99 protein-coding genes, 1 tRNA gene and 1 pseudogene (1 of these 101 running past the window's edge) are annotated in these 115,343 nt (G+C 62.2%); 45 read left to right on the top strand and 56 right to left on the bottom strand.

Features of this window, described 5'->3' with window-relative positions; translation table 11 throughout:
• The 3 genes in view from H8S55_RS10650 to H8S55_RS10640 are tightly spaced (at most 5 nt apart) and all read right to left on the bottom strand, a layout consistent with a single transcriptional unit that may run on beyond the window.
• Positions 1–204, bottom strand: partial view of a hypothetical protein gene (locus tag H8S55_RS10650; protein WP_186878957.1) — the 5' portion only. Its footprint begins 147 nt before the window's first position; 204 of the gene's 351 nt are visible here — the first part of the coding sequence; the start codon lies at positions 202–204; its stop codon lies off the left edge, out of view.
• A gap of 5 nt (positions 205–209) precedes the next feature.
• Complete coding sequence (locus H8S55_RS10645; protein WP_186878956.1) at positions 210–1,058, bottom strand: RsiV family protein; 849 nt, start codon at positions 1,056–1,058, stop codon at positions 210–212.
• A complete protein-coding gene (locus H8S55_RS10640; protein ID WP_186878955.1) occupies positions 1,045–1,554 on the bottom strand; it encodes an RNA polymerase sigma factor in 510 nt (169 codons plus the stop codon). Before H8S55_RS10640 ends, H8S55_RS10645 begins: the two co-directional genes overlap by 14 nt.
• 334 nt (positions 1,555–1,888) lie before the next feature.
• Between H8S55_RS10640 and htpG the strand changes: the two genes are divergently transcribed.
• On the top strand, positions 1,889–3,805 hold the full coding sequence (htpG, locus tag H8S55_RS10635; RefSeq protein ID WP_186878954.1) for a molecular chaperone HtpG: 1,917 nt from the start codon (positions 1,889–1,891) through the stop codon (positions 3,803–3,805).
• 98 nt (positions 3,806–3,903) lie between these two features.
• Here htpG and H8S55_RS10630 read toward each other — a convergent pair whose 3' ends face one another.
• The 9 genes from H8S55_RS10630 to H8S55_RS10590 all read right to left on the bottom strand — a co-directional run bounded on the left by H8S55_RS10630 (position 3,904) and on the right by H8S55_RS10590 (position 14,524).
• Positions 3,904–5,844, bottom strand: coding sequence for an NAD(+) synthase (locus H8S55_RS10630; protein WP_186878953.1), 1,941 nt, complete (start codon positions 5,842–5,844; stop codon positions 3,904–3,906).
• Positions 5,845–5,877: 33 nt separating this feature from the next.
• The gene (locus H8S55_RS10625) at positions 5,878–6,687 is read right to left on the bottom strand and encodes an Mrp/NBP35 family ATP-binding protein (protein ID WP_186878952.1); all 810 of its coding nucleotides are present in this window, start codon (positions 6,685–6,687) and stop codon (positions 5,878–5,880) included.
• Between the two features lie 104 nt (positions 6,688–6,791).
• A complete protein-coding gene (locus H8S55_RS10620; protein WP_243200575.1) occupies positions 6,792–9,041 on the bottom strand; it encodes a penicillin-binding transpeptidase domain-containing protein in 2,250 nt (749 codons plus the stop codon).
• Between the two features lie 404 nt (positions 9,042–9,445).
• Positions 9,446–9,958 (bottom strand): rod shape-determining protein MreD, encoded by a 513-nt coding sequence (locus H8S55_RS10615; RefSeq protein ID WP_147562619.1) that lies wholly within the window; start codon positions 9,956–9,958, stop codon positions 9,446–9,448.
• A gap of 16 nt (positions 9,959–9,974) precedes the next feature.
• Positions 9,975–10,817 (bottom strand): rod shape-determining protein MreC, encoded by an 843-nt coding sequence (mreC, locus tag H8S55_RS10610; RefSeq protein ID WP_186878951.1) that lies wholly within the window; start codon positions 10,815–10,817, stop codon positions 9,975–9,977.
• Position 10,818: 1 nt separating this feature from the next.
• Positions 10,819–11,424, bottom strand: coding sequence for a Maf family protein (locus H8S55_RS10605; RefSeq protein ID WP_186878950.1), 606 nt, complete (start codon positions 11,422–11,424; stop codon positions 10,819–10,821).
• Between the two features lie 19 nt (positions 11,425–11,443).
• On the bottom strand, positions 11,444–11,893 hold the full coding sequence (gene dut, locus H8S55_RS10600; protein WP_186878949.1) for a dUTP diphosphatase: 450 nt from the start codon (positions 11,891–11,893) through the stop codon (positions 11,444–11,446).
• 159 nt (positions 11,894–12,052) lie between these two features.
• Positions 12,053–14,137 (bottom strand): U32 family peptidase, encoded by a 2,085-nt coding sequence (locus H8S55_RS10595; protein WP_186878948.1) that lies wholly within the window; start codon positions 14,135–14,137, stop codon positions 12,053–12,055.
• Positions 14,138–14,212: 75 nt separating this feature from the next.
• The gene (locus H8S55_RS10590) at positions 14,213–14,524 is read right to left on the bottom strand and encodes a cell division protein ZapA (protein ID WP_147562614.1); all 312 of its coding nucleotides are present in this window, start codon (positions 14,522–14,524) and stop codon (positions 14,213–14,215) included.
• 262 nt (positions 14,525–14,786) lie between these two features.
• On the opposite strand from H8S55_RS10590, the gene H8S55_RS10585 reads away from it, so the two are divergent.
• The 4 genes from H8S55_RS10585 (at position 14,787) to H8S55_RS10570 (ending at position 19,641) form a co-directional block, all read left to right on the top strand.
• A complete protein-coding gene (locus H8S55_RS10585) occupies positions 14,787–15,134 on the top strand; it encodes an Asp23/Gls24 family envelope stress response protein (RefSeq protein WP_147562613.1) in 348 nt (115 codons plus the stop codon).
• Between the two features lie 28 nt (positions 15,135–15,162).
• Positions 15,163–16,854: a DAK2 domain-containing protein gene (locus H8S55_RS10580; RefSeq protein WP_186878947.1), complete on the top strand. Its 1,692-nt coding sequence runs from the start codon at positions 15,163–15,165 to the stop codon at positions 16,852–16,854.
• 182 nt (positions 16,855–17,036) lie between these two features.
• A complete protein-coding gene (locus tag H8S55_RS10575) occupies positions 17,037–18,542 on the top strand; it encodes a carbon starvation CstA family protein (protein ID WP_186878946.1) in 1,506 nt (501 codons plus the stop codon).
• Positions 18,543–18,630: 88 nt separating this feature from the next.
• The gene (locus tag H8S55_RS10570; protein WP_186878945.1) at positions 18,631–19,641 is read left to right on the top strand and encodes an ATPase P; all 1,011 of its coding nucleotides are present in this window, start codon (positions 18,631–18,633) and stop codon (positions 19,639–19,641) included.
• 114 nt (positions 19,642–19,755) lie between these two features.
• Here the strand turns inward: H8S55_RS10570 and H8S55_RS10565 are convergent, their stop codons facing one another.
• From H8S55_RS10565 to H8S55_RS10555, 3 genes are read right to left on the bottom strand one after another with little or no spacing between them, the layout of a single operon-like run.
• The gene (locus H8S55_RS10565; protein WP_186878944.1) at positions 19,756–20,583 is read right to left on the bottom strand and encodes an FAD binding domain-containing protein; all 828 of its coding nucleotides are present in this window, start codon (positions 20,581–20,583) and stop codon (positions 19,756–19,758) included.
• The gene (locus H8S55_RS10560; RefSeq protein WP_186878943.1) at positions 20,580–21,053 is read right to left on the bottom strand and encodes a (2Fe-2S)-binding protein; all 474 of its coding nucleotides are present in this window, start codon (positions 21,051–21,053) and stop codon (positions 20,580–20,582) included. The genes H8S55_RS10565 and H8S55_RS10560 overlap by 4 nt, the downstream gene beginning before the upstream one ends.
• Positions 21,053–23,317, bottom strand: a complete 2,265-nt coding sequence (locus H8S55_RS10555) for a xanthine dehydrogenase family protein molybdopterin-binding subunit (protein ID WP_186878942.1) — start codon at positions 23,315–23,317, stop codon at positions 21,053–21,055. Before H8S55_RS10555 ends, H8S55_RS10560 begins: the two co-directional genes overlap by 1 nt.
• A gap of 173 nt (positions 23,318–23,490) precedes the next feature.
• On the opposite strand from H8S55_RS10555, the gene H8S55_RS10550 reads away from it, so the two are divergent.
• From H8S55_RS10550 to H8S55_RS10495, 12 genes are all read left to right on the top strand, one after another.
• Entirely contained in the window at positions 23,491–24,456 is a 966-nt protein-coding gene (locus H8S55_RS10550) for an NTP transferase domain-containing protein (protein ID WP_186878941.1), read from the top strand.
• Positions 24,453–25,484: an XdhC family protein gene (locus H8S55_RS10545; protein WP_186878940.1), complete on the top strand. Its 1,032-nt coding sequence runs from the start codon at positions 24,453–24,455 to the stop codon at positions 25,482–25,484. The genes H8S55_RS10550 and H8S55_RS10545 overlap by 4 nt, the downstream gene beginning before the upstream one ends.
• Before the next feature lie 2 nt (positions 25,485–25,486).
• A complete protein-coding gene (locus tag H8S55_RS10540) occupies positions 25,487–26,512 on the top strand; it encodes a molybdopterin-binding protein (RefSeq protein ID WP_186878939.1) in 1,026 nt (341 codons plus the stop codon).
• Positions 26,513–26,538: 26 nt separating this feature from the next.
• Positions 26,539–27,030, top strand: a complete 492-nt coding sequence (gene moaC / locus H8S55_RS10535) for a cyclic pyranopterin monophosphate synthase MoaC (protein WP_186878938.1) — start codon at positions 26,539–26,541, stop codon at positions 27,028–27,030.
• Complete coding sequence (gene moaA / locus H8S55_RS10530; RefSeq protein WP_186878937.1) at positions 27,027–28,004, top strand: GTP 3',8-cyclase MoaA; 978 nt, start codon at positions 27,027–27,029, stop codon at positions 28,002–28,004. Before moaC ends, moaA begins: the two co-directional genes overlap by 4 nt.
• Before the next feature lie 4 nt (positions 28,005–28,008).
• Positions 28,009–28,455, top strand: a complete 447-nt coding sequence (locus H8S55_RS10525) for an MOSC domain-containing protein (RefSeq protein WP_186878936.1) — start codon at positions 28,009–28,011, stop codon at positions 28,453–28,455.
• Entirely contained in the window at positions 28,452–28,937 is a 486-nt protein-coding gene (locus tag H8S55_RS10520; protein ID WP_186878935.1) for a MogA/MoaB family molybdenum cofactor biosynthesis protein, read from the top strand. Before H8S55_RS10525 ends, H8S55_RS10520 begins: the two co-directional genes overlap by 4 nt.
• Before the next feature lie 85 nt (positions 28,938–29,022).
• A complete protein-coding gene (modA, locus tag H8S55_RS10515) occupies positions 29,023–29,880 on the top strand; it encodes a molybdate ABC transporter substrate-binding protein (protein WP_186878934.1) in 858 nt (285 codons plus the stop codon).
• Positions 29,881–29,950: 70 nt separating this feature from the next.
• The gene (gene modB / locus H8S55_RS10510; protein WP_186878933.1) at positions 29,951–30,637 is read left to right on the top strand and encodes a molybdate ABC transporter permease subunit; all 687 of its coding nucleotides are present in this window, start codon (positions 29,951–29,953) and stop codon (positions 30,635–30,637) included.
• A 1-nt stretch (position 30,638) separates the two neighbouring features.
• A complete protein-coding gene (locus tag H8S55_RS10505) occupies positions 30,639–31,691 on the top strand; it encodes a sulfate/molybdate ABC transporter ATP-binding protein (RefSeq protein ID WP_186878932.1) in 1,053 nt (350 codons plus the stop codon).
• A gap of 241 nt (positions 31,692–31,932) precedes the next feature.
• A complete protein-coding gene (locus H8S55_RS10500) occupies positions 31,933–33,324 on the top strand; it encodes a YfcC family protein (RefSeq protein WP_186878931.1) in 1,392 nt (463 codons plus the stop codon).
• Between the two features lie 161 nt (positions 33,325–33,485).
• On the top strand, positions 33,486–36,518 hold the full coding sequence (locus tag H8S55_RS10495; RefSeq protein WP_186878930.1) for an ATP-binding protein: 3,033 nt from the start codon (positions 33,486–33,488) through the stop codon (positions 36,516–36,518).
• A gap of 64 nt (positions 36,519–36,582) precedes the next feature.
• Here the strand turns inward: H8S55_RS10495 and H8S55_RS10490 are convergent, their stop codons facing one another.
• Positions 36,583–37,332, bottom strand: coding sequence for a polysaccharide deacetylase family protein (locus H8S55_RS10490; protein WP_186878929.1), 750 nt, complete (start codon positions 37,330–37,332; stop codon positions 36,583–36,585).
• A gap of 77 nt (positions 37,333–37,409) precedes the next feature.
• Positions 37,410–39,758: a SpoIIE family protein phosphatase gene (locus H8S55_RS10485; protein ID WP_186878928.1), complete on the bottom strand. Its 2,349-nt coding sequence runs from the start codon at positions 39,756–39,758 to the stop codon at positions 37,410–37,412.
• A 217-nt stretch (positions 39,759–39,975) separates the two neighbouring features.
• On the opposite strand from H8S55_RS10485, the gene H8S55_RS10480 reads away from it, so the two are divergent.
• Together H8S55_RS10480 and H8S55_RS10475 are read left to right on the top strand one after the other, a co-directional pair.
• Positions 39,976–40,920 (top strand): DnaD domain protein, encoded by a 945-nt coding sequence (locus H8S55_RS10480; protein ID WP_186878927.1) that lies wholly within the window; start codon positions 39,976–39,978, stop codon positions 40,918–40,920.
• Between the two features lie 4 nt (positions 40,921–40,924).
• A complete protein-coding gene (locus H8S55_RS10475) occupies positions 40,925–41,929 on the top strand; it encodes an ATP-binding protein (RefSeq protein ID WP_186878926.1) in 1,005 nt (334 codons plus the stop codon).
• Positions 41,930–41,967: 38 nt separating this feature from the next.
• Here H8S55_RS10475 and buk read toward each other — a convergent pair whose 3' ends face one another.
• Together buk and H8S55_RS10465 are read right to left on the bottom strand one after the other, a co-directional pair.
• Entirely contained in the window at positions 41,968–43,056 is a 1,089-nt protein-coding gene (buk, locus tag H8S55_RS10470; protein WP_186878925.1) for a butyrate kinase, read from the bottom strand.
• Positions 43,057–43,058: 2 nt separating this feature from the next.
• Positions 43,059–43,976 carry a phosphate acyltransferase gene (locus H8S55_RS10465; RefSeq protein ID WP_186878924.1) on the bottom strand — a complete coding sequence of 306 codons (918 nt, stop codon included), beginning with the start codon at positions 43,974–43,976 and terminating at the stop codon, positions 43,059–43,061.
• 156 nt (positions 43,977–44,132) lie between these two features.
• Here H8S55_RS10465 and H8S55_RS10460 point away from each other — a divergent pair.
• Positions 44,133–44,207: transfer RNA gene (locus tag H8S55_RS10460), tRNA-Thr, on the top strand.
• Between the two features lie 425 nt (positions 44,208–44,632).
• On the opposite strand, the gene H8S55_RS10455 is transcribed toward H8S55_RS10460, so the two are convergent.
• The 6 genes from H8S55_RS10455 to H8S55_RS14380 form a co-directional block, all read right to left on the bottom strand.
• On the bottom strand, positions 44,633–45,532 hold the full coding sequence (locus H8S55_RS10455) for a DUF2156 domain-containing protein (protein ID WP_186878923.1): 900 nt from the start codon (positions 45,530–45,532) through the stop codon (positions 44,633–44,635).
• A 284-nt stretch (positions 45,533–45,816) separates the two neighbouring features.
• Complete coding sequence (locus tag H8S55_RS10450; RefSeq protein ID WP_186878922.1) at positions 45,817–46,911, bottom strand: metallophosphoesterase; 1,095 nt, start codon at positions 46,909–46,911, stop codon at positions 45,817–45,819.
• A gap of 68 nt (positions 46,912–46,979) precedes the next feature.
• On the bottom strand, positions 46,980–47,930 hold the full coding sequence (gene prmA / locus H8S55_RS10445; protein WP_186878921.1) for a 50S ribosomal protein L11 methyltransferase: 951 nt from the start codon (positions 47,928–47,930) through the stop codon (positions 46,980–46,982).
• A 201-nt stretch (positions 47,931–48,131) separates the two neighbouring features.
• On the bottom strand, positions 48,132–49,013 hold the full coding sequence (locus tag H8S55_RS10440) for a DegV family protein (protein WP_186878920.1): 882 nt from the start codon (positions 49,011–49,013) through the stop codon (positions 48,132–48,134).
• 45 nt (positions 49,014–49,058) lie between these two features.
• A complete protein-coding gene (locus tag H8S55_RS10435) occupies positions 49,059–49,592 on the bottom strand; it encodes a DUF1836 domain-containing protein (protein ID WP_186878919.1) in 534 nt (177 codons plus the stop codon).
• Between the two features lie 63 nt (positions 49,593–49,655).
• On the bottom strand, positions 49,656–50,630 hold the full coding sequence (locus H8S55_RS14380) for a putative ABC transporter permease (protein ID WP_186878918.1): 975 nt from the start codon (positions 50,628–50,630) through the stop codon (positions 49,656–49,658).
• 160 nt (positions 50,631–50,790) lie between these two features.
• Between H8S55_RS14380 and H8S55_RS10425 the strand changes: the two genes are divergently transcribed.
• Positions 50,791–53,439: an NYN domain-containing protein gene (locus tag H8S55_RS10425; RefSeq protein ID WP_436233156.1), complete on the top strand. Its 2,649-nt coding sequence runs from the start codon at positions 50,791–50,793 to the stop codon at positions 53,437–53,439.
• A 1,097-nt stretch (positions 53,440–54,536) separates the two neighbouring features.
• Here H8S55_RS10425 and nrdG read toward each other — a convergent pair.
• Positions 54,537–55,055 carry an anaerobic ribonucleoside-triphosphate reductase activating protein gene (gene nrdG, locus H8S55_RS10420; protein ID WP_186878916.1) on the bottom strand — a complete coding sequence of 173 codons (519 nt, stop codon included), beginning with the start codon at positions 55,053–55,055 and terminating at the stop codon, positions 54,537–54,539.
• Complete coding sequence (locus tag H8S55_RS10415; RefSeq protein ID WP_186878915.1) at positions 55,052–55,666, bottom strand: TetR/AcrR family transcriptional regulator; 615 nt, start codon at positions 55,664–55,666, stop codon at positions 55,052–55,054. The genes nrdG and H8S55_RS10415 overlap by 4 nt, the downstream gene beginning before the upstream one ends.
• Positions 55,667–55,819: 153 nt before the next feature.
• Here H8S55_RS10415 and H8S55_RS10410 point away from each other — a divergent pair, with 153 nt between their 5' ends.
• From H8S55_RS10410 to H8S55_RS10390, 5 genes are all read left to right on the top strand, one after another.
• Positions 55,820–56,116, top strand: a complete 297-nt coding sequence (locus tag H8S55_RS10410) for a hypothetical protein (RefSeq protein WP_147562594.1) — start codon at positions 55,820–55,822, stop codon at positions 56,114–56,116.
• A gap of 48 nt (positions 56,117–56,164) precedes the next feature.
• On the top strand, positions 56,165–58,702 hold the full coding sequence (locus tag H8S55_RS10405; RefSeq protein WP_186878914.1) for an efflux RND transporter permease subunit: 2,538 nt from the start codon (positions 56,165–56,167) through the stop codon (positions 58,700–58,702).
• Positions 58,662–62,150, top strand: a complete 3,489-nt coding sequence (locus tag H8S55_RS10400) for a GLUG motif-containing protein (RefSeq protein WP_186878913.1) — start codon at positions 58,662–58,664, stop codon at positions 62,148–62,150. Before H8S55_RS10405 ends, H8S55_RS10400 begins: the two co-directional genes overlap by 41 nt.
• 186 nt (positions 62,151–62,336) lie before the next feature.
• Positions 62,337–62,765, top strand: coding sequence for an NfeD family protein (locus H8S55_RS10395; protein WP_147562591.1), 429 nt, complete (start codon positions 62,337–62,339; stop codon positions 62,763–62,765).
• A gap of 56 nt (positions 62,766–62,821) precedes the next feature.
• Entirely contained in the window at positions 62,822–63,772 is a 951-nt protein-coding gene (locus tag H8S55_RS10390; protein WP_147562590.1) for an SPFH domain-containing protein, read from the top strand.
• Positions 63,773–64,086: 314 nt separating this feature from the next.
• Here H8S55_RS10390 and H8S55_RS10385 read toward each other — a convergent pair whose 3' ends face one another.
• The gene (locus H8S55_RS10385) at positions 64,087–64,239 is read right to left on the bottom strand and encodes a hypothetical protein (protein WP_186878912.1); all 153 of its coding nucleotides are present in this window, start codon (positions 64,237–64,239) and stop codon (positions 64,087–64,089) included.
• A gap of 229 nt (positions 64,240–64,468) precedes the next feature.
• Between H8S55_RS10385 and H8S55_RS10380 the strand changes: the two genes are divergently transcribed.
• Both H8S55_RS10380 and H8S55_RS10375 read left to right on the top strand, forming a co-directional pair.
• The gene (locus H8S55_RS10380; protein WP_186878911.1) at positions 64,469–64,927 is read left to right on the top strand and encodes a low molecular weight protein-tyrosine-phosphatase; all 459 of its coding nucleotides are present in this window, start codon (positions 64,469–64,471) and stop codon (positions 64,925–64,927) included.
• A gap of 153 nt (positions 64,928–65,080) precedes the next feature.
• Entirely contained in the window at positions 65,081–67,393 is a 2,313-nt protein-coding gene (locus tag H8S55_RS10375; RefSeq protein ID WP_186878910.1) for an HsdM family class I SAM-dependent methyltransferase, read from the top strand.
• A gap of 44 nt (positions 67,394–67,437) precedes the next feature.
• Here the strand turns inward: H8S55_RS10375 and H8S55_RS10370 are convergent, their stop codons facing one another.
• From H8S55_RS10370 to H8S55_RS10350, 5 genes are all read right to left on the bottom strand, one after another.
• Positions 67,438–68,385, bottom strand: coding sequence for a tRNA dihydrouridine synthase (locus H8S55_RS10370; protein ID WP_366467831.1), 948 nt, complete (start codon positions 68,383–68,385; stop codon positions 67,438–67,440).
• Between the two features lie 66 nt (positions 68,386–68,451).
• Positions 68,452–68,700, bottom strand: a complete 249-nt coding sequence (gene spoIIID, locus H8S55_RS10365; RefSeq protein WP_147562587.1) for a sporulation transcriptional regulator SpoIIID — start codon at positions 68,698–68,700, stop codon at positions 68,452–68,454.
• A gap of 294 nt (positions 68,701–68,994) precedes the next feature.
• The gene (locus H8S55_RS10360) at positions 68,995–70,347 is read right to left on the bottom strand and encodes an APC family permease (RefSeq protein WP_147562584.1); all 1,353 of its coding nucleotides are present in this window, start codon (positions 70,345–70,347) and stop codon (positions 68,995–68,997) included.
• 78 nt (positions 70,348–70,425) lie between these two features.
• Positions 70,426–71,649: an amidohydrolase gene (locus H8S55_RS10355; protein WP_186878909.1), complete on the bottom strand. Its 1,224-nt coding sequence runs from the start codon at positions 71,647–71,649 to the stop codon at positions 70,426–70,428.
• Between the two features lie 315 nt (positions 71,650–71,964).
• Positions 71,965–73,860 (bottom strand): ATP-binding protein, encoded by a 1,896-nt coding sequence (locus H8S55_RS10350; RefSeq protein ID WP_366467828.1) that lies wholly within the window; start codon positions 73,858–73,860, stop codon positions 71,965–71,967.
• Between the two features lie 608 nt (positions 73,861–74,468).
• On the opposite strand from H8S55_RS10350, the gene H8S55_RS10345 reads away from it, so the two are divergent.
• The 3 genes from H8S55_RS10345 to H8S55_RS10335 all read left to right on the top strand — a co-directional run bounded on the left by H8S55_RS10345 (position 74,469) and on the right by H8S55_RS10335 (position 76,633).
• A complete protein-coding gene (locus tag H8S55_RS10345) occupies positions 74,469–75,308 on the top strand; it encodes a fumarate hydratase (protein WP_186878907.1) in 840 nt (279 codons plus the stop codon).
• A gap of 16 nt (positions 75,309–75,324) precedes the next feature.
• The gene (locus tag H8S55_RS10340; RefSeq protein WP_186878906.1) at positions 75,325–75,888 is read left to right on the top strand and encodes a Fe-S-containing hydro-lyase; all 564 of its coding nucleotides are present in this window, start codon (positions 75,325–75,327) and stop codon (positions 75,886–75,888) included.
• Between the two features lie 70 nt (positions 75,889–75,958).
• Complete coding sequence (locus H8S55_RS10335) at positions 75,959–76,633, top strand: DUF1847 domain-containing protein (RefSeq protein ID WP_186878905.1); 675 nt, start codon at positions 75,959–75,961, stop codon at positions 76,631–76,633.
• A 52-nt stretch (positions 76,634–76,685) separates the two neighbouring features.
• Here H8S55_RS10335 and H8S55_RS10330 read toward each other — a convergent pair whose 3' ends face one another.
• Positions 76,686–77,753: a hypothetical protein gene (locus H8S55_RS10330; RefSeq protein ID WP_186878904.1), complete on the bottom strand. Its 1,068-nt coding sequence runs from the start codon at positions 77,751–77,753 to the stop codon at positions 76,686–76,688.
• Between the two features lie 167 nt (positions 77,754–77,920).
• Positions 77,921–78,988: an aspartate carbamoyltransferase gene (pyrB, locus tag H8S55_RS10325; RefSeq protein ID WP_186878903.1), complete on the bottom strand. Its 1,068-nt coding sequence runs from the start codon at positions 78,986–78,988 to the stop codon at positions 77,921–77,923.
• 155 nt (positions 78,989–79,143) lie between these two features.
• Between pyrB and H8S55_RS10320 the strand changes: the two genes are divergently transcribed.
• On the top strand, positions 79,144–79,692 hold the full coding sequence (locus H8S55_RS10320) for a putative ABC transporter permease (RefSeq protein ID WP_366467825.1): 549 nt from the start codon (positions 79,144–79,146) through the stop codon (positions 79,690–79,692).
• On the opposite strand, the gene lexA is transcribed toward H8S55_RS10320, so the two are convergent.
• The 5 genes from lexA to H8S55_RS10295 form a co-directional block, all read right to left on the bottom strand.
• A complete protein-coding gene (lexA, locus tag H8S55_RS10315; RefSeq protein WP_186878901.1) occupies positions 79,655–80,272 on the bottom strand; it encodes a transcriptional repressor LexA in 618 nt (205 codons plus the stop codon). The two genes, H8S55_RS10320 and lexA, sit on opposite strands and share 38 nt — an antisense overlap.
• Before the next feature lie 149 nt (positions 80,273–80,421).
• The gene (locus H8S55_RS10310; protein ID WP_186878900.1) at positions 80,422–80,667 is read right to left on the bottom strand and encodes a DUF6718 family protein; all 246 of its coding nucleotides are present in this window, start codon (positions 80,665–80,667) and stop codon (positions 80,422–80,424) included.
• Between the two features lie 26 nt (positions 80,668–80,693).
• On the bottom strand, positions 80,694–81,662 hold the full coding sequence (locus H8S55_RS10305; protein WP_186878899.1) for a DUF975 family protein: 969 nt from the start codon (positions 81,660–81,662) through the stop codon (positions 80,694–80,696).
• A gap of 73 nt (positions 81,663–81,735) precedes the next feature.
• Positions 81,736–83,337 (bottom strand): MBL fold metallo-hydrolase RNA specificity domain-containing protein, encoded by a 1,602-nt coding sequence (locus H8S55_RS10300; protein WP_186878898.1) that lies wholly within the window; start codon positions 83,335–83,337, stop codon positions 81,736–81,738.
• Between the two features lie 122 nt (positions 83,338–83,459).
• On the bottom strand, positions 83,460–84,233 hold the full coding sequence (locus H8S55_RS10295; protein WP_147562570.1) for a Cof-type HAD-IIB family hydrolase: 774 nt from the start codon (positions 84,231–84,233) through the stop codon (positions 83,460–83,462).
• A gap of 167 nt (positions 84,234–84,400) precedes the next feature.
• Between H8S55_RS10295 and H8S55_RS10290 the strand changes: the two genes are divergently transcribed.
• From H8S55_RS10290 to hpf, 6 genes and pseudogenes are all read left to right on the top strand, one after another.
• Positions 84,401–84,691: a YabP/YqfC family sporulation protein gene (locus H8S55_RS10290; protein WP_186878897.1), complete on the top strand. Its 291-nt coding sequence runs from the start codon at positions 84,401–84,403 to the stop codon at positions 84,689–84,691.
• A pseudogene (gene yabQ / locus H8S55_RS14535) lies at positions 84,688–84,945 on the top strand (spore cortex biosynthesis protein YabQ); the annotation flags it as partial. The gene H8S55_RS10290 and the pseudogene yabQ, both read left to right, overlap by 4 nt.
• A 235-nt stretch (positions 84,946–85,180) precedes the next feature.
• Complete coding sequence (locus H8S55_RS14200) at positions 85,181–85,456, top strand: FtsB family cell division protein (RefSeq protein ID WP_147562567.1); 276 nt, start codon at positions 85,181–85,183, stop codon at positions 85,454–85,456.
• 75 nt (positions 85,457–85,531) lie between these two features.
• Positions 85,532–86,008, top strand: coding sequence for a S1 RNA-binding domain-containing protein (locus H8S55_RS10280; protein ID WP_186878895.1), 477 nt, complete (start codon positions 85,532–85,534; stop codon positions 86,006–86,008).
• A gap of 203 nt (positions 86,009–86,211) precedes the next feature.
• Positions 86,212–87,372 (top strand): amidohydrolase, encoded by a 1,161-nt coding sequence (locus H8S55_RS10275; protein WP_186878894.1) that lies wholly within the window; start codon positions 86,212–86,214, stop codon positions 87,370–87,372.
• A gap of 138 nt (positions 87,373–87,510) precedes the next feature.
• Positions 87,511–88,062, top strand: a complete 552-nt coding sequence (hpf, locus tag H8S55_RS10270) for a ribosome hibernation-promoting factor, HPF/YfiA family (protein ID WP_147562564.1) — start codon at positions 87,511–87,513, stop codon at positions 88,060–88,062.
• A 64-nt stretch (positions 88,063–88,126) separates the two neighbouring features.
• Here the strand turns inward: hpf and H8S55_RS10265 are convergent, their stop codons facing one another.
• From H8S55_RS10265 to H8S55_RS10225, 9 genes are all read right to left on the bottom strand, one after another.
• On the bottom strand, positions 88,127–89,119 hold the full coding sequence (locus H8S55_RS10265) for a biotin--[acetyl-CoA-carboxylase] ligase (RefSeq protein WP_186878893.1): 993 nt from the start codon (positions 89,117–89,119) through the stop codon (positions 88,127–88,129).
• A gap of 430 nt (positions 89,120–89,549) precedes the next feature.
• Entirely contained in the window at positions 89,550–91,421 is a 1,872-nt protein-coding gene (gene ftsH, locus H8S55_RS10260; protein WP_186878892.1) for an ATP-dependent zinc metalloprotease FtsH, read from the bottom strand.
• A gap of 38 nt (positions 91,422–91,459) precedes the next feature.
• Entirely contained in the window at positions 91,460–92,008 is a 549-nt protein-coding gene (gene hpt, locus H8S55_RS10255) for a hypoxanthine phosphoribosyltransferase (protein ID WP_186878891.1), read from the bottom strand.
• 15 nt (positions 92,009–92,023) lie between these two features.
• Positions 92,024–93,436, bottom strand: a complete 1,413-nt coding sequence (tilS, locus tag H8S55_RS10250; RefSeq protein WP_186878890.1) for a tRNA lysidine(34) synthetase TilS — start codon at positions 93,434–93,436, stop codon at positions 92,024–92,026.
• A 31-nt stretch (positions 93,437–93,467) separates the two neighbouring features.
• The gene (dnaB, locus tag H8S55_RS10245; RefSeq protein WP_147562559.1) at positions 93,468–94,823 is read right to left on the bottom strand and encodes a replicative DNA helicase; all 1,356 of its coding nucleotides are present in this window, start codon (positions 94,821–94,823) and stop codon (positions 93,468–93,470) included.
• 108 nt (positions 94,824–94,931) lie between these two features.
• Entirely contained in the window at positions 94,932–95,378 is a 447-nt protein-coding gene (gene rplI / locus H8S55_RS10240; RefSeq protein ID WP_147562558.1) for a 50S ribosomal protein L9, read from the bottom strand.
• Positions 95,379–95,438: 60 nt separating this feature from the next.
• Entirely contained in the window at positions 95,439–97,421 is a 1,983-nt protein-coding gene (locus H8S55_RS10235) for a DHH family phosphoesterase (protein ID WP_186878889.1), read from the bottom strand.
• Between the two features lie 112 nt (positions 97,422–97,533).
• Positions 97,534–98,277, bottom strand: a complete 744-nt coding sequence (locus H8S55_RS10230) for a sugar phosphate nucleotidyltransferase (RefSeq protein ID WP_186878888.1) — start codon at positions 98,275–98,277, stop codon at positions 97,534–97,536.
• A 271-nt stretch (positions 98,278–98,548) separates the two neighbouring features.
• Positions 98,549–99,232 carry a thiamine diphosphokinase gene (locus H8S55_RS10225; RefSeq protein WP_243200570.1) on the bottom strand — a complete coding sequence of 228 codons (684 nt, stop codon included), beginning with the start codon at positions 99,230–99,232 and terminating at the stop codon, positions 98,549–98,551.
• 272 nt (positions 99,233–99,504) lie between these two features.
• Between H8S55_RS10225 and H8S55_RS10220 the strand changes: the two genes are divergently transcribed.
• The 7 genes from H8S55_RS10220 (at position 99,505) to H8S55_RS14375 (ending at position 107,650) form a co-directional block, all read left to right on the top strand.
• On the top strand, positions 99,505–100,647 hold the full coding sequence (locus H8S55_RS10220; RefSeq protein WP_186878887.1) for a cysteine desulfurase family protein: 1,143 nt from the start codon (positions 99,505–99,507) through the stop codon (positions 100,645–100,647).
• A 39-nt stretch (positions 100,648–100,686) separates the two neighbouring features.
• The gene (locus tag H8S55_RS10215) at positions 100,687–102,087 is read left to right on the top strand and encodes an MATE family efflux transporter (protein ID WP_186878886.1); all 1,401 of its coding nucleotides are present in this window, start codon (positions 100,687–100,689) and stop codon (positions 102,085–102,087) included.
• A 177-nt stretch (positions 102,088–102,264) separates the two neighbouring features.
• Positions 102,265–103,353 (top strand): heat-inducible transcriptional repressor HrcA, encoded by a 1,089-nt coding sequence (gene hrcA / locus H8S55_RS10210; RefSeq protein WP_186878885.1) that lies wholly within the window; start codon positions 102,265–102,267, stop codon positions 103,351–103,353.
• A gap of 19 nt (positions 103,354–103,372) precedes the next feature.
• Positions 103,373–103,927 (top strand): nucleotide exchange factor GrpE, encoded by a 555-nt coding sequence (gene grpE, locus H8S55_RS10205; RefSeq protein ID WP_186878884.1) that lies wholly within the window; start codon positions 103,373–103,375, stop codon positions 103,925–103,927.
• 101 nt (positions 103,928–104,028) lie between these two features.
• Positions 104,029–105,885: a molecular chaperone DnaK gene (dnaK, locus tag H8S55_RS10200; protein ID WP_186878883.1), complete on the top strand. Its 1,857-nt coding sequence runs from the start codon at positions 104,029–104,031 to the stop codon at positions 105,883–105,885.
• A 192-nt stretch (positions 105,886–106,077) separates the two neighbouring features.
• Complete coding sequence (dnaJ, locus tag H8S55_RS10195; protein ID WP_186878882.1) at positions 106,078–107,244, top strand: molecular chaperone DnaJ; 1,167 nt, start codon at positions 106,078–106,080, stop codon at positions 107,242–107,244.
• A gap of 283 nt (positions 107,245–107,527) precedes the next feature.
• A complete protein-coding gene (locus H8S55_RS14375; protein ID WP_279287429.1) occupies positions 107,528–107,650 on the top strand; it encodes a hypothetical protein in 123 nt (40 codons plus the stop codon).
• Positions 107,651–107,705: 55 nt separating this feature from the next.
• Here the strand turns inward: H8S55_RS14375 and H8S55_RS10190 are convergent, their stop codons facing one another.
• From H8S55_RS10190 to metA, 7 genes are all read right to left on the bottom strand, one after another.
• Positions 107,706–108,284, bottom strand: coding sequence for a dipicolinate synthase subunit B (locus tag H8S55_RS10190; protein ID WP_147562549.1), 579 nt, complete (start codon positions 108,282–108,284; stop codon positions 107,706–107,708).
• A 38-nt stretch (positions 108,285–108,322) separates the two neighbouring features.
• A complete protein-coding gene (gene dpsA, locus H8S55_RS10185) occupies positions 108,323–109,198 on the bottom strand; it encodes a dipicolinate synthase subunit DpsA (protein WP_186878881.1) in 876 nt (291 codons plus the stop codon).
• Between the two features lie 224 nt (positions 109,199–109,422).
• Positions 109,423–110,535, bottom strand: a complete 1,113-nt coding sequence (acrA, locus tag H8S55_RS10180) for an acryloyl-CoA reductase electron transfer subunit beta (protein ID WP_186878880.1) — start codon at positions 110,533–110,535, stop codon at positions 109,423–109,425.
• Positions 110,536–110,555: 20 nt separating this feature from the next.
• Complete coding sequence (gene acrB, locus H8S55_RS10175; protein ID WP_147562546.1) at positions 110,556–111,356, bottom strand: acryloyl-CoA reductase electron transfer subunit gamma; 801 nt, start codon at positions 111,354–111,356, stop codon at positions 110,556–110,558.
• Positions 111,357–111,374: 18 nt separating this feature from the next.
• Positions 111,375–112,523, bottom strand: coding sequence for an acyl-CoA dehydrogenase (locus tag H8S55_RS10170; RefSeq protein WP_186878879.1), 1,149 nt, complete (start codon positions 112,521–112,523; stop codon positions 111,375–111,377).
• A 454-nt stretch (positions 112,524–112,977) separates the two neighbouring features.
• Positions 112,978–113,814, bottom strand: a complete 837-nt coding sequence (locus H8S55_RS10165; RefSeq protein WP_186878878.1) for a 3-hydroxyacyl-CoA dehydrogenase family protein — start codon at positions 113,812–113,814, stop codon at positions 112,978–112,980.
• A gap of 269 nt (positions 113,815–114,083) precedes the next feature.
• Positions 114,084–114,998 (bottom strand): homoserine O-acetyltransferase MetA, encoded by a 915-nt coding sequence (gene metA / locus H8S55_RS10160; protein ID WP_186878877.1) that lies wholly within the window; start codon positions 114,996–114,998, stop codon positions 114,084–114,086.
• Between the last annotated feature and the right edge of the window lie 345 nt (positions 114,999–115,343).

Below are 115,343 nucleotides of genomic sequence, written 5' to 3'. Positions count from 1 at the left end.
GGAAACATCGTCGTCGTCGGTCACGACAAACATAAAGTCCTTCTTCTCATCCAGCTTGCCGGTCAAGGTGCTGGACTCCTGCTGCTGGGTGCCGGACGTTCCGCCGTCGGAGCCGGAGCCTGCGCTAGACACCGGGCCGCCGCAGGCGGCAGCCAGCGTCAGGATCGACACAGCTGCGAGTAAAATAAGCAGTTTCTTCTTCATTGCGATCAACCTTTCTGATATTTCTCTTTTAAGAGGCTTTGATAGATGTTTTTCTCCATCGTGAATTCCGGCATACCCATCGAGCCCGCCGCAATGCCATATTCATCGAAAACCAGAACCAGATTTCCCTCTGCGTCGAAATAGAAATTCTGCTCCGGGTCGATTCCGTCAAAATCATCCGGGAAATAGGCAAGGGTCCGATCTGCGGACAGCTGTGTCTCCATCTGCCGGCGCACCTCGTCAGACAGTACCGCCGTATACTCTGCCCCATCACGGAAGAGGTCCCCCAGGGAGACCACCTGTCCCGTCGCCTTGTCGATGTGATAGAATCGGCTGAAGGCATAGCTGCTGGCCTCTGTCTGTGTTGCGTCGATCCGAAGGGTGAACCAGGTGTCCGTATTGGCAAGCACCACGCTGGATACGCGCAGGTCCTGATAGCCGTCTCCCACCCTTTCGCAGTCCCGATAGAACTGTGTCAGCAGCTCGTCGGTATAGGTTCGGACCTCCTGATTTACTGCATTGGCTGCGTCGCTGCCGGACAGCTCCGGCACAAGGATGTCCATAGAGCTGTGACCGTCGTCGTAGGAATAGCTGCGGAAGGTGATCACCTTTACCAAGGCACCCAGCCCCGGGATCTCCGTCATCGCCGCTGCGGCCGAGGTGGACACGTTGGGAAGGGCAATGAACAGCGCCAGCGCTGCGGCGAGCCATCTGCCCCAGTGGCGGTGATGTATCTTCTGCGGTGCTTCGCTTAACGCCGCACAGGCTTGAAACACCCGGCCAGCATAGTCGCTTGGGATCGGAACGGGTTCCTCTGCCGCGCGCTGGCGGAGCAGCTTGTCAAATTGATCCATAAAACCCTCCTGATTCATCAGCCAGCAGAAGGCGCAGCTGGTTTCTGCTGCGGGACAGCCTGGACTTTACGGCTGCGTCGCTGATCCCCAAAATACGGCTGATCTCACGAATGGAAAAGCCGTCATAATAGAACAGGGTCACAACACAGCGCATCTCCGGTTTTAACGTCAGCACGGCCTCCCACAGGGACAGATGTACGGTCAGATCGGGATCATTGGCCGGCAAACAGTCCTGCACGTCCGCCAGATCCACAGTGGGCCGATATTTCCGGCACAGATCATAGCAGTTGTTCACTACGATCCGCAAGATCCACGGTTTGAATTTTTCAGGCTCCCGCAGGGTATCCCGCTTTGTAAACGCAGTGCAGATGGCATTCTGCACCGCATCCTCTGCGTCCTCGTCGGTTGTCACGATGGCCCGGGCAGCTCGAAACATGGCCGTCTGATTCTGTAGCACCAGACGGGTGAAGTCCTCTTTATTCAAGGTTTTTTCCACATCTGACGGCCTCCTGCTCCGGTTCTTCGCTCTCCGGTCATTATAATAGATGCTTTGGATCCCCAAAAGGTTGCAGCATTTAAAAATTTTTCTGCCTCTGCACGGCACCGTTGATAAAACCGTATTATCCTACTCCCCCCGCCATAAGTCAACCAAATCATCATCACCCCCTCATTTTAAAGTCCGACTGACACTCCTCTGTCCAAAGTGTAAAAAAACTGTGAACTCCCTTGCATTTTTGTGGGGAACGCGCTATCATAACATTAGCACTCATATAAATAGAGTGCTAGAATTGTTTATCAAACAGCTTTGTTTTACATAGGAGGTATTTACCATGGCAAAGAAGCAATTCAAGGCCGAGTCCAAGCGGCTGCTGGACCTGATGATCAACTCCATCTACACCCACAAGGAGATCTTCCTGCGTGAGCTCATCTCCAACGCCAGCGACGCCGAGGACAAGCTGGCCTACAAGTCCCTCACCGACGACTCCATGGGGGTCAGCCGGGCCGACCTGAAGATCACCATCGTCCCCGACAAGGAGAAGCGCACCCTCACCGTGTCCGACAACGGCATCGGCATGACCCGTGAGGATCTGGAATCCAACCTGGGCACCATCGCCCACAGCGGCTCCGGTCAGTTCAAGGCCGGCCTGGCCCAGGACGACAAGGCCGCCGAGGACATCGACGTCATCGGCCAGTTCGGCGTGGGCTTCTACTCCGCCTTTATGGTGGCCGATGCCGTCACCGTCATTACCAGGGCCTGGGGCAGCGACGAGGCCTGGATGTGGCAGTCCGACGGGGCCGACGGCTATACCATCACCGCCTGCGAGAAGGAGCACCCCGGCACCGACATCATCATGCACCTGAAGGCCAACGCCGACGAGGAGAACTACGACCAGTATCTGGAGACCTTTAAATTACAGGAGCTCATCAAGAAATACTCCGACTATATCCGCTATCCCATCACCATGGAGGTGGAGGACTACCGCCAGAAGCCCAAGCCCGCCGACGCCGGGGAGGACGATAAGCCCGAGTGGGAGACGGTGAAGGAGTGGAAGACCATCAACTCCCAGATCCCCCTGTGGCAGCGCCAGAAGTCCAAGGTGAAGCCCGAGGAGTACAACGCCTTCTACAAGGAGAAGTTCGGCGACTGGCAGGACCCCCTGGCCGTCATCCACACCAGCGCCGAGGGCGCTGTGACCTACAAGGCCATGCTGTATATCCCCGCCCAGACCCCCTATGACTTCTACACCCGGGAGTATCAGAAGGGCCTGCAGCTCTACTCCTCCGGCGTGATGATCATGGACAAGTGCGCCGACCTGCTGCCCGACTGCTTCCGCTTTGTGAAGGGCGTGGTGGATTCCCCCGACTTCTCCCTGAACATCAGCCGGGAGATCCTGCAGCACGACCGCCAGCTGAAGGTCATCGCCACCGCCCTGGAAAAGAAGATCAAGTCCGAGCTGCTGAAGATGCAGAAGGACGACAAGGAGAAATACGAAAAGTTCTGGCATGCCTTCGGCACCCAGCTGAAATACGGCGTGGTGGCCGACTACGGGGCCAAGAAGGACCTGCTGCAGGACCTGCTGCTGTTCTGGTCCTCCAAGGAGAACACTTACACCACTCTGGCCGCCTATCAAGACCGGATGCCCGAGGACCAGAAGTTCGTCTATTACGCCTGCGGCGAGGACCCGGAGAAGATCGCCAAGCTGCCCCAGGTGGAGCGCATCCTGGACAAGGGCTATGAAATTTTGTACTGCACCGAGGACGTGGACGACTTTGTGATGAAGGCCCTGGCCGAGCTGAACGGCAAGCAGTTCAAGTCGGTGGCCGACGAGGACGCCCTGCCCCAGACCGAGGAGGAGAAGAAGGCCGCCCAGGAGAAGGCCGAGGCCGGAAAGCCCGTGCTGGAGGCCGTGAAAGAGGCTCTGGGCGACCAGGTGAAGGAGGTCCGCATCTCCTCCATCCTCAAGTCCGGCGCCTGCTGCCTCACCGCCGACGGCCCCGTCTCCCTGGAGATGGAGAAGTATATGAACAAGGTGGAGGGCGGCCAGCACATGAAGGCCGACCGGGTGCTGGAGCTCAACGCCGACTCCGCCCCCTTCGCCGCCCTGAAAAAGGCCGTGGACACCGGGGACAAGGACACCGTGAGCAAGTATGCCGCCCTGCTCTATGACCAGGCCCTGCTGCTGGCCGGTCTGCCCCTGGAGGACCCCGCCGGCTTCGCCCAGATGGTCTCGTCGCTGATGGTGTAATGGAACGCGAAATCAAATAGCCCTCCCCCACAAAAAACTGACCCCCGCCTGTCCGAATCGCGCCGGACGGGCGGGGGTCTTGCTGTTTCTGTGCGGATTTACACGCCCTCCCGGGCCTTCAGCTGCTCCAGCTGGGCCCGCCACAGGGTGGCGCAGGCATCGCTGGGCATTCTCCAGTCCCCCCGGGGGGACAGGGTGACGGAGCCCACCTTGGGGCCGTCAGGCAGGCAGGAGCGCTTGAACTGCTGGGCGAAGAAGCGGCGGTAGAAGTTGTCCAGCCAGCGCAGCAGGGTGGCGTTGTCATAGGTATCCCCCAGGGCGTATTGGGCCAAGCGATAGATCTTCCCGGGGGTAAAGCCCCAGCGCACGGCGTAGTACAGGAAGAAATCGTGGAGCTCGTAGGGCCCCACCAGCTCCTCGGTGCGCTGGGCGATCTCCCCGTCCTTGGGGGGCAGCAGCTCGGGGGAGACGGGGGTGTCCAGAATGTCCCGCAGGACGGCGGACAGCTTGGGGTCCCGGGTTTCGGCCTCGTCGGCCACATAGGCCACCAGGTGGCGCACCAGGGTCTTGGGGATGCCGGCGTTCACGGCGTACATGGACATGTGGTCCCCGTTATAGGTGGCCCAGCCCAGAGCCAGCTCGCTCAGGTCCCCGGTGCCGATGACCATGCCGCCGGTGCGGTTGGCCAGGTCCATCAGCACCTGGGTCCGCTCCCGGGCCTGGCCGTTTTCAAAGGTGACGGACAGGTCGTCCATGGACTGGCCGATGTCCCGGAAGTGGACCTTCACCGCATCGCCGATGTCCACGGTGTCAAAGGTGGTGCCGATGCGCTCGGCCAGAATTTCGGCATTGGACTTGGTGCGGCTGGTGGTGCCGAAGCAGGGCATGGTCACGGCCAGAATGTCCGTCATGGGCCGGTCCAGCATGGCCATGGCCCGGGCGGTGATGAGCAGGGCCAGGGTGGAGTCCAGTCCGCCGGACAGCCCCACCACCGCCGTTCTGGCCCCGGTGTGGGCCAGGCGCTTTTTCAGGCCCAGGGCGGCCAGGGTGAGAATTTCCTGACACCGGGCGGCCCGGTCCCCGTGGTCGGCGGGGACGAAGGGATTTTTGGCCACGGGCCGGGTGAGCGTTGTCTCCGCCACATTCAGCCGGAAATACTGGGGGAACAGGTCGGGGGCATCCGCCGGGAAGGTGGACATACGCTGGCGCTCGTGGCAGAGCTTCTCCAGGTCCAGCTCGGTGACGGTGAGTCCCGTCTCAAACCGGCGCTGGGCCAAAATCGTCCCGTTCTCTGCGATGAGACTGTGCCCGGCGTAGATGAGGTCGGTGGACGACTCCCCCCAGCCCGCGTCGGCGTAGACATAGCCGCAGACCAGCCGCCCGGAGGTGGCGGAGAGGAGGGTGCGGCGATAGTCGTCCTTGCACACCGTCTCGTCGCTGGCGGAGGGGTTCAGCATCAGGGTCGCGCCCCCCTGGGCCAGACGGGTGGAGGGGGTGTCTGCCACCCACAGGTCCTCGCAGATCTCCACGCCTATGCACAGCTGGGGCAGGTCCGCACAGCGGAAGATCAGCCCGGGGGAGAACTCCACGTTCTCCTGCCCGGCGAAGGGGATACAGAAGTCGCTGCCCAGCAGCGCCCGGCCGGAGGTGAACCAGCGCCCCTCATAGAACTCGGTGTAGTTGGGCAGGTTCAGCTTGGGCACCAGGCCCAGCAGCTCTCCCCGGCACAGGACGGCGGCGCAGTTGAACAGCTTGCCGTGGTAGCGCACGGGCACGCCCAGGGCCGTCACCAGGTCCAGGTCCTTTGTCTCCCTTATGATATGGGCCAGGGCATCCTCCGCCCCCTGCAGCAGGCTCTCCTGCAAAAACAGGTCGCCGCAGGTGTAGCCCGTCAGGCACAGCTCGGGCAGGCACAGCACCTTTACGCCCTGGTCCGCCGCCTGACGCATCAGCGTCAGGCACTGCTGCGCGTTGTAGGTGCAGTCGGCCACCCGGATCTCCGGGGTGCCGGCGGCCACCTTGATAAATCCGTCCCGCATGGTCGTCTTCTCTCCTTTGCGTTGCGCAGACGCTTACACGTCCAGTTTCTCGGCCACGTCGGCCAGATAGTTGGTCTCCAGCGTCTCCATCTTCCCCGCATCAAAGGCGGCGGCCACGGTGGGGTCCATGGGCAGGCGGGCTAAGATGGGCACCTCCAGCTGCTGGGCCACCTGGTCCAGATGGCTCTCGCCAAAGATGGCGTGGCGCTTGCCGCAGTCGGGGCACTGGAAATAGCTGTAGTTCTCCACCAGGCCCAGCACGGGCACGTCCATCATCTTGGCCATGTTCACGGCCTTGGTCACGATCATGGATACCAGGTCCTGGGGGGAGGTGACAACGACGGCCCCGTCCACAGGCAGGGACTGGAACACGGTGAGGGGTACGTCGCCAGTGCCCGGGGGCATATCCACGAACATATAGTCCACATCGCCCCACACCACGTCCTGCCAGAACTGGGTGACCACCCCGGCGATCACCGGGCCCCGCCAGATGACGGGGGCGGTCTCCTCGGCGGAGAGCAGGTTCAGGGACATGAGCTTGATGCCGCCGGGGGTGACGGCGGGGTCGATGCCCTCGTCGGTGCCGGTGGCCCGCTGGTGGATGCCGAAGGCGGTGGGGATGGAGGGGCCGGTGATGTCCGCATCCAGCACGGCCACCTTTTTGCCCCGGCGGGCCATGGCCACGGCCAGAGAGGCGGTGACGGTGCTCTTGCCCACGCCGCCCTTGCCGCTGACCACGGCGATGACGTGCTTGATGCTGGACTTGGCGTTGGCCGGGACTCTCAGGTCCCGGGAGGAACAGTCGCTTTTGCAGGTGGAACAATCATGGGTACACTCAGACATAGTTAGGCATCTCCTTGAATTTGAAATTTTAACGGTCGCTGCGGGAAGGGCGAAGCCCTTGCGGGTGCTGCGCTCCTCGGAATGACAAATATTATAGCATGTTGTCAACGGGTCAGGGTATTCTCGGTGGGCACCTCGTCCTGGCTGTCCTTGGCAGAGAAGTAATAGGACAGAATATCGGCGGCCATGGCACCCAGCTCCGAGCCGCTGCCGCCGTGCTCCACCACGATGGCCATGGCGATCTCCGGCTTGTCATAGGGGGCGAAGCAGACGAACACGGCGTTGGACTCGGTCTGGGCGCTGATCTGGGCCGAGCCCGTCTTTGCGCCCACCTTTACGCCTAGGTTCTGGAAATAGCGGCTCACCGAGCCGTCGGAGGTCAGGGCCAGCATACCGGCCTTCACCGCCTCCAGATTTTTGGGCTGGATGTCGATGGTGCTGAGCACCTGGGGCTGGTAGCTGTATTCCACGCTGGTGAAGTCGCTGGCTTTCACCTCTTTCAGCAGGTGGGTGGAGTAGCGGGTGCCCCCGTTGACCAGGGTGGCGATATAGTTGGCCAGCTGGATGGGGGTGAAGGCGCTGTTCTCCTGGCCGATGGCCACGGACAGGGTGTTGCCGTCGTACCACTTCTGGCCCCGGGACTCGGTGTACTCCCGGCTGGCCATGACACCGGGCTTCTCCCCCAGCTCGATGCCCGTCTTCTGACCCAGACCGAAGCGGGTGGCGTAGTCCACCAGCCGGTCGATGCCCAGGCGGCGGCCCACGTCATAGAAGAAGTAGTTGCAGGAGACCTTGATGGCCTCGCTCACATTCACCAGGCCGTGGGTGGTGCCATGCTGGCGGTAGATCCAACATTTGGGGGGCGTGCCGGGGTAATAGGTGTAGGCACCCTTGTCGAGGATCTTGGTGGAGGGGGTGATGATGCCCTCCTCCAGTCCGGCGATGGCTGTGACCATCTTAAAGGTGGAACCCGGGGGATAGGTGCCCGTCAGGGCCCGGTTTGTCAGGGGCTTTAGGGGGTTGGAGCTGTTTTGGGCGATGTCCTGGCCGTAGGTGGCCAGGCTGAAGGTGGGGTAGGAGGCGGAGGCCAGCACGTCCCCGTTGTTCACGTCCAAGATCACGCAGGCCGCACCCTCCACCTCTTTACTGGACAGTTTGGGGATGGAATTGGCCAGCACGTCCTCCACCGTGGATTGCAGGTCCAGGTCGATGGTGAGGACCACGTTGTTTCCAGGTTTGGGGTCGGTGAGCCAGGTCTCGGACACCACCTTTCCGCTGGTGTTCCGCTCTAGGGCCCGCACGCCGGAGGAGCCCCGGAGATAGTTCTCAAAGGCCCGCTCCGCCCCCTCCTTGCCCACGGTGTCGTTCATCTGATAGTCGGGCTCCCCGTCCCCGTCGATGTCCGCCGTCTTATAGTAGGACGTCCACTCATCCGGGTCGATGGCGGCCACCCGGCCCAGGAGGTGGGCGGCGTAGGTGGTGTGATACTGGCGGGTGGTGGTGGCCTCGATGACCACGCCGGGGATGGACAGCTCCTTCACCCGGGAGATGAAGTCGATGTTCACGTCGGCGGCAAAGCGATAGGCCGTCTGGTTCACGCCCTTGGTGCGCAGCAGCTGTTCATACAGCACCCCAGCCGCGTCCCGCACCTGGTCCTGTCCCAGGCCGCCCAGGTCCAGCTGGGACAGGGCGGTGGTCTGGTTGGCGCTCTGACTGTCCTCCGGCTGCTCGGCCAGGTCAAAGTACAGGCACAGGCGGCCCAGCAGCTGCTCCGCCGTGGGCAGAGCGGTGTCCTCCTCTTTTTCCTGGGGGGCGGACTGATCGGATGCGCTGTTCCCGCCGGAGAAGATCGACTTGAGCTTGTCAAAAAAGCCCTGCTTCTGGGGGGCGGTCTCCTCGTCAGAGACGGGCTCCGGGTCCTTTGTCGGGTCCTGGATCCACTTCATCTTCACGCACAGCTTGCCCAGGCGGGTGAGGGTGCGGGACTGGGAGCCGTCCTCGTTGTCGGTGAGGGCGTAATAGGGGTTGTCGGTGGTGAAGGTGAAGGGGGCCTGGCGGGAGATGGGCAGGGTGTCCTCCCACTCCGTGCCCGTGGCCTGGGCCACCTGGAGCAGGGAGAGAATCGCCTGGTTGCGCTCCGGGGCCTTGCCCATGAGGGCGGTGTTCAGCTTCACCTGGTACACCGCCTTGTCCGACACCAGCACCCGGCCGTTCCGGTCCAGGATCTGGCCCCGTCCGGCCTCCACCGTTTCGGTCTCGGCAATTTTATATTGGGATTGACGGCGATAGGCCTCGCCGTTGTTGATCTGAAGGTCATACAGCACCGAGCCCAGCCCGGTGAGCAACAGGGCCATCAGCACCACTACGGCCAGCACCCGCCGCTGAAATTGTTTGGTATCTATGAGGGGGCCTCCTTTCTGAGGCGAGGGGTGGGAGAGTTAGGAGTTAGGAGTTAGGAGTGATGAGTTAGGAGTTGGCCTTTCACAAGGGGGCCTAATGGTGCGGTATATCAGCCCCCTTTGTGAAAGGGGGGAGGGCCGCAAAGCGGCGGGGGGATTCTGTCGAAGGCGATCAATGGTCGCCAGCCTTCCCCTCATCCGTCATGGCTGCGCCATGCCACCTTCCCCCGAGGGGAAGGCTTAGGGACGGGGGGACGGATTGCCACGTCGCTGCGCTCCTCGCAATGACAGGAGCGGCAAACTTGGCTCCCCCTATGGGGGAGCTGGCACGGCGCAGCCGTGACTGAGAGGGAAAACGCTCACGCCAGCTTATCCCCGCCCACCTTCCGATACACCGCCCGGAACAGCAGATAGATCAGCGGCATCCATGCCAGGGACAGCAGGCACTCGGGGACGGCCACCTCCAGCAGGGCGGGCAGATCGCCCCGGTCAGAGATCAGGGCCCCGGCGATGCGCAGGCCGTCCAGCACGGCCAGCAGCCCCGCTCCGCACAGCATACAGCCGGGGAGGGACTGGGACAGCACATATTGGGACACGCTTCCGATGGCCGCCCCGGCCAGGGTCATGCCGATCACTGCGCCGCCCCAGCCCAGGGGATAGGACAGGGTCCACACCAGGCCCACTGCCAGACCGAAGCCGCCCCCGGCCCCGGAGCCCTCCAGCACGGCCACCGCTGTCAGCGCCAGGGGCAGCAGCATGGGGGTGATCCCGAACAGGGGGAACCGGGGCAGGATGCAGCTGTCCAGCAGCCACACGGGCAGCAGGGCCAGGGCATACACCGCCCACTTATGGATCAGGTCTTGTCTTGTCATAATTTACTCCACGGGATCATTCCACAATGTCAAAGTCCTTGATGACGAACACTTCCACCAGGCTGTCCAGCTTCACGTCGGGCAGCACCACGGCATAGCGGGTCATGCCCGAGGGGTCGGTGAACACGCCCTCCACCTGGCCCACCACCAGGCCGGAGGGGTACACGTCCCCCTTGCCGGAGGTGACCACCTCGTCCCCGGAGACCAGCCGGGCATCCTCGGGCAGATAGCTCAGCTTCAGGCGGCCCTGGCTCATCAGGTCAAAGCTGCCCTCCAGGATCCCGGCGGAATAGGTGCGGGTGACGATGCCGCCCATCTCGATGTCGGTGTTCAGCACGGTGGACACGGTGGACCAGTTCAGCCCCACCTGGGAGACCACGCCCACCAGGACCCCCGTCTCGGTGATGACGCAGTTGCCCAACGCCACCCCGGCGGCGGAGCCCTTGGACAGGGTGAGGGTGGACTCCCAGTTGGAGGTGGAGCGGGTGGTCACCCGGGCGGACTCGAAGGTGAAGTCCCGGCGCTTGGCCTGGAGCTGCAGCAGCTGGCGCAGCTGCTCGTTCTCCCGGCTGGCCTCCTCCCCCTGGCGGACCTGCTCCTCCAGCTGGCTCACCTTCACCTGCAGGTCGCTGAGCTGGTCGTGGAGCTCCTGATAGTGGAACACGTAGGTATAGACCCCCTCCGCCCAGTCCATCACGGCGGACACGCCCCCCCGGATGGGGGAGGCCACCGTGTTCACCACGTTGGACAGCGGGTCGGTATTGCCCCCCAGCAGGGCCGAGCCCACGCCGATGAGGATGGACAGCAGCAGGGCGATGAGCGCCAGCAGCAGTCCGTTTTGCCGGAAAAAGTTTTTCACGTCAGCGCTCCTTTTCGACGCACGTTTCGGCGCACCGGGCCAGGGCGTCCTCCCCCACCTGAGCCAGCATCCGGCCCAGGCGGCAGATGGGCAGCCCCACCACGTTGAAATAGTCCCCACGGATGCCCTCTACCAGCAGGGCACCATAGCCCTGAATGCCATAGCCGCCCGCCTTGTCCATGGGCTCGCCGGTCTGGATATACAGGTGGATCTCCCGCTGGGTCAGGGGGCGGAAGCGGACAAGGGTGGCCTCGTGCTCCACCAGCAGCTTCTCCCCCCGCTTTACCGCCACGCCGGTGTACACCGTGTGCTCCCTGCCGGACAGGGCGGAGAGCATCTCTGCCGCGTGGGCGCGATCCCGGGGCTTGCCCAGGACGGTCCCGTCGACGGCCACCACCGTGTCGGCGGCCACCACCACGTCGTCTGCATCGGCCCCGGCGGAGACCTCCAGGGCCTTCTGCCGGGCCAGCTCCTCCACCAGTTGGGCGGGGGTCAGCTCCGGGTGGGGCAGCTCCTCGCCCCGGGCGGGCCGGACGGTGAAGGAAAATCCCATCTGCCCCAGCAGCTCCCGCCGCCGGGGGGACTGGGATGCCAGTATCATTGCCATGCCGTCACCTCGTTTTGTCTCACGCGCCGGTGGAGCCGAAGCCTCCGGCTCCCCGGGCGGTCTCGTCCAGCTGGTCCACCAGCTCCACCTGAGCCTGGATCACCGGGGCGATCATCAGCTGGGCGATGCGGTCGGCGGGCTGGATGACATAGTCCTCCTTGCCGGAGTTTTGCAGCCCCACCATGATCTCCCCCCGGTAGTCGCTGTCGATAACGCCCACGCAGTTGGCGGGGGCCACGCCGTGCTTCACCCCCAGGCCGCTGCGGGCATACACCAGGGCCACATAGTCGGCGCTGGGCAGGGCGATGGCGATGCCCGTGGGGATCATCCGCCGCTCCCCGGCGGGGATGGTCACGGCATCGTCCATACAGGCGTGCAGGTCCATGGCCGCCGCCCCGGCGCTGGCATAAAAGGGTGCGGGTATCTCCTGCCCGATCTTGGGAGAAAGGGCCTTGATCTTCAGTTTCATGTCGTTGTCCTCGCTTTGATTTGAAATTAGCCTTCCCCCTCCCAGGGGGAAGGTGCCCCCGCAGGGGGCGGATGAGGGTGGGTATCGGTGGTGCACCGGTCATCGCGGGCGGACACAGAGGTCCGCCCCTACGGCGTTGAACGGGAATTTGCCCGTTTCTTATTCCACATCCCGGTAATACAGCCCCCGGGTATAGTCGCCGGGCTGCCAGCCCCGCTGGCCCTGATAGCGGCGGAGGATGCGCACGCAGTCCTCCGGGCTCTCGGTGGTGAACACCAGCCGGGCCCCCCACAGACCCAATCGGGCGTAGTCGCCGGACTTGTCCGCCAGAAACAGGGTCTTGGCGTTGAGGATCTCGTTCCGGCAGCCCCAGGCCTTGACCACGGGGAAACGGGCCCCCTTCCGGTCCACCAGGCGCAGCCCGTCGCCGCAGACGTGCTGGCCGGCGTGGTTATAGACGATGCAGTTCTCTGTGATCATCAGGGGCAGGCGGCCATAGGCGATGAGCTCCATGGACACCGCCTTGGACAGGTCCCGGATCTGGGCCAGCTTCAGCTCGAAGGAGGCGGTAGCCCCGGCAAAGCCCAGGCGTTTCAGCTCCTTCAGGCTCTGGCTGTTGTACACCCCCAGGCCGTAGTCGCCCCAAACCGTGAAGCCGAGCTCCGTGGCCTGCTGAGCCACGCCCAGCGTCCCGGCCAGGGCGACGTTCACGCCCCGCTCTTTCAAGGCGGCCAGCTGGCCGGCCAAAGTGTCCCGCTCCCGGTCCCAGCAGATGCGGGGCAGGAGGACGGCGGGCTCCACGCCGGCCTTTTGGCAGCGCTCCACCACCTCCGGGTGGGCCGCCCCCACGTCGGCGGGGAGATAGATCCGGGCGGGCCCGGCCTGCAGCAGCTCGTCGGTCACCTGTTCCGCACCGCTGACGGACAGGGTGAGACAGGGGGGCTGCTTGGGATTTTCATACCGCACCCCCGTATGGAAGGGCAGGACCCGCCGCTCCGGCGGAGCGACCCGCTGCTCGCTCAAGGCGGCCAGGGCCTGGCGGCGCAGATCGTTCAGGGCGGACAGGGGGAGGGACAGTCCCTCCTCCACCCGGGCGGCGGTCATCTCGCAGGCGAAGGGGGTGCCGCCGGTGCGGGAGAGCTGGCCCTCCACCTTCTCCCGGGTGAGGGGCACGTTCCGGGCCGGTTCGGGCACCGGGCCCTCCACCCGGGCCACATGGCCCTCCCGGTCCTCCACCGCCACCTGGGCGGGCTGGTCCGGGCGGATCATGGCGTACATGCGCACGGGCTCCTTCCGGTGCTCCCCGTTCTCATAGGTGGCCCGGGCCTGGGCATACAGCTCCCGGGGCTCTTTCCCCTCCTGGCGCACGCCGAACATGTCCGGCCCCTTCCGGTCCAGGTAATAGCCCTGGGTAAAGCCCTGGCGGGAGAAGGCCTGCTCCAGCTGCTCCAGCTCCTCCGGCGTGGGTTCCCGGTTTTCCCGCAGGGCCCGGGAGTAGATGCCGGTGACGATGGCCACATACTCGGGCCGCTTCATCCGGCCCTCCAGCTTTAAGCAGGCCACGCCCATGTCCTGCAGTTCCTTCAGATGTCCCGCCAGAGAGGCATCCTTCAGGGACAGGGGATAGCTGTCCGCCCGGTTCCCCCAGCCGTATTTCAGGCGGCAGGGCTGGGCGCACAGCCCCCGGTTGCCGCTGCGTCCCCCGATGACGGAGGAGAAGAAGCACTGGCCGGAGTAGCACATGCACAGGGCCCCGTGGCCGAATACCTCGATCTCGATGGGGGAGCGCTGGCAGATGGATTCGATCTGATCCCGGGACAGCTCCCGGGACAGCACCACCCGGCTGGCCCCCAGGTCGGCGCACCGCTTTACCCCGTCCAACGAGTGGATGGTCATCTGGGTGGAGGCGTGGATGGGCAGATCGGGGACCGTCTGGCGCAGCATGCGCATCACGCCCAGGTCCTGGACGATGACCGCATCCACGCCGATGGCGCTGGCGTGGGCCGCCACTTCGGCGGCTCCGGCCAGCTCCCGGTCGGTGAGCAGGGTGTTCAGGGTCAGATGGACCCTGCACCCCCGCAGATGGCAATAAGAAACCGCCGCCGCAGCCTCCTCCTCTGAGAAGTTCTTCGCATTGCGGCGGGCGTTGAAATCTCCGTATCCAAAATAGACCGCGTCCGCTCCGTTTTGAACGGCGGCGGTGATCGACTCCATGGAGCCGGCAGGGGCTAATAGCTCCAGCATGTTTTCTGTTCCTCCCCGGGGCCGTTTTGGGCGTACCGGTCCCTTTCCGGTCTGCCCGGCCCGTATTTTCCCGGCTTACTTCCGGTTCTGCAGCTTGAAGATCTCCCGCTTGGCCTCGGACAGCTCCATTTTCAGCTGGTTGACCTCCTCCAGGTTATCCTTGATCTGGCGGCGCAGGTTCTCCGCCGCATCCTGCTCCCGGAAATACTGGTCGGCGATGTTCATGGCCGCCAGCACGGCGGCGTCCGCCTGGGAGATGCGGCTGTTGGCGATCTCCCGCAGCTGCTGGTCCACGTGCTGGGCACACTTGCGCACATAGTTCTCGTCCTCCACGGCCACCATGGTATAGTCCCGGTCGGCGATGGTCACGACCACTTTATTTTTCATCAGGTTTCCCTCCCTGTCAGATATCCTCGGTTTCGCAAAGGGCAGATTTGCCCAACTTTACCCCATATTATAGCACAGGCGGACGGGTTTGAAAAATAAAATATCCATGAAATATCCATGAATTTTTCCGGCGGCGGTCCGCCCCGAAACTGGCCGTGAGACAGGCCAATAATAATGCTTGTTTTTTTCCAGAGAATCGAATAAAATATAAGCTGTATATCTGTGAAGTTTCCCATCCTCAGCGAAAGGAAGGTATCGACCTATGAAACTGCAAAACGATTTGGGCGAGATCCGCATCAGCAGCGAGGTGTTCACCGCCGTCACCGGCAGCGCCGCCACCAACTGCTATGGCGTGAAGGGCATGGCGGTCCGCTCCACCACCGACGGACTGGTCCATCTTCTCAAGCGGGAATCCATGGCCAAGGGCGTGAAGGTTTATTATAACGACGACGGCACCGTGGCCATCGAGCTGCACATTATCGTGGAAAACGGCGTGAACCTGACAGCGGTGTGCCACTCCATCATGAGCCAGGTCCGCTATGTGGTCAGCAGCACCACCGGGGTGGACGTGTCCACGGTGGACGTATATGTGGACTCCGTGCGGTTTTAACCATCCGTAGAAAGGAACAATGCCAACTATGATTCAGACGATAGACGCGGCGGCATTTCAGCGAGCGGTCATCCACGCTTACGCCGCCATCAATGCCCAGAAGCAGGCCATCAACGACCTGAATGTGTTCCCCGTCCCTGACGGAGATACGGGCACCAACATGACCCTGACCATCGGGGCCGCCGCCCAGGACATGAAGAAAAAGCAGTATGATGGGGTGGGCCAGGCGGCCAACGCCGCCGCCTCCGCCCTGCTGCGGGGAGCCCGGGGCAATTCCGGCGTCATCCTGTCCCTGCTGTTCCGCGGCTTTGCCAAGGCGGTGCGGGACAAGACCACCATGGACGGGGCCGACCTGGCCATGGCCCTGGACTTTGGCGTGGCCGCCGCCTATAAGGCGGTGATGAAGCCTGCTGAGGGCACCATCCTCACCGTCTCCCGCATGGCCGCCGCCCGGGCCGCCGGAGCCGCCCGGGAGAACGCTGACCTGGAATCTGTCCTCCAGGCCGCCATTGAAGAGGGCTCCGCTGCCCTGGACCACACCATCGACCAGAACCCCGTGCTGAAAAAGGCGGGGGTGGTGGATGCCGGCGGCAAGGGCTTTTTGGTCATTCTGCAGGGTATGCTGGACGAGCTGCAGGGCAAGCCCATGCCCGAGACCGAGGAGGAGCAGTCCGCCCCCGCCGACAAGGCCGACTTTGAGATGATGGCCGCCGAGGAGATCACCTTCGCCTTTGACACGGTGTATATCGTGCGGAAAAAGGCCGCCGATGTGGACCTGGAGCCCCTGCGCCGCTACCTCAACAGCATCGGCGACAGCCTGGTCATCGGCGAGGACGACGAGGCCTTTAAGGTCCACGTCCACACCAACATCCCCGGCCAGGCCCTCACCGAGTCCCAGAAATACGGCACCCTGGAGCTGGCCAAGATCGAGAACATGCGCACCCAGGCCGACGACCTGGCCGCGGGCAAGCATGTCCAGAGCACCGACGACCTGGCCGCCATCGAGGAGGAGCTGGAGCGGGGCGAGACTGCCCGGCAGCCTGTCAAGGCCGCGCCGGAGAAGAAGTTCGGCTATGTGGCCGTGTGTGCCGGCCGGGGCCTGGAGGACGTGTTCCGGGACCTGGGTGTGGACGGCCTGGTGGGAGGCGGCCAGACCATGAACCCCTCCACCGAGGACATCCTCAAGGCGGTGGAGGCCACCCCGGCGGAGATCGTCTATATCCTGCCCAATAACAAGAATATCATCATGGCCGCCCAGCAGTGCGTCCCCCTGTGCGAGGACAAAAAGGTGGTCATCCTGCCCACCAAAACGGTGCCCCAGGGCGTGGCCGCCATGCTGGTGGCCGACCCGGAGGCGGAGGAGGAAGTGAACACCGCTGCCATGACCGAGGCATTCCAAAAGGTGCGCACCAGCGAGATCACCTATGCCGCCCGGGACTCCGACTTCGACGGCTTTGCCATCCACCAGGGGGACTATCTGGCCCTGGAGGAGCACCAGCTCTTCGGCACCGACCAGGACCTGGATGCCCTGCTGGACCGGCTGGCCCGGTCTGACACCCACCAGAGCGCGGAGTTCATCTCTATCTTCTATGGCGAGGATGTCACCGAGGAGCAGGGGCAAAAGGCCGAGGCCATCTTTGCCGCCGCCTGCCCCAACGCGGAGGTCAGCCTCCTCCCCGGCGGCCAGCCCGTGTACTACTATATGATCTCGGCGGAGTGACAGGCGGAGAGACAGCGGTGCAGTTCCATCTTGACAGAACGCACCGCTGTTTTTATGCGAAAGATTGTTGAAAATTGCTGCATGTTCTCCTTGCATTTTGGATGCAGATGTTCATAATAGAAGATGCCGAAAAGGGAAAGTTTGTGTGAGGATTTTCGGAATTTTTAGGAGGGAGCAGTAGTATGATCAGTTTTATTTTATGTCTGTTGTTATTGATCGCCGGGTATCTGACCTATGGTAAGATCGTAGACAACACCTTCGGTCCTGACGACCGCGAGACCCCGGCAGTGCGGATAAATGATGGGGTCGATTATGTTGTCATGCCGCAGTGGAAGCTCTTCCTGGTGCAGCTGCTGAATATTGCAGGCCTTGGCCCGATCTTCGGCGCGCTTCAGGGTGCGCTGTGGGGGCCGGTGGTATTCCTGTGGATCACCTTTGGTACCATCCTTGCCGGCGGTGTACATGATTACTTCTCCGGCATGATCAGCGAGCGAAACGACGGCGCATCCATCGCAGAGGTCACGGGCAAATATCTGGGCCACACGATGCAGAATGTGATGCGCGTGTTCTCGGTGGTGCTGCTGATCATGGTGGGCACGGTGTTTGCAGTGGGCCCCGCCGGCCTGATCGTTACGCTGTGTAAGAACAGCGGGGTCTCCGGCCTGCTGTGCACCACGCTGTTCTGGCTGATCCTCATTCTGGTGTATTACTTTATTGCGACCTTCATCTCCATCGATAAGATCATCGGCAAGGTATACCCCCTGTTTGGTATGTGCCTGATCATCATGGCGGTGGGCGTGATCATCGGCATCTATACAAATCCGAACTACACGATCCCGGAGATCTGGACCCATCTGTATAACATGCACCCGTCCGGGACCCCCATCTGGAGCTTTATGTTCATCACGGTTGCGTGCGGCGCTATTTCCGGCTTCCACTCCACCCAGTCGCCGCTGATGGCTCGCTGCCTGAAAAATGAGAAGCAGGGGCACTTTGTGTTCTACGGCGCAATGGTAGCAGAGGGCATCATCGCCCTGATCTGGGCGGCCGCAGGCTGTGCGCTGTACGAGGTCACCGGCGGGCTGAACACCGGCCTGGCCGAAGTGCTTGCAGGCGGTCAGTCCGCTGCGATCTACGATGTCTGCTCCAAGACGATGGGCGGTGTGGGCATCGCCCTGGCCATGATCGGCGTGGTGATCTGCCCCATCACCTCGGGTGATACGGCGTTCCGTTCCGCCCGCCTGACCCTGTCCGACTGGTTCCACATCGATCAGGGCCCGTATGTAAACCGCCTGAAGCTGTGCATCCCGGTCCTGGGCGTGGGTGCCATTTTGGGCATCGGCAATGCGACCGGCTTTATCAACTATACCGTGATCTGGCGTTACTTCAGCTGGACGAACCAGACGCTGGCTATGATCGTCCTGTGGGCGGCAGCCATGTATCTGTTCACCGAGAAGAAGAACTATTGGATCGCTGCCGTTCCGGCGACGTTTATGAGCGCCGTTTCCAGCACCTATTTCATCCTGGCACCGGAGTGCCTGGGCGGGCTGCTCAACAGCAAAACCGCAGACGGCGCTGTGATCTACAACACGGCGCTGGCCTATCCCATCGGCATTTTGTTTGCGGCGCTGCTGCTGGCGCTCTTTATCCGCGCCACCAAGAAGCACGCTGCCCAAAAAGCTGCCTGACCGTGTCATGAGTATGTGAATCCTATCTACAGCCGGCCGTTCGCTCCGTTCGGCCGGCTGTAATCGTCTACGATCGAGGTGACAGGAAATGTTGAGACCTTATCCGCTCAGTGCGGTGCGCATCGAAGCTGCGGCGCTTGCGGAGGACAAAAAACGCTGCCGGAAAATCGGCCCGTGCGGGGTTGGGAAGCAGGCGCTTTATCTGAACAGCTATTTCCTTGACCGCCGTTACTATATCCCATTTTCCGCAGTAGACCGCGTTTACAAGCGCATTGCAATGAGTAAGGGCGGCTTTTCGGGAAAAGGTATTTTTGCCACCCTGGCCTATCTGGTCGTTGTGTTTGACGGCGGGCGTGAAAAGGCGTTTCAGTTCAAGTATGAGGCGCAGATCGACGAACTTTTGGCCGTTGTCCGCGAGACATATCCTGATATCCCTTGCGTGAGCGCGGCGGCTGAAAAGCGGATCGAGGAAGCGCGCATACGCCGGGAGACAGAGAGAAAAAACCGCCCGCCAATGAGCGAACCGGCGAAAAAGACCGTCCGGGCCCTGAATCGGGCGATCGACTATCTCCAGCAGCGCCCTGAATTGGCAGAGCATCTGAGTTCTGCCGCAAAGCGCCGCCGCAATTACCAGTGTACAAGCGGAAGCTATCGCTGGGCGGCCATGGCGATCACACTGCTCGGCTTTGCCGCGCTGGTCTATGGGGTGCTCTCCTTCCTGCGCGGCGGCACGTTTGCGATCTATTTCACCCTGTTCGGTCTGGCGGCCATCTTCACCTTCGCCGGCTTCAGTGTGCTCCCCACTGCGCGGAATAACCGCACTGCGGTAATGGAAAATGATGCACGGGCCCAGGAGAATATGCAGCGGTATCTCTCCGCCGCCATAAACTTTCCGCTGCCGGCCCGCTACGCACACCCGGCCGTGCTGCGCCGCATGCAGCGGGTCATTGAAGAGGGGCGGGCCGTGACTGCGGAGCAGGCGCTTGAGGTTGTAAAAGCCGATCTGAAAGCCCTGAATGCCGATGTGGAAGTTTCGCAGGAAGAATACGACGAGGTCGTTGCCATCAAACCCATGTTTCTAAACGCAGAGTATCAATAAACCATGCGTCCAGGGAAAAACACGCTGCTGAAGCGGCGGCCTGGACAGACCGCGGGGCGGACCGAAGTTATTCGGTCCGCCCCGCTTCTGTTTGGAAAGAGGACAGGATTCTGTTTAAAAACGGGCCAGAGCATTGGCAAAGGCCCCCTTGGCGGCCTCCTCCTTATACACCCGGCGGGTGTTGCCCTTAAAGGTCTCGCCCAGCCGGGGACCCAGCTCTGGGTCAGGGCGGTTGCCCCGCAGGATGTTTTCGGCGGCGGGCAGACGGTAGGGCACAGGCTTGATAGCGCCTACGATCACCCGGGCATCCTGGATGATGCCGCACTCGTCCTGAAGGATGGCAATGGACATGCCGATGCGGGAGATGGTCACTTGGGAGCGGTGGCCCAGTTTATAGAATACGGTGCGCCAGCCCTTCAGGGCGGTGCGGTCGATGAGAAAGCGGACCAGCACCTCGTTCCGGGCCAGGATCGTGGCGGGTTTGGCGCCGGTGGGCAGCTCCTGTATGGGGATGACCCGAGTGGCACCTCCGGGCCCCATGATCTCCACCTGGGCGTTCAGCAGCCACAGTACAGGGGGCAGGTCGGCGGCGGGGGAGGCGTTGGCCACGTTGCCGCCGATGGTACCCTTGTTGCGGATCTGGGGGGAACCCACATCACTGGCGGCGTGGGCCAGGGCCTGCAGGTCCTCCAGCCCATCGGTGGCGGCGACCACCTGGGCCATGGTGGCCATGGCCCCGATGCTGGCAAGCTCCGGGGTGATGACGATCTGCCGCAGCTCCTCCACGTCGCTGAGGGACAGCAGGGCCTGGGGCCGCATGTGGCGGCTGTGCATATGGATGACCAGATCGGTGCCCCCAGCCAGGATCAGGCTGTCCTCGGGCAGCCGGGCCAGGTCCCGGCCCAGCTCCTCCAGAGTTTTGGGGATAAAAGAAGTCGTCATTTCTTTGCCGCCTCCAGTTCCCGGGCGGCCCGCTGGACCGCCTTGATGATCTGCACATAGCCCGAGCAGCGGCACAGGTTGCCTGACAGGGCCACACGGATCTCCTCCTCGCTGGGGTGGGGGTTCTGCAGCAGCAGCGCTTTGGCGGACATGATCATGCCCGTGGTGCAAAAGCCGCACTGGATGGCGATCTCCTCCACGAAGCAGCGCTGGAGAATGTCCAGCTCGCCGTTTTTCTCCAGCCCCTCGATGGTGACCACCTGGCGGCCCTCAAGCTGAGCGGCTAAAGTGAGACAGGAGTGGACAGCCAGGCCGTCCAGCAGCACGGTGCATGCGCCGCACTCCCCCTCGGAGCAGCCCTCCTTGGTGCCGGTGAGCCCTAAATCCTCCCGCAGGATGTCCAGCAGCCGGCGCTGGGGTTCAGTTTCCAAAGTGACGGGATGGTCATTCACATAAAATTCAAGCAGCATTACGCTTCCCCCCTCTTGGCGATGTATTCCAGCACCCGGTCCGGGTCCATGGGGATGACCTGCAGATCGGCATCCAGGGCCTGGTTCACAGCCCCGGCCACGGCGGCGGCCACGGGGGCCATGCCGATCTCGCCGATGGACTTGGCTCCGAAGGGCCCCTCCTGAGAGCGGCCGTCCTGGATGAGCTCCACACGGATGTCGGGCAGGTCTGGGGCATTCATCAGGTGGTATTTGGACAGGCTGGAGACCGGGCGGCCCTTTGCGTCATAAGTGTACTGCTCCCGCAGGGCCGCACCGCAGCCCATCTGCACCGCACCTTGGGTCTGGGCGATGCACAAAGCGGGGTTGATGGCCTGGCCCACGTCATGCAGGGCCAGATAGTCCAGCACCTTGGTCAGGCCGGTCCAGGTATCCACCTCCACCTGGACAAAGTGGGTCCCGGTGACGGTGGGGTTGGTCAGATTGTGATAGCGGGCATCGGCAAAGAGCTCCTGCCGCCGGTTGAGAATAGCCCACTGGGAGATGTCCGCATAGGTCAGGCATATGTTGTCATAGTCCCGCCGCTTCACGGTCCCCCGATCGACATAAAGCTGATCTGCCGGGATGTGGAGCATCTGGGAGGCGGTGTTCAGGATCTCCCGCTTTAGATTTTTGCCGCACTCCTGCACAGCCCGTCCCAGGACAAAGGTGCTGCGGCTGGAGAAGCAGCCGTAGTCATAGGGGGTGTGGCCGGTGTCTGCCTCTTTCATGCGGATGAGGTCGGTGGGCAGGTCCAGTTCCTCCCCCAGGATCATTTTAAAGGCCTGCACAGTGCCGCAGCCGTGGTCGTGGATGGACACGTTGGCCTGGACGGTGCCGTCGTCGCACATGCGGGCCTCCACTCCGGCAAAGTCGTTGAAGCGGGAATAATAGGTGTTGGTGTGGCCGGCGCAGCCCACGGCGGTGCCCCGCTTATAGCGGGTGCTTTTGGCGTTGAAGGCGGCATCCTCTGCCCGGCGCTGCTTCCAGCGGAAGTGCTCCGCCCCCTGGAGCAGACACTCTTTCGTGCGGGCCTCCTCCACAGGCAGCTGCATCTTGATGTCCTGCTCCCCGGGCAGCAGCACGTTTTTCACCCGCAGCTCCACCGGGTCGAGGTTCAGTTGGCGGGCGGCGGTGTTCATCAGGTGCTCCATGAACACATAGTATTCGGCCACGCCCCAGCTGCGGAAGGCACCGGAGGGGGTGGTGTTGGTGGAGACCACCCGGGAGTGCAGGGTGGCGAAGGGAACACGGTAACACCGGAAGAATTTGCCGAAGGGGGCCCGGACATAGTCCAGGGAGTTGCCGATGTAGGCCCCCGCATCCAAAAGAATATCCAGATCCAGACGCAGTAGGGTGCCGTCCCTGCGGAACACGCCCCGCAGGTCGCCCCGCATGGCGCTGCGGCAATAGGTGGAGCGCATGGTCTCCTCCCGATTATAGACCAGCTTTACCGGCCGCTTTAATACACGAGCGGCCACGGCGCACACCGGCTCCAGCATCCATTCCTGCTTGCCGCCGAAGGAACCGCCCATGGTGGTTTTGACCACCCGCACCCGGTTATAGGGCATGCCCAGCATGTCGGCGATGACGGTACGGATGCCGAACACGGCCTGGTTGGGGCTTTGGATGGTCAGTTCATCCTCATCCGGGTCATATTCGGCCAGACAGGCGTGGGTCTCCATGGCCGCATGGTGCAGGCGGCTGAGTTCGTTGTGGACGGTAACGACCACGCCGGCCTCCTCGTCGGGCTGGTGCTCGCCCACGGTGAGGGTCCCCTCATCCACCACGGGATTTTCGCCCGGCTTGCAGTGTTTGCCCGCCAGGGCATCGTCAAAATCCACGGCGAAGGGCAGCTCCTCATAGGTCACCTTTACCAGAGCGGCGGCCCGCCTGGCCGTCTCCTCGTCCTTGGCGGCCACCACAGCCACCCGGTCGCCGATGAAGCGGACATAGCGCTGGAGCACGCACTCCTCCGGGGGCAGGGGCTGGGCCTGCTGGAACTGGGTGCGGTAGTGGTTGAAGCGGTACTCCGGGGTGTTGAAGGCGTGGAGCACGGCGTAGACTCCCTCCACAGCCAGGGCCGCCGAGTCATCAATGGCGGTGACATAGCCGTGGGGGATGGTGCTGAACACCATGGCCAGGTGAGCCATATTCTGCAGATTCATGTCGCAGGCAAAGCGCAGACGCCCCGTGGCTTTTCCCCGGGCATCATGAATGGGCTGCGCTGTTCCGACCAGCTTCATAATCGCTTCCTCCTCCCGTGGAAGGCCCGTTTTTCGGCTTCCTTCCTCTGTTTATAGATAAGATAGCATATCAGCATTGAAAAAACGTTGAACGGCCCCAAAAGCTTCTTTGACGATTTTTCAACGGCGATATGTTAATGTCTGAACAACGAATTTGAGGAGGAGGCTGTTCCATGTCCACCGCCGCTGTGATCGCCGCTGCCGGGCTGTCATCCCGAATGCGGGACTTCAAGCCCCTGCTCTGCCTGGGCAGCTCCACTGTCATCGGCCACACCATCGACGCACTGCGTACTGCAGGGGCCGCCCCCATTGTGGTGGTCACCGGGTATCAAAGCACTGTCCTGGAGCGGCATCTGCGCTATAGCGGCGTTATGTTTCAAAAAAACGAGCGCTTTGCCCAGACGGACATGCTCGCCTCTCTCCAACTGGGGCTGGCAGCCCTGCCGCCGGAGGCGGACCAGGTGTTCGTCACCCCGGCGGATGTGCCCCTGGTGTCCCCTGACACGCTCAAACGCATGCTGACGCAGCCGGGGGACGTGATCCGGCCCCTGTGCCATGGTCGGGGGGGCCACCCGCTGCTGCTGCGCCGCCCGGCGATAGGGCGGGCCATGACCTGGCGGGGCCCCGGCGGATTGAAGGGACTTTTACAGCAGGGAGTGCTGGATGTGGCCGGGGTAGAGACCGGCGACCCCGCCGTACTCATGGATGCGGATACGCCGGAGGACTATCGCCGCCTGCTGCACTATCAAACCCGTCTGCGGGGCCACGGGGAGCTGCGGCTGGACCTGCAGCTGAACATCGGCATGACGGAGCTGTTTCTCACCACCGAGAGCGTGCAGCTGCTGGATATGATCGGGCAGACGGGTTCGCTTCAGGCGGCCTGCGCCTGTATGCACATCTCCTACTCCAAGGGGTGGAAGATGATCAACACTATGGAGCGGGAGTTGGGATTTCCCGTGGCCCTGCGCCGGCCCGGCGGGGCGGATGGGGGAGGCTCGTCTCTCACCATCCGGGGGGCGGAGCTGCTGGCCTGTTACCGCCGATTTCACGAGACCGTGTCCCAGCAGGCCAGGGTACTGTTTGACCAGGTGTTTCCGGAGTATCTGCGCAGCCCCACGGGGGCGAAGGAGGAACGATGAAAAAACTTCTTGCTGTGTTGGAACAGGTCCTGTCCGCCGGACAGGATGCCGTGCTGGTGACGGTGATCGCCAGCTCCGGCTCTACTCCCCGGGGAGCGGGGGCCAGAATGCTGGTGACGGACCGGGGCTGGGCGGCCGGGACCATCGGCGGCGGGGCGGTGGAGGACCGGTGCATCCGGCTGGCCCGGCAGCGCCTGGGCGGCACACCCTGCTGCGACAGCTTTGACCTGAGCCCCGAGGACAAGGCGGGGCTGGGTATGGTGTGCGGCGGGGCGGTGGAGATGCATTTTCTGCCGCTTTCCGGCGGGGATGAGGCCGTGCTGGCCCTGTGCCGGGACAGCGCCCAGCGCTTTGCATCGGGCACGCCCTTCTGGCTGCTTACGCCTCTGGACGGTGCGGGCACCTTGACCTTGTGGCCCCGGGGCCGGGGGGAGAGCCCCTGCACGCCCCCCGCCGCCGTCATCTCGGCTCTGGGGCAGCCTCCCCGGGTGCTGGGCCGGACGGGAGAGCGTTGGTTCTGCGAGCAGGTCCAGCACGCGGGCACGGTGTATCTCTTCGGCGGGGGCCATGTGGCCCAGGCTCTGGTGCCGGTGCTGGTCCCCCTGGACTTCCCCAGCGTCATCGTGGAGGACCGGGAGGAGTTTGCAGACCCCGCTCTGTTCCCGCTTGCCCGGGGGACCAGGTGCTTTCCCATGGACCGCATCCGGCAGGAGCTGGACATCACCGCCGATGACTATGTGTGCATCATGACCCGGGGGCACCAGAACGACCTGCTGGTCCAGCAGCAGGTGCTGCACACCCCGGCACGATATATCGGCCTCATCGGCAGCACCCGCAAGTCCGCCGCCGCCTTTGCCAGTCTGCGGAGAATGGGCTATTCGGAACAGCAGCTGCGGCGCATCGTCACCCCTATTGGCCTGCCCATCGGGGGCCGGACCCCGGCGGAGATCGCCATCTCCATCGCCGGGCAGCTCATCGAATACCGGGCCGGAGGCAGACGGGACTGGCAGGAGGGAGACGAACTGTAACCATGAAGCTGATCGACACGAAAAACGCCGTGGGGCATGTGCTGTGCCACGACCTGACCCAAATCATCCCCGGCGTGACAAAAGATGCCCGCTTCCGCAAGGGGCATATCGTCACGGAGGAGGACGTGCCCGTACTGCTGTCCATGGGCAAGGAGCACCTGTATGTATGGGAGAAGATCCCTGGGATGCTTCACGAGGACGAGGCCGCCCTGCGGCTGCTGGCCCTGTGCAGAAATGGCAATATGCGCCCTACCCAAGTGAAGGAGGGCAAGATTGAGCTGCTGGCGGAGAGGGACGGCCTGTTCCGGGTGGACGTGGAGCGGCTGAACGCCGTGAACGACGAGGACGAGATCATCATCGCCACCCGGCACAACAACTCCGCCGTGTGCGCCGGGGATAAGCTGGCGGGTATGCGTATCATTCCCCTGGTCATCGAGGAGAAAAAGCTGAAGGCGGCGGAGGAGAAGGCGGGCGGTACACCCATCCTGTCCATCCACCCCTGGAAGCGCAAGACCTGCGGTCTGGTGACCACGGGCAGCGAGGTGGCAAACGGCCTTATTCAGGATGCCTTTACCCCCGTGGTGCGGCAGAAGCTGGCGGAGTACAGCTGTAAGATCGTCCGCCAGTGCTGTCCCGGAGATGACAGGGAGGCCATCACCGCAGCCATCCGTCAGTTCCACGCCGCTGGAGTGGACATGATTTTGTGTACCGGAGGCATGAGCGTGGACCCGGATGACCGGACCCCCGCCGCCATCGCCGCCGCCGGGGTGAACGTGGTGTCCTATGGAGCACCGGTGCTGCCCGGAGCCATGTTCCTGGTGAGCTATTTTGCCGACGGGACCCCGGTGCTGGGCCTGCCCGGCTGCGTGATGTATGCCAAGGCCACCATTTTCGACCTGCTGCTGCCCCGCATCGTGGCCGACGTGCCCATCACCCGGCGGGAGATCAAACGTCTGGGCAACGGCGGCCTGTGCCTGGGCTGCGGCCAGTGCCACTATCCCATCTGTCCCTTCGGCAAGGGCGACTGAAATAACGCAGAAGAGGAGGCGGGATCATGCAGTCCCAACTGAACCATTTTGATGAACAGGGCAACGTCGTGATGGTGGATGTGTCCGCCAAAAACGCCACGCTGCGCACGGCCACGGCCCAGGGGAGGATCACCGTGTCTGCGGATGTGCTCCGGGCCATTGTCCAGGGGACCGCTGCAAAAGGCGACGTGCTGGGGGTGGCCCGGGTGGCGGGCATCATGGCGGCTAAGCGCACCTGGGAGCTTATCCCCTTGTGCCACCCCCTGGCCCTGTCCCATCTGTCGGTGGACTTCACCATTCTGGAGCAGGAGAGCGCCGTCCTGGCCCAATGCACCGCCCAGCTGTGGGGACAGACCGGGGTGGAGATGGAGGCCCTCACCGGCGTGACCACCGCCCTGCTGACCATTTACGACATGTGCAAGGCCATGGACCGGGGTATGGAGCTGTCTGACATCCACCTGGTGTATAAAGACGGGGGAAAGTCCGGCCAATACCGCCGGGAGGAGGAACAGACATGACCGACTGCTGGGGAAGAGACATCCACTATCTGCGCCTGTCGGTGACGGACCGGTGCAACCTGCGTTGCCGCTATTGCATGCCGGAGGAGGGCGTGACTCCGGTGCCCCATGACCAGGTGCTGACTTACGAGGAGATGCTGGAGATCGTCCGGGCGCTGGCTGGATTGGGCATCGACCGGGTGCGTATCACCGGGGGCGAGCCCCTGGTCCGCCGGGACCTGACGTACCTGGTGGCGGGACTGAAGGCCATCCCAGGGATTCGTTGGGTGGGGTTGACCACCAATGGAATTTTGCTCTCCGACCAGCTGTCCGGTCTGATGCAGGCGGGACTGGACGGGGTGAACATCAGCCTGGATGCCTTGGAGCCCCAGGTATATCAGACAATCACCCGCCGGGACGAGCTGGTCCGGGCCCTGGCCGGGCTGGAGGCCGCCCGGGATACCCCGGGCCTGAAAGTAAAGGTGAATTGCGTACCCACCAGGGAGAACCGCAGCCAGTGGGTCCCCCTGGCCCAACTGGCCCAGAGCGGCCCGCCCCTGGACGTGCGCTTTATCCAGCTGATGCCCATTGGCTGCGGCCGGGATATGGACGGGGCCGACCCGCAGGAGGTGTATACCGCCTTGGAGCGGGCCTTCGGTCCGGCATCCCCCGTGGAGACGGCGGGACAGGAGGGGCCGGCCCGACTGGTCGCCTTCCCCGGCTTCGCCGGGCGGGTGGGCTTTATCAGCGCCGTCAGCCAGCCCTTCTGCGAGGGCTGCAACCGCATTCGCATCACCCCGGAGGGAGTGGTAAAGCCCTGTCTGCAGTATGACTCAGACCTGAGTGTGCGTGGACTGGTGCGCAGCGGCATGGGGGGCTTTCTCCTCCAGGCCGTACTACAGGAGGCCATCTATCAAAAGCCTAGGGGACACCACTTCTCTCGGCCGGATGCCCCGGGGGACGAGCATCGCACCATGAGCGAGATTGGAGGTTGAAGCCATGGGACGGGTAGCCGCCGTGTGTATCAGCGAGAAAAAAGGGACCCAGAAGCAGGACGTGGGCCGGGCGGAATTTGTGGCCGACTGGGGCATCCGGGGGGATGCTCACGCAGGGAAATGGCACCGCCAGGTGTCGCTGCTGTCTCTGGACCGGGTGGAGGAGTTCCGGGCCCGGGGGGCCCAAGTGGAGGCCGGGGCCTTTGGGGAGAACCTGCTGGTGGACGGCTTCGACTTTAAGACCCTCCCTGTGGGCAGCCGCTTCCGCTGCGGCCAGGTGGAACTGGAGATGACCCAGGTCGGCAAGCAGTGCCACGCCCACTGCGCCATCTATCACCAGGTGGGCGACTGCATCATGCCCCGGGAGGGCGTGTTCGCCCGGGTGCTCCACGGGGGGACCATCTCCGTGGGGGACGAACTGATTTTATTAAAGGAGGGCGGCGAGACATGAGAGTGGCCGTTATCACCCTCAGCGACTCCGGCTATGCGGGCAAGCGGGCCGACTTGAGCGGCCCCGCCATTCAGGAGATGGTGGAGGAGCGGGGCTGGACGGTGGTCCAGACAACTTTGCTGCCCGACGGGCGTGAGATGCTGGAGAGAGAGCTGCGCCGCCTGTGTGACGGCGGCCTGGCCGATCTGATCCTCACCACCGGCGGCACCGGCTTTTCCCCAACCGACGTGACCCCCGAGGCCACCATGGCGGTGGTGGAGCGCCCCACCCCCGGCATCCCGGAGGCCATGCGCTATTACTCCCTTCAGATCACCCCCAGGGCCATGCTGTCCCGGGCGGCGGCGGGCATCCGGGGCAGGACCCTGATCGTCAATCTGCCTGGCAGTCCAAAGGCTGTTCGGGAGTGCCTGCAGGCCATCCTGCCCGCCCTGGACCATGGACTGGAGATTTTGAAGGGAACCGGAGGAAACTGCGCCCGGTGAATAAAACTGCGTCAAAAAAGCGGACGTCCGTTTTTTGAATGAACCGCCCGCTTTGGCAGAATTTGTTGGAAAGGAGCAACTTCCTATGAAAAGACTGCTTTCCCTGGCCCTGGCTGCCGCCATGGCCCTGTCCCTGACCGCCTGCGGCGACGGGGCCCCCGCCAACGGCTCTGCCTCTGGCAGCGGCAGCCAGTCCGGCGGCCGGACTGAGCTGGTGGTCTTTGCCGCCGCCTCCATGACCGAGACGCTGGCCCAGATCGCAGAGCAGTATCAGACTGTGGACCCCGGTGTAAAGCTGGTGTTCAACTTTGCCTCCTCCGGCGACCTGCTCACTCAGATCAAGGAGGGCGCAGTGTGCGACCTATTCATCTCCGCCGCCCCCAAGCAGATGAATGCCCTGGACGGCACCCTGGCCCAGGATGCCGAGAAGAACCCTGACGGCCTGGATATGCTGGCCGAGGGCAGCCGCATGGACCTGCTGCAGAACAAGGTGACCCTGGCCGTGCCCGAGGGCAATCCCAAGGGGGTGGAAAACTTTGACCAGCTTGCCGATTTGCTCCGCTCCGGTGACGTGCTGCTGGCTGTGGGCAACAGCGACGTACCCGTGGGCCAGTACAGCCAGAAAATTTTTGCCTATTACGGTCTGGATCAGGCCCAGATGGATGCTGCCGGGGTACTGACCTATGGCTCCAATGTGAAGGAAGTCACCACCGCCGTCAGCGAAGGCACCGTGGACTGCGGCATTATCTATGCCACCGACGCCTATTCCGCCGGGCTGACTGCCGTGGATGCTGCTACGTCTGACATGTGTGGTCAGGTCATCTATCCCGCCGCCGTGCTGAAGGACAGCCAGAACCAGGAGAAGGCCCAGGCTCTGCTGGACTATCTGAACGGCGACGAGGCCACCGCTATCTTCGAGAGCGTTGGCTTCTCCAAGCCCTGACGGACCAAGAGACCTGCTAGGCGGGTGGGGGCCGTACTCCCGCCCGCCTTATTTTGATAGGAGGGGTCTTGTGGATTGGTTCCCACTTTATAATTCGCTGCGTATTGCGGCTGTCTCTACGGTGCTCATCTTTTTCCTCGGCATCGCTGCAGCTTATTATGTAGCCAGAACGCCTCGGTGGATCAAGGGACTGTTGGATGTACTGTTCACCCTGCCTCTGGTGCTGCCCCCCACGGTGGTGGGTTATCTGCTGCTGCGCCTACTGGGGCCCAAGCGCATTGTGGGGGCCTGGGTCCTGAAACAGTTCGGCCTGCGGCTGACCATGACCTGGTGGTCGGCCATCTTTGCCACCGCAGTGGTCATCTTCCCCCTGATGTACCGCACCGCCCGGGGGGCCTTTGAGAGCTTTGACGAGACCCTCTCCCAGGCGGGGCAGACCCTGGGCCGGTCCAACACCTGGATATTTTGGCGGGTGCGGATGCCCTGCTGCCGCCAGGGCATCCTGGCGGGCACGGTGCTGGCCTTTGCCCGTGCCCTGGGGGAGTATGGAGCCACGTCCATGATCGCCGGATACACCCCGGGCCGGACGGCCACCATCTCCACCACCGTCTATCAGCTGTGGCGCACCAACGACGATGCCATGGCCTTTCGGTGGGTGATGGTGAACGTGGTCATCTCCGCCGTGGTGCTGTTGGCGGTGAACATGCTGGAGAAAAAAGACCGCCATGCCCGCCGGGCAGGAAAGGAGGGAAGCTGAATTGGAATTGATCGTGGACATCAAGAAGTACCTGAGGGACTTCACCCTGGAGAGCCGGTTTTCTGCCGGGGAGGGGGTCACAGGTCTGTTGGGAGCCTCCGGCTGCGGCAAGAGCCTGACCCTCAAGTGTATTGCGGGGGTGGAGCGCCCAGATGAGGGGTACATCGAACTGGACGGCCGGGTGCTGTTTGACTCAGCCAAGGGGGTGGACCTGCTCCCCCAGAAGCGGCAGGTGGGCTATCTGTTTCAAAGCTATGCTCTGTTCCCCAACATGACGGTGGAGCAGAACATCGCCGCTGGGGCGGCGGACCGGAAAAACCGCCGGGAGGAGGCCCGCCACCTGGCAGAGACCTTTGGACTGACCCCGTGTTTGGAACGCTATCCCAGACAGATTTCCGGCGGCCAGCAGCAGCGGACTGCCCTGGCCCGTATTTTGGCCAGCCGCCCCAGAGCTCTGCTGCTGGACGAGCCCTTCTCCGCCTTGGACAGCTATTTGAAATGGCAGATCGAGATGGACCTGATGAGTCGTCTGGACCGGTTCGGCGGCCCGGTGCTGCTGGTGACCCACAGCCGGGACGAGGTGTGCCGCCAGTGCTGCCGGGTGTGTGTGATGGACCGGGGGCGCTCCCAGCCCATGCAGTCGGCAGAGCAGCTGCTCCGGGCCCCGCAGACCCTGTCTGCTGCCCGACTGTCCGGCTGCGAGAACCTGACTCCCGTCCGTCTGGGGGAGGACGGCAGCCTGCTGGTCCCGGATTGGGGCCTGGCTCTGCGTCAGACCGCCCCCCTGCCTGAGAAGACGGCCTATCTGGGGGTGCGGGCCGGGCAGCTGCGTCTGGCCGACGGTCCGGGGGAAGATTGCTTTTTGTGTCGGGTGCTTCGCCGGGTAGCGGGGCAGGGGGCGGACACCCTGCTGCTGCGGCCGACAGGTGCGGCGGCAGATGCCGTTTCGCTGCGGATGGAGATGTCCATAGGGACGGAGAAAGACGCAGAATTGGGTGCGGCGCTTTGGGTCCGGCTGCCCGAGGAGAGCCGACTGTTTTTGCGGGACGAATAAAGAGTCGCCGAAAAAAGCGGAAATTTCCGGACAAATGCAGGGGAATGGCTCCCTTGCCCGATGTTTGTCGTTCGTTGTCTTTTTTAAAACATAACGTCGAAATCCTTCAACGCTTTTTCAACTTCGTTTTGCTAATATGATATCAAGCTGAGGGAGAAAACCGGAAAAGCCTCACGGAGTGCGTCACGGCATAAGGCAAAGCCGCCGGAACGCAGATCATTTCATTTTAGGGGGTATCCATATGAAAGAGAGTACCGGCACCAAACTGAAACGGATCCTGCTGCACCCATTTGTTATCCTCTTCCTGCTACTTATCATTATGACGGCGATGACCTGGGTCTTGCCCGCCAGCCAGTATGATGCCGTTACCGTCAACGGTGTGAACACCATCGACCCGGCCAGCTATCACTATGTTGACAATACGCCCGTAAGCATTTTCTCCATGTTTAAGGCCATTCCCCAGGGCGTGCAGACCACCATCTCGCTTATCTGCATGATGCTGACCATCGGCGCTGCCGTCCATATGGTGGACGAGACGGGTGCTATCCGTTCTGCTCTGATGGCCCTGACCCACAAGACCGGCGAGAAGAATACCAAGTTCGTCCTGGCCGGTGCCATGATCTTCTTTATGTTCATTGGTGCCTTCCCCTCTATGTTTGAGGCATGTATTCCCTTTATGCCCATTGTAGTCCCGGTGTGTCTGCTGTTGGGCTATGACGTGGTGACGGCCGTGTGTATCGTGGTCATCGGCGATATTATCGGCTGGACTGCCGGACCCACCAACCTGTACACCGTGGGCAATTCCCAGAATATCGGCGGCCTGCCCATGTTCTCCGGAATCGGCTATCGTCTCATCGTGTTGGTGGTGCTGGGCGCAGTGGCCCTGTGGTATGTCATTCGTTATGCCGAGCGGGTGAAGAAGGACCCCAGCAAGAGCCTGGTAGCCGGGCAGGACTACTCTGATCTGCGGGGCAATGTAGAGGATATGGAGTTCACCGCCACCCGCAAGCTGATCCTGGGCGTGTTCATCGCCACCGTCATCCTGGTGGTGTACGGCAGCCTGAACTGGGGCTGGGGCACCCTGGATATGGCTGCGACCTATCTCATCTGCGCCATGATCTGCGCCATCATTGCCCGGTATACCCCGGATAAGGCCGCTGATGTCATGCTGGACGGTGCGTCCTCCATGTTCGTGGCCGCCATGGTCATCGGCATCGCCCGGGGCCTGTCCGTCATCATGGATGCCGGTCAGATCACATATACCATCGTCCACGCTCTGGCCTCTATGCTCTCCGGCATGCCCCCGGCGGTCACGGCTGTCGGCATGATGGCAGTCGTCGTGGTGCTGAACTTCTTCATGCCCTCCGGCAGCAGCAAGGCCCTGATCCTGATGCCCATTTTGATGCCTATGGCCGAGATCATCGGCTTGAGCAAGCAGATCACCATCCTGGCCTATCAGTTCGGCGACGGCATCAGCAATCTGGCCTTCCCCACAGTGGCCTTGCTGGTGGCCTGCCTGTCCTACACCCGGGTCTCCTTTGATAAGTGGTTTAAATTCATCCTCCCCTTTGAGGGCATTGTCTATGCTGTGTGCGTGGTGCTGCTGGTCATCGCCAGCGCCATGGGCTATTAAGCGGCTTCGGACACATATCCAAAGTTCCCGGAACAGGGTCTGGGCCGTTGATACGGTCCGGACCCTGTTTTTTTCGTGCCCCTTGTCTGACAGGAAAGGATACGGTAAAATGAAGGAAAATGTCCTATCGGCAGAGAAGTGACCAAGAGGAGGAGGAGCGAATGGCGAAGCTGACAGCAAAGCTGCTGGGTAGTCCGGCAGTCTTTTTAGATGGGAAAAAGGTTGCGTTCTCCTATCGAAAAGCGGATGCGCTGCTCTATTATGTGCTGATCCGCCGCCGGGCCGCCCGGGGGGAGGCCGCCGGTCTGCTGTGGGAGGAGGTGGATACCGCCGCCGCCCTGAAGAATCTGCGCCATGCGGTGTATACCATCCGAAAGGGCCTGGGCTTTGACATATTCACCCCGGGACAGAACGCCGCCTTGGAGCTGGACCCGGCCGTGGACATCCGATGCGACGTGTGGGATCTGCTGGAGCAGGGGGATCTGTCGGCCTACGCCGGGGAGTTTTTAGAGGGCTTCTCCATCCCACATGCCGGGATGTTTGACGATTGGCTGCAGGAGCAGCGCGGCTTGCTCCAGACCCAGTATCTGAAAAATCTGCTTGCCCAGGAAAGAGAGGCCCTGGCCCAGGGGGACCTGACCCGGGCGGAGAGTCTGGGGACGAAGTATGTCCATCTGGATCCCCTGGAGGAGAGCGCCGCCGCCGCCCTGATGGAGGTATATAGTGCACAGAAAAAATACCGCAAGGCCATCGGGGTATACCACGACCTGTGCAAAAGCCTGTCAGAGGAGCTGAGTATCGCCCCCCTGAAGGAGACCACCGCCCTGTATTACCGCATTGTCAACGAGTGGAACTCCTCCACCTATCGGATGGAGGAGCAGTCCTATCGCCTTTTGCTGGGCAAAGATACCGCTCTGCGCCGGCTGCTGGCCCTGTGCAACGGTTCTCCCGCCATGCGCCGGACCCCCTGTGCCCTGGTTGAGGGGGAGGCCGGGGTGGGCAAGACCTATCTGCTGGACCACATCCTCTCCTCCTATGACTTCTCCGATTGGGCGGTGTGCCGGGGGGCGTGCTACCCCTCGGAGAGCCATATGCCCTTTGCTGCCTGGAACTCGGTGATGATGGATCTGGCCGGAGAGCTGCAGACCCGGCAGATCAGCGTCCCCGGCATCTATCTAACGGCTGCCGCCAGCATTTTCCCCTGCTTGTCTGTGGGGGCGGACCGAGGCAGCGGGGCGGAGTGGGACTATCGGGTGCAGCGGGACTATCATGCGGCCCAGGAGAGCGCCCTGATGATCCTGTCTGCGGCGGCCAAGCGGGCCCCTCTGCTGCTGGTATTTGAGGACCTGCATTGGATGGACAAGAACAGCATGGAGCTGCTCTCTGCCCTGCTGCGCCGGCTGCGGGGGATGAACCTGATGGTGCTGTGTACCAAGCGGGTGAACGCCCCGGATGAGATACAGAATTTTGTCTCTGCCGCCCTGCGGGACGGGGTGATGGAACGCTATCCCATTCGGGGCTTTACCCGGGAGGAGACGGAGCAGTTCATCCGCCACCATCTGCAGCAGGAGCCCGGGGCGAGTTTTATCGATCAGCTGTATGAAAATACAGGAGGAAACGCCCTGCTGCTGGTGCAGCTGCTGAATACCATTCAGGAGCGCCCCGGTCTGCGCAGTCTACCTGAGGACCTGGACGGGGCCATCCGCTATCGTCTGGAGGACCTGGACACAGAGCAGCGGCGGCTGCTGGACCTGATCGCCGCCTTCCCGGACTGGGCCCCTTTCCAGGCCCTGGCCGCCATCTTAAAGCGGGATGCTTTGGAACTGATCTATCAGTGCGGCGAGCTGAAGCAGCGGATGCTCATCGTTCAGGGGGAGCGGGAGGGCACGCTGTGCTATGCCACGGCCCACGAGCGTATCCGCGCCGCTGTGACCGCCCAGCTGGAGGGGCGGGCCGGGCGCATCGTCTATCTTCGGGTGGCCCAATATCTGGAGGACCAGGCCCAGACGGGCTCCTTCGCCCTGTATGAACGACTGATCCGCTGCTATGCCGCTGCGGGGGACAGATTTAAAGAGTTCCAATACCGTGTGCTGTCCCTGGACCAATACACCGGAATGTATTATGCCGTATTGCCAACCCTGACGGGAGACGCAGCGGCGGCGGAGGAGCGGGATGTTCCGGGCTATTTCCGCCATCTGGAGGAGGAACTGGCCGTGCTGCGGGTCTGTGACACGCCCCAGGACCAGCTGGACCCCCTGGAGGACACCCTGCTGCTGGACCAGGCCTGCTGCTGCATCTACGAGGGACAGTATGACCAGGGACTGGCTGCCCTGGACCGACTGTTGAGGCAGGGACAGCGGGAACGGGACATCGGACTGCTGGCCCGGGCCCACCTGCAATACATCTATTACGGCATCCAGACGTGGAACCTGTCGGTGATCCGGGAACACCTCCGGGCAGGTATGACTCTGCTGACGGACCGGGAAAATACGGAGGAATTTGGCATCTATCTGCGCATGGAGGGGGTGCTGCACATGATGGAGGGGGCATATGAGTCCTCTCGGCAAGTTCTGCGCCGGTCCATCCAGGTATTTCAGCGTCTGCCCCGCCGGGGAGAGAACTGCTATGACATCCATGTGGCCGGAGCCTATAACTACATGGCCGAGGATGACCGGATGGAGGGAAACTATGACCAGGCATTTTTAAACTATGACCAGGCCATCCGCCATAACCGCAGCTTGGGACTCTATCCCGGATCGGCAGTGTTCTACACTTACTATGGTGTGGCTGCCGCCCAAAAGGGGGAGGACCGCATTGCACGCAGTCTGTTTACCTATGCCGCCGAGCTGTACCGCTCCTCCCGGGAGTTCAGCTGCCGTCCAATCGCCATGAGCTGGCTGGCCTATTACCAGGCCGAGGACGGGGACTATGACGGGGCGGCCCTGGCCCTGAAGGATGCCTTTCAGGTGTGCGGACGCATCGGCTCCCCCTGGTGGCTGGGCGTGGCCCTGTATCAGTGCTGGCGCATCCGGGTCCTGTTGGACGGGCGGGGAGAGGACCAGCCCCGCCTGCGGGCCCTGTGGCCGGAGTCGAAACGGGAACACTGCGTTCAATGTCTGGCGCAGCTGAATCGTCTGCAGCCCACAGTAGAACGCACGGAGATGGAGCAGGCCCTGGCGCAGCTTTCCACATAAGAATAGGACAATGGGGAAATTTCCCCGGAGGACAGAAAGCGGCCGCCCTGTAGGACGGCCGTTTTTACATTCGGTTTCCATGATTCACCGGGAATTTGTGATACTTCACCCCCGCCTGTGGAGACACGCCCCGCAGGGCGGCCAGCTGTTCCACGGTGACGAAAGTGAACCCTCGGGCGGTCAGATCATCGGCAATGGCCAATGCGGCATCCACCGAGCTGTCGTAGATGTCGTGGAGGAGGATGATGTCCCCGTCCTTCACATGCTCGGTGACGGCGGAGACGATGCGGTGGATATCCCGGTCCCTCCAGTCCTCTGGGTCCACCGACCACAGGACCAGGGGACTGCCCGCCCACTGCTCCGCCGCCCGGTCGGTGATGCCATAGGGGGGCCGGAGCCAATAATCTCCCGGCCCGGCGATCCGGCCCAGCAGAGCCCGGGTGCGGCCCACCTGGGCGTCGTAATCCCGGCGGGACAGGTCGGTGAGCATCACGTGGTCAAAGGTGTGTACCCCGATCTGGTGGCCCTCCGCCGCCATGCGCCGGACCAGAGCCTGCCCTTCCGGGTCGCCCGCCAGGCGGGAGCCCACCAGAAAAAAGGTGGCGGGGAGTTCCCGCAGGGCCAGACCGTCCAGCAGCCGCCCGGTGGTGGCGGGCCGGGGCCCGTCGTCAAAGGTGAGGGCCACCAGTCCGCCCTCTTCCGGCAGCTCCACCGAAGCCGCGCCCCCGGCGGGCAGTGCCTCTCCGCCGCCGGGGAGCATGAGCGCCAGTGCCGCCGCCAGCAGGGCCGGGACCCACCATCTCTGTCCGCCCATGACGCACCTCCCGTTTTTGTTCACAGTTCCTATTCAGTATGTGCAGAACTGCGAGGCAAAGCGCAGGAAAATTTTTGTTATGTATCAAACACCCGGCGCTTTTCCAGCCGGATGACCAGGGCGGTGCGGTCGTCGGTGGCCCCCTGTGGGCTTTGGGTGATGAGCTCCCGGGCCAGGTCCTTTGGGCTGGCCCCGTCAAAGCCCTCCAGCTTCTCCCGCAGCCACCGGTCATCCCCCGTGCCGCAGATGCCGTCGCTGACCATCAGCACCGTGTCCCCCGGGGCCAGGCGCAGTGGAAATCGGTCAGAGACCGGGTCCTCCCCGGCGGACAGCCCGGCGGGCAGGGCGGAGCCGGACAGCCGCTGCACCGCCCCGCTGCGTTTGACATAGGTGGGGGCGGCCCCCAGCTTATAGAGCTCCCCGTCCCCGGTGAACAGGTCGATCTGCAAAAGGTCCACCGTGGTAAAGCCCCCGGCATCCTCCCCCCGCAGGGCCAGGGCGGAGGACAGGGTGCTCAACGCCTGACGGGCGGGGACCCCGGCCTGCAAAAACTGTTCCAGCAGGCGCACCGCCAGGGTGCTCTCCCGGTTGGCCTCCGGCCCGCTGCCCATGCCGTCGCACAGCAGGACGTACAGCATCCCGTCGGGCCGCTTGAAATAGGTCCCTGCATCGCCGCTGACCGTCTCTCCACCCTTCCGCTGGGCGGCCACCCCGGCCACCGCCATCAAGGGCTCCTGCTGGATGAGGGACAGGCCGCCCTCTCCCCGGCGCTCCAGACGCAGGGGCACCCCCAGCAGGGCGGACAGCTCACTCAGGCGCTCCGGCCGGGCCAGAGCGGCGCAGCCGGGGCCCTCCGCCTCCAGATGGAGCAGCCCCCGGCTGTCCCGGAAGACCGCCGTGCGTACCTCCAGTCCCAGCTGGGCCGTCATCTGCCGCAGGCGGCGCTCTCCCGTCAGGTCGGGGGTCAGCTCCCGGCTCAGCTCTGTGGCCGCCGAGTGGAGCAGTTCAGACAGCTGGGCGTACTGCTGACAGACAGCGGCCCGGCTCTCCCCCACCCGGGCGTTATACTGCCGCCGGTACAGCAGAGCGGCCAGCTCCCGGTCCACCGCCGCCACATAGGCGGGGAAGTGGAGGCACCGGTCGGCAAAATACCGGGGGAAATCCTCCGCCAGGGCGCAGCCCCGGGCCATCATGGGGGCGGTGGCGTCGTTCATGGCGTTGAAGGTGGAGGCGTAGTCCTGCTTCCAGCACCGGTCCCGCAGGGCGCAGCTCCGGCACAGCTTTCCGGCGGCCCGGTCAAAAATGACGGACACGTCGTTGTCGTTCCGGGGCGGGCGAAAGGCGGCGCGCAGGGTCTCGGACAGGGAGCGAAAGGCGGCGGAGGCCGACTCCAGCTGCCGCTGGACCAGGCGCTCTCCGCCCAAGCCTCCGGGGCCGGATAATTCCGGGTTCAGCCATGCCCCCAGCACCCGCAGGCATCCCCGGGGCAGGGGGAGGTAGGCCAGGGCGGCCAGCGTCCCCTCGTACAGGGCGGACAGGGGCAGTCCCCGGTCCCAGGTCCACAGCAGGGCGGCGGCGTTGGTCCCGGCAAAGACCAGGGCGGCGGCGGGACGCCCCTTTCCCCGCATGGCTCCGGCGGCCATGCCGCCCAGCGCATAGGCCATGGTATACACCGGGGCGGCGTTGGCCCCCAGGTCCATGGCCGCCCCCAGCACCGCCCCCAGAATGGTCCCCGGGGCGCTGCCCGCCTGGCTGGCGGCGGCAAGCACCAGCAGGGCGGCCAGACACCGGCCCAGAGAGATGTCCTGGATCAGATGCAGGGGGGCCAGGGCCAGCAGCACCGTGGCCGCAAGCACCAGCAGCCCCGCCCGTCCGGCGGGGGCGGGCAGCCTGTCCTGCCGTCCGGGGCGCAAGGGGGCCAGGGCCAGAGCATAGCACCGGCAGGCCCCCACGGTGAGGGCGGTCTCCAGAGCGAAGGCGATCATCCCCGAGGGAGTCCAGCCCGACTGACTGCGGACGATGAGCCCGGTGGCGGCGTTGATCGCTCCGGCGACCAGAGGCATGGCCCAGGGGCGGCGCAGGGGCTTCCAGTCGTAAAAGGCGAAGGCCACGGCAAAGGTCAGCGTGGCGGCGGAGGCGCACCGCAGCCCCTGGGTCAGCTCCAGCAGACACACCGAGCCCAGACAGGTCCCCGCCAAGGCGGCCATCCCCCACAATCCGGAGCCGGCCGCCCCCACAAAAGCCACTCCGAAGGGGGCGCAGTCCCCCAGCAGCACCGCCCCGGACAAAACGGCGGCAAGCAGAAAATGGATGCCCGCCTGGGTCCACAGGGCCACGGCAGAGGCGGGCAGGCGCACCTGCCCCGTCTGTCTGGCCCGCAGGCGCAGCTTGAACAATTTGGCGCGGATGGTCTCTTTGGCAGTCATAGCCCTTCTCCTCCTGTGTGTCCGGCCTGGGCCGGTCTCGTATAGTAACTGCCATTATATTCCACACAAAAGAAAACGCCCGTCGAAATCCGGGCCCGGAGACTGTCTGCGGCATGAATTGGGAGTTTACGAACGGCGAAAGTTGCGGTAAAATATGATTTACCGCCGCCGGGTATTCCGGCGGAACGAAACCGGACACAAAGGGAGGGAAAACGCCATGGCGAAGCTGCTGATGCCCGGGGAGGTGCTGGCCATCACCGGGCAGGCCGCCGACCTGCTGCTGCGGCTGGACAACGGGGATGCGGCCCTGCTCTATCTCCACCTGCTGCGCCGGGGGACGGTGAACGATTTGAACTGGCCCCAGCCCCGGCTGTCCGCCGCCCTCTCCCTGCTGCGGGGGCAGGGACTGGCCCCTCAGGAGGTGCCCGAAGCCGATCCGCCCGCCCCGGAGGCCCCGCCCCCGGAATACGCCCTGGAGGACTTAAACGCCGCCCTGAACGACCAGGCATCCTCCTTCCCCGCCCTGTGTGACGAGGTGGAGCGCCGCCTGGGCAAAAAGCTGTCGGCCAACGACCTGCGGGTGCTGTACACCCTGTTCGACCACCTGGCTCTGCCCGCTGAGGTGATTTTGATGCTGGTGGGCTGGTGTACCGAGGAGATGGAGCGGAAATACGGCCCCGGGCGCAAGCCCTTCCTCTCTCAGATCCGCCGGGAGGGCTTTGCCTGGGCCCGCCGGGGCATCGACACCATGGAGCGGGCCGAGGCCCACATCCAGCGCCTGACCCAGCTGCGCAGCCGGGAGGGCGAAGTGCTGCGCCTGCTGGATATCCCCGCCCGGCCTCTGGTGGAGCGGGAGAAGACGTACATCGCCGCCTGGGACGACATGGGCTTTGATAACGAGGCCATCCGCATGGCCTATGAAAAGACGGTGCTGAAAAAGCAGTCCATGGACTGGGGCTATATGAACGGCATCCTCCGCCGCTGGCACCAGAAGGGGCTGCACACCGCCGCCGCCATCCAGGCGGGGGACCGGGACCCCAGACCTGTCCGGGCCGGGGGCGGCCCCCAGCCCCCCCAGCCCGCCGCCCAGGAGCAGCAGGCCCGGGAGGATATGGACCGGATGCGCCGGTTGATGGAACAGATGAAACGAGAGGGAGGCTGATCCCATGTCATATGACGCCAACGTGCTCCGCCGGGCCACCCAGCGCCTGGAGGAGGAGCGCCGGGCCCGGTCCGACCGGGCCGCCCAACTGCGGCAGGAGGCCTATGAGAAGGAGCCCCGCCTGGCCCAGCTGGACAAAAAGCTGCAGGGCACCATGTCCCAGCTGATGGCCGCCGCCCTGCGCCGGGGGGAGAGCACCGCCCAGGCCATCCGGGCCATCCGGGCCCAGAATCAGGAGATCCAGAGGGAGCGGGCCGTGCTGCTGGGGGCCATCGGCCTGCCCGAGGATGCCCTGGATGACAGGCCGGCCTGCCCCCTGTGCGGCGATACGGGCTGGCGGGGGACGCAGATGTGCCAGTGTCTGAAAAGGCTGTGTACCCAGGAACAGATCCAGGAGCTGTCCAAGCTGCTGGACCTGGGAGAGCAGTCCTTCGACAGCTTCCGTCTGGACTATTACAGCCAGACCCCCTGGCCGGGCCGGGGGGCCTCCCCCCGGGAGAACATGGAGCTGGTGTACGAGGTCTGCCTGAACTACGCCCAGAAATTTGGCCGGTTCTATTTCAAAAACCTGTTCCTCTCTGGGGCCCCCGGCCTGGGCAAGACCTTTCTGTCCGCCTGCATCGCCCGCACCGTGTCCGAGGCGGGCTTCTCCGTGGTGTACGACACGGCGGGGAACATCTTCGCCCAGTTCGAGCTGAAAAAGTTCCGGCGGGACGCCCAGGACGCCCAGGAGGCCAAGGACGAGACCCGGCGCTATCTCAACTGCGACCTGCTGATCTTGGACGACCTGGGCAGCGAGCTGACCACCCAGTTCACCCAGTCGGCCCTGTATGAGCTGGTGAACACCCGCCTGGTGGCGGGGCGGTGCACCGTCATCTCCTCCAACCTGTCCATGGACGAGGCCGCCCGGCGCTATTCCCCCCAGATCGCCTCCCGCCTGGCGGGGGAGTACCACGTCCTCCACTTCTTCGGCGACGACATTCGCCTGCTGAAGAAACAGCGCATGTGAGCATAAAATGATCCCCGGCCGAATGGCCGGGGATTCGTTTACCGCACGGGAAGGGGGCACACGGGGTAATAGGTATGGACGGATTCCTCTCCCCGGAGCATCCGCAGGGTGCCCAGGGCCAGAGCCTCCATCTCGTTCTCCCCGGGCAGGATCACGATGCGGCACAGGTCGTGGAGATACCCCACCACCATGTCGGTGAGCATTTTGGAGTGGGCCAGGCCGCCGGTGAGGATGACGGCATCAATGAGCTCCTGAAAGCAGCCCAGCATGATGCCCACGCCCTTGGCGATCTGCAGGGCCTGGGCCCGGTAGACCAGGGCGGCGTGCTCGTCCCCGTTTTGGATGCGCCGCTCGATCTCCCGGGCATCGTGGGTGCCCAGCAGGGCGGACATGCCCCCCTCCCCCCGAATTTTCTTCATCATCTGGGCCTTGGTATACCGCCCGGAATAGCACAGCTCCACCACATACTGCATGTTCAGGCTCCCCGCCCGGTCGGGGGAGAAGGGCCCGGCGTCGTCGGACACCGAGTCGATGATCCGCCCGTGGCTGTGGGCGGAGATGGAGATGCCGCCGCCCAGATGGGCCACCACCAGATTCATGTCCCCATAGGTCCGGCCCATGGCCTGGGCATATTTATGGGCAGTGGCCCGGGCGTTGAGCACGTGGCAGAAGCTGGTGCGGGTCACCTCCCGAAAGCCGGTGACCCGGGCCTCGGGCAGCAGCTCGTCGCTGGTGACTGCGTCGTAGATAAAGGCGGGGATGCCCAGGGGATCGGCAAACGCCGCTGCCATCAGCCCGCCCAGATTGGAGGCGTGGTCGAACACCGTGTGGTGGCGCAGGCAGTCCAAAAGACCCGCGTCCACCCGATACCCCCCGGCCACGATGTTGGGGATGATGCCGCCCCGGCCCACCACGGCGGCCAGACGTTTCAGGTCAAAGCCCTCCCGGGCCAGCCAGCTGCGCACCAGGGATACCCGATAGTCCAGCTGGTCATAGAGGGTGGGGTAGGGGGCCAGGTCCTGGTTGGTGTGGGCAATGCTGCAGGAGAGCAGGGGGCGCTCGTCCTCATATACAGCGGCCTTGGTGCTGGTGGAGCCGGGGTTTAAGACTAAGATCAGCTGGGCCATGGTCACTGCACCTCTTTCCGGTCCGCCAGAGCCGCGCACAGCAGCAGGGACCAATATTTCTCCTGGGCCGTGGCCCCCCGGGAGTTGACCACCACGGGCACCGATGCCCCCATGACCACCCCGGCCATCTGCCCCCCGGCGGGGCCGTACAGGGCCTTGCCCAGTACATTGCCCACGGTGATGGAGGGGCAGAGCAGGATGTCCGCCTCCCCGGCCACCGGGCTGTGGAAATCTTTTTCTATGGCGGCCTGATGATCCAGGGCCAGGTCCAGGGAGATGGGGCCCTCCACCAGGCAGGAGCCGAAGCGGCCGGCCTGAGCCTCAGCTTTCAGCGTGGCGGCATCCCGGGTCTCCGGCATGTTGGGGGAGACCGTCTCCACCGCGCACAGCACCCCCACCTTGGGGCAGTCATAGCCCAGAAAGCGGCACAGCTGCAGCACGTTGTTCAAGATATGCCGTTTTTCCGCCAGAGTGGGGGCCACGTTCATGCCGCCGTCAGTGTCGAAGAGGAGCTTGGGATAGCCGGGCACGTCCAGCACCGCCACATGGGACATGAGCGATCCGGTGCGGATGCCCGTCTCCTGGTCCACCACCGCCCGCAGCAGGGTGCGGGTGGGCAGCATCCCCTTCACCAGCATCCGTCCCCGGCCCTGGCGGATGAGGGCCACGGCCTTTGCCGCGCAGTCCTCCGGGCCGTCCCCGTCCACGATCTGTTCAGGCGGCAGGGGAAAATCCAACTCATGGGCCAGGGCAGTCAATGCGCTGCGCTCCCCCACCAGAATGGGATGGAGGATGCCATCCCGGCTGGCGTCCAGCACCGCCTGCAGCGTGTGTCTGTCATTGGCCGCCGCCACCACCGCCGGGACGGGGGAAATATTCCCCAGCCGCCGCTTGAGTTCCTGAAAGCCGGAAATGACCATATGTGACCTCCTGTGTTCCGCCGGAGCGTGAAATATCGACCTATTTTAGCATGTTCATCAGGAAAAGTATAGCCCCTTGCTGCCGGGTGAATGCGGAAATTCCGACTTGACGAGTGAACCGTTTTCCGCTATAATAGACTTAATTATGAATACTGTGCTGATGTGGCTCAATGGCAGAGCATCTCACTCGTAATGAGAAGGTTGTGGGTTCGATTCCCACCATCAGCTCCAACAAAGAAGTCACGACGAAAGTCGTGACTTCTTTGTTGGGTTCCGCTCATTTTATTCGCTCCACCCTTCGGAGATTTCAATGCTCGGGGTCGGCAAAGCCGCCCCTGCGCAATTCATTTTGCGGGGCAAAACGAATTTACGGCGCATAAGCGCCGCCGGCCAGAAGGCCGGTTTTACCGCTTATCCCTCCCACTGGGCTTCGATTTGGTGGGACGTGATCGGCGGGTAGTGCATCTTTTCCGTCAACACAATGCAGCTCGTCGCAAGCTTCGTACCGCTTGCGACGAGTTTTTTCCCAAAAATTCATCATGCGCTCGCTCCGCTGCTCCTCCTTTCCAAAGGCGGCCTGCTGCGCTGGGCTCGCATTTGGTGTGAAAAGGGACATTTGCCAACGGCAAATGTCCCCTTTTGAATTCTGACTTATATTACTTGCCGCAGGGTTCTTCGATGGTCACGGTGTATTTCTCCAGCAGGGCCACGGGGTGGTAGGACAGCTTGCTGGTGCGCAGGCCTAAGTCGCCGGTGTCGTCCTCCCGGTTGATGAAGTGGACCCCGTCCCGGACAAAGTGCTGGGCAAACTGGGCCACCAGCATCTGATAGCAGCCCTCGTAGTCCCGGTCCGCCTTTTCGATGTGGGTGAACAGGGTGTCCCCCACGATCTCCCCCAGGGAGAAGCCCACGATGTTGTCCTCCACCTGGAGGATGCCCCCCAACAGGTCATAGGTGGCGAAGTGGTCCAGCACCTCGTGGGTCTTGGCGATGTCCTCGTGGAAGGAGGCGGCGGCCTTGTCCCACCGGGCGGCGTAGCGGTCCAAAAATGCCTTCACCTGGGGGACATCTGCCTGGGTCATGGTGCGGAAGGTCCAGCTGCCATAGGTCTTTAAAAACTTGTTCACATGGTTGCGCTGGCCGCTGAGCTTTTTGCCCCGGAAGTACATCAGGTCCTCCGCCCGATAGAGATAGTCAAAGCTGTCCCGCTCGGCCACGGCGGCGCTGTTGGGGAAATACTCCTGCAGCCGGGGCAGCTCGTCCTTGGGCACGGGGTAGAAGGACAGGGGGATGCCCTTTTTACAGCAGTATCGGGCGATCTCCCGGAAGTGCTCTGTGCGGCCCCCGCCCAGGGGCAGGGTGAAGGTCTCCCCCAGGGAGGGGTACTGGACCTTGAAATACAGGCTGTCATCGCAGATGGCCCACTCCGTCTCGTACATGTCCCGCCAGATGAACACGGTTCCCGGCGTGGTGTCGCAGATGCGGCTGCCGCTGTAATTGAAGAAGGAGCGCAGCCGGGGCAGGTCCTCCAGCTGCAGGGGATGAAACTCCAGCATAAAAAAATAACCTCAACTTTTCAAAAAATAAAAGAGAATCGCGTTTATATGCGCCAGCGTGTCGATAAACCCTTTTCTGTCATTCCGAGGAGCGCAGCGACGTGGGAATCCGTAACTCAAAAGCCGAAAATATACTGATAATCATAGCTTTTTGGAACGGATTGCCACGTCGGCCCGTTGGGCCTCCTCGCAATGACAGGCTTTTTTGACAGTCTGTCGCGTTTATATGCGCTGCCCATCCGGGGCAGCAGACGAAAAGCGGCCCGGCCGTTTTTTCGACGGATTTATATTATACCGGACAGGCGGCCATAATACCACCCGGTCACCCCATCTTTTTTGCACAAAAAACCGGTTTTGGTCCGGGCGACCAGGGTCAACTTGTCCCCGGGGGCCACGGGCAGGCGGTAGTCGGTGGAGTCCTCGCACCACAGGCCGTCCGGCCCCATGCGCAGATAGCGGTTCAGGATGTACAGCGTCCGCCCCGTCTCCAGATGGCGGCACAGGGACAGCTCCTCCCCCTCCTCCAGCACCTCCACGGCGCTGCGGCCCCAGCGGATGTTCAGGGGGTCGGCAGAGGGCTGCTGTCCGTCCAGGGCGGTGGCGGTGGGCAGCCCGTCCCAGGCCGTCCAGGTAAAGTTCTGGGAGCCCTCCTCCGGGAGAATGAGGGCGTTGAGCTGGCCGTCTTTTTTCAGCACGCAGCCCCCGTCGATGGAGGCGATGCGCCGCCCGGGCAGCAGGATGGGGGCGGCGGACTGGATGTCCGGGCGGTAGAGGGTGACGGGCCAGTGGCCCACGATGACCCACTTGTCAAAGGCGTGGCCCTGACCCAGAAAATCGTCGTTTTTCATGCAGCGCCACCGGTCCAGCTGATCCATATGCTCCAGAGAGGGCACGCCCCCGTGGACAAAGACCAGGTGCTCCGTCTCCAGAATGGTGGGCATCCGGCTTAAAAACCGCCACTCCTCCGGGTAGGCCGAGCGCAGGTCCGCCCGCAGGCGGGGCAGGTCCTCCGTCTGGTCAAAGCCCCCCTCCCGGGCCAGCTGGCGCAGGGTAGACTCCGGGTGCTGGGGCAGATAGAAGGAGAAGAAGCGCCGGTCCAGCTCGTCCCCCTGAAAAAAGCGGTACACCAGCCCGTCGCAGTTGCCGCACAGGGGATAGACGGTGTGGGTGCGGCACAGGGCCATCACATGGCGCAGCAGGGCCAGACTCTCCGGCCCCTTCTCCAGAATGTCCCCCACCAGGACCAGGATGTCCTCCGGTGTGAGGGCGATCTTGTCCATCAGAGCCCGGAAGAAGGGCAGGTTGCCGTGGATGTCGCTGACGGCGATGATCCGCCGGCCGGCGGGGAAGGTGGGGTGGATGACGATGGCCCGGTCCATGAAGGCGCCTCCTAGTCAGTGTTGCAGATAGTCAAAAAAGTGGCGTGAGCCACTTTTTTGAAACGGGTTTATTCGTCGGCCAGCCGGGCCTCCAGGGCCACCCAGCCGTTTTTCTCCCGGCGGCGGATCACATGCAGACCGTTTTTTTCTAAAGCGGCCTGCACCTCGTCAGCCCGGGTGTCGATGATGCCGGAGCACAGGAACACGCCGTCCTGCTCCAGCAGGGCGGGGACCTGGGCGGACAGGGGGATGATCACGTCGGCCACGATGTTGGCCAGCACCAGATGATAGCGCTCCCGGGCCAGCCGGGCGGCCAGAGCTCTGTCGGCGATGACGTTGCCCGCCATCACGGTATACCGGTCCTTGCCGATGCCGTTGAGGGCGGCGTTTTCATAGGCCACATCCACCGCCTTGGGGTCGATGTCCACGGCCACGGCGTGGCTGGCCCCCAGACACAGGGCGGCAATAGAGAGGATGCCGCTGCCGCAGCCCAGGTCCAGCACGGACCTGCCGGGGAGGGTGTGGGCCTCCACCCCCTCCAGACACAGCTGGGTGGAGGCGTGGGAGCCGGTGCCGAAGGTGAGGCCGGGGTTCAGATACAGGGGGCTGCGGCCCTCGGGCACGGGCTTGTCCCGCTCCCACTCGGGCACCACATACAGTCTGTCCCCGATGGTCAGGGGCTTGTAATATTTCTGCCAGCTATAGGCCCAGTCGTTGTCGCTCAGGGGGGTGACGGTGTGCTCAAAGCCCAGACCGTGGGTGTACCGCTCCAGCTGGGCGTGTCCGTCGGCATCGTCGGTGACATAGAACTTCACCCGGGTGATGCCACGCATCCGGTCCAGCAGCTCCTGGTCCACATAGTCCCAGTACTGGCGGTTCTGCTCTAAAAACTGCAGAAACTCCCCCTCGTCCTCGATGACAAGGCCGTCCATGCCGGCAGCGGCCAGCTTGGCGCATACCTCGTCCAGCTTGTCGGGGGTGGTATTCACGGCGATCTCCAGCCATTTGGTGTCAGCCATAATCCTTGATTCTCCTAATGATTTATTCAGTGTTTCGATAAACCCTTTTCTGTCATTCCGAGGAGCGAAGCGACGTGGGAATCCGTAACTCAAAAACCGGAAATATGCTGATGGGTTTTGGGAACGGATTGCCACGTCGGCCCGTTGGGCCTCCTCGCAATGACAGTTTTTTTGACAGTCTCGATTTATTGTCGGTAGGCTTCAGCGCTCCACGCCCACATAGAACAGGGCCAGTACGCCGGGGCCGGCGTGGGCGCCGATGACGGGGCCCACATAATTCATGTAGACATCCTTCACGCCAAAGCGGTCCTTCACCAGCTGGGCCACCAGCTGGGCGTCCTCCAGACAGTCGCCGTGGCTGATGAACACGGTCTGGTCTCTCAGGTCGATGGCCGTCTGTTCCATCCGGTCCACCAGGGCTTTCAGGGCGGCCCGGCGGCCCCGGGCCTTGGCCACGGTCATCAGCTTGCCGTCGTTATCCACATGGAGCACCGGCTTGATCTGGAGCATAGAGCCCACAAAGGCGGTGGTGGAGGAGATACGCCCCCCCCGCTTTAAAAAGTGCAGGTCGTCCACGGTGAACTGGTGGCAGATACTCAGCTTGTGGCCCACAGCCCAGTCGCGGACCTCGTCGATGGTCTTGCCCTTGGCCCGCTCTTTGGCGGCCAGCCACACCAGCAGCCCCTGGCCCAGAGAGGCGCACAGGGTATCCACGGTGTAGATTTTCCGCTCGGGATATTTCTCCCGCAGCTCCTCGGCAGCGATGGCGGAGGAGTTGTAGGTGGCGGACAGGCCGGAGGAGAAGGCCAGCACCAGCACGTCACGCCCGGCCTGAAGCTGGGGCTCCATGGCCTGGAGATATTGCTCCACGTTTACGGCGGCGGTGGTGGCCGTCTGGCCCTCCCGCAGCATCTTGTAAAAGGTGTGGGGGGAGAGCTCGTGGTTGTCGGGATAGTTGTGATAGGTCCTGTCCTGAATGGTAAAGCTCAGCGGCAGGACCTGAATATCCATCTCCCGCACCAGGTCCTCCCCCAGGTCTGCAGAGGAGTCGGTGAAGATGGCGAAATCATAAGCTTGGGACATTTATGGATGCACTCCTTTCCATAGGCGGCGGGGCGAAGGCCCCGGTCATTTTTTGCTCTTGTGGCCCGGCTCCGGCTGCTCGGGCTGTAGAATATCCAGAATGCGGGCGCAGGCCAGCTGGGCGGCATAGCTGCGCAGGGCCAGGTCCAGGGCCATCCGGGCCAGGTCCCCCCGCTGGGCATCGCCGTCGATGGTCTGGGCGGTGTCCGTCAGGGCCCGGTCCAGGGCGGCACAGAAGTAGTGATACAGCGTCTCGTTGTCCTTGCCCGTCTGCTGGCCGGCGGACAGCAGCGCACCGATGTCCCGCACGGGCAGCACCTTTTTCAGGGCGCACACGGCGGTGAGATAGCCCAGGTGTACCGGTCCATAGCGCTTGCCGTCGGCCCGGGGGACCAGGCCGTCTTTGATATAGTTATTCACCATGGCGGAGGTGAGACCCTCACCCTGGTCAAAGTGGATCAGCTGCCGGGGCATATAGGAGATGATCTGGTCCATATACAGGGCCAGGTCGGGCAGCTCCTCCCACTGGGCGGGGCGCTCCTGCTCCATGCGGCTTTTTAATTCTCGTAATTCCTCCATAGGGCATTTCTCCTTCTACCAGTCATTATCGACATGGTATCACGGCATAATGAAAATTGCAATTCATTTTCTTGTGGAGGGGATGCGGCGCTCCATGCGGCGGCGCAGCTGCTCCATGGCCTGGCGGTGGCTGGTGGAGCGCATTTTGGGGAATGCGGCCATCAGACGGCGCTGGCCGAAGGCCCGGCTGTCCAACTGAGTCTGCAGCTTTTCCCGCCAGGCATCCAGCTCGGCCCGGGCCCTGTCGTGGCCGGCCTGAAGGCGGGCCGCCCGCTCCTGGGTGTGCTGGCGCAGCTCGTCCTCCATCTGCTCCCGCTTCTGGGCCAGTTCATCCTCCAGCCGCTCCCGCTTCTGGGCCAGCTGCTCCTGAAATTCCGCCCGGCGCTGGGCCCACTCCTCGGCGGCGGACTCCCAGTCCTCCTTCCAGTCGGCGCTCTTTTCTGCCGCCTCCAGTACCCGGTCGGCCAGATTCTCGCCGAACTCGTTGGAGGCAGTTTTCAGCCGCCGGGCCAGCTGATCGATCTGATCCAGCTGGCGGTTGATCTTTGCAATGGTGCGCACCGTGGCGGCCAGGTCCACCGCCATGGCGGCGGAGAACAGCCCCAGCAGCACCCAGCCCAGGGTGTGGGGGATGAGGCGGATAAAAAATTCAATGGACGGGTGGAGAATATCCACCACGAACAGGCAGGCAAAACCCCACATGATGGAGAACTCCAGGCAGATATAGCCTCCCAGGTTGAAGGGCTTGTCAGAGTAGTCCCACCACCGCTGGCGGAACAGCTTTTCCAACACAAAGCCGGTGGCCCACTCCAGGGCGGAGGTGAGGACCACCGAACCCAGAAACAGCAGCACGAAGTTTCCCTTCAGAGGTTCCAGCCCGGCCAGCACCACCACCACGCCGCAGCCGTAGATGGGGCAGACGGGGCCATTGAGAAAGCCCCGGTTGACAAATTTGCCTGTGCGCAGGGCGGCATAGCTTACCTCGGTACACCAGCCCAGAAAGGCATAGAGAAAGAATATCCACAGAAGTTGATACATGGGCCCTCCCAATAAAAAGATTTTGGATATAAATTATACCCCAGTTAGCACAGAATGTCCAGAAAAAGCAGGCTGAACTTGTATCCCGGCGGGAAAATGGGGATTGAACTGCCTTTGGAAAGCTGGCATAATAAACAAGATATATCTGCGGAAGCGAGAGATGGCTATGGCAACGAAACACATATGTGTGGGCGTGACGGCCCATGTGGACGCGGGCAAGACCACTTTGAACGAGGCCCTGCTCTATACCGGGGGCCAGCTGCGCCGCCTGGGCCGGGTGGACCACGGGGACGCCTATCTGGACACCGACCAGCTGGAGCGGGAGCGGGGCATCACCATATTCTCCAAGCAGGCCCTGCTGCCCCTGGGGGAGGACAAGGAGCTGGTCCTGATGGACACCCCGGGCCATGCGGACTTCTCCGCCGAGATGGAACGCACCCTCCAGGTGCTGGACTGCGCCGTGCTGGTCATCAGCGGCACCGACGGGGTCCAGGGGCACACCCGCACCCTTTGGCGGCTGCTGGAGCGCTACCACCTGCCCGTGTTTCTGTTTGTGAACAAGATGGACCTGGCGGGGGCGGACCGCTCCGCGGTTTTAAAAGCGCTGAGGGAGGGGCTGGACAGCCGGTGCACCGACTTTACCGCCCAGCGGAGCGCCCGGGACGAGGAGATCGCCCTGTGCGACGAGGGGGCGCTGGAGGATTTTTTGTCCGGCGGAGCCGTCCCCGACGAAGCGGTGGCCCGCCTTGTGGCCCAGCGGAAGCTGTTCCCCTGCTGGTTCGGTTCGGCGCTGAAGCTGGAGGGGGTGGAGGAGCTGCTGTCCGGCCTGGAGCGCTATGCCCCCGCACCGGACTATCCCAAGGAGTTTGCTGCCCGGGTGTTTAAGATCACCCGGGATGACCAGGGCAATCGCCTGACCTGGATGAAGATCACCGGCGGCAGCTTAAAGGCCAAGACCCCCCTGTCCGGCGGGGCGGGGGAGGAGCGCTGGGAGGAGAAGGCCGATCAGCTGCGGCTGTACTCCGGGGCAAAGTTCCGGGCGGTGGACCGGGCGGAGGCGGGGTGCGTGGTGGCCGTCACCGGCCTCAGTCACACCCGTCCCGGCCAGGGACTGGGGGCCCAGGGGGAGGGGGAGCGCCCCGCCCTGGAGCCCGCTCTGACCTATGAGCTGATCCTGCCCCCGGAGGCCGCCCCCCACGCCGCCCTGCCCAAGCTGCGCCAGCTGGAGGAGGAGGACCCCATGCTCCGCTTTGTGTGGGACAGCCGGTGGAAGCAGATCCAGGTGCGGCTGATGGGTCAGGTGCAGCTGGAGATCTTAAAGCGGGTCATCGCCCAGCGCTTTGATCTGGAGGTGGACTTCGGCCCCGGCCGGGTGCTGTATCGGGAGACCATCGCCGACACGGTGGAGGGCATCGGCCACTTCGAGCCCCTGCGCCACTATGCCGAGGTCCATCTCCTGCTGGAGCCCGGCCCCAGAGGGAGCGGGGTGCAGCTGGCCACCGCCTGCTCCACCGACCAGCTGGACCTGAACTGGCAGCGGCTCATCTTCACCCACCTGCTGGAGCGGGATCACCCGGGGGTGCTCACCGGCTCCCCCCTCACCGACGTGAAGATCACCCTGCTGGCCGGCAGGGCCCACGAGAAGCACACCGAGGGGGGCGACTTCCGTCAGGCGACGTATCGGGCGGTGCGCCAGGGGCTGATGCAGGCGGAGAGCGTCCTGCTGGAGCCCTTTTACGACTTTACCCTGGAGGTGCCCGCCCAGTGTGTGGGCCGTGCCATGACGGACATCCAGGCCATGGGGGGCACGGTGGAGCCGCCCCAGAGCCGGGAGGACATGACCGTCCTCACCGGCTTTGCCCCAGTGGCGGGGATGCGGGACTATTGGCAGACGGTCACCGCCTATACCCGGGGGTGCGGGCAGCTGTCCTGCACCATGCGGGGCTATGAGCCGTGCCACAACGCCGACGAAGTGGTGGGGGAGATGGGCTATGACCCGGAGCGGGACGAGGAGAACCCCGCCGGCTCGGTGTTCTGTGCCCACGGCGGGGGCTATTACGTCCCCTGGGACCAAGTGGCGGCCATGGCCCATGTGGACAGCGGACTGACCCGGAACACCCCGGAGGAGCCGGAGCCCTCCGCTGCCCCCGCCGGGGGGAGCTTGGACCGCCGGGGGGGCAGTCTGGAGCAGGACAGAGAGCTCCAGGCCCTGTTCGAGCAGACCTATGGCCCGGTGAAGCGCCCCGCCGCCTTCCAGAGCCAGAAAAAGCCCGCCCGCACCAGTCTCAGCGAGAAGTATGCCATCCGGGACCAGCAGACCGGGCCGGAATATCTGCTGGTGGACGGATATAACATCATCTTCGCCTGGGACGACCTCCACGCCCTGGCCCGGCAGGATGTGAACGCCGCCCGGGAGGTACTCACCGAACTTCTGATCGAATACCGGGCCTTCCGCAAATGTCAGGTCATTCTGGTCTTCGATGCCTACAAGGTGAAGGGGGGCGTGGGCTCGGTGGAGCGGCGGGACGGCATCTATGTGGTGTACACCAAGGAGGCGGAGACCGCCGACGCCTATATCGAAAAGACCACCTATGACCTGGGGAAGGACCATCGGGTGCGGGTGGCCACCTCCGACGGCATGGAGCAGTGGATCATCCTGGGCCATGGGGCCCTGCGCCTGTCCGCCCGGGCCTTCCGGGCCGAGGTGGAGCAGACCCGGGGGGAGATCGCCGCCCTCATCGCCCGCCACAACGTGCGCCCCCGGGAGGAAAACAAACTGAAACACACGGCCAAAATCAAAAAGCACTAAAGAAGAGCTAAAAAGACAGGGCCCGGCCAGCCGACGCTGACCGGGCCCTGTGAGATTGTTAAAAAAGCCTGTCATTGCGAGGCCGATTCCCCTTGTCAAGGGGAAATGTCCCGAAGGGACAAAAGGGATAGGGAGGCCCAACGGAGGGATTTCGGGCGGATCATATCCGCCCCTGTACCGGCTCCTGGGGTAAGAAACAAAAAGCCTTCCCCTGGGGGAAGGTGGCACGGCGTAAGCACCCGCAAGGGGTACGCCGCATTCGTAAGGCAGCAAAGCTGCCAACGACTGCGCAGCCGTGACGGATGAGGGGAACGCCATCGACATCTGAGCGCTCCCGACGGAACGGCTAGAGCCTTCGCCCCGCAGGGGAGAAGGTGGCATGGGCGCAAGCACCCGCAAGGGGTACGCCGCATTCGTAAGGCAGCAAAGCTGCCAACGACTGCGCAGCCCATGACGGATGAGGGGGACCACGGGGATGCACCCGTTATCGACGGGCCGCTGGGGACAGCGGCCCCTACGAAATCTATCGTAACCCTGCGTAGGGGCGGATGTCCCCATCCGCCCGTTCGATGACCGTCGCACCCATGATACCAACCCTCATCCGCCCCCTGCGGGGGCACCTTCCCCCTAGAAGGGGGAAGGCTATGTTCGTTCTGACGCAAGGGTTCCCAGCCCTTCGGCGTTCCCCTCATCCGCCCCAGTGTGCCCACTGGGGCACCTTCCCCCGGGGGAAGGCTTAGGGACGTGGGGTCGGAATCCTTCCGTCACGGCTTCGCCGTGCCACCTCCCTTTGACAAGGGAGGCTGCCCTCTCAGTCACGGCTGACGCCGTGCCAGCTCCCCCACAGGGGGAGCCAAGACGGTCAAAAAAGCCTGTCATTGCGAGGAGGGCATCGCCCCGACGTGGCAATCCGTTCTCAAAATCCATGATTATCAGCACATTTCTGGTTTTTGAGTTACGGATTCCCACGTCGCTGCGCAGCCGTTGGCGGCTTTGCTGCCTTACGGATGCGGCGTACCCCTTGCGGGTGCTGCGCTCCTCGGAATGACAGAAACGGGTTTATTGACACGCTGACCGGGCCCTGTCTTTGTTTAAACTCACTCGATCTTGTCCCACAGGACGATCTCCCCCGCCGCCAAAGACGCGGGCACGTCGATGAGACGCTGGTTGTCAGAGCCCCGGAAGCGGATGCTCAGATTCTTTTGGGCCAGGACGAAGGGGCCGTCCACCAGCACGTCCAGCAGCTCCAGAATCTCCCGGCTGTGCTGCCCCACCTCCCCGGCGGCCAGGCGGGGGAAGAGATAGCCGGAGTAGCACCAGATGTCCTTGTCCGGGAAGCGCTCCCGCACCCGGCGGACCAGGCGCAGGATAGCCGGCTGATTTTCCGGCTCCATGGGCTCGCCCCCCAGCAGGGACAGGCCGTGGATATAGGGCCGGGACAGGGCGGACAAGATCTCCTCCTCCTGCTCCGGGCCGAAGGGCTTTCCATAGTGAAAATCCCAGGTCTCCGGGTTGAAGCACCCCTCGCAGTGGTGGGTGCAGCCGGAGACAAACAGAGACACCCGCACACCGGGGCCGTTGGCCACGTCGATGGGCCGGATATCCGCGTAATTCATGTTGCAAGACCTCCCTGCGGCCTGTTAAGCCGCAAACTTTCTTCCTTTTGGCGGTCTATGGCCCCCCGCAGCTGGTCCTTCAGCAGTCGGTCGATAAAGTCTACCAGCTCCTCCGCCGAGCATTTCAGCTCTCCCAGCACCCAGCTCTCCACCACCCCGGCCAGGGCGATGACATAGAACTGGGTCAGCAGCTCTCCCTGCCCCGGAGCCTGCAAAAAGTGCGCCTGACGATGCAGCTCGTCCACGGTGCGGTGGATGATGGCATGGATGTCGTCCCGAAAGAACATGCTGATGTAGGACCGGCCCAGGGACTGCAGCGCGCAGCGGCACACGGCCCGGTTCTCCTCTATGTAGCGCAGCAGCTGCAGCAGGCCCTCCTGCCACAGCAGGGCCCCGTCGTGCTGCCGCAGCAGGGACACCGCCTCCTGCTGGAACATCCAGCGCACCAGGTCATAGATATCCTGAAAGTGATAGTAAAAGGCCTGACGCTTCAGGCCGCAGTCGTCGGCCAGCTCCCGGATGGTGATTTTATCCAGGGGCTTTTGGACCATTTTTTTCTTCAACGCCTGGCACAGCATGGCCTTGGTGTGTTCAGACACAGCGTATGGCATGGGTCTCACCGCCTTCTTAGGCATTATAGCATGGGAAGAAAAATCATACAATCTTTCTTATGTGTAAAAATTTTGACAAGACAGGCCGGATTGCAGACTGTTTTTCTCCCGGACCTTCCCCTATGATGTTACTCTGATATGGAGGGAAGGAACATGACACACCGCTATCACATCACCCTGCACAGCCCCATGGGCCCCCGGGAGGGGGAGCTGAGCCTGACCGGCGAGATGAACGGCACCGTGACCGGCGTGTTGTCCCTGTTGGGCTTTCAGCAGCCGGTAGCCGGCTGCGAAAGCAGTGGCCACATTCAGCTGCAGCACCGCCTGCGTACCGCCATGCAGGAGCTGGACTGTGTCTCTCTGCTGGAACTGACCGGAGAGACCATCACCGGCGTGACCCACACGGACAAGGGCTCCATCCACTGGACCGGCGTGAGGCGGCCGGACTGACGGCCCTTGCGCGCGATCCCCCGATTCCCCGACAAAGGAGTGTATTCCATGAGTAAACCCCAGGGCGGCGGCTCGTTTTTTGAAACGATCGCCCGGTTCGTCGTAGACCGGCGAAATCTGATCTTTTTTCTGTACATCGTCGCCGCCATCTTCTCTGTGATCTCCTCGCGCTGGGTGGGCGTGAACAACGACATCACCGACTATCTATCAGAAGACACCGAGACCCGCAAGGGCCTGACTCTGATGGACGACGAGATGACCACCTTCGGCACAGCGCGGATCATGGTGTCCCATGTGACATATGACATCGCCTATGACCTGGCTGGGCAGATCGAGGGCATCGACGGCGTGTCCTCCGCCAAGCTGGGGGACAACGACCCCGCCGACCCGCCGGACGAGGACGACGATGCCGAGCCGGACACCCCGGAGGACATCGCCGACTATATGCAGGGGGCCAACGCCTTGATCACCGTCACCTTTGACGGGGAGGAGGACGACGACTCGGCCAAGGCGGCCATGCAGGACATCAGGACCCTCCTCAGCGACTATGATGCCTATATCTCCACCAAGGTGGGCGTGTCCCAGGCGGACACCCTGGCCCAGGAGATGACGGTCATCCTGGCCATCGCCGCCGTCATCATCGTGCTGGTGCTGCTTATCACCTCCCGCTCCTATGCCGAGCTGCCCGTGATGATCCTCACCTTTGCCTCCGCCGCCCTGCTGAATATGGGCACAAACTTCTGGTTCGGCACCATCTCCTTCATCTCCAATTCGGTGACGGTGGTGCTGCAGCTGGCACTGGCCATCGACTATGCCATCATCCTGCTCCACCGGTTCACCGAGGAGCGTCAGACCTGCGACACCCGCCAGGCTTGCATCAACGCGGTGAGCTACTCCATCCCAGCCATTGCCTCCAGCAGCCTGACCACCATCTCCGGCCTGGGGGCCATGCTGTTCATGCAGTTCGGCATCGGCCCGGACATGGCTATGGTGCTCATCAAGGCCATCTGTTTCAGCATGCTGTCGGTGTTCACCCTGATGCCAGGCCTGCTGATGCTGTTTGCCAACGCCCTGGTCAGAACCCAGCACAGGGAGTTTCTGCCTAAGATCGACAAGTGGGGCCGCCTGGTGGTCAAGCTGCGCTATATCGGCGTGCCCGTGTTCCTGGTGGTGCTGGTGGCCGGCTTCATCCTGGCCAACCGCTGCCCCTATGTCTATGGCGACACCCTGGTAAAGACCACCAGCCACAGCGAGCAGCAGATCGCCGACCACCGGGTGGACGACACCTTTGGGGCCCAGAACGTGGCCGCCGTGCTGGTGCCCCGGGGGGACTATGAGAAGGAAAAACGCCTGCTGGACCGCCTGGAGCGCTATGACCAGGTGGATTCCGCCACCGGCCTTTCCAACATCGAGGCCAAGGACGGCTATTGCCTGACGGACAAGATGACCCCCCGGCAGTTCTCCGAGATGACCGACGTGTCCTATGAGTCCGTCTGTCTGCTCTACAGCGCCTATGCCGTGGACCAGGAGGAGTATGGCCGCATCGTGGGGGGCATCGAGAACTACTCTGTCCCCCTGATGGACATGTTCATCTTCCTCCACGACCAGATGGACGAGGGCTATGTCTCCCTGGACGACGAGACCGAGGCCGATGTGAACGATATGTATGACCAGCTCATCGACGGCCAGAAGCAGATGCTGGGCGAAAATTACTCCCGCCTGGTGCTGAACCTGGACCTGCCCGAGGAGGGGCAGGAGACCTTTGCCTTTTTAAAGACCATCCACCAGGAGGCCGAGCGGTATTACCCCGCCGACCAGGTACTGGTGGTGGGCAACGCCACCAGCAACTATGATCTGTCCACCTCCTTTGCCCGGGACAATGTGATGATCAGTGTGCTGTCCGTGGCCTTCGTCATCCTCATTCTGCTGTTCACCTTCCAGTCGGTGGGCCTGCCCATCCTGCTGATCCTGGTCATCCAGGGCAGTATCTGGATCAACTTCAGCTTCCCCACCCTGACCAATACCAACATCTACTTTATGAGCTATCTGGTGGTCACCGCCATCCAGATGGGCGCCAACATCGACTATGCCATTGTCATCTCCACCCGGTATACCGAGATGAAGGCCAGCTTCCCGCCCAAAACCGCCATTGTCAAGGCCCTGAACCTGGCCTTTCCCACGGTGTTCACCTCGGGCACCATCCTAAGCTCCGCGGCCTTCCTCATCGGTAAGATATCCACCGAGGCCGCCATTGTGGGCATCGGTGAGTGCATCAGCCGGGGCACCCTGATCTCCATGTTCCTGGTCATGTTCATCCTGCCCCAGATCCTGCTGGTGGGGGATATCATTGTGGAAAAGACCAGCTTTAAGCTGAAGGCACCTGTGCCCGCCCAGCGCACCGCCGGAACGGTGTATGTGAACGGCCGGGTGCGGGGCCGCATCAACGGCGTGGTGGATGCCAACGTCCACGGCGTGGTCCACGGGGAGATATCCGCCCTGGTGGGCAGCGGGACCATTGAGAAATTACCGGAGGAGGACCCTTCTGATGACGATCAAGCGCAAGATGAAGAAACAAACGGCAAATAAGCTGCTGTGCCTGCTGCTGGCGGCCCTGCTGCTGGCCGGACAGGTCCTCCCCGCTCTGGCCCTGAACCAGGAGGGCGGGACCATCACCATCGCCACGGCGGAGGACCTGAAGGAGCTGGCTATCCAGTGTACTCTGGACAGCTGGTCCCAGGGAAAGACGGTGGTGCTGACTGACGACATCAATCTCAGCGGCAGCGGCTTTACCCCCATCCCCACCTTCGGCGGGACGTTCGACGGCCAGGGCCACACCATCTCCGGCCTGACCATCACGGGCAGCGGCAACACCCGGGGGCTGTTCCGCTATGTGCAGCAGGGGGCCGTGGTCCAGAACCTGACGGTGAAGGCCTCTGTCGGGCCCAGCGACCGGAAAAACGAAGTGGCCGCCATCGCCGGCAGCAATTCCGGCATCATCCGCCAGTGCGCCGCGCAGGGCGGCGTGAAGGGGGGCGACTCCGTGGGCGGTGTGGTGGGCGTCAACGAGCTCACCGGACAGGTCATCAACTGCACCTTCAGCGGCTCTGTCACCGGGGAGCACTATGTGGGCGGCATCGCCGGGCGGAACCTGGGCAGCCTGATCCAGTGCCGGAACTCCGGCAGCGTCAATACCACCGAGGTGGAGACGGAGAAGGACCTGAGCAGCGTGGACTGGGAGCGGCTGAATTCCGCCCAGAACATGCCCGCCTGCACCGACATCGGCGGCGTGGCCGGCTATTCCAGCGGCATCCTGCAAAGCTGCTCCAACTCCGGCCCGGTGGGCTATGCCCATGTGGGCTATAACGTGGGCGGCGTGGTGGGCCGCCAGTCCGGCTATTTGGACGGCTGCTCCAACTGCGGCCCCGTCCTGGGCCGCAAAGATGTGGGCGGCGTGGCCGGCCAGCTGGAGCCCCAACTGACCCTGAAATATGACGAGGATACCCTGAACAAGCTGTGGGATGAGCTGGATCATCTTCAGGACCTGATGGACTCCACCCTAAGTCACGCAGGAACCACAGTGGACGCAGTCTCCCAGCAGATCACCGACTTTACCGCCAGCGCCGGTACGGCAAAGGATGCCGTTCACGACCTGACCGATGCCATGACCGACTGGGGCAACGGCAACATCGACCAGGTGAACGATGCCTTTGCCCGCATCTCCTGGACCCTGGACCAGATGAGCCCCATCCTGGACACCATCAGCCAGTCGGTGGACCGCGTGTCCAAGGCCTCCTCCCAGCTGGCCGACGCCATGGACAGTATGCGTCAGGTGAACGATGCCCTGGACGATGCGGCGGACAATATGGATGATGCCCGGGACGATATGGACGATGCCCACAAAAGGGCTCAGTATGCCCTGAACTCCATTCGGGATGCCCTGGATGACCTGCGCCGGGCGGTGGGCAGCGACGCGGACACCGCCGCCGCCCTCAAACAGCTGGTCCTGGGCATGGACCAGCTCTCCGACGCCCTGGGGGGCGTGGCTGTGAGTATGGGTACGATGCTCCAGATCATCCTGGATGCCTATGAGAATGGCGGCCTGACCGGTGAGGCCCTGGAGGCCCTGCGGGCCCAGGTGGACAAGACCATGGATGAGCTGGTCCGGGCCAAGGGCGCGCTGGACAGCGTGGACGGGGCGGTGCGTGTCCTGACCGACCACCTGCTGAAAAATCTGGGCGATGCCATCAACGACCTGGACGATGCCATAGGCTATCTGAAGGACGCGGGGGACTATCTCTCCCAGGCGGGCAGCCACTTTGCTGATGCGCTGGCCGACCTGCAGAAGGCCCACGACCCCCTGGACGATGCCCTGAGCAGCCTGTCCGACGCGGGGGACACCCTGTCCGCCGGACTGGACCTGCTCAAGCAGGCTCTGGACGACGGCAAGCGGGTGGTGGATGAGCTGGCGGCCAAACCCACCATCCAGTTTCAGATCATCGGCGACGACCTGACTCAGAAGGGGGACGCGGTGGACGATGCCTTCTCCGACCTGCTGGACAACGCGGGCAGCATGAACGACGTGCTGTCTGACCGCTCTGACATCGCCATCGCCGACCTGCGGGCCATCAACGACCAGCTGCGGGTCATCATCGACCTCATTCGGGATGCCATCGACGAGGAGCGGGACAAGGACCTGGACGACTACTTCGAGGATATCTCCGACCAGGATGGGGACGGAAAGCCGGACGCGGGGCTCATCTCCGCCTGCCAGAACGACGGCAGCGTGGAGGGGGACGTGAATGTGGGCGGCATCGCCGGGTCCATGGCCGTGGAGTATGACTTTGACCCGGAGGACGACCTGACCAAAGTGGGCGACAAGTCGCTGGACTTCCGCTATCTGGCCCGGGCGGTGATGCTGGACTGCATCAACCGGGGAGAGATCACCGGAAAGAAGAACTGCACCGGCGGCGTGGTGGGCCTTATGGACCTGGGCCGGGTGTCCGGCTGCCAGGGCTATGGTCCCGTATCCAGCACCGACGGGGACTATGTGGGCGGCATTGCCGGGGCCTCCTATGGCTTTATCCGGGACAGCTGGGCCAGGTGCCAGCTGTCTGGCAAAGACTATGTGGGCGGCGTGGCCGGTTATGGCAACACCATTGCAAACAGCCGCTCCTTCGTGGAGATCGACAAGGGGGATGCCTATGTGGGTACCATCGCCGGGGACATGGAGGACGACGGCACCCTGACGGGCAACCTGTTCGTTCACGATACCCTGGGCGGCCTGGACGGCATCAGCTATACCGGCAAGGCCCAACCCACCACCTTTGACGAGCTGTCTGCCCTGGGCAATGCCCCCGGGGCCTTCACCCAGTTCCAGCTCACTTTCATGGCCGACGGCAAGCAGGTGGCGGTGGTTCCCTTCCAGTATGGCCAGGGGGTCCAGAGTCTGCCTGATATCCCGGCCAAGAAGGGCTACTCCGCCCAGTGGCCCGATATCGACTATGGACACCTGACCTTCAGCCGGACGCTGGAGGCGGAGTATACCCCCTATGCCTCCGTCATCACCGACGGAAGCGGCCTGCCTGAGATCCTGGTGGACGGCAGCTTCAGCCGCAGCGCCAAGGTGGCGCACACCACCGCCGACGTGACCTGGACCGACGAGAGCGGCAAAGAACACGCCGGCACGGCCTACACCGTCACCGTCACCGACCCTGTGCTGGACGATGTGAGCTACACCGTCCACTACCGCCTGCCAGACCACGGCAAGCGCTATGCCCTGTGGGTGGAGACGGCGGAGGGCTGGCAGCGTCAGCACCTCACCGTGGATGGCAGCTATGCCATGATCCCCTGCCAGGAGCGGAAGATCACCTTCTGCGTTCAGGAGGAGGGCCCCATCTGGCTCGTCTGGGCCATCGCCGGGGGCGGCGCTGTGGTCCTGCTGGCTGCAGGCGGCGCGCTGCTGCACAAGAAGAACAAAAAGAGCAAAAACGACAAAAAGCCGGCGGAACCGAAGCAGGTCCCGGCCGGAAAATAAGAGAGAAACATGCTCCGCCGGGCCAAAGTACAGTGTCCGGCGGAGCATATTTCGGCAATTATTTAGCCGTTATCGGGAAAAATGAAAAGCTTAAAAGAAAGTTAAGAAAGTCCCTATAGCTTTTTTAAGCGGGGCATGATATAATCAATTTACCAAACTATCAGCTTGAAGGGAAAGGAGGAACGTATGCTTCCTAGTGCGTTTTGGCTCATTGCGTTGATCGTGCTGCTGGTGGGGGAGGCCATCACCATCGGACTTACCTTCGTCTGGTTTGCGGTGGGAGCTCTGGGAGCCCTGATCGTGTCGGTGCTGGGCGGAGCGCTCTGGCTCCAGGTCGTGATCTTCCTGGCCCTGTCCGGGGTGACCCTGGCCCTGGCCCGGCCTGTGTTCGCCCGCTTTTTAAAAACCAGCCACGCCGCCACCAACGCCGACCGGGTCATCGGCCAGACCGCCGTGGTGACAGAGCAGATCGACAACCTCAGCGGAACCGGCCAGGTGAATGTGGCCGGGCAGATATGGTCGGCCCGCAGCGCCCACGATGTGGTCATCCCCCGTGAGACCGAGGTGCGGGTGCTGAAAATATCCGGCGTGAAAGTGCTTGTAGAGGCTATCTGAGTGCATTCCTCGAAACATATCGTTGAAAAGAGAATGAAAATAACAAGGAGGATACTATGGACAACATTATTTCTGCTGCCATGGGCTTGATCGTCATTCTGATCGTGCTCATCATCCTGGGCTCCTGCATCAAGGTGGTGCCTCAGTCCCGGGCCTTTGTGGTGGAGCGCCTGGGCGCCTTCCGCACCGTGTGGGGGGTGGGACTGCACATTAAGGTCCCCCTGTTCGAGCGGGTGGCCAAGAACGTGTCCTTGAAGGAGCAGGTGGTGGACTTCCCGCCCCAGCCCGTCATCACCAAGGACAACGTGACCATGCAGATCGACACCGTGATCTACTTCCAGATCACCGACCCCAAGCTGTACGCCTATGGCGTGGAGAACCCCATGTCCGCCATTGAGAACCTGACTGCCACCACCCTGCGCAACATCATCGGCGACCTGGAGCTGGACCAGTCCCTCACCAGCCGGGACCACATCAACGGCCAGATGCGGGCCATTCTGGACGAGGCCACCGACAACTGGGGCATCAAGGTCAACCGGGTGGAGCTGAAGAACATCATGCCCCCCCGTGACATCCAGGAATCCATGGAGAAGCAGATGCGGGCCGAGCGCGAGCGCCGTGAGGCCATCCTCCAGGCCGAGGGCCAGAAGCAGTCTCAGATCCTGGTGGCCGAGGGTGAAAAGCAGTCCGCCATTCTGAAAGCCGATGCCGCCAAGCAGGCGGCCATCCTCCAGGCCGAGGGCGCCAAGCAGGCCAAGATCCTGGAGGCCGAGGCCGAGGCCCAGGCCATCCTGAAGGTGCAGCAGGCCACTGCCGACGCCATCAAGCTCATCAACGAGGCCGCCCCCGGCGATGGTGTGATCAAGATCAAGGCCCTGGAGGCCTTCCAGGCCGCCGCCAACGGCAAGGCTACCAAGATCATCATCCCCAGCGAGATCCAGGGCCTGGCCGGTCTGGCCGCTGCGGGCAAGACGGTGTTCTCCACCGAGGAGCCCAAGGCCGAATAAGCCCGATTTTTTCAAATCATTCTACCGCCCGGACTGCACCTGCAGTCCGGGCGGGAATCTTTTTTGCCCCTTGCCAAGGCACCGGCGGGGCATTATAATAGCCTGCGCAGAAGAGAAAACAGGAGAGGATCTGCTGTTTGAGAAAGGACATGCTATGGAAGCAACGCAGCAAAAGCAGCCGCTGGATATGCTGAACGGCCCCGCCGGGTGATATTGCCTATGTCATAGCCTGTTCCAGGCAAAAAGCAAGGCACGGCGAGCCGTGTCTTGCTTTTTTAAAATAATTTGAGTGATATTTCGGCAATAGCCGGATTTTAAAGCACGGTCAGGAAGCAGTAAAACCCCAGGCCGCTGGCCGCACAGGCCCCCATCATAAAAAAGTCCCGGTTTACGTTGTTGGGGTCACAGGCCCGAGTCATCAGATAGGGCAGGAATGCGGCGGCGATGATGGAGACCCAAATCAACATAGAATAATTCCTCCTATTTTCATTTGTTTACCACCATTCCATATCGAGTTGATACTACGGTCAGTGTCTGCCTTGTAACAATATAATCATACTATAAAACAGAGAAAAAACAACAGAAAATCACAATAATTCACAAATTATTTTCAAGCAGCGATCAAAAAATAGAAAAATTGATAAAAGTATAATAAATAAAATGCCTATAAACTTTTGTAAGAGGAATATAGAGATTATGATAAAAGTATTATTTGTCTGCCACGGCAATATCTGCCGCAGTCCCATGGCGGAGTTTGTGATGAAGGACCTGGTGGAGAAGGCGGGGCTGGCATCGCAGTTCCGCATTGCATCCGCCGCCACTAGCCGGGAGGAGATCGGCAACCCGGTCTACCCTCCGGCCCAGCGCAAGCTGGCCGAGCACGGCATCGGCTGTGCGGGCCACGCCGCCCGGCAGATCACCGCCCGGGACTATCAGGACTATGACCTGCTCATCGCCATGGACAGCGCCAACCTGCGGAATATGCGGCGCTTTTACGGCGGGGACCCGGCGGGCAAGATCCACATGCTGCTGGAGTACGCCGGCCGCCCGGGGGAGGAGGTGGCTGACCCCTGGTACACCGGGGACTTTCAGGCCACATGGGAGGATGTGTCCGCCGGGTGCGCCGGACTGCTGGAGCAGTTGACAGAAAACTGAACAGGATAATGACCCGGCCCGGAGACCTGATAAAGCAGGCTCCGGGCCGGGACAATATCATATAGAAAGAGGACTTTTATAGAAATCAAGTTGTAAATAAGACGAGCAAATGATATAATTTTCAAAAATAAGTTTGGGTGTAGGAGGTTCACCATGCCGAGAGGGAAAAGGGCAGAAGCTCGAAGCCGATACCTGGTCAGAGCAATCGCGGAGAAAAAGGGATGGGATACTAGACATCCTCAAAAGGGGGGAGATTTTCTTGAAGAGCAGGAAATAGAGGACTTTTTCCCGGACTGTGGGTTGCAAGGGAATAAGCCGGATTTTTTAGTTTGCAAGAAATCTGTTCCGATTTTGGTGGTAGAAGCGAAAAATGATGTTAAGAAAATTGACCAAGCGGTGAAGGAAGCCACTGAATATGCGGAACAGATCAATAAAAAAGGCTCCTATATTATCAAAATTGCGGTCGGTGTAGCAGGGGAAGAGGATCACGGATATTTATTTCGCTCTCTTTTTTGGAATGGAGTGGATTGGAAGCCGCTGACTTCAAAGGGGTATGAATTGACCAGTTTTCCAAGCCTGTTTGAGGTGAATGGTGCGGTCTACACGAATAATGGGACAACGGAAGTCTCTATACCACAAATATCTGATTACATAGATGTAGCTATAGAGCTTTCGTCTATTTTACGTTCGGCCAAGATCGAACCATCTCTAAGACCAAAAGTATTGGGAGCTGTGATCACTGCGTTATATTGGGGTGAGATCGATCTAGAGGATGGCGCAGAATTGAAATCTATCAATACTCTGGTAGCGGAAGCGATCCAATCTACCGATCATTTTGAAGAAACAAAGAAAGAGCAGTTGATCGAAGCACTGAAATTAACGATTGGTGACTATAATAGGTTGTCAAATAAAATAGGAAAGATCGTTTTCTTGCTGAAAAGGCTAAATATCAAGTCTGTTTTGCAGACGGATACAGATTTCCTAGGATTGCTCTATGAGGCGTTTATTCGATACGGATATGATAACAACTCGCTTGGCATCGTATTTACACCGAGACACATTACAAAATATTGCGCAGAGTTGATCGACATTACGGCGCAGGACAAGGTAATTGATATTGCATGCGGCTCTGGGGGATTTTTAGTTGCGGCGTTTGACCGGATGATAAGAACTGCGAAAGAGATCGGTGTTTCAACAGAGACGGTCAGAGAATCGCTTTATGGATTTGATACCAATCCGACGGTGTGGTCGCTTGCTGCATTGAATATGTTCTTTCGAGGAGACGGAAAGAGTCACATCGAAAATGCCAGCTGTTTCGACCCGAAGAGTAAAGACAGTACGAAAGGTAAATTTACAAAAGCCCTGTTAAATCCACCTTTTTCACAAGAAGAAGAGCCAGAACGGGATTTTATATCCGCAGCGATGGATTCCTTACAGACACTGGGAGTTATGGCCGTTGTCGTGAAATCGGGGATATTTGCAGATGACGATAATGCTCGGTGGAGATATGAGTTTTTAAAGCAGCACACGCTACTGGGGATGATAAGCCTTCCGGGAGATCTGTTCTATCCAACTGCGGTCGATACAACGATCATGATTGCAAGAGCACATCGTCCGCAAAACAAAAATGACAGCATATTTATGTCGAAAATTTGGAATGATGGATTTAAGAAGTTAAAAGGAAAACGAGTTGAAGCTGAGGGCTCTCAATTACCAGAGGTGTTGGAACAGTTTAAGAGATTCATGAAGGGTGAAGAACCGAATTCTCAGTTAGTTACAACGATCAAGGCTGAACAGTTGATGGAAATAGGCGCAGAATTTTCACCCGAACAGTATTTGTCACAGCCTGACTTTCTGAACAATGAGCAGGCATATTACATAGAAAATGTGACAAGGTCAATTTTAACTTCGTCCATATGTGTTGAAGAGCTTGCAGATGAAGTGATCGATAGCTTTCCAATGGCAGAGTATGCGCTACCAAACATCCCGTATGGAAAGAGTGGAACAGTAGAGACGTTCTTTACCGTCGCAGGTGGGAAGTCTAGAGGGGAGAGCAATTACTTGGCAGGCTCGTGCCCCTATGTGTCATCGGGCGATCCACAAAATAGCATTATCCGCCTTGTAAGGGATGTAGAAGGAGAAGTGTTTCGACAGGGGGCAATTACTGTTACATGTTTTGGACAAGCATATGTACAACCCTGGAGATTTATGGCCAGGGGAAATGGAGGCAGTGCGGTGCGGGTATTGCTTCCCAAATATCGAATGACCTATGCTGAGATAGCGTGGTTTGCGGCACAGATCAATATGCAGAAATGGAGATTCTTTTATGGCAGAATGGCGATCCAACGGAGATTGAAAGAATTGGAAATTCAAGCACCGCATCAGAAATTAGAAGATAGTGAGAGCAGTATTGCGGAGAAAATTCGAGCTTTGTCCGATAGATTTGCAGATATCATGAAAGGGTAATGACCCGGCCCGGGGACCTGATAAAGCAGGCTCCGGGCCGGGTGTTATTCACCTTTTTCCGAGAGAAACGGGTGGGTGAACAGCTCGTCCACGGCGCTCTCATAGGCGGGGGAGGCATCCGCCTTGCGGATACGCTTGAGGGGCTTCTCCGGCTGGTCGAACAAAACGGAGAGATAGTTCCACAGCTCCTTCATGTGGAATACCGTGTTCCGCTGGCTTTGGAAGATGTCCAGATAGGTGTGATAGAGCTCGTCGTGAAAGGCCCGCAGCTCCTGCCGGGTGAGGGCTGGCCCACCCTGGCAGCGGCGGATCAGGGCCGGGTCGGCCAGCAGTCCCTGCCCCAGCATCCAGTGCCGGACCTGAGGGAAGCGCCCCTGCATGGCGGCGCAGTCTTCCGGGGTGCGCAGGCCGCCATTATAGCACATGGGGCCGGGATAGACCTCCAGCGCCCGGGCGAAGTAGTCCGGCCGCACCGGCTCCTTGTAAAAGTCCTGGCGTACCCGGGGGTGCAGGATGAGCAGAGAGATGGGGTAGCGGGAAAAGCACTCAACCAGGGGGAAAATCTCTTCCGGGTCCCGCAGCCCCAGGCGGGTCTTCACGGAGACCTTGCCCCGGGAGGCGGAGAAGACGCCGTCCAGAAAGCGGTCCAGGCCCTCTAAGTCGGCCAGCATCCCAGCACCCTTGCCCTTGGCCGTCACCGTACCGGAGGGACAGCCAAGGTTCAGATCCACCTCGTCATAGCCCATGGCGAACAGCTCACCGGCGGCCCAGTTAAAGTCCCCGGCATTCTTGGTCAGCAGCTGGGGCACGGCACGATAGCCCGCATTGCGCTCCGGCGAGATGTTCCGAAGCTCCCGGGGGGTGAACACCCGGTCCTGGGTGGGGGTGATAAAGGGCATGTAATAGCGGTCTACACCGGGGAAGTGCCGGTGGTGGACGGCGCGGTACTCCGCGCCGGTGATCCCCTCCATGGGGGCGAAGTAATACTCCACAGACGATGTTCCTTTCGCAGTCAGCTTTCCCCCATTATACCCGCCGCCGCGCCCCCGGGCAAGGCTTTACTGTCCCTTATATTTCCGCCGGGTGGCGATGCCCCCGCGGATGTGCCGCTCGGCCTTGTTCTCGTCCAGCACCTGCTTCACCTGCAGATAAAGCGTGTGATTGAACTGGGGCAGGCGCTCGGAGATATCTTTGTGGACGGTGGACTTAGAAATTCCGAACCGCCCCGCTGCCGCCCGGACGGTAGCCTGGTTTTCGATGATGTACAGGGCCAGGCGCTGGGCCCGCTCCTCCATGTTTCCCTTCACAGCATAACACTCCCCACGCCCTGCAGCCATTCGGCAGAGCCAGATGTGGTTCATGTATATGTCATGTGGGGCAGAAAGATACCCTTGCTAAGGCGGTGGGGGACAGCTTAATGCAGGGGCGCTATTCACAATGTGGTCCCGCCTGTTTCAAAGCGAACACCCCGGAAAGCAAGACTTTCCGGGGTGCTGCACGTTGGATTTTCGACTTGTGTCTGGGAAGGGGAAGTAGAAAGAACGAATTTCTGATGAAAGATGGGAATCCGCGTAACAGCGGAAGCATCTGTGCGTTAGGCGTTAGGACAGCTCGTAGCTCTCCTCGACCTGGACCTTGCCGCTTCTGAAGCGGATGCTGCCGAACAGGAAGGCAAACGCCACAACGCCCAGGTTGGCCATCAGCAGAGGCAGGGGCAGCTTGAAGGAAGAGGTGACGCCGGAGACAACGATAACCAGCAGGTCCACGATGCACAGGGCCTTCAGAGCGCCGTTGCTGATGTGGAAGTTGGACTTGTTCCAGGCATCGGGCAGGACCTTGGGCATGTTCCACAGACACAGCACGATCATGGTCTTGGTGATAGCGCCGACGGTGATGGTGATGTTGCTGATGATGTCGATGTCGATGCCGAAGGCGATGGGCACGAAGCCGATCACATAGTAGAAGCCCAGCAGGATCAGGGGAGTGCGGTACTTGGGGTGCAGACGGGCCAGGGAACGGGGATACCAGCCGTCGTTACAGGCCTGCATCAGGGGCTTGGTGCAGGTGGCGATGGAGCTGTTCAGGGTGGTCAGCAGGGCCATCCAGCCGCCGCCGATGCAGAACAGGTAGTACAGGGGCTTGGACAGGATCGCGCTGGCCACAACGGTCATGGGCTTGCCGGCGACCTCGGCCACGGGCAGCACGCCGGAGGCGACCACACCGATCAGGCCATAGAACAGGGACACGCCCAGGGTGGAAAACAGCATAACACGGGGGATATCACGGGTGGGGTTCTTCGCCTCGCCGCTCATCTGGGTGACGTACTGAGCGCCGTCACAGGTGTAGCTCATGAGGACGGAGGCCTGCCACAGGCCGACGGCGCCGTGGGTCATGAACTGGGTGGGCTCGAAGTAGTTGCCGTCCAGCTTGGTCAGGCCCACTGCGGTAAAGGCAGTCAGGGAGATGACCAGGATGACAACGGCCGCATTTTGGATCTTGGAGAATGCGTTGATACCGAAGGTGTTGGTGATGAACAGGAAGGTCAGGATGGACAGGGCGATGACCTTACGGCTCACATTGGGCAGGAAGGGCATTGCATAGTCTGCAAAAGAAAGTGCATACATACACAATGTAACGCTGGTCAGCAGTGCGATCATGGAGTAAGTACCGGTCCAGCGGGGGCCCAGGAAGGTGCCCACCATGGAGTAGTCGCCGCCGCGGAAACGGGCAACGGAGTTCAGGAAGATCTGGGGGGAACGGGCCAGGACGGCGATGATACCGCCGATGACGAAGGCGATACAAACGCTTCGGCCGGTCTCGTCAATGCCCCAACCGGTCAGGGACATGATGCCCGAACCGATGATGGAGCCGACACCGACAGCCATCAGATCCCAGAAACCAAGAACGCGCTTAAGGTCTTTTGTGGATGACAGATTTTTCTTATTGTCTGACATCGGGTTCTCTCCTCTCTGTTTTACAACATTTATTCCTGGCGGGCGGCAGCTGGGCCGCCCGCTGAGAATACAAAAGAATTACTCGCGGTAGTTCTTCGCAAACTCTGCCTTCAGGGCGCTGAGCTTCTCGGGGTCGCCGGCCACACGCAGACCGGTCAGAGCCATGAGCTTGCTGGCCAGGATGCACTGGTCAATGGGATACTCCTGGCAGGTCAGCAGAGCGGTCTCGTCGGCGTGGCCCACGGGAACGGGCTCGCCGTCGTGCACGATGGGGAAGGTGATCTCCACAGTGGGGATCTTGTAGGCCACGCAGCCCAGGTCGGAAGAGGCCTTGGGCAGGTTGCCGAAGGTGAAGCGGGAGGAGTCGATGCCCAGGTCAGCGGCGTAGTTGGCGGCGTTGTGATACAGGCTGGGCACGGGGGTGGCGCAGTACCAGGGGGCATCCCACTTATAAACGGCAGTGGTATCGGTCATCAGCTCCGCGCCCTTGATGACGTTGTCGATCCGGTGCATCATGGAGTTCAGCTCGGCGGAGTCGTTGGTGCGAACCTCCACGTTCAGGGTGGCCTCGTCGGGGACGGAGTTGGCAGCGGTGCCGCCCTTGGAGATGATGTAGTGGATGCGGTTGGTTTCCACCATGTGCTCACGCATAAACTCCAGGCCCATGCAGGTGAGCATCACGGCGTCCAGAGCGCTGCGGCCCTTCTCGGGGGCGGAGGAGGCGTGGGCGGAGCGGCCCTTAAAGGTGAGCCAGTTGTCGTGGGTAGGCCAGACGATGGCCTTGCCGGTGACCTCGGAGCCCCACTCGGCACCGTAGTGGTTGGCCAGCATCAGGTCCACCTCGTCCATGTAGCCGCCCTCCAGGATGTAGTGCTTAGAGCCCTCCAGCTCCTCGGCGGGGGTGCCGTAGACGATGACGGAGCCGATGTCCTTAAAGGCCTCCTTCAGACCCAGGGCAGCGGAGAAGCCGGAAGCGGCGATCAGGTTGTGGCCGCAGGCGTGGCCGTTGGGCAGAGCGTCATACTCCAGCATCAGACCGATGACGGGGCCGCCCTCCTTGCCCTTGAACACGGCCTTAAAGGCGGTGGGCATGTCGATGTCCTGATGGAATTTGGGGTGCTTGCCCACCAGGCCCCGCTGGACCTCGAAGCCCTCCTTTTCCAGAGCGTTCATGATCAGGGTGGAAGACTGGAACTCCTCCCAGCCGACCTCCTTGAACTCCCAGACCTTCTTGGCCAGCTTGTGGACCTTTTCACGGTTTTCGTCGATGACTTCCATCATCCGCTGTTCATTCGGGGTCATGCTAAATTCCTCCATTTCAAAATAACAAAGCCGATTCGTTTTTTGGTGCACGTGCTTTTCCAGTGGTGCACTTCCGTTCAACTTGACATCAGTATACGCACGGAGCGTTAAAACTCCGTTAACAAGAGTGACCGGCACAAAAAAATTTAAAATAAAAACGGGTCGAGCGTTAAAAAAAGGCTTGTCGAAGCGGGACAGAGCCGCGCTTCGACAAGCGACAGAGGGGGCTGCGGTGAGTGACAGCCTATGATTTTCAGGTTGTGGATGCGCCGAGGGCGGCCGTCCCGGCGGGGAAAACAGGCTCGGTCGGTGCAGTTACTGCGGGTGCGGAGGGGCGGGCACCTGGGATTCTGGAACATTTTGCATTTTGCGCAGGGTCTCGGCCCGTTCCGGGTCCCCGCCGCATTCATAATGGCGAATGGTGTAGGGCAGCAAAACACGCCAGCGGCGTCCGGTTTTTTGGGTGTCGTAGTATTCGGCCATGGTGTGATGCCACAGTTGCCGCTTGCCCATGGCCAGGCGCTGATAGACATAGTGCTTGTAAAACTGCTGCTTGAACTTATAGACGACGCCTCGGTTCCACGGCTGTTCGACGACGAGGCCCACCGCCAGCAGCTGATCCAGCAGGTCCACCAGCTCCATGGGCGGCAGACCGGTCAGGACGGTCAGGTCCTCCAGGTCGGCCTGTTCAAATTGGATGGACAGGGCATCCAGCACCCGCCGCTGCTGGCCGGTCAGCCGGTCCAGCCGCAGCTGGATCAGCATGTCGATCCGGGGCAGGGAATGATCGGAATTCCACCCCTCCTGACGGATCGCGTTCAGCGTCTCCATCAGGGCCAGGGGGTTGCCGCCGGTGCGGAGAAACAGCTTGTGGACGGCTTTGTCGTCTGTGATGGGCTCGTCCAGTACTTTGCTGGCAATGGAGGCGGTCTCCTCCTCTGTAAACGGATTCAGGGGCAGGGATACGATCATGTTCCGCTCCTGCAGGGCAAGGAGCATCCCCCGGACGTTCTTCTCCTCCCCCGTTCGACAGGTTGCAATGAGAAAGATCCGGTCGTTCCCGAATTCGATCATCATCCGCTGCATCAGCAGCTGACTGACCGGGTCCATCCACTGCAGGCTGTCGAAATACATAATGATCCGCCACTGGTTTACCAGCTCTTTAAACAGGGCCAACACATTGCTGATCAGTGCGGCGGTACCTTCTGCGCCATGCGCATCCCAGTCGGTGTTCAGGGGGAGAATAGAGGACAGCAGCTCGCGCCCCTGTTCCGACAGGTGGATGGTCCCGATCTCGCACAGGTTTTCCAGCTGGAGAAACAGGTCCCGCCACGACTTGACCGGAAGGTCTGACTCCAGTCCATAGCAGTGGGAGGACAGCTGTAAAACGTCGGTGCCGTAGTTCATTTTTAGGACCTGATCCATCAGGGCGGTCTTCCCCACGCCCACGTCGCCCTCGATGACCACAGAGCGGGTGGTGTTCTCGTTTAAGAACCAGAAGATCCGCTCGTCAATGTACTGCAGCTCTACCAGCCGGCCAAAGAAGCTGTCCCGCGCGTCCGGTCTGCGGAGGGAGGAGAGTTTTTTCCGATGGAGCAGTGTCTGCTGCATCAGCTCAGCCAGATGGGAGGGCGGTTCGTCCAGGTCGCTCCGAAGACGGTCGGCATACTCCTGGTACAGCTTTAAACCCAGGTCGTACTTCTCCGTCTGGGCAAAACACTTCATGCCGGTGAGGACCATCTCCTCGTCCCAGGGCCTCCACAGTTTCCATACGTCAACAAGTTCCTGCAATCTTGCCGTGTTCCGGCAGACAGCCATGTCTGAAAGCTGACGTTTAATGTAAGTCAGGCTGCGGGTGAGCTGCTGCTCCCGCTTTTGTTCTACCCAGGCTTCAAACTCGGGACAGTCTTTCAGATAGAAGAAGTCCAGAAAGCGCTCCCGGGACAGGGCGAAGTCCGAGTCCGGCGCGTCCCAGTCCGTCCGCAGCCCCACCCGCTGGTTCAGCTTCAGGTCATTCCGGCCCTGGAGGATGATGACCTCGTCCCCTAAACAGCGGCGGATCTGAAACAGGGCCTGGCGCAAGTTCTTGCGGCCGGTGTTTTCGTCACAGGAACTCCAAAACAGAGAGACCAGTTCGTCGCGGCTGGTCTGCTTTTCCACGCAGATATAATAAAATACACCCTCTGCCTTTCGGTAGGGGAAATGGATCACTGCTCCGTCTCGACAGACGCACGGGGTACCCAAAAGCGTTACCCGGTCATCCGGCACAGTCCTCACCGTCCTTCCCTTATACATTATGCATTTAAAAAATAGCAGCTGGCATATGTGGGAAACAGAATATTCCACACAGGCCGCTTGTCCGTCGTAAAACGAAAAAAGCTCCTGGCCGTAAACAAGGAGCCTGGAGCCGATGGGGTGACTGGAACACTTGACCTGTTGACTGCGAATCAGATGCGCTGCCGACTGAGCTGCACCAGCACACCAACTTTTGGGGAACTGTCCATATGCTGCATGGGCGATGACCAATGACACTTTTTCAGCAAGTGAAATATTCTGCTATCAAACTACAGCAACAGGATATTCAAGATGTATTTTATTATAGCGGGAAACGCTTCCTTCGTCAAGGAGATTTCCCTTCTGTATCCCGGAGCTGACTGGGGCGGCGAACCGGCTGCGATTCGTGATATTTTGCAAAAAAGTTTCAACCCAAAAGCGCAGCATGGTCTGATGGCAAAAGTCGGGTCCTGTTGCGCTTTCTTTTTGTGGAATCCTCTGATATAATAAAACCATCAAACCCAAAGAGAAAGAGGGAGAACTGTATGCGAACCATCACCGCTGCCGCCATCACGGACACGGTGGCACGGCTGTGTATCCAGGCCAACACCCGCCTGCCCGATGACATCGTGGCCGCATTGGACCGCCGCCGGAAGGAGGAGCCCTGGCCCCTGGCCAAGGAGACCCTGGGCCTGCTGTGGGACAATATGGAGCTGGCCGAACAGAAGGACCTGCCCATCTGCCAGGATACGGGCATGGCCTGCGTCTTTGTGGAGCTGGGCCAGGATGTCCACATTGAGGGGGACTTTGAACAGGCCGTTCACGAGGGGGTCCGCCGGGGCTATGGGGAGGGCTATCTCCGCAAGTCCATTGTGGGCGATCCCCTGCGCCGGGTGAACACCGGGGACAACACCCCCGCCGCCATCACCCTGCGTCTGGTGCCCGGGGAGGGCTGCACCATCACTGTGGCCCCCAAGGGCTTTGGCAGTGAGAACATGAGCCGCCTGGGAATGCTCAAACCCGCCGACGGGGTGGAGGGCGTAAAGAAGTTCGTGCTGGACACCGTCCGCCAGGCCGGCCCCAACCCCTGCCCGCCCATTGTGCTGGGCATCGGCGTGGGCGGCTCCTTTGACAAGGTGGCCTATCTGGCCAAGCACGCCCTGCTGCGGCCCATCGACCGGCCCAACGCCGACCCCTATTACGCCCAGCTGGAGGGGGAGCTGCTGGAGGAGATCAACGCCATGGGCATCGGTCCCCAGGGCTTCGGCGGCCAGACCACCTGCCTGGGGCTGTCCATCGAGGCGGCCCCCACCCACGTGGCCGGGCTGCCGGTGGCGGTGAATGTGAGCTGCCACGTGACCCGCCGGGCGACGGCACAGCTGTGAGAGGGGAGGAGTTTTCATGCAATATCGTCTGACCACCCCGGTGACCCGGGAGGAGCTCGCCCCCCTGAAGGCGGGGGACACGGTGCTGCTGTCCGGCGTGGTGTACACCGCCCGGGATGCGGCCCACAAGCGGCTGATGGAGCTGCTGGACGCAGGGGAGCCCCTGCCCTTTCCGTTGGAGGGCTCGGCCATCTACTATGTAGGCCCCACGCCGGAGCGCCCCGGCCAGGTCATCGGCTCCGCCGGCCCCACCACCAGCGGGCGCATGGATGCCTATTCCCCCCGGCTGCTGGATCTGGGCCAGTCCATCATGATCGGCAAGGGGGCCAGGAACCAGGCCGTGAAGGATGCGGTGGTGCGCAATGGGGCCGTCTATCTGGCCGCCTTAGGCGGAGCCGGAGCCCTGATGGCCGCCAGCGTCCGGTCGCTGGAGGTCATCTGCTGGGAGGACCTGGGCTGTGAGGCCGTCCGCCGTTTAGAGGTAAAAGATTTCCCCCTTACTGTGATTCTGGATGCCCACGGAGGAGACCTGTATCAGGCCGGACCGGAGGCCTATCTGGCTGCCCGGGCGGGCGAATAGATCTGTTTTCTGCTCCCTCGGTGAGGAGGGGGAGAAAAAATACATATGGGACCGGAGAGGAGAACAAGTTATGTTTACCTGCGCTAGCTGTACCATCGCCGCATGCGAGACCGGAGACAAGGAAAAGATGCCCAAGAACTGCCCGATGCGGGACAATGACTTCTTTGACCACATCCTGGAGGAATACGCCAAGCCGGAGAACCACGACTTCTTCCTGACCAGCACCGCCATCGAGGCGCTGGGCTATTGCCAGTGGCCCCGCCTGCGGGAGGTGGCAGAGTTTGCCCACCGCATGGGCTATACCCGACTGGGGATGGGCTTCTGCATGGGCCTGCACAAGGAGGCCGCCATTGTAGAGCGCATCCTGCGCAAGCAGGGGTTCCAGGTGGTGTCCGTGTGCTGCAAGACCGGCGGCATCCCCAAGCGGGAGGCCGGCTTTACCGAGGAGACCCTGTCCACCCCCGACCACCATGTGGAGTGTACGCCCTTCCAGAAACAGTTGGTGGAGGAGCCCATGTGCAACCCCATCGCCCAGGCCAAACTGCTCAATCAGGCCAAGACGGAGTTTAACATCTGTCTGGGTCTGTGTGTGGGCCACGACTCCCTGTTCTATCGCCACTGCGAGGCCCCCGTCACCACCCTGGTGGCCAAGGACCGGGTCACGGGCCACAACCCCGTGGCCGCCATCTACTGCGCCGACGGCTATTTCTCCGGCAGAAATTCCATGGACGGGGAAGAAAAGTAAACCTAAAAACGGCCGCCCCGGTGTGGGGCGGCCGTTTTCAGGTGATTGCAGATTACTGAATGTTCAGGGTGGTCCCGTCCAGGGTGATGGTGTGGCCCAGCATCTGGAACAGGGAAGCCGGGGCCCAGGTGGTGCCGGGGGCCTGGACATAGGTCAGCTCGCTGTAGGGCAGGGAGCCGGTGGTGCCCGCCATGCCGTCGATTTTTGTGGTGCCGAAGATCAGGGGGGCTTTCAGCAGGATGCGCACGGAGAACTGGTCGTTCTCCACCCGGACCAGAGGGCCGTTGTCCCCGTTCACGGCATCGTAATAGACCTGGAGGCCCAACTCCCGGGCCACGGCGGCCACAGGGACCATGGGCTGGCCGGAGCGGATCATGCCGGTAATGGCGCTGTCCTTGCCGTCCAGCTTCAGGGCCAGCTGGGTGCCGTCGGGCAACTGGGGCCGGTTCAGGCGCATGACGTGGGTGGCGTAGGTCTGGCCGGGGTAGGAGGTGAGGACCACGTCATACCAGGCCAGGATGGTGTCGCCGGCCTTCAGGTCGGACAGGGTCAGGGCGGAGCCGTCATAGCCGGAGACACCGGTGGTCTCCCCGGTGAAAATAAACAGGCCGCCGTTGTCCACGGTGAGGGTGTACTGTCCCTTGTCACCGGGCTCCGCATCGCCGATCACATGGTACTGGGCGCAGCCGCCGTCCTGGGGGATGTTGCGCAGCACGGCCAGGGCCCGGCCGGCGGAGGGCAGCGGAGCATAGGGCTGGGTGCGGTCATAGTCCAGGGCCACATAGACCTGCTCCCCGTCTTTCAGCGTGGCGGGGTCGCTGGCGGCGTGCTTGCCGCTGTCCACCCAGGCGGTGTTCTCGTCGGCGGTGAGGGCCAGGACGGTGCCTTGATCGCTGGTGAGGGACAGCTGGGCGGGGCGGCCCTGGCCGTCCCGGGCGGTGATGCGGACGGTGCCGTAATACAGCAGGCTGTCGGGGCCGCCGTCACCGGGCAGGCTGGCCGGGACGGAAGAGGTGGCCGCAGACGCATCTGCCGTCGTGTCCGCTGCCAGGGCGGGGATGCCGGTGAGGCAGAGCATGATGCCGCCCAATATCAGGGCCGTGAGACGTGTTTTTTTCATAGGTATCGGCTCCTTTTCCTGCGGCACTGGCCGCACTTTTTTGTGTTCACCGGTATAGACGCAGGGGAAGGAAAAATGTTCCCGGTTGAGATAAAATTTTTCTTTACAGACGGAAAGAAAAAAGCCCTCGAAAGACAGGCGCGTCTTTTGAGGGCTGATCTGTATCTTTATCGCAGGGCCGCGTCGCAGAAGCCGCAGCAGTCCACGCCGCCGATCTTTTTGACCAGGGGGGGCAGATAGTGCTGGGTCTGGGTGATGCAGCGGGGGTTGGTGCAAACGGGCTTGGTGCCGATCTCCACGGGGGGGAGATCCCGGTCCTCCCACCGGGGCTGGGTGGCCAGGTGCTCCAACAGGGCCATGCGGGCGAACATGCCGAAGCGGGCCTGCTGGAAAAAGACGGCCCGGGGGTCGTCGTCCACGTCCACGGTGATCTCATCCACACGGGGCAGGGGGTGGAGGATGAGCATGTCGGGCTTGGCCCGGTCCAGCTTTCGACGGGTGAGGACATAGATGCCCTTGTTGCGCTCATACTCCACCGGGTCCACAAAGCGCTCCTTCTGGATGCGGGTCATATACAGTACGTCCAGCTGGGGCATCACGGCCTCCAGACCGGTGACCTCGGTAAAGCGCATGTTGTTCTCCCGCATGAAGGTGCGGACATAGTCGGGTACTGCCAGCTCCCGGGGGGAGATGAGGAAGAAGGTGATGTTCTGGAACTTGGCCAGGGCTTTGATGAGGGAGTGGACAGTGCGGCCGTTTTTCAGGTCGCCGCACAGGCCGATGGACAGGTCGTCTACTTTGCCCCGCAGGCGGGTGATGGTAGTCAGGTCGGCCATGGTCTGGGTGGGGTGCATGTGGCCGCCGTCGCCGGCATTGACCACGGGCACGTTGGAATAGAGGGAGGCGGCCTTGGCTGCGCCCTCCCAGGGGGTGCGCATCACGATGACATCGGCATAGTTGGAGACGATCTTGATGGTGTCCTTCAACGTCTCTCCCTTGGACACAGAGGAGGAATTGGGGTCGGCAAAGCCGAATACCGAGCCGCCCAGACGGAGCATGGCCGTTTGAAAGGAGAAGTTGGTGCGGGTGGAGGGCTCGTAAAACAGGTTGGCAGACACCTTGCCCCGACATACGTCAATGAATTTTTCCGGTGCATCTATGATCTCACTGGCCCGGTGGTACAGGCTGTCCCACTCCTGGCGGGGCAGATCACCAAAATCAATTAAATGCCGCATTGAACGCCACTCCCAACCTTATCTTTGTTTTCAGAAACCGGGGTTTCCATCGGGCTATCTTACCACAAAAGGCGATAGGTTGCAAGAACGAAAAGAAACGAATGAAACCCGGCCTGTTCGGCGACCCTAGAGGGGGAGAACGGAGGGGTTCATTCGTGGTTTGGTTTTGGAATTTTGTGTGGTACAGCTTTTGCGGTTTTCTGCTGGAGACGGCCTATGCCCGGCTCACCGGAGGCGGGGGGAGCCGGAAGTGCCTGCGGGTGCTGCCCCTGTGTCCGGTGTATGGGGCGGGGGCGCTGGCTATTCTGGCCCTGCCCAGCTGGGTGCAGGGGCGGCCCTGGGCCCTGTTTCTGCTGGGGGGCCTGACGGCCACGGGGGTGGAGTACGCCTGGGCGGCCCTGTGTCAGCGGGGGCTGGGGGTGCAGTTCTGGGACTATGCCGGTCTGCCCGGAAACATAAGGGGACGGGTGTGTCTGCCCTTCTCCCTGGCCTGGGGGGCGCTGGCCATGGGGCTTGTCTATGGGGTGGAGCCGGTGATGGGGCCGATCTTAGGGGGTATCCCCGCCATCGTCACGGGCTGGGCCGCCGCGGCGGTGGGGTCGGACCTGCTGTTATCCGCGGCGCTTTTACGGCACACAGGGGACCGGGCCTGTCTCGGCTGGCAGTTTAATACCGCCGGACCACCGCCACCACCCTGCCGATGATGTCGGCCAGGTCGCCGTCGATGGGGTCATAGTCCGGGTTTTCGGGCAGCAGCCAGGTGTGCCCGCCCCGGCGGGAGAGGGTCTTCACGGTGGCCTCGTCCTCGAACAGGGCCACCACGATCTCACCGTTATAGGCATCCTGCTGCCGGTGGACCACTACCAGGTCGCCGGGCAGGATGCCGGCACCCAGCATAGACTCCCCCCGCACCCGCAGGGCAAAGTGCTCCCCGGACATGCCCTGGGTGTCGAAGGTGAGGTAGTCCTCGATGCACTCCTCGGCCAGAATGGGGGCCCCGGCGGCCACGTTGCCCAGGATGGGGATCTGGTTCTCTCTGGGGTCGGTCTCCTCGGCCACTGCCCCCAGGGGCATGGCGGGGATGGAGATGGCCCGGGTCTTGCCCTCGGCCTTGACGATGACGCCGGCCTCCTCCAGCCCCTTCATGTGAAAGTGGACGGTGGAGGGGGACTTCAGCCCCACCGCCGCACCAATCTCCCGCACCGAGGGGGGATAGCCGTGCTGGGCGGTGAAGGAGAGGATATAGTCATAGATCTGCTGCTGCTTCGGGGTGAGCTTGACCATCAGGCAGCGCTCCTTTCCACAAGGGATCGTGATGTTAAACTCAGTGTATCATACATATGTACGGTTGTCAAACGGACGTTTGAGATGGACCACTGTGCAGGAAAAAGCGGCCAACGGCACGAAGCCGCTGACCGCTGCACGAATTTTTCTTACGCAACACGGTTCAACGCACAGACCATGTCAATGAATTCCTTCATGTCCTCGACATACTGATAGGGCGCATATTCAGAGTACAGGTCGGGACTGTCCAGAATGACGATCTGCACACCCTCGGCCCGGAGCGATTCCAGTGTACCGGGCAGGCATCTGGCCTCGCGGGCGGTTTTGCAGCGATAGGCAAGGCAGCCCTGCCGGTCAAAGACCTTTGCCACAACATAAATCGTTTTGTCCCCCACGATTCTGCACCTCCTGTTTTCTAACTTCAGAGCGGCGGAAGGTCCTGGGTATTGGGCTCGGGCATGGCCTGGCGGGCATCGTAGAAGGCGGCCCGGGCCACCTTGCGGTAGGGGGTGAGCCACAGCAGCAGGGGCAGGGAGAACAGGTCGCCCAGGAGGGAGGCGAACGTACCCTCTCCCACCTGGGAGAAGAGGGTGAACAGCTGTACCTGGGTATCGGAGAAGGAGCCCAGGGTGCCGGAGAAGTCGTTGAGCCAGACCACATAGCCGGGGATCAGCCTGGGCAGATCGGCGGCGGGCAGCTGGGTCAGCAGGGCGAAAAATCCGCTGCCCGCCAGAGCGGCACAGGAGGCCAGCAGGCGCAGCACTTCCAGCAGGATGAGCCAGCCGATAAAAGAGAAGTCCAGCTTGAACAGCTCCCACTTCCAGCCCCGCATCAGCTCCATGCTGCGGCGGATGGCCAGCCCTGCCCCGTCGTCCGGGCGGTCGGCCAGGAGATAGGGGGCCAGGGCATAGCGCAGGACGATGTTGTAGTACAGGGCGAACATCACCGGGATGGTGCAGCAGATGAGGGCCACCGGGGCGGAGAGCAGCAGGGGGGACAGGAGAAAATAGAACAGCACCAGGGCAATGACGGCGGGGAAGAGGCGGACGGTGATCTGCAGGGCCACACAGATGTTCAGCCAGATGACCCGCCCTGCTATGGAGAAGCCCTGGAACAGGGCGTTCACGCCGGGGTCCAGGTGCCGGGTGGTCCACAGGGACCACAGGTCCAGGCCAAAGCTCATCACACACAGATAGAGGGAGATGAGTACGGACAGAAAGATGGATGTGGTGGGGATGGCATCGCCCCCGGGGAGGGGGACCAGATAGAGCAGGTCGCTGACCCCGGTGGTCAGCAGAAGATAGGCCAGCAGCACCGCCCAGAAGGGGGGCTGGGCCGCGCCCATATCCGCCCGGGCCCGGCGCTTGAGTTCTTTGCGGTCGATTTCCATGGGTTCCTCCGATGTAATGTGTGATGACAGAGTGGGGGCCGCCCGTTTGGGCGGCCCCAGGGTGAAATTGAGTTTATGCGTCCCACTTCTCCATGACCTGACGGATCTGGTCGGCCAGTTTGGCCAGGTCCTTGTTGGGGCGGCCCCGGCTGCGGCTGATGAGCAGCTCCAGCTGCTTGGATACATCCTGCAGCCGCACATAGGCGGGGGAGGCGGCAGAGGCACCGGCGGGACGGGGCTTGCGCTCCAGCACCACGCCGGGGGCCAGCAGGCGGTTCTCCGTCAGGTCATAGACCTCCTCATACAGGGGGGCGTGGGCGGGGATGCCCAGCTCGTCGTTCAGGGTCTTGGCGAACAGCTCGGTGATGGGGCTGTCCCCATGGACCACAAAGACCTGCTGGGGCTTGGGGGAGAAGCGCTTCACCCAGGACAGCAGATGGCTCCGGTCGGCGTGGGAGGACAGGCCCTTGAAGTTGACGATGCGGGCCCGGACGGCGATCTCCTCGCCGAAGAGCTTGACGGTCTTGGCCCCCTCCAGCAGGCGGCGGCCCAGGGTGCCCTCCGCCTGATAGCCCACAAAGACCACGGCGCACTCCGGCCGCCACAGGTTGTGCTTTAGGTGGTGGCGGATGCGGCCCGCGTCGCACATGCCGGAGGCGGACAGGATGATCTTGGGAGTCTTGTCAGCGTTCAGGGCCTTGGACTCCTCGGTAGACTGGGTGAGGGTCAGGCCGGGGAAGGTGAACAGGTCGCTGCCGCTCTGCAGCACGGCGATGGCCTCCTCGTCCAGATAGCCGTGGAGGTTCCCGGCGTAGATACGGGTGGCTTCGGCGGCCAGGGGGCTGTCCACGCAGACGGTGAAGTTGGGCACCGACTTGACCATGTGCTTGTCCTTGATCTCCCGCAGGAAGTACAGCAGCTCCTGGGTGCGGCCCACGGCGAAGGAGGGGATGATGATGTTGCCCCCCTTGGAAAACACCTCGTCAATGAGCTGGGCCAGGGCACCGGTATAGCTCTCCGGCGGCTCGTGGTCCCGGTCGCCATAGGTGGACTCCATGATGACATAGTCCGCCTCCTGCAGATAGGAGGGGTCCCGGATGATGGGCTGGTCCACGTTGCCCAGGTCGCCGGAGAAAACCAGCTTTTTGGTCACGCCGTTTTCCGTACACCACAGCTCGATCTCCGCAGAGCCCAGCAGATGGCCCGCGTCGTTGAAGCGCACCTGGACTCCCTCGCACAGGTCCACCATCTCGCCATATTCGCAGGTGTCCACCTGCTGGAGGACAGCCTCGGCATCGTCCAGGGTGTAGAGAGGCTCCACCGGGGGCAGGCCGGCGCGCTCGCCCTTCTGGTTTTTCCACTGGGCATCCCCCTCCTGGATGTGGGCGGAGTCCCGCAGCATGATGGACATGAGCTGCCCGGTGAGGCGGGTGGTGAGAATGCGGCCGTTAAAGCCCTGCTTGGCCAGCAGGGGCAGCCGGCCGGTGTGGTCGATGTGGGCGTGGGTCACCAGCACATAGTCGATATAGCCGGGGGCAAAGTCCAGGGCGTTGTCGTCGTGCTCGTCCTGGCCCTGCTGCAGACCGCAGTCGATGAGGAGCTTCCGTCCGTTGACCTCCAGACAGTGACAGCTGCCGGTGACGGCGTGGGCCGCGCCGAAGAATGTAAGTTTCATAGTGGTCCCTCCCGTACATGGATTGAAGTATGCGGGGCTTCTGGGTCTTCTTCTTGGCCTTATTGTACACCCGTGCCGGGAGAAATTCCACAGGAAATTGTAAAATGTGCAAAAAGGGGGCGTTACAGCAATTCAAAGTGCCGCAGGGCGGAGAGCACGCCGTCCTCGTCCACTGTGCCGGTGGTATAGTCGGCCCGGGCCTTGACAAAGTCACTGGCCGAGCCCATGGCCACGCCGATCCCCGCGTGGCACAGCATGGTCAGGTCGTTCTCTCCGTCGCCAAAGGCCATGGCCTCTGCCGGGGTCAGGCCGAAGTGGGCGAGCATGGCATCCATGCCCTTGTCCTTGCCTCCAGTGGCGGGGATGACATCCAGGAAGGTTGGGTGCCACCGGGTGGTCTTCAGGTGGGGAGCCCGGTCCAGCAGCAGGTGTTCGTTCTCCTTCGACAGGAAGGTGATGGCCTGGTACAGCTCGCCGTCCAAGGCGCGGCGGGGGTCCTGAACGGGGGGCAGGGGGAGGTACAGGTCCTTCATAAATTCATGGGTCTGCTCGTTGGCATAGTTGATGTAGATGTCATGACCCTCCAGAAAGATGCAGGAGAAGGCGTTGCTGGCCGCAGCGGACACCAGCTCCTCCACCGCCTGGCGGTCCATGGGGTTGCGGTGGATGACCTGGTCGCCGCAATAGCAGAACTGGCCGCTCATGGTCACCCAGCCGTCGAAGGGGAACAGGTCCCGGAGATACTGCAGCATCCGGGGGTGCCGCCCGGTGGAGATGAACAGCTTGATGCCCCGGCGGTGAAGCTGTTCCAGCGCGTCCGCCATGGCGGCGGTGGTCCTGTGGGTGCGGAAGCTGACCAGGGTGCCGTCCACGTCGAAGAACATGGCTTTTATCATAAGAGTATCGTCCTTTCGGGGAAAATTTCACGCTATGGACCATTGTACACGAGGGCGGGGCAGATTTCCATATGCGTTTTCCACGATTCTGTGCGCTTGTGGGGAAAAAGGCATAACCCCTGCCGGGGCGGCCATAAAATGGGGACAACGGAAAGGGGGAGAGGGACATGGCCTTTGACCAGGAGCGGATGGGACCGGAGTTGTCCCATCGGGTGGTGCTGGAGGACCGGAGCCGGCTGACGGTGTCCGGCGTGGAGGAGGTGGAGCGCTTTGACGAAAACACGGTGGTGCTGTCCACCGCCCAGGGCGGACTGGAGATCCAGGGGGAGGGGCTGCACATTGAAAAGCTGTCTCTGGACGGGGGCGACCTGCAGGTGGAGGGGACGGTGACGGCCCTGCTCTATGACGGGGAGCGGGAGAGCCGGGGCGGCCTGTTCAGCCGTCTGTTGGGCGGATGACGGTGGATGTGATGCAGCAGGCCAGGGCCATGTGTCAGGGGCTGCTGCTGGGGGGCGGCCTGGGCGTGCTGTATGACCTGCTGCGGGTGGTGCGGGTGCGGGGGAAACTGCGCTGGCTGAGGGGTGCGGCGGACCTCTTGTTCTGGCTGGCGGCGGTGTGGGCCCTGTTCCGCTGGTCCCTGGCGGCCTGGGGCGGCCAGGTACGGCTCTATGGGGCGGCTCTGTGCCTGATGGGGGGCGGGCTCTATTTCCGTCTGCTCAGCCCCGGGGTGCTTTGGCTGGGCTATCGCCTGGCCGATCTGATCGGGGCGATTTTGGGGATTTTCGCCTGGCCGGGGAAGCAATGCTGGCAGATTTTCAAAAAAATCGGAAAACTTAGAAAAAATCTCTTTCTTTCCTGGGGCAAATGGTATAGAATAGAGCGGAAAACGAAGGAGGCAGAGCAGACGGCTTGCCGCCGCGCCGCCCGGGAGAGAGGAGTGCTGTTAGATGCGGTTCAAACGCGCCGGTTTTTTGACCAAGATCGTGGTTTTGGCCCTGCTGATCTATATGGCCACCACTCTGCTGGAGCTTCGGGGGCAGATCCAGACCACACAGGTGCAGCGGGACGCGCTGGCCCAGCAGGTGGCCGGTCAGCAGGCAAAAAACCAGGAACTGACCGACGCCATCCAGCACAAGGATGACCCTGAGACGCTGGAGCGGGTGGCCCGGGAAAAGGGCTATGTGAAGCAAAACGAGGTGCTCTTCTTCGACGTGGCCAACTAAGAGAGAGCTTTTCGCCCGGGGAAAACCGCCGTCGGAGCGGAAGGGAAAAACACAAGGAGGATATTTCGGTCGCTTATGGAGTTTGGTGTTGGGTCCATTTTGGACGGAAAGGTAACTGGGATCACGAAATTCGGGGCCTTTGTGGCTCTGCCGGAGGGGAAGTCCGGTCTGGTCCATATCTCGGAGATCGCGTATTCCTATGTCAACCAGGTTTCGGATCACCTGAAGGAGGGACAGGAGGTCAAGGTCAAGGTCATCGGCATTGACCAGGCAGGGCGGATCAACCTGTCCATCAAGCAGGTAGCGCCGCCGCCCCGCCCCGCCCGCCCCGCGGGTGGAGGACAGCAGCGGTTCGGCGGAGGCGGACGGCCCCCCCGCCAGGGCGGCGGTTCCCGCCCCATGGGCTTTGTCCGCCAGGCCCCTAAGGAGCCCACCGACTTTGAGGACCGGCTGAAGCAGTTCATGCAGGCTTCTGACAGCAAGCTGTCTGAGCTGCGGTATATCGAGAAAAAGGGCGGAAACCGCCGCAGCGGCGGCGGAGGCCGCCGCTGAGAAGCGCAAAATAAAAGGGCCGCCGCACTTTAATTTGGTGCGGCGGCCCTTTTGCCGCAATATGCGGGTGCAGCGGACATCGACGGGCCGACGCGGAGGTCGGCCCCTACGGCGTGTCACGTAGGTCGTCTGTAGGGGCGGACCTCTGTGTCCGCCCGCCATGCAGCCACATGATTTACAACAATACACGAAGGAGAATCATCATGCTTATCATCAACGGTATCGTCCACACCATGGACGGACAGACCATTCCCCGGGGCTTTGTTGCCGTGTCCGGGGGGAAGATCGCCCGGGTGGGGGCCATGGAGGACTGCCCCGCAGAGTGGGAGGGGGAGACGGTGGACGCCGGGGGGGACCATGTGCTGCCCGGCTTGATCGACGCCCACAGCCACCTGGGGATGTTCGGGGACGCAGTGGGCTTTGAGGGGGACGACGGCAACGAGGCCACCGACCCCTGCACCCCTCACCTGCGGGCCATCGACGCCATCTATCCCCAGGACCGCTGCTTTCAGGAGGCACGGGAGGGGGGCGTGACCACGGTGCTCACCGGCCCCGGCTCGGCCAACCCGGTGAGCGGCCAGTTCGCCGCCATCAAGACCGCCGGACGGTGGGTGGACGAGATGATCGTCAAGGCCCCGGCGGCCATGAAGATGGCCCTGGGAGAGAACCCCAAGTGCGTGTATAACGAGCGGCACGAGACCCCCGTCACCCGCATGGCCACGGCGGCCATCATTCGGGAGAACCTGTCCAAGGCCCTGGAGTACGGCGAGAAGCTGGACCGGGCGGAGGAGGACGAGGACGAGGAGCGCCCCGAGTTTGACCTCAAGCTGGAGGCGCTGCTGCCCGTGGTGCGGGGGGAACTGCCCGTCCACATCCACGCCCACCGGGCCGACGACATCGCCACCGGGGTGCGCATCGCCAAAGAGTTCCGCTTAAAGTGCGTCATCGTCCACGGCACCGAGGGCCATCTGCTGCCTGAATTGCTGGCGGCGGAGGGCATCCCCGTCATCACCGGCCCCAGCCTGGGGGACCGGTCCAAGCCCGAGCTGCGGAACATGACCATTGAGAATCCGGCCAAACTGGCCGGGGCGGGGGTGGACATCGCCATCTGCACCGACCACCCGGAGACCCCCGTGCAGTATCTGCCCATGTGCGCCGCCATGGCGGTGAAGGGCGGGCTGGGCCGGGAGCAGGCGCTGTCCGCCATTACCATCGGGGCCGCCCGCATTGCAGGCATCGCCGACCGGGTGGGCTCCCTTACGCCGGGGAAGGATGCGGACATCGTCATCACCCACGGCGACCCCCTGGATATGCTGTGCCGGGTGCGCATGGTGTGGATCGATGGACGGCTGATAAAGGGCTGAGGGGACCTGACGGGTCCTTGTGGAAATTTTCTAAAAAAATAGTGGCACATCCGGTTGCTTTGTGGTATAATACCAGACAAGGAAGGAGAGATCCTCCCTTTGGGAAACCAGCCCTTCGGGGTGAAAGGAGCGAAAGATATGAAGTTCGTGTTTACAGACAAAAAGGTCACTCTGCCCGATTCCATCCACGCCTATGCGGAGAAAAAGGTGGGAAAGCTGGATCGCTTCTTCAAGGAGGATGCCACCGCCACCATCACCTTCAGCGTGGAGAAGGAGCGGCTGAACCAGGTGGAGATCACCATCCGCTCCAGCGGGACCATCTTCCGCGTGTCTGAAAGCACCTCTGATATGCACGCCTCCATTGACGCGGCTGTGACCACGCTGGAGCGTCAGATCCGCAAGAACAAGACCCGCCTGGAGAAGCGGCTGCGCCAGGGCGCCTTTGAGCGGGCGCTGGACGTGGAGGACTTTCCCACCTTCGCCCCCGACGAGCCCGAGGAGGGCGAGTATCGCATCGTCCGCAGCAAGACCTTCCCCATCAAGCCCATGACCCGGGACGAGGCCATTCTGCAGATGAACCTGCTGGGCCACAGCTTCTTCGCCTTCCGGGACGAGGATGCCAACGGTGCCTTTGCCCTGGTCTATCGCCGGTATGACGGGGACTACGGCCTCATCGAGGACGAGCTGTAAGCCATAAAAATTTTTCGGGGGACCGTCAGTTGACGGTCCCCCGTTTTTTGCGCTTTTTCAGATATCAGACATAGCCGTACATGCCCCGCACCGAGACCTCTCCGGCGGACAGGGCCTTGCGGGTGCCGTCCTCCAGCTCCACCACCAGGCGGAACTGGTCGTCGATCTCCAGGGCATAGGCCTCCTGCCGGGAGACGGGGGTGACCAGCTGTACCCGGTTGCCCTGGGTGAGACAGTCGGCCCGGTACTGGTCCAGATACCTCTGCTTGTCCTGGGGGAAGCTGCGGTACATCCGGTCCAGGGCCCGGATGATGGCCGCCGCCAGCTCCACCCGGCGGACGGGGTGTCCCAGCTCCATGGCCAGGGACCCGGCCATGTCCCGAATGTCCGGGGAGAAGTCCTCCGGGGTGTGGTTCACATTCACTCCGATGCCTGTGACCAGATATTGCAGGCTGTTGGTCTCGCTCTCCAGGCCCAGCTCGGTGAGGATGCCCACCAGCTTGCGCCCGTTGAGCACAATGTCGTTGGTCCACTTGATCCGGGGGCGGATGCCGCAGGCAGCTTCGATGCCGTCGCACACGGCCACCGCCACCCAGGCGGTGAAGTCGGTGACGGCGGCGGGCTCCGCATGGGGGCGCAGCAGGGCGGACAGATAGAGTCCGCAGCCCCGGGGGGACTGAAAGCTCCGGCCCAGGCGGCCACGGCCGCCGGTCTGCTCCTCTGCCAGCACCACCAGCCCCTCCGGGGCCCCCACCATGGCCCGGCGCTTGCACTCGGTGTTGGTGGAGTCGATGACATCCAGGCAGGCCAGCTGACTGCCCACCAGACAGCCCGCCAGGGGTCCGGCCAGCTCCCCCTCCCGCACCCGGTCAGGGGCGGATTGGAGACAATAGCCCCGGTTGGGGGCGGAGGAGATCACATACCCCTCCTGCCGCAGGGCCTCGATGGCCTTCCACACTGCGGCGCGGCTGACCCCCAGCTGGCGGCTCATGGCCTCGCCGGACAGGGACTGGTTGGGGTGCTCCCGCAGCAGGGACAGAACTTTTTCCCGACTCATAGGATATCCTCCGTTTCAACAAAACATTTTTCTCTATTATAAAAGTTAAGCCCACAATCGTCAACCGCTTTTCCGATGGGCGATACAAAGGGAAAGGAGCGCCCCGGAGCCGGTTGAAACATCGGTTCCGGGGCGTGGGTTTACCCTCTCAGTCACGGCTGCGCCGTGCCAGGATCCCTATCCCTTTTGTCCCTTCGGGACATTTCCCCTTGATAAGGGGAATCGGCCCCCACGGGGGGAGCCAAGGGGCGGGGGATTCCGGGCGGATGGGGACATCCGCCCCTACGGAATGTGACGAATCTTGTCCGTAGGGGCCGCTGTCCCCAGCGGCCCGCCGGGGGAGCCACGGGCGTATTCCCGATAACGGTTCTTACTTGCCGCCCCCGTTGGGGGAGGTGCCCCCGCAGGGGGCGGAGAGGGTTGACAAACGTTACGCCTGGTATCCCGCCAGTTCCGGGTCGTCGGGCTGGGTAAAGACGTGGTCGAAGGTCTGGGCATCCATGGTCTCGTGGTCCAGAAGATAGCGGGCGGTGATGTCCAGTTCATGGCGGTGCTGGGTGAGGATGTCCCGGCAGCGGGCGTGGGCCTGCTCTATGATATGTTTGACCTCCTGGTCGATCTGGGCGGCCACCTCCTCGGAATAGGTGCGGGCCTGGGCCATGGAGCGGCCCAGGAAGATCTCGTCGCTCTCGCTGCCATAGGCGATGGCCCCCAGCTTTTCGCTCATGCCGTATTTGGTGACCATGGCCCGGGCGAGCTCCGAGGCCTTTTGAATGTCGCTGGAGGCCCCGGTGGACACGTCCCGGAGGACCAGCTCCTCGGCCACCCGGCCGCCCAGACAGACGGCAATGCGCTCCTCCAGCTCCTTTTTGGACAGGTAGGCCTTGTCCTCGGTGGGCAGGGAGATGGTCATGCCGCCGGCGGGGCCCCGGGGGATGATGGTGATCTGATGCACCGGGTCCTGGGTGGGCAGCTGGTGGATGACCACGGCGTGGCCCGCCTCGTGATAGGCGGTGAGACGGCGGGCGTGATCGGTGACCACCCGGCTCTTCTTCTCCGGTCCGGCGATGACCTTCAGCATGGCCTCGTGGAGGTGGGCGGCGGTGATGAACTGGCTGTGCTGCCGGGCGGCCAGCAGGGCGGCCTCGTTGAGCAGGTTGGCCAGGTCCGCCCCGGTGAAGCCCGCGGTGGCCTGGGCCACCTGGGTGAGGGACACGTCCTCGGCCAGGGGCTTACGTTTGGCGTGGACCTTCAGAATGGCCTCCCGGCCCCGGATGTCGGGCAGCCCCACATAGATCTGCCGGTCGAAGCGGCCCGGGCGCAGCAGGGCGGGGTCCAGAATGTCCTGACGGTTGGTGGCGGCCAGGACGATGCCCCCCTCGTTGGAGCCGAAGCCGTCCATCTCCACCAGCAGCTGGTTCAGGGTCTGCTCCCGCTCGTCATGTCCGCCGCCCAGACCGGCACCCCGGCGGCGGCCCACGGCGTCGATCTCGTCGATAAAGACGATGGCGGGGGCCTCTTTCTTGGCCTGTTCAAACAGGTCCCGCACCCGGGACGCACCCACGCCCACATACAGCTCCACAAAGTCAGAGCCGGAGATGGACAGAAAGTGGACCCCGGCCTCCCCGGCCACCGCCTTGGCGATGAGGGTCTTGCCCGTGCCGGGAGGGCCCACCAGCAGCACGCCCTTGGGGATGCGAGCGCCTAAGGCGGTGAAGCGCTCCGGGTCCCGGAGAAACTCCACGATCTCCTGCAGCTCCCCCTTCTCCTCCTCCGCCCCGGCCACATCGTCGAAGGTGACGGGCTTGCTCTGGTCGGACAGGGTGCGGGTGCGGGCGTGGCCGAAGTGGTTGGCACCGGGAGGGCCTCCGCTGGCCGCTGCCCGCTGGCGGAAGATGACAAACAGGAACACGCCGGCAGCCGCCACCATGAGCACAGGGCCTACCAGGGAGTACCACCAGGCGTTTTCAATGCCCGGGGGATAGTCATAGCCCTTTAGGATGCCGTCGGAGAGCTGCTGGTCGATAAGCTGGTGCATATCGTCATAGAAGAAGTCGGTGCGGGCCAGCTCGTAGGTGAAGGTGGAGGTCTTGTCCGAGCCGTTCTCATCCCGAAGGGTGAGGGTGAGCACGTTGTCCTTCAGGGTGAAATACTCCACCCGCTCCTGGGCGAAATAGGTGCGGATCTGGCTGTAGTCCGGGCCGTCCTCCCAGTCCGCCCGCTGGAGGAAGGAGACGGCGTAAAAGACCACGGCGAAGAGAAGTGCGTACAGTGCGATGTCACGGGGGGTGATACGTCTCATGGATGAACGATCCTTTCCTGCGTGAAGATGGGACAGGCTCAGCCGCCGTAGACCCGGGGCTTGAGGATGCCGATGTAGGGCAGATTGCGGTATTTCTCGGCGTAGTCCAGACCATAGCCCACCACAAAGGCATCGGGGATGGTGAAGCCGGAGTAGTGGACCTGAACGGGCTTTACCCGGCGTTCAGGCTTGTCCAGCAGGGTGCACAGGCGGATGGAGGCGGGGTGGCGGTTCTCCAGAATTTTCAGCAGATAGCTCAGGGTGTTGCCGCTGTCCAGAATGTCCTCCACCACGATGATGTGCCGGTCGGTGATATCCTCGGACAGGTCCTTGGTGATCTGCACCTGACCGCTGGACTTGGTGCCCTTGCCATAGGAGGAGACGGCCATAAAGTCCAGCGTACAGGGCAGGTCGATGGCCCGGCACAGGTCGGCCATGAACACGAAGGAGCCCCGCAGGACGCTGATGAGCATGATCTCCTTGCCCTGATAGTCGGCGGTGATCTGCCGGGCGATCTCCTGAACACGGTTTTTTAGCTGCTCCTCGCTGAACAGCACCTCTTGAATATCGTTGTCAAAAATGGACATAACAGTTGCTTCCTTTCAGACGTTTTCGTGATCTTCTGCCCCGTGGGGCTTGTGAATAAATCGGATGTGCCAGGCCGCCTGGCCGGGCTTTGGGATATGCTCCGCCGCAGCCCCCAGTCCCGCCACGGCGGCGATGCCGGAGGGGGCGGCCAGCACGGGCAGCAGGTCCCGGCGGGAGCGGGGGATCTTTTCGTCGATGAGCCACTTTTTCACCGTTTTCTCCGGCCTGCCGGGCAGACGCAGCCGATCCCCGGTCTGCCGGGGGCGGAGGGTGAGGGGGGCTTCGCTCTGGGCCAGCCAGAGGTCGAAGGGGGTCTGCATCTCCCCCCGGTAAAGGGCACCGGTCACCTCCACCGTCCAGGGTCCTGCCCGGATCGTGCCGGGCAGGGGCAGGGGACAGATGGGCAGCGTTTCCCGGGCGGCTGGGGCGAGGACCAGGTCATCGTACTCCCGCCGGGCGATAAGCCCGTGGGGCAGGGAGATCTGTGCCGAGGGCCCAACCGTGCGGCACAGGGCCAGGACGGATTCCAGATGGACGGCGGAGCCCGTCCAGTCCCCGCCGCACAGAACGTCCAGCAGCTGGCGCAGGGCCCGGACGGCCAGTGGGCCGGGGGCCTGGGCCAAAGCGGCGGCGGGGATGGCCAGACCGCCGTCCCGACGGACGGCCCGGCCGGAGACGGCCCGGGCCTGGTCGGACAGATAGTCCTCGTCCGCCCGCAGCCGGGCGGCCACCTGGGACATCCGGGGGGAGAAGCCGGGGAACAGGCCGTCCAGCACGGGGACCACCTGATGGCGGATGCGGTTGCGGGCATAGGTGTCGTCGAAATTGGTGCGGTCCTCCCGGTGGGGGAGGGCGTAGTAGCGGAGATAGTCCTCGATCTCGTGCCGGGTGGTGGTGAGCAGGGGGCGGATCAGGCCGTCCCGGCGGGGGGCGATGCCGGTGAGGCCCCGGAGCCCGGAGCCCCGGGAGAGGTGGAAGAGGATGGTCTCGGCGTTGTCGTCGGCGGTGTGGGCGGTGGCGATGAAATTGGCACCCGCCTGTTGGGCGGCCCGGCGGAGAAAGGCATAGCGCAGGATGCGGGCGGTCTCTTCGATGCCCGCCCCGGTGCGGGCGGCCTCTTTCCCCACATCGCCCTTTTCTTGGTACAATTTTACCGGGGGAAGCACCCGCCCGTCGGGCAGACGCTGCTCCCCGCAGCACAGAGAGACGAATTGTTCCACAAATCTGGCATCCTGTGTGGAATCCTCTCCCCGCAGACCGTGGTCATAGTGGGCGGCGGAGAGAGAAAAGTTCAAGCTGGGCCGCAGGTGATACAGGGCGTGGAGCAGACAGACGGAGTCGGCTCCCCCGGATACGGCGCACAGGACATGGCTGCCCGGGGGCAGCAGGGCGGCGGAGGAGATGAGTTGTCGCATTTGCTCCAGCATAGCCGGGCCTCCCAGAAAAGATCATCAGAATTCAGGGTTCGCTGTGCTGCCACTCGATGTCGCTGAAGGAGGTGAAGTCGGGCAGCCACTGCAGCTCGATGGTGCGGGTCTCGCCGTGGCGGTTTTTGGCGACGATGCACTCGGCCAGGTTGGGGTTCTCGGTGTCCTTGTTGTAATAGCCCTCCCGATAGAGGAACATGACGATGTCTGCATCCTGCTCGATGGCACCCGACTCACGCAGGTCGGACAGCATGGGACGCTTGTCCGTGCGGGACTCGTTGGCACGGGAGAGCTGGCTTAAGCACAGCACGGGGACGTTCAGCTCCTTGGCCATGATCTTCAAGGAGCGGGAGATGTCGGAGACGATCTGCTGGCGGTTGTCCCCCTGGCGGGTCTTGCCCCCGGCGGACTGCATCAGCTGGAGATAGTCGATGACCACCAGCCCCAGGTCCTCCACCCGGCGGCACTTGGCGTTGATGTCGGCCACGGTGACGGAGGAGTCATCGTCGATGAGGATGCGGGATTGGTTCAGCGAGTCGGCGGCCACGGCGATCTTGTCCCAGTCGTCGTCGGTGAGCTTGCCGGTGACCAGCTTTTTGTTGTCCACAAAGCACTCGCTGGAAATGAGACGCAGGGCCAGCTGCTCCCGGCTCATCTCCAGGGAGAAGAAGGCCACCTGCTTGCCCGACTTTTTGCCCGCATCCAGCAGGATGTTCAGGGCCATGGAGGTCTTGCCCATGCCGGGGCGGGCGGCCAGAAGGATGAGGTCGGACTTGTTCAGACCGGAGATGGCCCGGTCCAGGTCTCTTAACCCGGTGGACAGGCCGGGGATGGCGCTGTCGCTGGCGGCCAGCTCGGCCAGGCGGTCGTACACGTCGATGATGACGTCGGAGATGGGGGTGAGGCCCCGGGCGGAGCGGCCCTGGCGGATGGCGTAGATGCGCTGCTCCGCCGCCTCCAGAATGTCCTGCCCGGTGTCGGAGCCCTGGCGGACCATGGCCAGCAGGTCCCCCGCCGTCTCGGCCACCCGGCGCTGGAGGGTGTTGTCCTTAAGAATGTCGATGTATTCCTTGACATTGGCGGCGGTGGGGGTGGTGTCCATGAGCTGGAGGAGATAGCCCCGGGACTGGTTCTCGTCATAGACGCCGTTTTGCTTCATGTTCTCCAGCACCGTGACGGGGTCGATGGTCATGGAGTAGTTGAACATGGAGTAGATGGTCTCGTAGATGTCCCGGTTCTGCTGGAGATAGAAATCGTCGGGACGGAGCTTGTCGATGACCTCGGGCACACAGCGGGGGTCGATGAGCATCGAGCCCAAAACGGCCTGCTCGGCCTCTGTGCTGTGGGGCAGCTGGCGCAGCAGCAGCTCCTCCTCTTCCGTTGCCATAGGGATCGCCTCCAAACCTAAGATCGGGGAAAAATCAAACAGGAAAAAGTGACAAAACGCGGCCAGGGTTCAGGTGGCCGCGTTTTTATCCGCCGGAGCGGGAGAGATTCAGGCTTCGGTGACCATGACGCTGACGGTGCCTACCACCTCGTAGCCCAGCTTGGCCTTGATCTGATAGCCGCCACAGGCCTTGATGGGCTCGTCCAGGACCAGCTTGGTCTTGGCGATGTTCACGCCGTACTGCTCAGAGAGGGCCTCGCTGACCTCCTTGGCGGTGACGGCGCCGAACAGACGGCCGCCCTCGCCGGCCTTGGCGGCGATCTTCACGGTCATATCCTTCAGCTTTTTGGCGGTGGCCTCGGCCTCGGCCTTCTCGGCGGCCTCCTGGGCCTTGCGGGCCTTCTCCTGCTGCTTCATGGTGTTCAGGTTTTCGGCGGTGGCGATGACGGCCAGCTTTTTGGGCAGCAGGAAGTTGCGGGCATAGCCGTCGGACACGTCCACCAGCTGGCCCTTTTTGCCCTGGCTCTTAACGTCCTGAGTGAGAATGACTTTCATAGTTAAAACCTCCAGTAGATGTCTTGTGCGTCCCGCCCCGCAGGGGCGGGGGGCACGAATTTATTTTTCAAAGTATTGATCGATGGCTTCTTTCAGTGCCTGGGCCACCTCATCCACGCTTTGGCCGGACACCTGGCCCCCTGCCGCTGCGGCGTTGCCGCCGCCGCCCAGTTTTTCCAGGATGACCTGAACGTTGGTGTCCCCCATGGAGCGGGCGGACAGGTTCACCTTGTCCCCGTCGGGGGCGACCACAAAGGAGGTGTCGATGCCCATGATGTTCAGCAGCTCGTCGGCGGCCTGGGCGGCGATGATGCGGTTCACCGGCTGGGGGCTGACGGCCAGGGCGATGTGGTCCCGATAGAGCTGGGCGTTCTGGATGAGGGCGTATTTGGCCACCGTGTCGGCCAGGTCGTTTTGATAGAGCTTTTTCACCTCGGCGGTGTCTGCGCCGGAGCGGCGGAGGAAGGCCGCCGCCTCGAAGGTGCGGCCACCGGTGCGCATGGTGAAATTCTTGGTGTCCAGCACGATGCCGGCCAGCAGGGCCTCGGCCTCGGAGCGCAGGATCTGGTTGGGCTCCACAATGTATTGCAGCAGCTCCGTGACCATCTCAGAGGCGGAGGAGGCATAGGGCTCGTGGTAGTTCAGGGCGGCCCCCTCAATGTAGGTGGCGGCCCGGCGGTGGTGGTCGATCACGGCCACCCGGTTGCAGGACTCCAGCAGCTCCGCCGCCTGGACCTGATCGGGCCGGTTGGTGTCCACCACCACGGTCAGGGAGCGGGAGTCGGCGATGAGCAGGGCCTCCTGGGCAGTGAGGAAGCAGTCCTGATACTCGGGCAGGGGAGAAAGCCGGTCGATGAGCTCCTGGGCCGGGGGCGGCGCGGCCTCTTTGATGATGTGGACGGGAACGCCGTTTTTCCGGCACAGGGCGCACACGCCCGCCGCCGCACCGAGACAGTCGTTGTCCGGGGAGCGGTGGCCCATGATGAACACCTGGGAGGAGTCGGACACCAGAGCGGACAGGGCGTTGGCCATGACCCGGCTTTTTACCTTGGTGCGCTTTTCCGTCTCCTTGGAGCGGCCGCCATAGAACTCGAAAGTAAACTTGTTGCGGATGACGGCCTGGTCGCCGCCCCGGGACAGGGCCATGTCGATGGACAGGTTGGCAAACTGGAACAGCTCCCGATAGGTCTCCCCGTCCTTGCCCACGCCGATGGACAATGTGGCGTTGATGCCGCTGGGGTTGACCACCTGATGGATGGCATCCAGAATGTCAAACTTGTTTTCGATAAATTTGGCCAGATACTGTTCATCGAAGATGAAGAGATAGCGCTCCCGCTGATAGCGGCGGAGCATACCGCCCGATTCGGCCACCCACTCGTCCAGGCGGGAGTCGATCTCGGACACCAGAGCCGAGCGCTGGTTCTCCGTCAGGTTCTTCATCAGCTCGTCATAGTTGTCCAGCAGAAGCACGGCGGCCACGGGGCGGGTGGCCTGATACCGCTCCCGGATCAGAGAAAACTCGGTCACATCCACCCAATAGGTGGTGGCCAGAAAACCGCCGCTGCGGCCCCCGGTGCGCACCAGATGGCCAAAGACCAAAAACCGGCGGCTGCCATACTCCACCTCGGTGGGGCACTCGGTTTTGCCCTCCATGAGCCACCGGGAGTCGAAGCCGGGGATGAGGGCGGACAGCTTGGCATCGAACAGGTGCTCCCGCTCGCCGGTGAGCTGGAGAAAGCGGTCGTTGGTCCAGATGATGTCGTCGCTCTCCGGGCGGAAGATGATCATGGGCAGGGGGGAGTTGGCCATGGTATCTTTCGTGGCGGTGTCCACCGTGCCGGTGACGTTCTCCAGATAGCGGGCGATCTCTCGCCGGCAGCGGTTGGTGTGCTGTCGGCTGTAGACGGCCAGGGCCAAAATCGCGGCCAGCTCGACCACAGCCAGGGGGATGGAGAAAAAGGCGGAGATCAGGGCAAACAGGACCAGACAGACGAAATACAGCTGAAAGCTGGGTTGAAACAGCCGCGCAAGCTTCCGGTTCAATGGGAATGTCTCCTTTCATAGGCGGGACAGGGCCCGCAGCACTCTCCCGCGTGGGGAGAAAAGGGGAAAATACAAGCCATTATAACAGATGCGGCGGGGGAAAACAAGTCCGTCAGCCCTGGGCACGGAGCAGCAGCTCCACCTGGCGGAGCTGCTCCACCGTGTTCACACCCAACATCTCATCGGGGGCGCAGGTGTCGCACAGGCCCACCCGCAGGCCCTGGGTCTTTAAAAGAGCGGGGACATCGGTGAGGTAGAGCTCCCCCTGGGCGTTGTTGTTGTTCAGCAGATCCAGCACCCGCAGCAGGGCGGGGACGTGAAAGACATAGGTGCCGGTGTTCACCTCGGTGACGGCGGCCTGCTCCGGGGTGCAGTCCCGGGCCTCTACGATGCAGCGGAAGGAGCCGTCCGGCTCCCGCAGCACCCGACCATAGCTGCCCCCCTCGTCCAGGCGGGCGGAGAGCATGGTGCAGGCGTTGCCTTGACTCAGATGGGTGTCCACCAGGGACTGGAAGGTCTGCTGCCGCATCATGGGCGCATCGCCGCAGCAGACGATGAGATGGCCGTCGAAGCCCTCCAGCAGGGGGGCGGCGTACTGCACGGCCCCACCGGTGCCGTTTAACGTCTCCTGCACGGCGTGGGGGTACTGGGGAAAGGCGGATAGGACCTTCTCCTTCTTCCAGCCCACCACCAGGATGATATCCTCCGGGGGGAGGAAGGACAATCCCCGCAGCACATAGTAGAGCAGGGGGTGGCCGTCCGCCTGGCGCATGACCTTGGGCAGGTCAATGCCCTCGGTCTGTAGACGGGTGCCCTTGCCGGCGGCCAGCACCAGGGCCTTTACGTTGTGATCCATATGAAAGTCTCCTTTTGTTGAGTTGGGGGTCTGAAAGCCATCGAGAGCCGGTGTAGGGGCAGCTATCAGCCGCCCGATTGTTGGCGTTCCGGTGTCGCGGGCGGATGATATCCGCCCCTACAGGAGCTTTGTTCTTTCAACCGGAATCCCCCCGCCGCTTCGCGGCCCTCCCCCCTTTGACAAGGGGGGCTGATGATGCGGCCTTTTAGGCCCCCTTGTGAAAGGGGGCTGGCATCGCCAACGGCGATGACTGAGGGATTCGTCCTCTGATTTACAGCGCCTGGCCCCGGGCCCAGAGCTTGGGCAGACGGACATAGAAGTCCCCCTTGTCCTCCCAGATCAGCAGCAGGCAGCCGTCCTTCACGGAGACGGCGGCGGGCCGGTCGGGGAGAAACTCGTTGCTCACGCCGATGGGGAAGCTGCTGGTCATGTCATAGCCCGTGAGCGGGTATTTCAAATTGGACAGGGTGACCCCGTGGGCGGTGCCGCTGCTGCACAGCACGGACAGATAGCCGGACATGGTGGGGGGAAAGGCGAGAGAGCTGTCCCGCAGGGCGGTGACCACGGTTTTCTCCCCGGCCAGAAAGCCCACGGCCCCCTGGGTGCTCAGCCAGTCCAGCAGCTGGAGGTTGCCCAGGGTGTGCTCCAGCCGGCCGCCCAGGCCGCCCAGCAGCACGAAGCGGCGATAGCCCAGCTCCAGCCCCCGGCGCAGGGCGAACACCATGTCGGTGTCATCCTTCTCGGCGGGGAGCTGGGTGACGTTGGGGTGCTGGGGCGTATAGCCCAGGGAGTCGAAGTCCCCCACCACCAGGTCGGGGGTGACACCATAGGCCATCAGGGAGTCATAGCCCCGGTCGGCGGCAATGACATAGTCCCCGGGGGCGGGGGAGGGGCGCAGGGACAGGGACAGAGACATGGCCCCCACTACATAACAGATACGGTCTTGATTTGCCATAACGGACCTTCCTTAATTCACTGCGTTTTCTGATCCACCGCCGCCGGGAAAGGGGATCATATCGGGTTCGGCGGCTTGAGGTGGAGCGAATCAAAATCATTATAGCACAGATGCTCCCGCTTTTGAAATAGGAAAGACATATTTGGGGCTCTTTTCTGCAAAATTTCCTGTGGGAGCCGTTGACTTTCCTGATGGCAGCAGATAGAATGATAACGCGATCGGAAAAACGGGCGGCTTTGGCCGCCCTTGATTTTCATACAGGAGACAAGAACATGACGGGACATTATTTGGACAACGCGGCCACCACCCCTGTGCGGGCGGAGGCGGCTCAGGCGGCTGTGAAGGCCATGACGGAGGAGTGGGGCAATCCCTCTGCCCGCCACGCCCTGGGCAGCCGGGCGGCAGAGCAGGTGAAGCAGTGGCGGGGGGAGGTGGCCGCCGGACTGGGCTGTATGCCGGAGGAGGTGGTCTTTACCTCCTGCGGCACCGAGAGCGACAACTGGGCCATCCGGGCCGCCGCAGAGCTGGGCAAGCGGAAGGGAAAGCACATCATCACCACCGCCATCGAGCATGCGGCGGTGCTGGAGCCCTGCCGGGCCCTGGAGCGGGAGGGCTATGAGGTGACCTATCTCCAGCCCGACCGGAGCGGGAACATCACCGCCCGGCAGGTGAAGGAGGCCCTGCGGCCGGACACCATTCTGGTGTCCATGATGCTGGTGAACAACGAGCTGGGCACCATTCTCCCGGTGGCGGAGACGGCCCGGGTACTGAAGGAGGCCGGCAGCGGGGCGCTGCTCCACTGCGACGGGGTGCAGGGCTTTTTAAAGGTGCCCTTTACCCCCAGACAGCTGGGGGTGGATCTGCTGAGCATCAGCGGCCACAAGATCCACGCCCCCAAGGGCATCGGGGCCATGTATATTCGGAAGGGCCTGAAAATTTCGCCCCTCATCCGGGGCGGCGGACAGGAAAACGGTCTGCGCTCGGGCACCGAGGCCACGGGGCAGCTGGCCGCCCTGGCCGCCGCCGTTACCGCCGGACGGGCCACCCTGGAGCGGGACCTGGCCGCCATGGCCGACCTGAAGCAGTACGCCATGGACCGGCTAAAGAGCGCCGTCCCCCAGGGAAAGGTGCTGGTGGAGGGGGGCGCGCCCCACATTTTGCCCATCAGCCTGGTGGGCTATAAGAGCGAGGTGGTGGTGCGCTTTTTAAGCGACCGGGGGGTGTATATCTCCTCCGGCTCCGCCTGTCACAAGGGCAAGCCCAGCCATGTGTATGCCGCCCTGAAGCTCCCAAAAAAGGAGCAGGACGGAGCCCTGCGGCTGAGCTTCTCCTATGACACCACCCGGGAGGATATCGATGCCCTGGTGGAGGGACTGCAGGCGGCTCAGGCGCAGCTGTTCCCCTCTATGTCTTAACTTGCGGCCCAAAAGGCCCTAACAGGAAGGAGAGAGACCGTGTTTTCTTATATGAAGCAGCGGCCTGGTTTTTATAAAGAGGTGGTGGCCCTGGCCACCCCCATTGTGCTGCAAAACTTGATCACCAGCGCCCTGGGCATGGCGGACACTTTTATGGTGGGTATGCTGGGGGAGACCCCCATGGCGGCGGTGGCCCTGGCCAACATCCCCCTCTATGTGGTGCAGCTGTTTATCTTCGGCGTACAGAGCGGCGCCACCGTTTTGCTGAGCCAATATTGGGGCAAGCAGGACATGGGCGCCATCAATCGGGTGATGGGCGTGTCCATCTGGATCGCCGTTTCCATCACGGCCCTGTTTGCCGGCATATTGCTGGTGTGTCCCATCCCCTTTTTAAGCCTGTTCGGTAACCAGGGGGAGGTCATTGCGCTGGCCGCCCAATACGGCAAGCTGGCCGGGCTGTCCTATGTCTTTTCGGCGCTGACCATGATGTATGTCACGGCCTATCGCAGTATGGAGCGCCCTCAGCTGGGTCTGTATATTCTGATGGTATCCATGACGCTGAACACCTTCTTGAACTGGGTGTTTATCTTCGGCAATCTGGGCGCGCCCGCCTTGGGGGTGCGCGGTGCGGCGCTGGCCACCCTCATCGCCAGAAGTGCGGAACTGGTCATCGTGGTGGTGCATCTGCTTACGACAAAATTCTTCCGGGTGCAGCCCGCTCTGGTGCTGCTGCCCGGCCTGGATATGCTCAAACGCTTTGTCCGCTATGGCGGCCCGGTGGTGTGCAACGAGACCTTGTGGGGACTGGGCACCTCTATGTTCGCCACGGTGATGGGTCACATGGAGGGCTCCACCGAGATACTGGCCGCCTATACCATTGCGGGCAACGTGGAGAAGATCTGCATGGTGTTCTCCTTTGGCATCGCCGCCACCGCGGCCATCATCATCGGCCGGGAGATCGGTGCGGGGCGGACTGACCAGGTATACAACACCGGCCTGACGCTGAACACCCTGGCCGCCCTGTGCGGAGCCTGTCTGGGGGTGCTGCTGTGGCTGTTTGCCCGGTTTGTTGCGCCGGTGTGGGTATTCCCCCTGTTCCACCTGTCCGAGGGGGCGGAGTCGGTGGCCACCATGATGATCACCGTGATGGCCCTGTATATGACGCTGAAAGACTTCAACAGCGTGAACATCGTGGGCGTGCTCCGGGGCGGCGGCGACGTGCGGGCGGCTACCCTGATCGACATCGGCCCCCTGTGGACCTGCGCCATCCCCTATGCCGCCATCTGCGGCCTGGTGCTGCGTCTGCCCGTGCTGTGGGTGTATCTGGCCTTCCCCCTGGAACAGGTCATCAAGTGTTCGATGGGCATCAGCAGACTGCGCTCCGGCAAGTGGGTGAGAGACGTCACGGCGGTCCATCCGCTGGCAAAAGCACTGGACTGAAACAGAATATAAAATTAGCAATGCCGAAGCTTTTCTGCAAGGGAAGCCTCGGCATTGTTTTGTTTAAAATAAATTCATAAAGTCCCTATTGACAATTCCCCACCCGGGGGGTATATTATCTTTAGCACTCGGGAAGAGTGAGTGCTAAGAAACGAAACCGAAAGGAACGGCGGCGCAATGGAACTGACAGAACGTAAAAAGCGAATATTGCAGGCCATTGTAGAGACCTATATCGAGACCGCCGAGCCGGTGGGCTCTAAGGTCGTGGCCGAGAAGGCCCGGCTGGATGTGTCCACCGCCACCATCCGAAATGAGATGGCCGACCTGACGGAGCTGGGGCTGCTGGAACAGCCCCACACCTCCGCCGGACGCATCCCCTCCGCTGCAGGCTATCGCCTGTATGTGAACGAGCTGATGGACCGCCACCAGCTGACCTTGCAGGAGACCGAGCGGATCAACCAGGCGCTGAACGTGAAGATGGAGGAGCTGGACCGGGTCATTGACCGGGCGGGCAAAGTCCTCTCCCAGATCAGCGACTACCCCGTGTTCACTGCCGCCACGGTGAAAGACCAGGTGACAGTGAAGCGGTATGACCTGCTGGTGGTGGAGGAGCGGGCGTTTATCGCCGTGGTCATGACGGACAACAGCGTGGTGAAAAATAAGCTGGTCCATGTGGCCGAGCCGGTGTCTGACACCCAGATCCAGCTGCTGTCCGCTGTGCTGAACAGCTCCTTTGTGGGCGTGTCCCGGGAGGAGATGGAGCAGACCCTGGACAAGATGGAGACCCGGACGGCGGCAGCCGCGTTTGACCTCATCTCCATCGTGGTACAGTTTGCCCAGGAGGTGCTGGCCCAGCAGGGAAACCAGATGGTCCACACCGCCGGCATCACCCACCTGCTGGAGCACCCGGAGTATCACAGCTTGGACAAGGCCAAGCCCCTGATGACCTATCTCAGCGAGGAGAAGGATGCCTCCAAGCTGCCGGTGCCCATGACGGGCAAGAACATGGATATCCTCATTGGTCCCGAAAATGTCAGCGAGGCCCTGAAAGACACCAGCGTGGTGATGGCCAGCTATGACATCGGGGACAATATGAAGGGCGTGATCGGCGTGGTGGGTCCCACCCGCATGGATTACGCCAAGGTGACGGCCCGCCTGTCCTACTTTGCCGAGAGCCTGACCAAGATGTTCGGCAAGGGGGAGCTCCCCGCCGGGGAGGTCCAGCAGGAGCTGGGGCCGGAGCGCCGGGACGACAATGAGAACTAGATAAAAGGAGCGCACAGCTATGAGCAAGAAGGAAAAGCAGAACGAGACGCCCCAGCAGGAGCCCGCAGTGGAGGAGCAGGACGTCAAGCAGGAGGTGGCAGCCGAGCCTGAGGAGACGGCAGTCGATCCGCTGCTGAGCGAGCTGGAGTCGCTGAAGGACCAGGTGGCCGGGCAGGAGGACAAATACCTGCGCCTGGCTGCGGAGTATGACAACTACCGCAAGCGCACCGCCAAAGAGAAGGAATCCCTTTGGACCGACGTGAAGGCGGACACCGCCGGGGCCTTCCTCCCCGTCTATGACAATCTGGAGCGGGCCCTGAAGCAGGATACCGCCGACGAGGCCTTTAAAAAGGGCGTGGAGATGACCATGAACCAGCTGAAAGAGGTTTTGACCAAGCTGGGTATCACCGAGATCCCCGCCCAGGGCCAGCCCTTCGACCCCAAGTATCACAATGCGGTGATGCATGTGGAGGACGAGAGCCTGGGCCAGAACGTGGTGGCTGAGGTGTTCCAGACGGGCTTTCAGTGCGGCGAAAAGGTCATCCGCTTCGCCATGGTGAAAGTGGCCAACTGATAAATTTGATATCACTTTTCCGTCCGGCTGAAAGGCAAACGGGAATTTGAAAATAGTAACCTTGTAAACACACACTTTTTCATATATTGGAGGAATTGATTATGTCTAAGATCATTGGTATCGACCTGGGTACTACAAATAGCTGCGTGGCTGTGATGGAGGGCGGCGACGCCGTGGTCATCCCCAACGCGGAAGGCAACCGGACCACCCCCTCTGTGGTGGCCTTCTCCAAGGACGGCGAGCGTATGGTGGGCCAGGTGGCAAAGCGCCAGGCCATCACCAACCCCGACCGCACCGTGATCTCCATCAAGCGTGAGATGGGCACCGACTATAAGGTGGACATCGACGGCAAGAAGTACACCCCCCAGGAGATCAGCGCCATGATCCTGCAGAAGCTGAAGTCGGATGCCGAGGCCTATCTGGGCCAGAGCGTCACCGAGGCGGTCATCACCGTCCCCGCCTACTTCACTGATGCCCAGCGTCAGGCCACCAAGGATGCCGGCAAGATCGCCGGTCTGGACGTGAAGCGTATCATCAACGAGCCCACCGCCGCGGCCCTGGCCTATGGCGTGGACAAGGAGACGGCCCAGAAGGTCATGGTGTATGACCTGGGCGGCGGCACCTTCGATGTGTCCATCCTGGACATCGACGACGGTGTGATCGAGGTGCTGGCCACCGCCGGCAACAACCGCCTGGGCGGCGACGACTTTGATAAGTGCGTGATGGACTGGATGGCCGCCGAGTTCAAGAAGACCGAGGGCGTGGATCTGACCGGCGACAAGGTGGCCATGCAGCGCCTGAAGGAGGCCGCCGAGAAGGCCAAGATCGAGCTGTCCGGCGTCACCTCCACCAACATCAACCTACCCTATATCACCGCCGATGCCACCGGCCCCAAGCACCTGGACCTGACCCTGACCCGGGCCAAGTTCGACCAGCTGACCGCCCATCTGGTGGAGGCCACTGCCGGCCCCGTGCGCCAGGCTCTGTCCGACGCGGGCCTGAGCGGCAATGACCTGGCCAAGGTGCTGATGGTGGGCGGCTCCAGCCGTATCCCCGCCGTGCAGGACATGGTGAAGAAGCTCACCGGCAAGGAGGGCTTTAAGGGCATCAACCCCGACGAGTGCGTGGCCATGGGCGCCGCCCTCCAGGGCGGCGTGTTCACCGGCGACGTGAAGGACCTGCTGCTGCTGGATGTCACCCCCCTGTCCCTGGGCATCGAGACCATGGGCGGCGTGATGACCAAGCTCATTGACCGCAACACCACCATCCCCGTGAAGAAGAGCCAGACCTTTACCACCGCCGCCGACAACCAGACCTCCGTGGAGGTCCACGTGCTCCAGGGCGAGCGTGAGATGGCTCAGTACAACAAGACCCTGGGCCGCTTCAACCTGGACGGCATCGCTCCTGCCCGCCGGGGCGTGCCTCAGATCGAGGTCACCTTCGACATCGATGCCAACGGCATTGTGAACGTGTCCGCCAAGGACCTGGGCACCGGCAAGGAGCAGCACATCACCATCACCTCCTCCACCAACATGTCCAAGGACGACATCGACAAGGCCGTGAAGGAGGCCGAGCAGTTCGCCGCCGAGGATGCCAAGCGCAAGGAAGAGGTGGACATCCGCAACCAGGGCGACCAGATGGTCTATCAGACCGAGAAGACCCTGGAGGAGATGGGCGACAAGATCCCCGCGGGCGACAAGGCCAGCGTGGAGAGCGCCCTGGGCAAGCTGAAGGAGACCCTGAAGGGCACCGACACCCAGGCCATCAAGAACGCCACCGAGGAGCTGACGAAGGCTTTCTACGCCGTGAGCGAAAAGCTGTATGGCCAGCAGGGCGGCCAGGCCGGTCAGCCCGGCCCCGACATGGGCGGCCAGGCCCAGCAGGGCGGCACTTCTGCCGGCCCTGATGTGGTGGATGCCGACTATGAAGTCGTGGACGACGACAACAACAAGAAGTAAGCCTCTGGAGGAAATAAGACCCTCTGGAGCGCCGAACACAACAATATTGCTTCGGTGGGGCGGGAGGTATCCTTCCGCCCCACTCGGGGCGTTCAGGCGGGCGCATAAGGTCGCTCCGCCGTGGGGAACGCGGCGAGGGAACGCACAGGCGTCCGCCGTTTTCGTCCCTCCTGATACAGAAGGTGAAGAGATATGGCAGAACAGAAACGAGATTTTTATGAGGTCCTGGGCGTGAGCAAAACGGCCACGGACGAGGAGTTAAAGAAGGCCTACCGCAAGCTGGCCAAGAAATATCACCCGGATATGAACCCCGGGGACAAGGAGGCCGAGGCCAAGTTCAAAGAGGTGAACGAGGCCTATGAGGTCCTGTCCGACAAGGACAAGCGGGCCAAGTATGACCAGTTCGGCCATGCGGGGGTGGACCCCAACTTTGGCGCCGGCGGCTATGGCGGCGGTGGGTTCGATATGGGAGACATCGACCTGGGCGACCTGTTCGGGTCCTTCTTCGGCGGTGGCTTCGGCGGCGGCGGCTTCGGCGGCCAGCAGCGGGCCAATGCCCCCCAACGGGGGGAGAGCCTGCGGGCCAACCTGACCATCTCCTTTGAGGAGGCCGCCTTTGGCTGCAAGAAGGAGATCGAGCTTAGCCGCACGGAGGAGTGCCAGGACTGCCACGGCTCCGGCTGTCAGCCCGGGACCACGGCGGAGGTGTGCCCCGACTGCCGGGGTGCCGGTGTGGTACGCATCCAGCGGGGCGGCGGCGGCTTTGCCTTTACCAGCACGGCCCCCTGCCAGCGGTGCCGGGGCACGGGTAAGATCATCCACAGCCCCTGCAAGAGCTGCGGCGGCGCGGGCGTGACACGCAAGAAGCGCCGCATCGAGGTGAACATCCCCGCCGGCATCAACGAGGGCCAGGCGATCTCCGTCCGGGGCCAGGGCAACGCGGGTAAGAACGGCGGTCCCTCCGGCGATTTGATCGTGGGCATCCGCATCAAGCCCAGCCCCATCTTCCAGCGGGACGGGAGTACCGTGCTGTATGAGCAGACGGTGTCCTTCTACCAGGCGGCCATGGGCGCGGAACTGGAAATCCCCACCATTGACGGCAAGGTGAAGTGGAACCTGCCCGCCGGGACCCAGCCCGGGACCACCTTCCGCCTGAAGGGCAAGGGTATCCCCACCCTCCAGGGCCGTGGCCGGGGCGACCAGTACGTTACCGTGAAGGTGAAGGTGCCTGTGAACCTGAATGCCGAGCAGAAGGAGGCCCTGCGGGCCTTCGGCGCGGCCATGGGCGAGGCCGTGGGTGCGGCAGAGGAAGAGTCCGGTCTGAAGGGCTTTTTCGACAAGCACATAAAAAAGAAATAAACAGACACGGCAAACGCCGCATTCTTCCTGAGAATGGAAGAGCGCGGCGCTTTTTTGCGCACTGAGCTTCGTTTACAGCGGGTCGGACTTTATAATATGAAGCGTTAGCTTTAAAATATTAAGAAAACGTTAAAAATACTAGCTAAAACGAAAATAAGATATATAATATAGACAAAGGAGAAAAAAGAACTTCAACAGAAGTTGTCAAAACCAACAATACCGGAGAAAGGAGCAGGAGATGTTAGTGCTGCTGGGAAACGTATTTTATGCAAGGATGAGTTTGATGTTCCTCCTCGTGGTGATCGCCCCCATCGTGGCCATGGCTGTGACCAGTGCGATCTATTTCCTGCTGGACCTGCTGGGCTGCTTCGGCGGACACCTCTTCGGGAGAAAGACGGGCATGTAAGCGGACAAAACAGAGCGTGGGCGACTCCCCAATTCGGGGAGCCGCCCTTTTGCGTTTATGGCGTGACCAGCAGGGGCTGGAGCTGGTATCCCTCCAGGGCCGCCTGGGCGGCGGCGGGGACCAGGGTGAAGTCGGCCACCAGGGAGGTGGGCTTGTGCAGGGGATCGTCCTGGCCGAAGGGGACGAAGTAGATGTATTTTCGGGCCAGCAGGGCCCCGATGGCGGCGGCGGAGGCGGACAGTCCGTCGTTGGTGGAGGGGGCGATGAGCAGGGGGCGGCCGTTGCGCAGATGGGCCTTGGCGGCCATGGTCACGCTGGAGTCGGTGACCCCGGCGGCCAGCTTGCCCAGGGTGTTGCCCGTGCAGGGGCAGAGGATGAGCAGGTCCAGCAGCTTTTGAGGGCCGATGGGTTCGGCAGCTTTCACCGTGGCGATGACCCGGTGGTCGCAGATGCGTTCCATCTCCCGCATCAGGTCATGGGCGTTTCCGAAGCGGGTGTCGGTGGCGGCAGTACACTCTGAGACGATGGGGATCACGTTTCTCCATCGGGCGCGCACCTGCTCCAGGGCGGCCATGGCCCGGGCGTGGGTGCAGAAGGAGCCGCACATGGCAAAGCCGACTGTCTTTTCCTCCAAGAATATCCCTTCCTTTCAAACCGTATGACTTGCGGAGCCTATCGCCCCAGTTCCTGGAGCATGTTATAGATGGCGGTCTGGATGGCCGCTCCGGCGGTGACGGGCGCCACCTTTCCCGGCAGGGCCAGGGCCCAGATGACAGTCAGTCCCAGCTCCCCCGCCGCCCGCTGATCCACGCCCCCGGGCTTGGAGGCCAGGTCCAGAATGAGACAGCCGGGCTTTAAGTCCTCCAGCTCCCGCCGGGTGAGGACGGGGGCGGGGATGGTGTTCACCACCAGGTCATAGCCGCACAGCCATCCTGCCAGGTGGTTGAGGGGCTGGGGGTCAAAGCCCATGGCCTGGGCCCAGGCCAGCTGGTCAAACTTCCGGGCGGCCACACTCACCCGGGCCCCCAGGGCCCCGAAGCGCTGGGCGGTGATGCGGCCCACCCGGCCAAAGCCCAGTACCAGCACCCGGGAGCCGTGGATGGTGATGGGCAGGTGCTCCATGGCCAGCTGCACCGCCCCCTCCGCCGTGGGTACTGCGTTGGCCACCGCCAGCTCCTCCCGGGCGAAGTAGTCGTGGATGGTCAGGCCCCGGGCCTGAGCCAGGGCGCGAGTGTCCGGGTCTACTCGTCCGCCGCAGAGGAATTGCCGGGGGGAGAGACGGTCTAAGATCGGGGCCAGGGGGTGCTCGGCCACCGACAGGGGGGCGTTGAGCAGCCCACCCCCCAGGCTCACGGTCAGGGGCAGCACCACACAGTCGGCCCGGGCGATGCTGCCCAGGTGGTCCTCCTGAATGAGACCGGAGAGGAGTTCTCCCCCGGCATCCAGGGCGTAAACGTGGACGGTGTGGCCGTCCTGGGAGAGCAGCTGGGCCAGGCGTAGCTGGCGCATGTCGCCCCCTACCACCCAAAAATTCAGTTCATGGTTCATAGCGGACCTCCCACATTCGTACTGCTCCAGATTATGCGGGGAAGAGGGGAGGGGTGAACTGGTGTAGGGGCCGCTGTCCCCAGCGGCCCGCCGTTACCAGGCGGTCATCGAGTGGGCGGATGAGGACATCCGCCCCTACTGTGGGGGCTGGCTCAAAATAGGCGTGAAAAAGCCCCGCTTTCCAAATCGGAAAGCGGGGCTGAACGCTCTTATCGAGAAGCTGCTTACTTGGCAGCCTGAGCGGCCTTGATGGCCTCGATGAGCTGGGGCACGACCTTGAACAGATCGCCGCAGATGCCGTAGTCGGCGATCTCGAAGATGGGGGCGGTCTCGTTCTTGTTCACGGCGATGATGCACTCAGAGTCCTGCATACCAGCCTTGTGCTGGATGGCACCGGAGATGCCCAGAGCGACATAGATCTTGGGGTGAACGGTCTTGCCGGTCTGGCCCACCTGGTGGTCGGCGGACATCCAGCCGGAGTCCACCACGGCACGGGAGGCACCCACAACGCCGCCCAGGACCTCGGCCAGCTCCTCGGCCAGCTTGATGCCGGTCTCCACGTCCTTGGAGATGCCGCGGCCCACGGAGACGACCACGTCGGCACCGATCAGGTCGACCATCTTCTTGGCGGCCTTCACGACCTCCACGACCTCGGTCTGCACGTCGTCGGCAGTGAGGGTGAAGTTGGGCTTGATGATCTCGCAGGCATCGGCCTTGGCCTGGTCAAAGGCGGCCTTCTTCATCACGCCGGGACGCACGGTGGCCATGGCGGGACGGAAGCGGGGGCAGATGATGGTAGCCATCAGGTGGCCGCCAAAGGCGGGACGGGTCATCTTCAGATTGCGGTCACCCTCCTTGATGCTGTCGATGGCAGCGGGGGCCAGGGTGGAGGAGGCGCGCAGGAAGTCCTTGTACTTGGGCACGTCGATGTCCAGGTGGGTGCAGTCGGCGCACAGACCGGTGTGCAGACGGGCAGCCAGACGGGGGCCCAGGTCACGGCCGATGTTGGTGGCACCGATGAGCAGGACCTCGGGCTTATACTCGTGGACCAGGTCGCAGATGGCCTTGGTGTAGCCGCCGGTGGTGTAGTCCTTCAGCAGGGCGTCCTGGCAGACATAGACGCCGTCAGCGCCGTAGCCGCCCAGCTCCTTGGCCAGACCTTCCACGTTGTCGCCCAGCAGAACGCCGTACAGCTTGGAGCCCAGCTCGTCAGCCAGCTTGCGGCCCTCGGAGATCAGCTCGAAGGAGGTGGACATCATGGTGCCCTGGCGCTGCTCGCAGAATACCCAAACGCCGCCCTTGAACTCCTCGATCGCGGCACTGTTATAGCTAGACATATTCTTCAATCTCCCTTCTATCAGATCAGGTGCTTGGCGGCCAGCATGCCGGCCAGCTTGTCGCAGGTGGCCCGGTCAGCGCCCTCCAGCATCATGCCCACGCCCTTCTGAGGGGGAGTGAAGGACTTGAAGATGTTGGTGGGGGAGCCCTTCAGGCCGATGGTGGTGGGATCGATGAGGGGATCGTCCTTCAGGGTGTTGTAGTCAAACACCTCATAGGGCTTGGAATAGCACTCAAAGATACCGTCGACGCTCATATAGCGGGGCTGGTTGAGCTCCTTGATGCAGGTGACCAGGCAGGGAGTCTTGACCTTGATGGTCATATAGCCGTCCTCCAGCATGCGCTTGATGGTCAGGGTGTCGCCGTCCTTCTGGATGTCGGCGGCATAGGAGACCTGGGGCAGGCCCAGCTTCTCGGCGATCTGGGGGCCGACCTGGGCGGTGTCGCCGTCGATGGCCTGACGGCCGCACATCACGATGTCTTCCTTCTCCACGCCGATCTTGTTGATGGCAGCGGCCAGGATCTGGGAGGTGGCATAGGTGTCGGAACCGCCAAACTCGCGGCCGGAAACCAGCACGGCGCGGTCCACGCCGCGGGCCTGGATCTCACGCAGCATACCCTCGGCAGGAGGGGGGCCCATGGAGACCACGACCACCTCGGCGCCGGTCTGCTCCTTCAGGGTCAGGGCGGCCTCGACGGCGTTCAGGTCATCGGGGTTGGTGATGGTAGCCATGGAGGCACGATTCAGGGTGCCATCGGGATTGACGGCCACCTTACCGGAGGTATCAGGGACCTGCTTGACACAAACAATGATTTTCATTTCAATCTGCCTCCTAACTTATTTCACACCCAGGTGATTGGCGATGACCATACGCTGGACCTCGGAAGTGCCCTCGTAGATCTCGGTGATCTTGGCATCGCGCATCATGCGCTCCACGGGGTACTCACGGGTGTAGCCGTAGCCGCCGAACAGCTGAACGGCGCGGCGGGTCACGTCGGAGGCAGCCTCAGCCGCGAACAGCTTGGCCATAGCGGCGTCCATGGAGTAGGGCTCGTGATTCTGCTTCTTCATGGCAGCGGAGTAGACCAGGAACTGAGCGGCCTGCATCCGGGTGTGCATGTCGGCCAGCTGGAACTGGGTGTTCTGGAACTGGGACAGGCGCTTCTTGAACTGCACGCGCTCCTGGGTGTACTTGATGGCCTCGTTCACAGCGCCCTCGCCCAGGCCCAGAGCCTGGGAGGCGATGCCGATACGGCCGCCGTCCAGGGTCATCATGGCGATCTTGAAGCCCTGGCCCTCTTTGCCCAGCAGGTTCTCCTTGGGCACGATGCAGTCCTCGAAGATCAGGTCACAGGTGGAAGAGCCGCGGATGCCCATCTTCTTCTCATGCTTGCCCACGGAGAAGCCGGGGAAGTCCTTCTCAACAATGAAGGCGGAGATGCCGTGGTTGCCCAGCTTGGGGTCGGTCATGGCGAAGACCACGAAGGTGGAGGCCACATTGCCGTTGGTGATGAAACACTTGGAGCCGTTGAGGATATAGTTCTCGCCGGACTCGTCCAGCACGGCGGTGGTCTGCTGGCCGGAGGCATCGGTACCGGCGTTGGGCTCGGTCAGGCCAAAAGCGCCGATCTTCTTGCCGGACAGCAGGTCGGGCAGGTACTTCATTTTCTGCTCCTCGGTGCCGTGCTCGAAGATGGGGGCGCAGCACAGGGAGGTGTGGGCGGAGACCACGACGGCGGTGGTGCCGCAGACCTTGGCCAGCTCCTCAACGCACATGGCATAGGACAGCACATCGCCGCCGGCGCCGCCGTACTTCTTGGGGAAGTAGATGCCCATCATACCGAGCTTGGCCATCTTCTCCACGGTCTCCATGGGGAAGCGCTCCTCCTCGTCCAGCTCCTCGGCCAGGGGCTTGACTTCGGTCTCGGCAAACTCGCGGTACATCTTGCGGACCATCTCTTGCTCTCTAGTCAGATGAAAATCCATTTTTCAGTCCTCCTAATTTTTTACTTGGGGGTCATCGGGAAGCCCACGGCCTGCGTTCTCTACAAGGGAGTGATCGAGTGAGCAGACAGCGGGCAGACGATACAGGGACGTTTACCATGCAAGTCGGCTGCCATTTGTTATAATTTTAACAATCCGACCCCGAAAAAATCGCAACACGGGTAGTTTGACCCATCGTTGCGGAGTTTATCGAGCATGGTCTGCTTTCGCAGGATTTTGACTGTGTGAATTATAGCACCAAACCCCAGGCATTGCAAGAGAAAGAGCCTTGGTAATGTTCACTATTTTTGACGAAATTTTGACGTTTTGCAACGGGGGAAATGACGGAGAACAGAGGTAAGTGGCCGAAAAAAGGCGGGAACACAGAAAAAAGCCCCGATATTCACAGAATACCGGGGCTGAGGTGATGTGAAAATGTGCCGAAGGCTTATAAGGCTTATTTGGAATAGTCGTAGAAGCCACGGCCCGTTTTTCTGCCCAGACGGCCGCCGCGGACCATCTTTTTCAGCAGATAAGTGGGACGGTACTTGGAGTCGCCAAACTCGCTGTACAGGGTCTCCATGATGGCCAGACAGACATCCAGGCCGATGAAGTCGCCCAGGGCCAGGGGGCCCATGGGGTGGTTGGCACCCAGCTGCATGGACTTGTCGATGTCCTCCACGGTGGCGGCGTGGGTCTCTACCAGGGCGATGGCATCGTTGATCATGGGGATCAGCAGCTTGTTCACCACGAAACCGGGAGACTCCTCCACCTCCACGGGGTCTTTTCCTAACTCGAAGGCCAGATTCTGGATGAACTTGAATACCTCGGGGGTGGTGTTGATGCCCCGGATGATCTCCACCAGCTTCATGGTGGGCACGGGGTTGAAGAAGTGCATCCCGATAACGGGGTGTTTCAGCCCCTGGCCCATCTCGGTGATGGACAGGGAGGAGGTGTTGGAGGCGAAGATGACACCGTCCTTGCAGATGGGGTCCAGCTGCTTGAGCAGGGCGCGCTTGGTGGACATATCCTCCTTCACGCACTCGATGACCAGGTCGGCATCTGCCGCAGCGTCTATCTCTTCCACCAGAATGTTGGCCATCAGGGCGTCCTTGACCTCCTGGGTCATCTTGCCCTTGTCCACGCGCTTCTGCAGGGACTTGGACAGGTTGTCCTTGTGGCGCTGAGCCGAAGCGGTGCTGCTGGCGTACATCAGGGCGGTGTGTCCCTTGGCCGCAAAGACCTGAGCAATGCCGCTGCCCATGGTACCGGCACCGAAGATCGCAACTTTCATAACTGATTCCCCCTAGATATGTAAGATAATGGAACGAAGTATCTCAATGCAAAGGATGGGAATAGCCGCTGTGCGGGGCTTTTCTCTTGTACATTAGTATAACTGCTTCTCACGCTGAAATCAAGGGGAAAACGATAAAAATTTAGTATTTTCTTTTTAAAACCGCTATTTTTCAAGAGAGACATAACTAAAAAACTATATGTCAAGCCGGGTGTTTTGCTATATTGCAGGAAAGGCCCCGCCCGGGCGCGGCCTGGACGGGGGGTGGGTTAAATCTTGGTGATGTCGTAAGGGGTGGTCTGATAGACGTAGTAATTCAGCCAGTTGGTATAAAACAGCTGGGCGGCGGAGCGCCAGCGGACCACGGGGGTCTGGGTGGGGTCGTCGTTGGGGAAGTAGTGGGCGGGCAGATTCTGGGCTTGCCCCTTGTTCAGGTCCCGGAAATACTCGTTAGCCAGGGTGTCCGGGTCATACTCCGGGTGTCCGGTGATGAAGAAACGGCGGTTATCCTCGCTTTTCACCGCAAAGACCCCGGCCTCCTCGGACACAGCCAGCAGTTCCAGCTCGGGCTGGGCCAGAATGTCCTCCAGATGGTTGGTGGTGTAGCGGGAGTGGGGGACGTAGAACACGTCGTCAAAGCCCCGGAAGAGGGGGGACTGCTTGCGGATCAGGGTGTGGGGGAACACGCCGAATAGTTTGGAGGGCAGAGAGTATTTGGGAATATTATAGTGGTAGTAGAGTCCGGCCTGAGCACCCCAGCAGATATGCAAGGTGGAGTGGACGTGGGTGCGGGTCCACTCCATGATCTGGCACAGCTCGTCCCAATAGTCCACGTCAGTGAAATCCAGGTTTTCTACGGGGGCGCCGGTGATGATCATACCGTCGTACTTACGGTCTTTGATCTGATCAAATGTCGTATAGAAGGAGGAGAGATGGTCGGCATCGGTGTTCTGAGACAGATGGCTGGAGGTGTGCAGCAGCTCCACCTGGACCTGGAGGGGGGAGTTGGACAGCTTGCGCAGCAGCTGAGTCTCCGTGACGATCTTGGTGGGCATCAGGTTCAGAATTAAAAGGTTCAGCGGGCGCATATCCTGGTGCATGGCCCGGTATTCTGTCATGACGAAGATATTTTCTCCCTCCAGCGTGGCCCGGGCAGGCAGGGAGTCTGGCACTTTGATGGGCATGGGTGTGGCCTCCTACATATTATATATAGATATATGTATCAGGGTATCATAACTGCTGTTTTTCTGCAAGAGAGTTTTCTGCGGAAGGATGTGTGTGTCTGACGGACACAGGAAGAGAAGTAAAAAAGAAGGGAAAAAGACGTAAAAAAGTGTTGACAAACCGCGCCGGGTCTGGTAGTATAAGCAAGCGCTTGAGCGAGGGGGGCAATCACTCCGAGCCAAAAGCCGGTGATAAAACTTCAAGGACCTGGCGGATGAGAGGACTTGAGAAGAGGTTGAAAAACTTCTGAAAAAAGTTCTTGACAAAAGGAAAACGAAGTGATATCATTAAAAACCGCTGCAGGA

The organism is Flintibacter faecis, assembly GCF_014287875.1.
Lineage (GTDB): Bacteria > Bacillota > Clostridia > Oscillospirales > Oscillospiraceae > Lawsonibacter > Lawsonibacter faecis_A.
The sequence above is the reverse complement of the archived record's forward strand: the minus strand, read 5'-3'. Positions and strand labels throughout refer to the sequence as shown.

Excerpts from the sequence above, each read along its gene's own strand:
- H8S55_RS10645 (WP_186878956.1), bottom strand. The coding sequence starts at position 1,058 with ATGGATCAATTTGACAAGCTGCTCCGCCAGCGCGCGGCAGAGGAACCC.
- htpG (WP_186878954.1), top strand. The coding sequence starts at position 1,889 with ATGGCAAAGAAGCAATTCAAGGCCGAGTCCAAGCGGCTGCTGGACCTG.
- H8S55_RS10630 (WP_186878953.1), bottom strand. The coding sequence starts at position 5,844 with ATGCGGGACGGATTTATCAAGGTGGCCGCCGGCACCCCGGAGATCCGG.
- H8S55_RS10625 (WP_186878952.1), bottom strand. The coding sequence starts at position 6,687 with ATGTCTGAGTGTACCCATGATTGTTCCACCTGCAAAAGCGACTGTTCC.
- H8S55_RS10620 (WP_243200575.1), bottom strand. The coding sequence starts at position 9,041 with ATGGCCCTGTTGCTCACCGGGCTGGGCTCGGTGCTGTATGACCTTCAG.
- H8S55_RS10615 (WP_147562619.1), bottom strand. The coding sequence starts at position 9,958 with ATGACAAGACAAGACCTGATCCATAAGTGGGCGGTGTATGCCCTGGCC.
- H8S55_RS10605 (WP_186878950.1), bottom strand. The coding sequence starts at position 11,424 with ATGGCAATGATACTGGCATCCCAGTCCCCCCGGCGGCGGGAGCTGCTG.
- dut (WP_186878949.1), bottom strand. The coding sequence starts at position 11,893 with ATGAAACTGAAGATCAAGGCCCTTTCTCCCAAGATCGGGCAGGAGATA.
- H8S55_RS10595 (WP_186878948.1), bottom strand. The coding sequence starts at position 14,137 with ATGCTGGAGCTATTAGCCCCTGCCGGCTCCATGGAGTCGATCACCGCC.
- H8S55_RS10590 (WP_147562614.1), bottom strand. The coding sequence starts at position 14,524 with ATGAAAAATAAAGTGGTCGTGACCATCGCCGACCGGGACTATACCATG.
- H8S55_RS10585 (WP_147562613.1), top strand. The coding sequence starts at position 14,787 with ATGAAACTGCAAAACGATTTGGGCGAGATCCGCATCAGCAGCGAGGTG.
- H8S55_RS10580 (WP_186878947.1), top strand. The coding sequence starts at position 15,163 with ATGATTCAGACGATAGACGCGGCGGCATTTCAGCGAGCGGTCATCCAC.
- H8S55_RS10575 (WP_186878946.1), top strand. The coding sequence starts at position 17,037 with ATGATCAGTTTTATTTTATGTCTGTTGTTATTGATCGCCGGGTATCTG.
- H8S55_RS10570 (WP_186878945.1), top strand. The coding sequence starts at position 18,631 with ATGTTGAGACCTTATCCGCTCAGTGCGGTGCGCATCGAAGCTGCGGCG.
- H8S55_RS10565 (WP_186878944.1), bottom strand. The coding sequence starts at position 20,583 with ATGACGACTTCTTTTATCCCCAAAACTCTGGAGGAGCTGGGCCGGGAC.
- H8S55_RS10560 (WP_186878943.1), bottom strand. The coding sequence starts at position 21,053 with ATGCTGCTTGAATTTTATGTGAATGACCATCCCGTCACTTTGGAAACT.
- H8S55_RS10555 (WP_186878942.1), bottom strand. The coding sequence starts at position 23,317 with ATGAAGCTGGTCGGAACAGCGCAGCCCATTCATGATGCCCGGGGAAAA.
- H8S55_RS10550 (WP_186878941.1), top strand. The coding sequence starts at position 23,491 with ATGTCCACCGCCGCTGTGATCGCCGCTGCCGGGCTGTCATCCCGAATG.
- H8S55_RS10545 (WP_186878940.1), top strand. The coding sequence starts at position 24,453 with ATGAAAAAACTTCTTGCTGTGTTGGAACAGGTCCTGTCCGCCGGACAG.
- H8S55_RS10540 (WP_186878939.1), top strand. The coding sequence starts at position 25,487 with ATGAAGCTGATCGACACGAAAAACGCCGTGGGGCATGTGCTGTGCCAC.
- moaC (WP_186878938.1), top strand. The coding sequence starts at position 26,539 with ATGCAGTCCCAACTGAACCATTTTGATGAACAGGGCAACGTCGTGATG.
- moaA (WP_186878937.1), top strand. The coding sequence starts at position 27,027 with ATGACCGACTGCTGGGGAAGAGACATCCACTATCTGCGCCTGTCGGTG.
- H8S55_RS10525 (WP_186878936.1), top strand. The coding sequence starts at position 28,009 with ATGGGACGGGTAGCCGCCGTGTGTATCAGCGAGAAAAAAGGGACCCAG.
- H8S55_RS10520 (WP_186878935.1), top strand. The coding sequence starts at position 28,452 with ATGAGAGTGGCCGTTATCACCCTCAGCGACTCCGGCTATGCGGGCAAG.
- modA (WP_186878934.1), top strand. The coding sequence starts at position 29,023 with ATGAAAAGACTGCTTTCCCTGGCCCTGGCTGCCGCCATGGCCCTGTCC.
- H8S55_RS10500 (WP_186878931.1), top strand. The coding sequence starts at position 31,933 with ATGAAAGAGAGTACCGGCACCAAACTGAAACGGATCCTGCTGCACCCA.
- H8S55_RS10495 (WP_186878930.1), top strand. The coding sequence starts at position 33,486 with ATGGCGAAGCTGACAGCAAAGCTGCTGGGTAGTCCGGCAGTCTTTTTA.
- H8S55_RS10490 (WP_186878929.1), bottom strand. The coding sequence starts at position 37,332 with ATGGGCGGACAGAGATGGTGGGTCCCGGCCCTGCTGGCGGCGGCACTG.
- H8S55_RS10485 (WP_186878928.1), bottom strand. The coding sequence starts at position 39,758 with ATGACTGCCAAAGAGACCATCCGCGCCAAATTGTTCAAGCTGCGCCTG.
- H8S55_RS10480 (WP_186878927.1), top strand. The coding sequence starts at position 39,976 with ATGGCGAAGCTGCTGATGCCCGGGGAGGTGCTGGCCATCACCGGGCAG.
- H8S55_RS10475 (WP_186878926.1), top strand. The coding sequence starts at position 40,925 with ATGTCATATGACGCCAACGTGCTCCGCCGGGCCACCCAGCGCCTGGAG.
- buk (WP_186878925.1), bottom strand. The coding sequence starts at position 43,056 with ATGGCCCAGCTGATCTTAGTCTTAAACCCCGGCTCCACCAGCACCAAG.
- H8S55_RS10465 (WP_186878924.1), bottom strand. The coding sequence starts at position 43,976 with ATGGTCATTTCCGGCTTTCAGGAACTCAAGCGGCGGCTGGGGAATATT.
- H8S55_RS10455 (WP_186878923.1), bottom strand. The coding sequence starts at position 45,532 with ATGCTGGAGTTTCATCCCCTGCAGCTGGAGGACCTGCCCCGGCTGCGC.
- H8S55_RS10450 (WP_186878922.1), bottom strand. The coding sequence starts at position 46,911 with ATGGACCGGGCCATCGTCATCCACCCCACCTTCCCCGCCGGCCGGCGG.
- prmA (WP_186878921.1), bottom strand. The coding sequence starts at position 47,930 with ATGGCTGACACCAAATGGCTGGAGATCGCCGTGAATACCACCCCCGAC.
- H8S55_RS10440 (WP_186878920.1), bottom strand. The coding sequence starts at position 49,013 with ATGTCCCAAGCTTATGATTTCGCCATCTTCACCGACTCCTCTGCAGAC.
- H8S55_RS10435 (WP_186878919.1), bottom strand. The coding sequence starts at position 49,592 with ATGGAGGAATTACGAGAATTAAAAAGCCGCATGGAGCAGGAGCGCCCC.
- H8S55_RS14380 (WP_186878918.1), bottom strand. The coding sequence starts at position 50,630 with ATGTATCAACTTCTGTGGATATTCTTTCTCTATGCCTTTCTGGGCTGG.
- H8S55_RS10425 (WP_436233156.1), top strand. The coding sequence starts at position 50,791 with ATGGCTATGGCAACGAAACACATATGTGTGGGCGTGACGGCCCATGTG.
- nrdG (WP_186878916.1), bottom strand. The coding sequence starts at position 55,055 with ATGAATTACGCGGATATCCGGCCCATCGACGTGGCCAACGGCCCCGGT.
- H8S55_RS10415 (WP_186878915.1), bottom strand. The coding sequence starts at position 55,666 with ATGCCATACGCTGTGTCTGAACACACCAAGGCCATGCTGTGCCAGGCG.
- H8S55_RS10410 (WP_147562594.1), top strand. The coding sequence starts at position 55,820 with ATGACACACCGCTATCACATCACCCTGCACAGCCCCATGGGCCCCCGG.
- H8S55_RS10405 (WP_186878914.1), top strand. The coding sequence starts at position 56,165 with ATGAGTAAACCCCAGGGCGGCGGCTCGTTTTTTGAAACGATCGCCCGG.
- H8S55_RS10400 (WP_186878913.1), top strand. The coding sequence starts at position 58,662 with ATGACGATCAAGCGCAAGATGAAGAAACAAACGGCAAATAAGCTGCTG.
- H8S55_RS10395 (WP_147562591.1), top strand. The coding sequence starts at position 62,337 with ATGCTTCCTAGTGCGTTTTGGCTCATTGCGTTGATCGTGCTGCTGGTG.
- H8S55_RS10390 (WP_147562590.1), top strand. The coding sequence starts at position 62,822 with ATGGACAACATTATTTCTGCTGCCATGGGCTTGATCGTCATTCTGATC.
- H8S55_RS10385 (WP_186878912.1), bottom strand. The coding sequence starts at position 64,239 with ATGTTGATTTGGGTCTCCATCATCGCCGCCGCATTCCTGCCCTATCTG.
- H8S55_RS10380 (WP_186878911.1), top strand. The coding sequence starts at position 64,469 with ATGATAAAAGTATTATTTGTCTGCCACGGCAATATCTGCCGCAGTCCC.
- H8S55_RS10375 (WP_186878910.1), top strand. The coding sequence starts at position 65,081 with ATGCCGAGAGGGAAAAGGGCAGAAGCTCGAAGCCGATACCTGGTCAGA.
- H8S55_RS10360 (WP_147562584.1), bottom strand. The coding sequence starts at position 70,347 with ATGTCAGACAATAAGAAAAATCTGTCATCCACAAAAGACCTTAAGCGC.
- H8S55_RS10355 (WP_186878909.1), bottom strand. The coding sequence starts at position 71,649 with ATGACCCCGAATGAACAGCGGATGATGGAAGTCATCGACGAAAACCGT.
- H8S55_RS10345 (WP_186878907.1), top strand. The coding sequence starts at position 74,469 with ATGCGAACCATCACCGCTGCCGCCATCACGGACACGGTGGCACGGCTG.
- H8S55_RS10340 (WP_186878906.1), top strand. The coding sequence starts at position 75,325 with ATGCAATATCGTCTGACCACCCCGGTGACCCGGGAGGAGCTCGCCCCC.
- H8S55_RS10335 (WP_186878905.1), top strand. The coding sequence starts at position 75,959 with ATGTTTACCTGCGCTAGCTGTACCATCGCCGCATGCGAGACCGGAGAC.
- H8S55_RS10330 (WP_186878904.1), bottom strand. The coding sequence starts at position 77,753 with ATGAAAAAAACACGTCTCACGGCCCTGATATTGGGCGGCATCATGCTC.
- pyrB (WP_186878903.1), bottom strand. The coding sequence starts at position 78,988 with ATGCGGCATTTAATTGATTTTGGTGATCTGCCCCGCCAGGAGTGGGAC.
- lexA (WP_186878901.1), bottom strand. The coding sequence starts at position 80,272 with ATGGTCAAGCTCACCCCGAAGCAGCAGCAGATCTATGACTATATCCTC.
- H8S55_RS10305 (WP_186878899.1), bottom strand. The coding sequence starts at position 81,662 with ATGGAAATCGACCGCAAAGAACTCAAGCGCCGGGCCCGGGCGGATATG.
- H8S55_RS10300 (WP_186878898.1), bottom strand. The coding sequence starts at position 83,337 with ATGAAACTTACATTCTTCGGCGCGGCCCACGCCGTCACCGGCAGCTGT.
- H8S55_RS10295 (WP_147562570.1), bottom strand. The coding sequence starts at position 84,233 with ATGATAAAAGCCATGTTCTTCGACGTGGACGGCACCCTGGTCAGCTTC.
- H8S55_RS10290 (WP_186878897.1), top strand. The coding sequence starts at position 84,401 with ATGGCCTTTGACCAGGAGCGGATGGGACCGGAGTTGTCCCATCGGGTG.
- H8S55_RS14200 (WP_147562567.1), top strand. The coding sequence starts at position 85,181 with ATGCGGTTCAAACGCGCCGGTTTTTTGACCAAGATCGTGGTTTTGGCC.
- H8S55_RS10280 (WP_186878895.1), top strand. The coding sequence starts at position 85,532 with ATGGAGTTTGGTGTTGGGTCCATTTTGGACGGAAAGGTAACTGGGATC.
- H8S55_RS10275 (WP_186878894.1), top strand. The coding sequence starts at position 86,212 with ATGCTTATCATCAACGGTATCGTCCACACCATGGACGGACAGACCATT.
- hpf (WP_147562564.1), top strand. The coding sequence starts at position 87,511 with ATGAAGTTCGTGTTTACAGACAAAAAGGTCACTCTGCCCGATTCCATC.
- H8S55_RS10265 (WP_186878893.1), bottom strand. The coding sequence starts at position 89,119 with ATGAGTCGGGAAAAAGTTCTGTCCCTGCTGCGGGAGCACCCCAACCAG.
- ftsH (WP_186878892.1), bottom strand. The coding sequence starts at position 91,421 with ATGAGACGTATCACCCCCCGTGACATCGCACTGTACGCACTTCTCTTC.
- hpt (WP_186878891.1), bottom strand. The coding sequence starts at position 92,008 with ATGTCCATTTTTGACAACGATATTCAAGAGGTGCTGTTCAGCGAGGAG.
- tilS (WP_186878890.1), bottom strand. The coding sequence starts at position 93,436 with ATGCTGGAGCAAATGCGACAACTCATCTCCTCCGCCGCCCTGCTGCCC.
- dnaB (WP_147562559.1), bottom strand. The coding sequence starts at position 94,823 with ATGGCAACGGAAGAGGAGGAGCTGCTGCTGCGCCAGCTGCCCCACAGC.
- rplI (WP_147562558.1), bottom strand. The coding sequence starts at position 95,378 with ATGAAAGTCATTCTCACTCAGGACGTTAAGAGCCAGGGCAAAAAGGGC.
- H8S55_RS10230 (WP_186878888.1), bottom strand. The coding sequence starts at position 98,277 with ATGGATCACAACGTAAAGGCCCTGGTGCTGGCCGCCGGCAAGGGCACC.
- H8S55_RS10225 (WP_243200570.1), bottom strand. The coding sequence starts at position 99,232 with ATGGCAAATCAAGACCGTATCTGTTATGTAGTGGGGGCCATGTCTCTG.
- H8S55_RS10220 (WP_186878887.1), top strand. The coding sequence starts at position 99,505 with ATGACGGGACATTATTTGGACAACGCGGCCACCACCCCTGTGCGGGCG.
- hrcA (WP_186878885.1), top strand. The coding sequence starts at position 102,265 with ATGGAACTGACAGAACGTAAAAAGCGAATATTGCAGGCCATTGTAGAG.
- grpE (WP_186878884.1), top strand. The coding sequence starts at position 103,373 with ATGAGCAAGAAGGAAAAGCAGAACGAGACGCCCCAGCAGGAGCCCGCA.
- dnaK (WP_186878883.1), top strand. The coding sequence starts at position 104,029 with ATGTCTAAGATCATTGGTATCGACCTGGGTACTACAAATAGCTGCGTG.
- dnaJ (WP_186878882.1), top strand. The coding sequence starts at position 106,078 with ATGGCAGAACAGAAACGAGATTTTTATGAGGTCCTGGGCGTGAGCAAA.
- H8S55_RS14375 (WP_279287429.1), top strand. The coding sequence starts at position 107,528 with ATGTTCCTCCTCGTGGTGATCGCCCCCATCGTGGCCATGGCTGTGACC.
- dpsA (WP_186878881.1), bottom strand. The coding sequence starts at position 109,198 with ATGAACCATGAACTGAATTTTTGGGTGGTAGGGGGCGACATGCGCCAG.
- acrA (WP_186878880.1), bottom strand. The coding sequence starts at position 110,535 with ATGTCTAGCTATAACAGTGCCGCGATCGAGGAGTTCAAGGGCGGCGTT.
- acrB (WP_147562546.1), bottom strand. The coding sequence starts at position 111,356 with ATGAAAATCATTGTTTGTGTCAAGCAGGTCCCTGATACCTCCGGTAAG.
- H8S55_RS10170 (WP_186878879.1), bottom strand. The coding sequence starts at position 112,523 with ATGGATTTTCATCTGACTAGAGAGCAAGAGATGGTCCGCAAGATGTAC.
- H8S55_RS10165 (WP_186878878.1), bottom strand. The coding sequence starts at position 113,814 with ATGAAAGTTGCGATCTTCGGTGCCGGTACCATGGGCAGCGGCATTGCT.
- metA (WP_186878877.1), bottom strand. The coding sequence starts at position 114,998 with ATGCCCATCAAAGTGCCAGACTCCCTGCCTGCCCGGGCCACGCTGGAG.